The 111,483-nt window shown below is 72.4% G+C and carries 103 protein-coding genes and 5 pseudogenes; 58 read left to right on the top strand and 50 right to left on the bottom strand.

The features are described from left to right. The 3 genes from CG747_RS36690 to CG747_RS36680 form a co-directional block, all read right to left on the bottom strand. Positions 1–438: TIM barrel protein (locus CG747_RS36690; protein ID WP_146022210.1), on the bottom strand; the 438-nt coding region annotated here is incomplete at its 3' end. 130 nt (positions 439–568) lie between these two features. Next, positions 569–2,350, bottom strand: a complete 1,782-nt coding sequence (gene gcl / locus CG747_RS36685; RefSeq protein ID WP_100606231.1) for a glyoxylate carboligase — start codon at positions 2,348–2,350, stop codon at positions 569–571. Between the two features lie 781 nt (positions 2,351–3,131). Next, positions 3,132–3,662, bottom strand: a complete 531-nt coding sequence (locus tag CG747_RS36680; RefSeq protein ID WP_100606230.1) for a CGNR zinc finger domain-containing protein — start codon at positions 3,660–3,662, stop codon at positions 3,132–3,134. Between the two features lie 58 nt (positions 3,663–3,720). On the opposite strand from CG747_RS36680, the gene CG747_RS36675 reads away from it, so the two are divergent. Beyond that, positions 3,721–5,103 carry an MFS transporter gene (locus tag CG747_RS36675; RefSeq protein WP_100606229.1) on the top strand — a complete coding sequence of 461 codons (1,383 nt, stop codon included), beginning with the start codon at positions 3,721–3,723 and terminating at the stop codon, positions 5,101–5,103. Positions 5,104–5,970: 867 nt separating this feature from the next. Here CG747_RS36675 and CG747_RS36670 read toward each other — a convergent pair. The 4 genes from CG747_RS36670 to CG747_RS36655 form a co-directional block, all read right to left on the bottom strand. Further along, on the bottom strand, positions 5,971–6,303 hold the full coding sequence (locus CG747_RS36670) for a hypothetical protein (protein ID WP_100606228.1): 333 nt from the start codon (positions 6,301–6,303) through the stop codon (positions 5,971–5,973). 423 nt (positions 6,304–6,726) lie between these two features. Then, positions 6,727–7,467: a hypothetical protein gene (locus CG747_RS36665; protein ID WP_146022209.1), complete on the bottom strand. Its 741-nt coding sequence runs from the start codon at positions 7,465–7,467 to the stop codon at positions 6,727–6,729. Positions 7,468–7,575: 108 nt separating this feature from the next. After that, the gene (locus CG747_RS36660; protein WP_100606226.1) at positions 7,576–8,154 is read right to left on the bottom strand and encodes a DJ-1/PfpI family protein; all 579 of its coding nucleotides are present in this window, start codon (positions 8,152–8,154) and stop codon (positions 7,576–7,578) included. A gap of 149 nt (positions 8,155–8,303) precedes the next feature. Continuing rightward, a complete protein-coding gene (locus CG747_RS36655; RefSeq protein ID WP_100606225.1) occupies positions 8,304–8,654 on the bottom strand; it encodes a VOC family protein in 351 nt (116 codons plus the stop codon). A gap of 289 nt (positions 8,655–8,943) precedes the next feature. On the opposite strand from CG747_RS36655, the gene CG747_RS36650 reads away from it, so the two are divergent. From CG747_RS36650 to CG747_RS36640, 3 genes are all read left to right on the top strand, one after another. Continuing rightward, positions 8,944–9,534, top strand: a complete 591-nt coding sequence (locus CG747_RS36650; RefSeq protein WP_100606224.1) for a hypothetical protein — start codon at positions 8,944–8,946, stop codon at positions 9,532–9,534. A 133-nt stretch (positions 9,535–9,667) separates the two neighbouring features. Continuing rightward, positions 9,668–10,075 (top strand): YciI family protein, encoded by a 408-nt coding sequence (locus tag CG747_RS36645; RefSeq protein WP_100606223.1) that lies wholly within the window; start codon positions 9,668–9,670, stop codon positions 10,073–10,075. A gap of 17 nt (positions 10,076–10,092) precedes the next feature. Continuing rightward, a complete protein-coding gene (locus tag CG747_RS36640; protein ID WP_100606222.1) occupies positions 10,093–11,238 on the top strand; it encodes an RNA polymerase sigma factor in 1,146 nt (381 codons plus the stop codon). A gap of 42 nt (positions 11,239–11,280) precedes the next feature. On the opposite strand, the gene CG747_RS36635 is transcribed toward CG747_RS36640, so the two are convergent. Together CG747_RS36635 and CG747_RS48390 are read right to left on the bottom strand one after the other, a co-directional pair. Then, the gene (locus CG747_RS36635) at positions 11,281–12,666 is read right to left on the bottom strand and encodes a (2,3-dihydroxybenzoyl)adenylate synthase (RefSeq protein ID WP_257980971.1); all 1,386 of its coding nucleotides are present in this window, start codon (positions 12,664–12,666) and stop codon (positions 11,281–11,283) included. Positions 12,667–13,018: 352 nt separating this feature from the next. After that, the gene (locus tag CG747_RS48390; protein WP_180985848.1) at positions 13,019–13,195 is read right to left on the bottom strand and encodes a hypothetical protein; all 177 of its coding nucleotides are present in this window, start codon (positions 13,193–13,195) and stop codon (positions 13,019–13,021) included. 240 nt (positions 13,196–13,435) lie between these two features. Between CG747_RS48390 and CG747_RS51105 the strand changes: the two genes are divergently transcribed. Then, positions 13,436–13,582 carry a UTRA domain-containing protein gene (locus CG747_RS51105; RefSeq protein WP_100606220.1) on the top strand — a complete coding sequence of 49 codons (147 nt, stop codon included), beginning with the start codon at positions 13,436–13,438 and terminating at the stop codon, positions 13,580–13,582. A 108-nt stretch (positions 13,583–13,690) separates the two neighbouring features. On the opposite strand, the gene CG747_RS36625 is transcribed toward CG747_RS51105, so the two are convergent. Next, on the bottom strand, positions 13,691–14,929 hold the full coding sequence (locus CG747_RS36625; RefSeq protein ID WP_100606219.1) for a PP2C family protein-serine/threonine phosphatase: 1,239 nt from the start codon (positions 14,927–14,929) through the stop codon (positions 13,691–13,693). A 348-nt stretch (positions 14,930–15,277) separates the two neighbouring features. On the opposite strand from CG747_RS36625, the gene CG747_RS36620 reads away from it, so the two are divergent. Together CG747_RS36620 and CG747_RS36615 are read left to right on the top strand one after the other, a co-directional pair. Then, positions 15,278–15,550 (top strand): DUF6233 domain-containing protein, encoded by a 273-nt coding sequence (locus tag CG747_RS36620; protein WP_100606218.1) that lies wholly within the window; start codon positions 15,278–15,280, stop codon positions 15,548–15,550. 480 nt (positions 15,551–16,030) lie between these two features. Then, complete coding sequence (locus CG747_RS36615) at positions 16,031–16,561, top strand: DUF4142 domain-containing protein (RefSeq protein WP_180985846.1); 531 nt, start codon at positions 16,031–16,033, stop codon at positions 16,559–16,561. Positions 16,562–16,670: 109 nt separating this feature from the next. Here the strand turns inward: CG747_RS36615 and CG747_RS36610 are convergent. Continuing rightward, positions 16,671–16,916: pseudogene (locus CG747_RS36610) on the bottom strand (IS5/IS1182 family transposase); the annotation flags it as partial. Positions 16,917–17,264: 348 nt separating this feature from the next. On the opposite strand from CG747_RS36610, the gene CG747_RS36605 reads away from it, so the two are divergent. Then, entirely contained in the window at positions 17,265–18,383 is a 1,119-nt protein-coding gene (locus CG747_RS36605; protein ID WP_100606216.1) for a tyrosine-type recombinase/integrase, read from the top strand. Between the two features lie 93 nt (positions 18,384–18,476). On the opposite strand, the gene CG747_RS36600 is transcribed toward CG747_RS36605, so the two are convergent. Beyond that, entirely contained in the window at positions 18,477–19,700 is a 1,224-nt protein-coding gene (locus CG747_RS36600; protein WP_100606215.1) for an acyl-CoA dehydrogenase family protein, read from the bottom strand. Between the two features lie 179 nt (positions 19,701–19,879). Here CG747_RS36600 and CG747_RS36595 point away from each other — a divergent pair, with 179 nt between their 5' ends. Continuing rightward, a complete protein-coding gene (locus CG747_RS36595) occupies positions 19,880–20,566 on the top strand; it encodes a TetR family transcriptional regulator (protein ID WP_100606214.1) in 687 nt (228 codons plus the stop codon). Between the two features lie 18 nt (positions 20,567–20,584). On the opposite strand, the gene def is transcribed toward CG747_RS36595, so the two are convergent. Continuing rightward, positions 20,585–21,154 carry a peptide deformylase gene (gene def / locus CG747_RS36590; protein ID WP_100606213.1) on the bottom strand — a complete coding sequence of 190 codons (570 nt, stop codon included), beginning with the start codon at positions 21,152–21,154 and terminating at the stop codon, positions 20,585–20,587. A 188-nt stretch (positions 21,155–21,342) separates the two neighbouring features. Between def and CG747_RS36585 the strand changes: the two genes are divergently transcribed. From CG747_RS36585 to CG747_RS48385, 5 genes are all read left to right on the top strand, one after another. Continuing rightward, positions 21,343–22,581, top strand: a complete 1,239-nt coding sequence (locus CG747_RS36585) for a MurT ligase domain-containing protein (protein ID WP_100606212.1) — start codon at positions 21,343–21,345, stop codon at positions 22,579–22,581. A 38-nt stretch (positions 22,582–22,619) separates the two neighbouring features. Next, on the top strand, positions 22,620–23,348 hold the full coding sequence (locus CG747_RS36580; protein ID WP_100606211.1) for a type 1 glutamine amidotransferase: 729 nt from the start codon (positions 22,620–22,622) through the stop codon (positions 23,346–23,348). A gap of 185 nt (positions 23,349–23,533) precedes the next feature. After that, a complete protein-coding gene (locus CG747_RS36575) occupies positions 23,534–24,559 on the top strand; it encodes a 6-phosphofructokinase (protein ID WP_100606210.1) in 1,026 nt (341 codons plus the stop codon). A gap of 118 nt (positions 24,560–24,677) precedes the next feature. Then, a complete protein-coding gene (locus tag CG747_RS36570; protein WP_100606209.1) occupies positions 24,678–25,637 on the top strand; it encodes a cytochrome c oxidase assembly protein in 960 nt (319 codons plus the stop codon). 144 nt (positions 25,638–25,781) lie between these two features. Next, on the top strand, positions 25,782–25,940 hold the full coding sequence (locus CG747_RS48385; RefSeq protein ID WP_180985845.1) for a hypothetical protein: 159 nt from the start codon (positions 25,782–25,784) through the stop codon (positions 25,938–25,940). A 48-nt stretch (positions 25,941–25,988) separates the two neighbouring features. On the opposite strand, the gene CG747_RS36565 is transcribed toward CG747_RS48385, so the two are convergent. After that, positions 25,989–26,402 (bottom strand): SSI family serine proteinase inhibitor, encoded by a 414-nt coding sequence (locus CG747_RS36565; RefSeq protein ID WP_100606208.1) that lies wholly within the window; start codon positions 26,400–26,402, stop codon positions 25,989–25,991. A gap of 272 nt (positions 26,403–26,674) precedes the next feature. On the opposite strand from CG747_RS36565, the gene CG747_RS36560 reads away from it, so the two are divergent. Continuing rightward, a complete protein-coding gene (locus CG747_RS36560; protein WP_257980969.1) occupies positions 26,675–27,502 on the top strand; it encodes a TIGR02452 family protein in 828 nt (275 codons plus the stop codon). Between the two features lie 147 nt (positions 27,503–27,649). Here the strand turns inward: CG747_RS36560 and CG747_RS36555 are convergent, their stop codons facing one another. Further along, the gene (locus CG747_RS36555; RefSeq protein WP_100606207.1) at positions 27,650–29,257 is read right to left on the bottom strand and encodes an alpha/beta hydrolase; all 1,608 of its coding nucleotides are present in this window, start codon (positions 29,255–29,257) and stop codon (positions 27,650–27,652) included. A gap of 184 nt (positions 29,258–29,441) precedes the next feature. Here CG747_RS36555 and CG747_RS36550 point away from each other — a divergent pair, with 184 nt between their 5' ends. The 7 genes from CG747_RS36550 (at position 29,442) to CG747_RS36520 (ending at position 34,640) form a co-directional block, all read left to right on the top strand. Beyond that, the gene (locus CG747_RS36550; protein WP_219621587.1) at positions 29,442–30,224 is read left to right on the top strand and encodes an ABC transporter ATP-binding protein; all 783 of its coding nucleotides are present in this window, start codon (positions 29,442–29,444) and stop codon (positions 30,222–30,224) included. Continuing rightward, positions 30,221–31,060, top strand: a complete 840-nt coding sequence (locus tag CG747_RS36545) for an ABC transporter permease (protein ID WP_100606206.1) — start codon at positions 30,221–30,223, stop codon at positions 31,058–31,060. Before CG747_RS36550 ends, CG747_RS36545 begins: the two co-directional genes overlap by 4 nt. Positions 31,061–31,218: 158 nt before the next feature. Beyond that, a complete protein-coding gene (locus CG747_RS36540; RefSeq protein ID WP_219621584.1) occupies positions 31,219–32,193 on the top strand; it encodes an ABC transporter substrate-binding protein in 975 nt (324 codons plus the stop codon). 224 nt (positions 32,194–32,417) lie between these two features. Further along, on the top strand, positions 32,418–32,801 hold the full coding sequence (locus tag CG747_RS36535) for a hypothetical protein (RefSeq protein WP_100606205.1): 384 nt from the start codon (positions 32,418–32,420) through the stop codon (positions 32,799–32,801). 9 nt (positions 32,802–32,810) lie between these two features. Beyond that, entirely contained in the window at positions 32,811–33,662 is an 852-nt protein-coding gene (locus tag CG747_RS36530; protein WP_100606204.1) for a hypothetical protein, read from the top strand. A gap of 70 nt (positions 33,663–33,732) precedes the next feature. Next, complete coding sequence (locus tag CG747_RS36525) at positions 33,733–34,128, top strand: roadblock/LC7 domain-containing protein (RefSeq protein ID WP_100606203.1); 396 nt, start codon at positions 33,733–33,735, stop codon at positions 34,126–34,128. Between the two features lie 137 nt (positions 34,129–34,265). Beyond that, entirely contained in the window at positions 34,266–34,640 is a 375-nt protein-coding gene (locus tag CG747_RS36520; protein ID WP_100606202.1) for a hypothetical protein, read from the top strand. A 6-nt stretch (positions 34,641–34,646) separates the two neighbouring features. Here CG747_RS36520 and CG747_RS36515 read toward each other — a convergent pair whose 3' ends face one another. The 6 genes from CG747_RS36515 to CG747_RS36490 are packed head-to-tail and all read right to left on the bottom strand — an operon-like array spanning position 34,647 to position 39,272. Beyond that, positions 34,647–35,468, bottom strand: a complete 822-nt coding sequence (locus tag CG747_RS36515) for an urease accessory protein UreD (RefSeq protein WP_100606201.1) — start codon at positions 35,466–35,468, stop codon at positions 34,647–34,649. Beyond that, entirely contained in the window at positions 35,465–36,160 is a 696-nt protein-coding gene (ureG, locus tag CG747_RS36510) for an urease accessory protein UreG (RefSeq protein ID WP_100606200.1), read from the bottom strand. Before ureG ends, CG747_RS36515 begins: the two co-directional genes overlap by 4 nt. Before the next feature lie 58 nt (positions 36,161–36,218). Further along, positions 36,219–36,893, bottom strand: a complete 675-nt coding sequence (locus tag CG747_RS36505) for an urease accessory protein UreF (RefSeq protein ID WP_100606199.1) — start codon at positions 36,891–36,893, stop codon at positions 36,219–36,221. Between the two features lie 33 nt (positions 36,894–36,926). After that, positions 36,927–38,648 (bottom strand): urease subunit alpha, encoded by a 1,722-nt coding sequence (locus tag CG747_RS36500; RefSeq protein WP_100606198.1) that lies wholly within the window; start codon positions 38,646–38,648, stop codon positions 36,927–36,929. After that, entirely contained in the window at positions 38,641–38,952 is a 312-nt protein-coding gene (locus CG747_RS36495; RefSeq protein ID WP_100606197.1) for an urease subunit beta, read from the bottom strand. Before CG747_RS36495 ends, CG747_RS36500 begins: the two co-directional genes overlap by 8 nt. A 17-nt stretch (positions 38,953–38,969) precedes the next feature. Then, the gene (locus CG747_RS36490) at positions 38,970–39,272 is read right to left on the bottom strand and encodes an urease subunit gamma (protein WP_100606196.1); all 303 of its coding nucleotides are present in this window, start codon (positions 39,270–39,272) and stop codon (positions 38,970–38,972) included. A gap of 532 nt (positions 39,273–39,804) precedes the next feature. Between CG747_RS36490 and CG747_RS36485 the strand changes: the two genes are divergently transcribed. Beyond that, complete coding sequence (locus tag CG747_RS36485; RefSeq protein ID WP_100606195.1) at positions 39,805–40,752, top strand: M28 family metallopeptidase; 948 nt, start codon at positions 39,805–39,807, stop codon at positions 40,750–40,752. A gap of 54 nt (positions 40,753–40,806) precedes the next feature. Here the strand turns inward: CG747_RS36485 and CG747_RS36480 are convergent, their stop codons facing one another. The 9 genes from CG747_RS36480 to CG747_RS36435 form a co-directional block, all read right to left on the bottom strand. Further along, positions 40,807–41,121 (bottom strand): type II toxin-antitoxin system Phd/YefM family antitoxin, encoded by a 315-nt coding sequence (locus tag CG747_RS36480; protein WP_100606194.1) that lies wholly within the window; start codon positions 41,119–41,121, stop codon positions 40,807–40,809. Positions 41,122–41,708: 587 nt separating this feature from the next. Further along, positions 41,709–42,809 (bottom strand): methyltransferase, encoded by a 1,101-nt coding sequence (locus tag CG747_RS36470; protein WP_100606193.1) that lies wholly within the window; start codon positions 42,807–42,809, stop codon positions 41,709–41,711. 58 nt (positions 42,810–42,867) lie between these two features. Then, the gene (locus tag CG747_RS36465; protein ID WP_100606192.1) at positions 42,868–44,490 is read right to left on the bottom strand and encodes a serine hydrolase; all 1,623 of its coding nucleotides are present in this window, start codon (positions 44,488–44,490) and stop codon (positions 42,868–42,870) included. Beyond that, positions 44,487–45,347, bottom strand: coding sequence for a class I SAM-dependent methyltransferase (locus tag CG747_RS36460; RefSeq protein WP_100606191.1), 861 nt, complete (start codon positions 45,345–45,347; stop codon positions 44,487–44,489). The genes CG747_RS36465 and CG747_RS36460 overlap by 4 nt, the downstream gene beginning before the upstream one ends. Continuing rightward, complete coding sequence (locus CG747_RS36455; protein WP_100606190.1) at positions 45,344–46,456, bottom strand: Gfo/Idh/MocA family protein; 1,113 nt, start codon at positions 46,454–46,456, stop codon at positions 45,344–45,346. The genes CG747_RS36460 and CG747_RS36455 overlap by 4 nt, the downstream gene beginning before the upstream one ends. Positions 46,457–46,466: 10 nt before the next feature. Continuing rightward, complete coding sequence (locus tag CG747_RS36450; RefSeq protein WP_100606189.1) at positions 46,467–47,774, bottom strand: radical SAM protein; 1,308 nt, start codon at positions 47,772–47,774, stop codon at positions 46,467–46,469. 13 nt (positions 47,775–47,787) lie between these two features. Then, a complete protein-coding gene (locus tag CG747_RS36445; RefSeq protein ID WP_257980968.1) occupies positions 47,788–48,909 on the bottom strand; it encodes an ABC transporter ATP-binding protein in 1,122 nt (373 codons plus the stop codon). Then, the gene (locus tag CG747_RS36440; protein WP_308303830.1) at positions 48,899–50,494 is read right to left on the bottom strand and encodes a hypothetical protein; all 1,596 of its coding nucleotides are present in this window, start codon (positions 50,492–50,494) and stop codon (positions 48,899–48,901) included. The genes CG747_RS36445 and CG747_RS36440 overlap by 11 nt, the downstream gene beginning before the upstream one ends. A gap of 262 nt (positions 50,495–50,756) precedes the next feature. Beyond that, entirely contained in the window at positions 50,757–53,519 is a 2,763-nt protein-coding gene (locus tag CG747_RS36435; RefSeq protein ID WP_180985844.1) for a LuxR C-terminal-related transcriptional regulator, read from the bottom strand. A gap of 885 nt (positions 53,520–54,404) precedes the next feature. Between CG747_RS36435 and CG747_RS36425 the strand changes: the two genes are divergently transcribed. From CG747_RS36425 to CG747_RS36410, 4 genes are all read left to right on the top strand, one after another. Then, on the top strand, positions 54,405–55,040 hold the full coding sequence (locus CG747_RS36425; RefSeq protein WP_100606186.1) for an ATP-dependent Clp protease proteolytic subunit: 636 nt from the start codon (positions 54,405–54,407) through the stop codon (positions 55,038–55,040). Positions 55,041–55,046: 6 nt separating this feature from the next. Continuing rightward, a complete protein-coding gene (locus tag CG747_RS36420) occupies positions 55,047–55,355 on the top strand; it encodes a hypothetical protein (RefSeq protein ID WP_100606185.1) in 309 nt (102 codons plus the stop codon). Positions 55,356–55,771: 416 nt separating this feature from the next. Continuing rightward, positions 55,772–56,245, top strand: coding sequence for a C40 family peptidase (locus CG747_RS36415; protein WP_100606184.1), 474 nt, complete (start codon positions 55,772–55,774; stop codon positions 56,243–56,245). A gap of 55 nt (positions 56,246–56,300) precedes the next feature. Further along, the gene (locus CG747_RS36410) at positions 56,301–56,948 is read left to right on the top strand and encodes a GNAT family N-acetyltransferase (protein WP_100606183.1); all 648 of its coding nucleotides are present in this window, start codon (positions 56,301–56,303) and stop codon (positions 56,946–56,948) included. A gap of 97 nt (positions 56,949–57,045) precedes the next feature. Here the strand turns inward: CG747_RS36410 and CG747_RS36405 are convergent, their stop codons facing one another. Together CG747_RS36405 and CG747_RS36400 are read right to left on the bottom strand one after the other, a co-directional pair. Next, positions 57,046–57,492, bottom strand: coding sequence for an anti-sigma regulatory factor (locus CG747_RS36405; RefSeq protein ID WP_100606182.1), 447 nt, complete (start codon positions 57,490–57,492; stop codon positions 57,046–57,048). Positions 57,493–57,772: 280 nt separating this feature from the next. Next, positions 57,773–58,987, bottom strand: a complete 1,215-nt coding sequence (locus CG747_RS36400) for an 8-amino-7-oxononanoate synthase (RefSeq protein ID WP_257980967.1) — start codon at positions 58,985–58,987, stop codon at positions 57,773–57,775. 216 nt (positions 58,988–59,203) lie between these two features. On the opposite strand from CG747_RS36400, the gene bioB reads away from it, so the two are divergent. The 3 genes from bioB (at position 59,204) to bioD (ending at position 62,491) form a co-directional block, all read left to right on the top strand. Beyond that, positions 59,204–60,364, top strand: coding sequence for a biotin synthase BioB (bioB, locus tag CG747_RS36395; protein WP_100606181.1), 1,161 nt, complete (start codon positions 59,204–59,206; stop codon positions 60,362–60,364). Next, the gene (locus CG747_RS36390; RefSeq protein ID WP_100606180.1) at positions 60,357–61,661 is read left to right on the top strand and encodes an adenosylmethionine--8-amino-7-oxononanoate transaminase; all 1,305 of its coding nucleotides are present in this window, start codon (positions 60,357–60,359) and stop codon (positions 61,659–61,661) included. The genes bioB and CG747_RS36390 overlap by 8 nt, the downstream gene beginning before the upstream one ends. A gap of 98 nt (positions 61,662–61,759) precedes the next feature. Beyond that, positions 61,760–62,491 (top strand): dethiobiotin synthase, encoded by a 732-nt coding sequence (bioD, locus tag CG747_RS36385; protein WP_100606179.1) that lies wholly within the window; start codon positions 61,760–61,762, stop codon positions 62,489–62,491. A gap of 59 nt (positions 62,492–62,550) precedes the next feature. Here bioD and CG747_RS36380 read toward each other — a convergent pair whose 3' ends face one another. The 3 genes from CG747_RS36380 to CG747_RS36370 are packed head-to-tail and all read right to left on the bottom strand — an operon-like array spanning position 62,551 to position 64,195. Then, complete coding sequence (locus CG747_RS36380; RefSeq protein WP_100606178.1) at positions 62,551–62,922, bottom strand: fic family toxin-antitoxin system, toxin component; 372 nt, start codon at positions 62,920–62,922, stop codon at positions 62,551–62,553. Continuing rightward, entirely contained in the window at positions 62,919–63,206 is a 288-nt protein-coding gene (locus tag CG747_RS36375) for a hypothetical protein (RefSeq protein ID WP_100606177.1), read from the bottom strand. Before CG747_RS36375 ends, CG747_RS36380 begins: the two co-directional genes overlap by 4 nt. A gap of 23 nt (positions 63,207–63,229) precedes the next feature. Beyond that, on the bottom strand, positions 63,230–64,195 hold the full coding sequence (locus tag CG747_RS36370; protein WP_100606176.1) for a LysR family transcriptional regulator: 966 nt from the start codon (positions 64,193–64,195) through the stop codon (positions 63,230–63,232). 267 nt (positions 64,196–64,462) lie between these two features. Here CG747_RS36370 and CG747_RS36365 point away from each other — a divergent pair, with 267 nt between their 5' ends. After that, positions 64,463–65,944: an APC family permease gene (locus CG747_RS36365; RefSeq protein WP_100606175.1), complete on the top strand. Its 1,482-nt coding sequence runs from the start codon at positions 64,463–64,465 to the stop codon at positions 65,942–65,944. Here the strand turns inward: CG747_RS36365 and CG747_RS36360 are convergent. Then, positions 65,852–66,799: a multidrug resistance efflux transporter family protein gene (locus CG747_RS36360; RefSeq protein ID WP_219621583.1), complete on the bottom strand. Its 948-nt coding sequence runs from the start codon at positions 66,797–66,799 to the stop codon at positions 65,852–65,854. The two genes, CG747_RS36365 and CG747_RS36360, sit on opposite strands and share 93 nt — an antisense overlap. 180 nt (positions 66,800–66,979) lie before the next feature. Here CG747_RS36360 and CG747_RS36355 point away from each other — a divergent pair, with 180 nt between their 5' ends. From CG747_RS36355 to CG747_RS36340, 4 genes are all read left to right on the top strand, one after another. Then, positions 66,980–67,684: a GntR family transcriptional regulator gene (locus CG747_RS36355; RefSeq protein ID WP_100606173.1), complete on the top strand. Its 705-nt coding sequence runs from the start codon at positions 66,980–66,982 to the stop codon at positions 67,682–67,684. A gap of 139 nt (positions 67,685–67,823) precedes the next feature. After that, positions 67,824–69,089 (top strand): phosphonoacetate hydrolase, encoded by a 1,266-nt coding sequence (phnA, locus tag CG747_RS36350; protein ID WP_100606172.1) that lies wholly within the window; start codon positions 67,824–67,826, stop codon positions 69,087–69,089. A 167-nt stretch (positions 69,090–69,256) separates the two neighbouring features. After that, positions 69,257–70,603: an MFS transporter gene (locus CG747_RS36345; protein WP_100606171.1), complete on the top strand. Its 1,347-nt coding sequence runs from the start codon at positions 69,257–69,259 to the stop codon at positions 70,601–70,603. Between the two features lie 77 nt (positions 70,604–70,680). Then, complete coding sequence (locus tag CG747_RS36340; RefSeq protein WP_257980966.1) at positions 70,681–71,877, top strand: TIGR03364 family FAD-dependent oxidoreductase; 1,197 nt, start codon at positions 70,681–70,683, stop codon at positions 71,875–71,877. On the opposite strand, the pseudogene CG747_RS50035 reads toward CG747_RS36340, so the two are convergent. Next, positions 71,810–73,141 (bottom strand): annotated as a pseudogene (locus CG747_RS50035) (aldehyde dehydrogenase). The gene CG747_RS36340 and the pseudogene CG747_RS50035 sit on opposite strands and share 68 nt — an antisense overlap. Before the next feature lie 258 nt (positions 73,142–73,399). Between CG747_RS50035 and CG747_RS36330 the strand changes: the two are divergent. The 6 genes from CG747_RS36330 (at position 73,400) to CG747_RS36305 (ending at position 79,386) form a co-directional block, all read left to right on the top strand. Then, positions 73,400–73,816: a phage tail protein gene (locus CG747_RS36330; protein WP_100606170.1), complete on the top strand. Its 417-nt coding sequence runs from the start codon at positions 73,400–73,402 to the stop codon at positions 73,814–73,816. Between the two features lie 145 nt (positions 73,817–73,961). Further along, positions 73,962–74,852 (top strand): LLM class F420-dependent oxidoreductase, encoded by an 891-nt coding sequence (locus tag CG747_RS36325; RefSeq protein WP_100606169.1) that lies wholly within the window; start codon positions 73,962–73,964, stop codon positions 74,850–74,852. A gap of 74 nt (positions 74,853–74,926) precedes the next feature. After that, positions 74,927–75,352 carry a GNAT family N-acetyltransferase gene (locus CG747_RS36320; RefSeq protein ID WP_100606168.1) on the top strand — a complete coding sequence of 142 codons (426 nt, stop codon included), beginning with the start codon at positions 74,927–74,929 and terminating at the stop codon, positions 75,350–75,352. A gap of 264 nt (positions 75,353–75,616) precedes the next feature. After that, entirely contained in the window at positions 75,617–76,954 is a 1,338-nt protein-coding gene (locus tag CG747_RS36315; RefSeq protein WP_100606167.1) for a hemolysin family protein, read from the top strand. Next, positions 76,951–77,970 (top strand): hemolysin family protein, encoded by a 1,020-nt coding sequence (locus CG747_RS36310; protein WP_100606166.1) that lies wholly within the window; start codon positions 76,951–76,953, stop codon positions 77,968–77,970. The genes CG747_RS36315 and CG747_RS36310 overlap by 4 nt, the downstream gene beginning before the upstream one ends. Before the next feature lie 174 nt (positions 77,971–78,144). Next, positions 78,145–79,386 carry an FAD-dependent oxidoreductase gene (locus CG747_RS36305; RefSeq protein WP_100606165.1) on the top strand — a complete coding sequence of 414 codons (1,242 nt, stop codon included), beginning with the start codon at positions 78,145–78,147 and terminating at the stop codon, positions 79,384–79,386. Here CG747_RS36305 and CG747_RS36300 read toward each other — a convergent pair. Then, the gene (locus CG747_RS36300) at positions 79,361–79,984 is read right to left on the bottom strand and encodes a TetR/AcrR family transcriptional regulator (RefSeq protein ID WP_100606164.1); all 624 of its coding nucleotides are present in this window, start codon (positions 79,982–79,984) and stop codon (positions 79,361–79,363) included. The genes CG747_RS36305 and CG747_RS36300 overlap by 26 nt on opposite strands. Before the next feature lie 89 nt (positions 79,985–80,073). On the opposite strand from CG747_RS36300, the gene CG747_RS36295 reads away from it, so the two are divergent. From CG747_RS36295 to mug, 4 genes are all read left to right on the top strand, one after another. Further along, on the top strand, positions 80,074–80,949 hold the full coding sequence (locus tag CG747_RS36295; protein ID WP_100606163.1) for an SGNH/GDSL hydrolase family protein: 876 nt from the start codon (positions 80,074–80,076) through the stop codon (positions 80,947–80,949). Positions 80,950–81,208: 259 nt separating this feature from the next. Continuing rightward, on the top strand, positions 81,209–81,364 hold the full coding sequence (locus CG747_RS48380) for a hypothetical protein (protein WP_180985843.1): 156 nt from the start codon (positions 81,209–81,211) through the stop codon (positions 81,362–81,364). Positions 81,365–81,490: 126 nt separating this feature from the next. Further along, positions 81,491–82,924 (top strand): adenylosuccinate lyase, encoded by a 1,434-nt coding sequence (gene purB / locus CG747_RS36290; RefSeq protein WP_100606162.1) that lies wholly within the window; start codon positions 81,491–81,493, stop codon positions 82,922–82,924. Positions 82,925–82,936: 12 nt separating this feature from the next. Continuing rightward, complete coding sequence (gene mug, locus CG747_RS36285) at positions 82,937–83,485, top strand: G/U mismatch-specific DNA glycosylase (RefSeq protein ID WP_100606161.1); 549 nt, start codon at positions 82,937–82,939, stop codon at positions 83,483–83,485. Positions 83,486–83,559: 74 nt separating this feature from the next. Here mug and CG747_RS36280 read toward each other — a convergent pair whose 3' ends face one another. After that, positions 83,560–84,135 carry a hypothetical protein gene (locus CG747_RS36280; protein WP_257980965.1) on the bottom strand — a complete coding sequence of 192 codons (576 nt, stop codon included), beginning with the start codon at positions 84,133–84,135 and terminating at the stop codon, positions 83,560–83,562. 160 nt (positions 84,136–84,295) lie between these two features. Between CG747_RS36280 and CG747_RS36275 the strand changes: the two genes are divergently transcribed. Then, positions 84,296–85,453 carry an ROK family transcriptional regulator gene (locus CG747_RS36275; RefSeq protein ID WP_100606160.1) on the top strand — a complete coding sequence of 386 codons (1,158 nt, stop codon included), beginning with the start codon at positions 84,296–84,298 and terminating at the stop codon, positions 85,451–85,453. 88 nt (positions 85,454–85,541) lie between these two features. Here the strand turns inward: CG747_RS36275 and CG747_RS36270 are convergent, their stop codons facing one another. Further along, the gene (locus CG747_RS36270) at positions 85,542–86,288 is read right to left on the bottom strand and encodes a GntR family transcriptional regulator (RefSeq protein ID WP_100606159.1); all 747 of its coding nucleotides are present in this window, start codon (positions 86,286–86,288) and stop codon (positions 85,542–85,544) included. Between the two features lie 186 nt (positions 86,289–86,474). Between CG747_RS36270 and CG747_RS36265 the strand changes: the two genes are divergently transcribed. Then, complete coding sequence (locus CG747_RS36265; RefSeq protein ID WP_100606158.1) at positions 86,475–87,149, top strand: aspartate/glutamate racemase family protein; 675 nt, start codon at positions 86,475–86,477, stop codon at positions 87,147–87,149. A 15-nt stretch (positions 87,150–87,164) separates the two neighbouring features. On the opposite strand, the gene CG747_RS36260 is transcribed toward CG747_RS36265, so the two are convergent. Both CG747_RS36260 and CG747_RS36255 read right to left on the bottom strand, forming a co-directional pair. Further along, positions 87,165–88,055 (bottom strand): RNA polymerase sigma-70 factor, encoded by an 891-nt coding sequence (locus tag CG747_RS36260; RefSeq protein WP_100606232.1) that lies wholly within the window; start codon positions 88,053–88,055, stop codon positions 87,165–87,167. A gap of 197 nt (positions 88,056–88,252) precedes the next feature. Further along, a complete protein-coding gene (locus tag CG747_RS36255; protein ID WP_100606157.1) occupies positions 88,253–88,675 on the bottom strand; it encodes a VOC family protein in 423 nt (140 codons plus the stop codon). Positions 88,676–88,916: 241 nt separating this feature from the next. On the opposite strand from CG747_RS36255, the gene CG747_RS36250 reads away from it, so the two are divergent. The 6 genes from CG747_RS36250 to CG747_RS36225 all read left to right on the top strand — a co-directional run bounded on the left by CG747_RS36250 (position 88,917) and on the right by CG747_RS36225 (position 97,190). Beyond that, complete coding sequence (locus CG747_RS36250; RefSeq protein WP_100606156.1) at positions 88,917–90,503, top strand: alkaline phosphatase; 1,587 nt, start codon at positions 88,917–88,919, stop codon at positions 90,501–90,503. An 83-nt stretch (positions 90,504–90,586) separates the two neighbouring features. Beyond that, complete coding sequence (locus CG747_RS36245) at positions 90,587–91,978, top strand: GNAT family N-acetyltransferase (protein WP_100606155.1); 1,392 nt, start codon at positions 90,587–90,589, stop codon at positions 91,976–91,978. A gap of 204 nt (positions 91,979–92,182) precedes the next feature. Continuing rightward, positions 92,183–93,031 carry a class I SAM-dependent methyltransferase gene (locus CG747_RS36240; RefSeq protein WP_100606154.1) on the top strand — a complete coding sequence of 283 codons (849 nt, stop codon included), beginning with the start codon at positions 92,183–92,185 and terminating at the stop codon, positions 93,029–93,031. A 246-nt stretch (positions 93,032–93,277) separates the two neighbouring features. Continuing rightward, positions 93,278–94,972: a DUF885 domain-containing protein gene (locus CG747_RS36235; RefSeq protein WP_180985842.1), complete on the top strand. Its 1,695-nt coding sequence runs from the start codon at positions 93,278–93,280 to the stop codon at positions 94,970–94,972. A gap of 154 nt (positions 94,973–95,126) precedes the next feature. Further along, positions 95,127–95,573 carry an Lrp/AsnC family transcriptional regulator gene (locus CG747_RS36230; protein ID WP_100606152.1) on the top strand — a complete coding sequence of 149 codons (447 nt, stop codon included), beginning with the start codon at positions 95,127–95,129 and terminating at the stop codon, positions 95,571–95,573. Between the two features lie 465 nt (positions 95,574–96,038). Then, positions 96,039–97,190 carry an ABC transporter substrate-binding protein gene (locus CG747_RS36225; protein ID WP_100606151.1) on the top strand — a complete coding sequence of 384 codons (1,152 nt, stop codon included), beginning with the start codon at positions 96,039–96,041 and terminating at the stop codon, positions 97,188–97,190. Positions 97,191–97,281: 91 nt separating this feature from the next. Here the strand turns inward: CG747_RS36225 and CG747_RS36220 are convergent, their stop codons facing one another. The 6 genes from CG747_RS36220 to CG747_RS36195 form a co-directional block, all read right to left on the bottom strand. Then, on the bottom strand, positions 97,282–100,416 hold the full coding sequence (locus CG747_RS36220) for an AAA family ATPase (RefSeq protein WP_100606150.1): 3,135 nt from the start codon (positions 100,414–100,416) through the stop codon (positions 97,282–97,284). Continuing rightward, complete coding sequence (locus tag CG747_RS36215; protein WP_100606149.1) at positions 100,413–101,579, bottom strand: exonuclease SbcCD subunit D; 1,167 nt, start codon at positions 101,577–101,579, stop codon at positions 100,413–100,415. Before CG747_RS36215 ends, CG747_RS36220 begins: the two co-directional genes overlap by 4 nt. Before the next feature lie 67 nt (positions 101,580–101,646). Continuing rightward, complete coding sequence (locus CG747_RS36210; RefSeq protein ID WP_100606148.1) at positions 101,647–102,810, bottom strand: site-specific integrase; 1,164 nt, start codon at positions 102,808–102,810, stop codon at positions 101,647–101,649. 45 nt (positions 102,811–102,855) lie between these two features. Next, positions 102,856–103,050: a helix-turn-helix domain-containing protein gene (locus CG747_RS36205; RefSeq protein ID WP_257980964.1), complete on the bottom strand. Its 195-nt coding sequence runs from the start codon at positions 103,048–103,050 to the stop codon at positions 102,856–102,858. A gap of 1,197 nt (positions 103,051–104,247) precedes the next feature. Beyond that, positions 104,248–104,646 (bottom strand): hypothetical protein, encoded by a 399-nt coding sequence (locus tag CG747_RS36200; RefSeq protein WP_100606146.1) that lies wholly within the window; start codon positions 104,644–104,646, stop codon positions 104,248–104,250. Then, entirely contained in the window at positions 104,643–105,488 is an 846-nt protein-coding gene (locus tag CG747_RS36195) for an IS5 family transposase (RefSeq protein WP_100606145.1), read from the bottom strand. The genes CG747_RS36200 and CG747_RS36195 overlap by 4 nt, the downstream gene beginning before the upstream one ends. A 312-nt stretch (positions 105,489–105,800) precedes the next feature. On the opposite strand from CG747_RS36195, the gene CG747_RS36190 reads away from it, so the two are divergent. Further along, a complete protein-coding gene (locus CG747_RS36190) occupies positions 105,801–107,144 on the top strand; it encodes an IS30 family transposase (protein WP_257980973.1) in 1,344 nt (447 codons plus the stop codon). Here CG747_RS36190 and CG747_RS48375 read toward each other — a convergent pair. Beyond that, a complete protein-coding gene (locus tag CG747_RS48375; RefSeq protein ID WP_257980972.1) occupies positions 107,112–107,828 on the bottom strand; it encodes an IS3 family transposase in 717 nt (238 codons plus the stop codon). The genes CG747_RS36190 and CG747_RS48375 overlap by 33 nt on opposite strands. A gap of 309 nt (positions 107,829–108,137) precedes the next feature. On the opposite strand from CG747_RS48375, the gene CG747_RS36180 reads away from it, so the two are divergent. Next, positions 108,138–108,677 (top strand): RICIN domain-containing protein, encoded by a 540-nt coding sequence (locus CG747_RS36180; RefSeq protein WP_146022206.1) that lies wholly within the window; start codon positions 108,138–108,140, stop codon positions 108,675–108,677. A 200-nt stretch (positions 108,678–108,877) separates the two neighbouring features. Further along, a pseudogene (locus CG747_RS36175) lies at positions 108,878–109,087 on the top strand (IS5/IS1182 family transposase); the annotation flags it as partial. On the opposite strand, the pseudogene CG747_RS36170 reads toward CG747_RS36175, so the two are convergent. Continuing rightward, positions 109,068–109,683 (bottom strand): annotated as a pseudogene (locus CG747_RS36170) (transposase); the annotation flags it as partial. The pseudogenes CG747_RS36175 and CG747_RS36170 sit on opposite strands and share 20 nt — an antisense overlap. A gap of 509 nt (positions 109,684–110,192) precedes the next feature. Between CG747_RS36170 and CG747_RS36165 the strand changes: the two are divergent. Next, positions 110,193–110,732 carry an RICIN domain-containing protein gene (locus CG747_RS36165; RefSeq protein WP_180985840.1) on the top strand — a complete coding sequence of 180 codons (540 nt, stop codon included), beginning with the start codon at positions 110,193–110,195 and terminating at the stop codon, positions 110,730–110,732. Positions 110,733–110,959: 227 nt separating this feature from the next. Further along, positions 110,960–111,388 (top strand): annotated as a pseudogene (locus tag CG747_RS36160) (IS5/IS1182 family transposase); the annotation flags it as partial. Between the last annotated feature and the right edge of the window lie 95 nt (positions 111,389–111,483).

The raw sequence follows: 111,483 nt of genomic DNA, 5'->3' as shown, positions 1-111,483 counted from the left end.
ACCGACCGCCCGCGCCGCGAAGACCAGGTTCTCCAACGCCAACGCGTCCTGCTCCGCCGCACCGACACCCTCGACGCGGTTGCCGTACAGGGCGTTGAAGGTGGTGCACCCCAGCGACGTCGCGAACTCGATCGCCACCGGCACATTCGCCCTGAACTTCTCCGACTCCGCCCCCGGAACCGCCAGCGCACCGCGGTCCGGACCCGGCAACTGCCCGGCATAGAAGTTCAGCCCCGTCAGCTGCGTGCCCGCATCCCGCAGGGCATCGCGCAGCGCGTCCAGCTCGGACCGCTCCGGGGTCGGTGCGTCCACCCACGGCCACCACAGCTCCACCGCCGTGAAGCCCGCCGCCCGCGCGGCAGCCGGCCGCTCCAACAACGGAAGCTCGGTGAACAGGATCGACAGATTGACGTTGAAGCGCGTGTCCGTGAAACCCATAGGGCCCGGCGCTCCTTCCGGATAGCGGATTTCTATTTCTGCTTTACGGGATGTTGCGGGGCGCCGGGCGCGACCGTCAAGCCGCGCCCGGCACATCGTCCGGATCGGGTCCGGAAACCGACCTCGCCCGTCAGACCTTGAGCGGCTTGATCGCGGTGGGGGCGTGACCGGGCTCGGTCGCGACCTCTTCCCACTCGTTGACCTTGTCGATCTCCGCGGCGGCCATCGAGATGTTGGTGATCCGCTCCAGGATCGCCTCGACGACGACCGGGACGCGGTGCTCGGCGGCCAGCTTCTTGGCCTCCTCCAGGGCGGCACCCAGCTCGCTGGGGTCGGTGACCCGGATCGCCTTGCAGCCCAGGCCCTCGGCGACCTTGACGTGGTCCACGCCGTAGACGCCCAGCTCCGGCGAGTTGATGTTCTCGAACTCCAGGTTGACCTGGAAGTTGATGTCGAAGTTGCGCTGCGCCTGGCGGATCAGGCCCAGGTATGCGTTGTTCACCAGGACGTGGATGTAGGGGATCTTGTGCTGGGCGCCGACCGCCAGCTCCTCGATCATGAACTGGAAGTCGTAGTCGCCGGACAGCGCGACGACCGGGGTCTCCGGGTCGGCCTTGGCGACACCCAGCGCGGCCGGGATGGTCCAGCCCAGCGGGCCGGCCTGGCCGCAGTTGATCCAGTGGCGCGGCTTGTAGACGTGCAGCATCTGCGCGCCGGCGATCTGGGAGAGGCCGATGGTGGTGACGTACCGGGTCTCCGGGCCGAACGCCTTGTTCATCTCCTCGTAGACGCGCTGCGGCTTCATCGGGATGTTGTCGAAGTGCGTACGGCGCTGGAGCTGAGCCTTGCGCTCCTGGGTGGAGGCGGCCCAGTCGCTGCGGTCGGGCAGCTTGCCGGCGGCCTTGAGCTCCTTGGCCACCTCGACGAACAGCTCCAGGGCGGCCTTGGCGTCGGAGGCGATGCCGTAGTCCGGGGCGAAGATCTTGCCGATCTGGGTCGGCTCGATGTCGACGTGGACGAACTTGCGGCCCTTGGTGTACAGGTCCAGCTTGCCGGTGTGGCGGTTGGCCCAGCGGTTGCCGATGCCGAGGACGAAGTCGGACTCCAGGAAGTTCGCGTTGCCGTAGCGGTGCGAGGTCTGCAGGCCCACCATGCCGGCGTTCAGCTCGTGGTCGTCGGGGACGATGCCCCAGCCCATCAGGGTCGGGATGACCGGGGTGCCGGTCAGCTCGGCGAACTCGACCAGCAGGTCGGCGGCGTCCGCGTTGATGATGCCGCCGCCGGCGACGATCAGCGGGCGCTCGGACTCGTTGAGGAGGGTGATCGCCTTCTCGATCTGGGCGCGGGTCGCGGCCGGCTTGAAGGCGGGCAGCGGCTCGTACGTCTCCGGGTCGAAGTCGATCTCGGTGAGCTGGACGTCGATCGGCAGGTCGATCAGGACCGGGCCGGGACGGCCGGAGCGCATCAGGTGGAACGCCTGCTGGAAGACGCCGGGGACCTGGGCGGCCTCCATGACCGTGGTCGCGGCCTTGGCGACCGGCTTGGCGATCGCGGCGATGTCGACGGCCTGGAAGTCCTCCTTCTGGATCACCGCGACGGGCGCCTGGCCGGTGATGCAGAGGATCGGGATGGAGTCGCCGGTCGCGGAGTAGAGACCGGTGATCATGTCGGTGCCGGCCGGGCCCGAGGTGCCGATGCAGACGCCGATGTTGCCCGGGTTGGTCCGGGTGTAACCCTCGGCCATGTGCGAGGCACCCTCGACGTGGCGGGCCAGCGTGTGGTCGATCCCGCCCGCGGCCTTGAGCGCCGCGTAGAAGGGGTTGATCGCCGCGCCCGGCACTCCGAAGGCGTTGGTCACGCCCTCGCGCTTGAGGATCTCCACCGCAGCGCGGGCGGCTGTCATTCGAGGCATCGAGTACTCCTGCGTCGACCTGTCACGGGCAAGTCCGGCCGAAGAGGCCGGGAGGGTTAATTCCGCATCATGGAATTAATGTTTTGCTTTATGGAAGGAGAACGTAGAGCGAGTCGTGCAAAGCGTCAAGAGGCGTCCTACGGACGGCCCGAACGGAACCCGCCGGTCGGGCCGGAAGAGCACCGCGCGCCGGGTGCACCGCGCCGCCGAGTTCCCGCTCGCCGACGGCCGGATCATCCGGCGCGAGACGGCGCCGCCGTACGACGCGGACGGGCGGCCCTGCGGATCGCTGTGGACGGCGGACGGCGGTCCCCGGGGCCAAGCTCCGCGAGCACGCGCTGCACCGCGACAACGCGGCGCTCGCCGAACTCGCCCGCCGGCGCGACGAGTTCCTCGCCTCCGCCGCGCACAACCTGCGGACCCCGCCGACCTCCGTCCTCAGCTTCTGCGCGCCCTCGCCGACCCGGCCGTCCGCCCTCGACCGGATCGCCGCCACCGGGCGCCGCCCCTGGAAGCGGGGTGCCCTGCTGGGCGACTACGAGCCGGGCCTGCACATGATCCTGGCGGGCTTCCGAGTCATGGTCTCTGCTCGGTTTCCGTGTGGCGATCGGCCTCAACTCGGCTGATGGCCTGGGTGTTCGGGTTCTGCGCTGAGGCGTGTGGTGTCTCTACGGTCGCCACTCATGATCCCGAGCTTCTTCCCGTCCCGGGGCTGGGAGTCCTGGGCCGTCGAGCGTCGGCCGTTGATCCCCGAGGGGATGCCTCCCCCTCGCCGCCGGACTCACGGGTTCTGTGCTGCCTGCCGGGTGCGGAACCGGCGCACGGCGTCGCGGTTCGCGCAGGCGTGGCAGCAGTAGCGCTGTCGGCCGCCCCGTGTGAAGTCGCCGTACGCCCGGCCGCACTCGGCCAGCGCACACCGGCCGAGGCGGTCCATGCCGCGGCTGGTCAGGTGCAGGGCGGTGCCCACACTGACCACTGCCCGCACCACACTCGCCAGGCCCAGGCCATCGTCGCGGTAGTGGATGTGCCAGCCGCCGTCGGCGTGGTCGGTCAGCCGGGGGTGCGCGGACGAGGTCGTCAGCAGCTCGTTGAGCAGCACGGCCCGCCGCTCGGGGGTATCGGCGTCGACCACCGTGAGCCAGCGCGGGATGAACTCCAGGATCTCCGCCAGGTCTTCGTCGCCCACCGGCCGGTCGATCGCCATGCCCGCCGCGACGCAGCGTTCGGCGAACTCCCCGGGTGAGCGCGGCGGTGCGGCCGCGAGGTCCAGGATGAGCCGTACGGGATCTTCCCCGTAAGGGTTCTGCTGCATAAGCCTATTACAGCAGGCTTGTTCCGGAAGGCTCCAGGCCCCGGAAGGAAGCACACCCATGCGCAAATGGCTGCCGTTGGTCGCCACCTGCTTGGGAACGTTCATGCTGCTCGTCTACTCGACGATCGTGACGGTGGCGCTCCCCAGCATGGCCCACGACCTGCACGCGAGCTTCGGCTCCCTGCAGTGGATCGTCGATGTCTACACCCTCGCCCTCGCAGGACTGCTGCTCGGCATGGGATCGCTCGGCGACAACCTGGGGCGCAAACGCCTCTACCTGGCCGGCCTGGGGATCTTCGGCGTCTCCACGCTCGTCTGCGGATCAGCCGGCAATGTCGCCGTACTGATCGCCGCGCGGGCGGTACAGGGCCTGGCCGGTGCCGCGATGTTCTCGACCCTGCTGCCCCTGATCGGACTCACCTACACCGGACGCGACAAGGGCGTGGCCTTCGCGGTCTGGGGCGCGGTCGCCGGCGCCGCCGCCGGTATCGGCAATGTCGCGGGCGGCGTCCTGACACAGTTCCTGTCCTGGCAGTGGATCTTCTTCGGCGGGGTGCCGGTCTGCGTGCTCACGGTGGCGTTGTCCGCCGCGGTGCTGATCGACGACGCCAGTACCCCGACCCGCATCGACTACCCGGGCATCTGCACCTTCACCCTGGCGGCGATCGGCATCACCTTCGGCATCATCCGCGGCGGCGAGCAGGGGTGGGGAGCCACCTCAGCGGTGCTCGGCTTCGTCGTCGGCGCGCTGATGCTCATCGCGTTCGTCCTGGTCGAGCGGGCCGGCAGCAACCCGATGATCTCGCTGTCGCTGTTCCGCAAGCGGGAGTTCAACGGAACGCTGGTCGCGGCGATGGGGTACTACCTCGCCGGATTCGGTGCGCTGCCGGTCATGTCGATCTGGCTGCAGGACAGCGTGGGGCTCACCTCCCTTCCCACGGCCCTGGTCATCACGGTGCAGCCGGTGGCGTTCTTCGCCACCTCCGCCGTGGTCGGCAGCGCACTGCACCGGCTCCCCTCGTACGTGACGCTCGGCGGCGGCACGGTGGCCGTGGGCGTGGGCAACGTCCTCATGCTGACGGTCGACGCCGACTCGTCCTGGGCGGCGCTGGTACCGGGACTGATCATCACCGGTATCGGCGCGGGCATCGTCTCCCCCGTGCTGCCCGCCATCGCCATGTCCGCCGCGCCCGCGTCGCAGAGCGGGGTCGCCTCCGCCGCGGCCAACTGTGCGCGCCAGCTCGGCCTGGCGCTGGGCATCGCCGTGCTCGGCTCCGTATTCCACCAGTTCTCGTCCGGCAAGGACGGCGTCGACCTGCATGCGGCGTACGCGAGCGGACTGTCCGCGGTATTCGGGGTCGCGGCCGTCGTCGGGCTGGGAAGCGGGTTGCTGGCACTCCGGCTGCTCAAGGCCCGGCGCCCCACCGTCCAGCCGGCCTAGGCCGTGTCCGCGAAGTCCCGTCGTTCGTCCGGAGGGCGGGCCGGGCGGTGTCCGGTGCCGGGGCGTGCCGGAGACGCTCTACGTCTTCCGGCAGCCGGTGGCGCACCCGGCTGAGCGAAGACCCGGCGCAACGCGGAACCGGTGACGGAGGGCCCGGTGGCCCGGGAGTCATGACCGCTCCTCAGCCCTCACGTCTCACCATCCGGACGTGTAACGGATCACATAGGCGGCAGGGAGTGCGTTCGGCGTGATTGGGTAGTGGGGCGCCGGCGGCGTGCACCGTGCCCGGCTGCCGCCGTCCGCCCGATCAATTCTCAGGAGTAACCCATGCCCGCCCCCCTGCCAGCCCCCGCGCCCGCCCCGGCGAGCGGTTCACCGATCTACGAGAGCCTCGTGTCGAAACACGGCGATGTGGTCGCCGAGAGCCGCCGCGTCGCGCAGGAGACCCAGCGGGAGGCTGACCGGCTGCTGCACTTCGCCCCGCGCGACGGCCGGGACTGACGCCACACCGGAGGGCGGGACCGGGGCACACCCCCGGCCCGCCCTTCGGCCTGCGCCGGACCAAAACCCCGGTAGCTCAGCGGACTTTCCGCTCTCCTTCGCGGTCGGCCCGTCCCCGCGGCCCTGGTGCCGCCCCGTTCATCCGCCGGTACCGCTCTTCGTCCCTGATGCCGTACCGCGGCCTTTCCACCGGGACACCGCGGAATCCGCCGCCTGCCGCGCTCCCGCACCGGCTCCGATGTGAGAATCCCGAATTGTCCTGCCGGTCCGTCATGTGCGGCGGTATCCGGGCGGAAAAGGACCCGCCCCCGCTTCGGCGCCGACGCTGAAGCAGGGGCAGGGCAGAGCAAGGTGGCGAGGGCCTTACTAGTCCTCGTCCGGAGCAGTCTCCGAGCCGTCCTTCTTGCCTTCTTTACCCTCGTTGCATTCCTTGCCTTCCTTGCCTTCCTTGCCTTCCTTGCCCTTGTTGCCTTCCTTACCTTCCTTGCCCTCCTTGCCCTCCTTGCCCTTGTTGCCGTGCTCCGAGCCGTCGTCGCCGAAGATCCAGGCATGTGAATCGTCGGTGTTCACGTCTTGCATGACCTGGTTGCCGACGCCCATCACGTCTCCCGCGTGCTCGTCGGCGACAGCGGTGCCGACGGACCCGAAGAAGGCGCCCGAAAACAGGATTGCGGCGGTGAGAGCAGTGCGCATGCGCATGGGTGAGCTCCGAAATGTCGTTGAGGTCGCTAGGACGTGGAATCCATGCCACCGTTCTCAGGCCGTCAGTCCACGTTTCACCCGCCCGGAGGTTTGACGCCGCGCCCTTTCGGAGGATTCTCCGCAATCCCCGGAGGCTCCGAAACTTCACGGCGGCGGACGCTTTCACCGCATTACGGCCGCAACAGCGGCGCCGGCGACACCGGAAGTTGCAGGTGGCGGCCCGGCCGCACCTGGTCGGCAGGCGGCACTCCCCACGGAACCCGTTGCTCCCCGCGCCGCGCGACCGGGCCCCTACCTTCCGTTCCGTACTGTCGCGACCCGACGGAAGCAGCCGGTTTGCGCAAGGCGGTCACCCATGCCTACGAGGTGGTCACCGACCCCCGAGCCACCGGAGTTCCCCGCGATATCCACCGGATTGCGCTATCGCAGCAGCACCGCCGCAAGATCCGAGTTCGCGTGGATTCCCACGTCTTTCAGCAGTCTCTCGTCATCGGCCGAACCAAGATTGTTCTTGGCCCACTGGGTGCCGATATCGCGCAGCACATGCCCGCCCTTGCGATCGATCAGCACCCAGTGCGTGCCATAGGTGTACGGCTTGACATGATCCCGGAGCATGGCCCACAGCCTGTCCAGGAAATCAGAAACAGTTGCCCCTTCGAACAGCGGGAATTGCGCCTGGAGGAAGGACTGGTCCACCCCGCTGAGATCGATGGTCAACACGCGGCTCGCAATGCCGTCATGGGCGCTCTCGATGGCTTCGTTCACGAGTTGCATCGCCTCGGCCGGTGTCGCCTTGCTGGACAGGAACGAGGGCAACACCGACTCCAGCGTTTCCCGAACCACCTCTTCGAGCAGTTCGACCTGTCCTCTCGATCCCCGTCGCATACCGTCGACATAGGTCCCGACGGGCACATGCTCGGGGAAGTCGCCGGGCGCGTAGAGCACTTCGGGTTTTCGCCAGAGGACAGTGAAAAACGCCCCGGAAACGAGGAGGGGAAAGACGATCGCGAACAGCGTCAGCGCTCCTTGGACCCAGCCACTCGCCAACGCCGCCACGACACCCGCAGTCGTCTCGGACAACCCGAGAAACAGCGAAATGATCCACAGCGGATTGACCACCCGCGGTAAAGCGCTTGCTCCGGAACCGTCTTCACTCGGCATCGCCCCAGCATGGCAGACCGGCCCCGGCGCACATCGGCCACGAAAGCTCACATCGCAGGACCGTGACAGCCCCGCCCGCCTGGTCGGCGGCAGCCGCCCGCGCGGCCCTCAGCCCTGTGCGGGACTTCCCGCCGGCGCGTGCTCCCGCAGGATCTCCACGAACGCCCGCATCCACTCCGGCTGATCGTTCCAGGCACGGGCCGAGACGACCTTGCCGTCCACCACCGCCGCGCCGTCCACGAAGACCCCGCCGCCCAGTTCCACCTCCGGCGCGCAGGCGGGGTAGGCGGAGGTCCGGCGGCCCTTGAGCACACCGAGCGGGGCCAGCGCGATGGCCGCGTGGCAGATGTGCGCGACCGGCTTGTCCGTGTCGAAGAAGTGCGTGACGACGCGCCGGAAGTCGGCGTCGTGCCGGAGGTATTCGGGCGCCCGGCCGCCGGGGAGGACAAGGGCCGCGTACTCCGCCGGGTCGACCTCGGACAGCGCGAGATCGGCCGGCCAGGAGTGGCCCTGGCGCTCGACGTAGGTGTCGAAGTCGTCGACGAAGTCATGCACGACGAACTGCAGCTTCTTGCGCGACGGGGCGGCGATCCGCAGCTCGTAGCCCTCCTCCAGCAGCCGCTGGTACGGGTAGAAGAACTCCAGGTCCTCGGTGGCGTCGCCGGCGATGAGCAGGATCTTGGGCATGGCGGGACTCCTCGTGATCGCAGCAGTCGGCCCGATCGGGGGCGACCGGGCGTATCGGATCAATCGGTTCCCCACCAGGGGGCCCCGAATGCCTCGTCCGCCGCCGGTTTCCGGTCGCCCACGGCCCGGGAGCGCCGGCGCGCCCTTCCTCACAGGCCGTGGGCGACCGGGTGGAGCGGCTGGTAGAGGGGGAGCTCGGCGCCGCTGGGGAGGCGGACGGCGGTCAGGAGGCCCCAGCGCTGCTCGCTGACCGGGCGGGTGGCCCCGACGCCCTGCGCGCGGAGCCGGTCCAGCTCGGCGTGGAGGTCGTCGCACATCAGGTAGAGCTCGTGCCGTGGTGCGTCGTCGGTGGGGTGGACGGCGACCTCGGCCGGAGGCAGTTTGAAGATCAGCCAGCCTCCGCCCGCGTCGACGCCGGGGAAGCCGAGGACGTCGCGGAGGAAGGCGCGGTCGGCCGGCGCGTCCTGGCTGTGGAGGATGACGTGCGATCCGCTGATCATGCTGGCCCCTCGTTCGTCTCACCCCAGACGCCGCCTGAGGTGCGGGCGGTCTCCGCGGCCGGTTCGACAGGGGCCGCGGCGGTCGGTGCGCGGGCATCCTGCCACGGCCGGGCCCGCCGGCCGGTGAGCGCCACGTCCCGGACGCCCGCGGCCGCGAGCCCGGGAGGGCCGTCGCCGACAACGGCAATGGTGGGCCCGGACGGCGCGGCGTCGTCTAGTCTCCCGAATCCGGTGCCTGCAAGACTCACAAGGGGGAGGTCGGCGCACCACCTGCTCATGCGCCACAGTCATGGACACAGCCACAAAGGCCGCACTCGCCAGCGCACTCCTCACCGCCCTGGTGGCACTCGCCGGGTACTGGGTGAACCAGCACATGAAGCGGCGCGAGACCAAGAGCCAGATGTACGCCCAGGCTCTCCAAGTCATCCACGAATACCAGGAGTTGCCCTATGCGATACGCCATCGGGTCGACGCGACCCCGGCGACCCGATCAGCCCTGGCGGCGCGCGTAAGCAACGTCTTCGGGAGACTGCACCACTACCAGACACTGCTGGCCATGGACTCCCCGGTCGTCAGCGACGCCTACGTCAATCTCTTCTCGCAGACCCGGAAGCAGTGCGGCGAATACCGCAAGCAGGCATGGAATTCCCCGCCCATCGCGACGGACCCGGAAATGCCCGGCTCCACCAGGTTCTATTACGACAACATTGCCGCAATGGACGCGTGCCTCCTCGCCATGCGCAGGGAATTACGGCCATGGGGCTGGATGCAACGGAAGAACACCAGGAAGCGGATGGCCGACCTGGACCGGAGCCGCCCCGATTGGCGCCGCCCCAGGGCCGTGCCGGATGACGACCGGCCACCGGCCGGCGCCGTGTGAGAGGGCAGGCCCCCGTCCGGCCGCCCTGCCGCAAAAAAAAACTTCGGACGGCGATGTCGAGAACCCGTGACCGGCTCCGTCCCCGGGGTGAACGCGACCACAATGGGTCGTACCAGTACCGAGGAGAACCACCATGGCCAAGTACCTGCTGCTCAAGCACTACCGCGGCGCCCCGGCTCCGGCCGACTGCGTGCCCATGGACCAGTGGACGCCGGAGGAGATCTCGGCGCACGTGCAGTTCATGCGGGACTTCGCGGACCGGCTGGAGAAGACCGGCGAGTTCGTCGACGCCCAGGCGCTCGCCCCCGAGGGCACGTGGGTCCGGTACGACGGGGAGGGCCGCCCGCCGGTCACCGACGGCCCGTTCGCCGAGACCAAGGACCTCATCGCCGGGTGGATGGTGATCGACGTCGACAGCCACGAGCGCGCCGTCGAGCTGGCCGGGGAGCTGTCCGCCGCCCCCGGGGCGGGTGGGAAGCCGATCCACGAGTGGCTGGAGCTGCGCCCGTTCCTGTCCGCGCCGCCCACCATCACGGAGTGACCTCCCAGGTGACTCCGATGGACGCGGCCCTGCTCCGGAGCCTCACCCCGAGTGTGCTCGCCGTCCTCGTCCGCCGCGGAGCCGACTTCGCGGCGGCCGAGGACGCCGTGCAGGACGCGCTGGTCGAGGCGGTCCGCGGCTGGCCCGCCGACCCCGTTCGCGACCCGAAGGGCTGGCTGGTCACCGTGGCCTGGCGCAGGTTCCTCGACGCGACCCGGGCGGACACCGCCCGCCGCCGACGTGAGCACCTCGTCGACGAGGAGCCGGCGCCCGGGCCCGCCCCCGCGGTGGACGACACGCTCCAGCTCTACTTCCTGTGCGCCCACCCGTCGCTGACGCCGTCGTCCGCGGTCGCGCTCACGCTGCGCGCCGTCGGCGGACTGACCACCCGCCAGATCGCCCGGGCCTACCTCGTGCCCGAGGCGACCATGGCGCAGCGCATCAGCCGCGCCAAGCGCACCGTCTCCGGTGTGCGGTTCGACCGGCCCGGCGACGTCGCCACCGTGCTCCGCGTCCTCTACCTGGTCTTCAACGAGGGCTACTCCGGCGACGTCGACCTGGCCGCCGAGGCCATCCGGCTCACCCGGCAGCTCGCGGCCTCGATCGACCACCCCGAGGTGGCGGGGCTGCTCGCCCTCATGCTGCTCCACCACGCCCGGCGCGCCGCCCGGACCGCGCCCGACGGCAGCCTGGTGCCGCTCGCCGAGCAGGACCGCGGCCGGTGGGACACCGGGGCGATCGCCGAGGGCGTCGCGATCCTGCAGGCGGCCCTCGCCCGCGACCGGCTGGGCGAGTTCCAGGCACAGGCCGCCATCGCGGCGCTCCACGCCGACGCGCCGACCGCCGAGGAGACCGACTGGGTGCAGATCGTCGAGTGGTACGACGAGCTCGCGGGCCTGACCGACAGCCCGGTGGTCCGGCTCAACCGCGCAGTCGCCGTCGGTGAGGCCGACGGGCCGCGCGCCGGGCTGGCGGCGCTCGCGGCGCTGGACGCCGCGCTGCCCCGGCACACCGCGGTGGCGGCGTACCTCCACGAGCGGGACGGCGACCCGGCGACGGCGGCACGGCTCTACGCCGAGGCGGCCCGGAAGGCACCCGACCTCGCCGAGCGCGACCACCTGATGCGCCAGGCCGCCCGGCTCAACGCCCGCCGGAGTCGCTGACGGGTCGCTCGCGTCCTGTCCCGCGGCACTCGGCGCGGCCCGTCACGGGCCGGCCGGGTCCGCGTCGTCGGCCCGCATGGGGGCGTCCGTGCGGCGGCCGGTCACCACCAGGTTGCCGTCCGGTGTGCGCCGGGCGACGTCGCCGGTGCGGAGGTAGCCGTCGGCGGTGAAGGAGCGGGCGTTGCGGTCGGGTGCCCGGTAGTAGCCGCGCGGGGTGTAGGGACCGCGGGCGAGGAGTTCGCCGGGCTCCCCGTCGGGCACGTCCTTGCCGTCGGCGTCGACGATGCGGATCTCGTCGTCGGGCGAGAGCGGGCGGCCCTGCGTGGTGAGCACGGTCTCGTCCGGATCGTCGGGCCGGGTGAGGGTGAGCGGCCCCTCGGCCGTGGCGCGGACCTGCTGCGGGCGGCAGCCCCATGCGGCGCCCATGCGTTCGGCGGTCGCCCGGGGCAGGGGCGCGCCACCGATCTGCACGAGACGCAGACTGCTCAAGTCGGCCCGGACCGTGGGGAGGGCGTCGAGCCAGAGCCGGGCGACGGCGGGCTCCACCGAGGTGACGGTGACTCCCTCTCGTTCGATGGCCGGAAGGCATACGGCCGGTGCCGGGTCCTCGACCAGGACGACGGTGCCGCCGACGGAGAGGGTCCCGACGATGCCGGGGCAGCCGAAGGCGAGGTTGGACCCGGCGGGCTGCGCGGCGAGGTACACGTCGTCCCCGGTGAGCGACACCAGCTCGGCGGCGGCCCCGGCCTGGTAGGCGTAGTCGTTGTGGGTGCGCGGAACGAGTCCGGGTGCCGCGGTACCGCCGGAGAGCAGGAAGAACGCCACCTGGTCGGCGCTCTGTGCCCGCGCCGGTGTGGGCGGGGCGTCGATGGAGCCCAGCGGGAAGTAGTGGCAACCCGACCGGTCGGTCGACAGGCCGCCGTACGGGGACGCGGCACCGGGCTCCTCATGGGTGAACACCCGCCGCAGGAAGGGCCCTTGGGCCGCGATGTCCGCGGCCATCGCCGTGTGGTCGAAGCCCTGGTACGTCGCGGGACCGACGTAGCCGACGGCCTCGGTGACCTGCACGAGGCGGGACACCTCGGCCGTGCGGTGCGAGACCGGGCAGATCACGGGGAGCGCGCCGGCCCGCATCAGCGCGAACACGGTGAGGACGAACTCGGGGACGTTCGGCAGCTGGACGACGACCCGTTGCCCGGGCCGGAGGCCGCGCAGCCGGAATCCGGCGGCCATGCGGTCCACGCGCCGGTTCAGGTGCGCGTATGTGATGCGGGTGTCGCCGTGCACGAGCGCGGTCCGCGGACCGTGTTCCAGGGCCCAGCCGCGCAGCAGGTTGTCCAGCGTGTTGCCGCGCCAGTGCCCGGCCGCCCAGTAGCGGTCGACGAACTCCTCGGGCCAGGGCGTGCAGCCGTCGAGCATGGATGTCATTGGCTTCCTTCTGTACCGCTCTCCGAGCCGGGAGCCGTGCGGGTCGTGTGGCGCCGTGACGAGGTCCGGGCAGCCGGGCAGCGGTGATTCCGACGACCGCGGGGCCGGGGCCCTCGAACTCGACGATCAAATCCGCCAACCCCCTCCGCACAATGCGCTTTACCCACCACGGACACCGAATTCCCTCAGCAAAAAGTCCAACCGGGCACCGCTGACCAGGAGGAACGGTCGGGACGCAAGCCCACTCGGAATCGCGCCAGGGCGGGATCCACCACAACGCGAAGACCCCGTCCCGGAGAGGGACGGGGCCTTCGGCGCAAGACCGGACCAGCGTGCCTTACTGCACCTATGTCTAACGGATCGGCATTCCCGACAGCGTCCGGGCGATGACCAGTCGCTGGATTTCGCTGGTGCCCTCGAAAATGGTGTAGATCGGCGAGGGCACCAGCGACATCATCCGGCAGCCTGCCAATTCACCTGTCTGACCTGGGCGTTCTCCCGTCATACCGTCGCGTTCAGTCGGGTTCACTGGGGCTTCAGTCGGGTCCGAGGTGCAACCGTGTCTCCCAACTATCTCCCAGGCGACCATCGCGCCAGCGTTGGACGGCCGGGGGAAGATATCAGTGAGCCCCCCTCCATATACGGACGAGCGTCATATACGGGAGGGGGGCTCACCTGTGCCGAGGAACCGAGGGGGCCACCCAATCGATTCACCCGGCACGCTCGGCGGGAGCACGTGAACCACCGGTGCACGGTTGCGGTGCGACCTATGGAACGCATGGAGGCGAACCTGCTCGGGCTGGGCGTCGGCACGCTTGCCCTGATCGTCGAGCGAACCCGCATGGACGCATCCGGGGCAGTTGTCGAGACTGCGGACATGCTGCTGCCCGCGGACCGGTGGAGCGTCAGCCTCTGACCATGCCGACGCCCCGCGCCGGGCGCTGTCCCGGGCGGGGCGGGGTAGCAGCGTCGCCGCAGCCTGGCGGGATTCGCCACCCGTGGCGCTCAGCTGGCGGCGCGCGGGTCATAGGCGGATGACGATCAGGGCGATGTCGTCGCGGGCGCCGCTACTGACGCCGAGGTGCGCGAGCACGGCGTCGGCGAGGCGTTCGGGTTTGTGGCGGGCATGGCGGGCTAGCGCGTCGGTGAGGCGTTGCAGGCTCGCGTCGATGTCCTCGCCGCGGCGTTCGATGAGGCCGTCGGTGTAGAGCACGAAGGTGTCGCCGGGGGTGTAGGGAAGGTCGGCCTGGGGGCGGGGGACGTGTTTGGGGCGGGCCCCCAGCGGGGGGTCGGTGGCCTGGTCGAGAAGGTCGCAGCAGCCGTCTTGGTGGACCAGGACGGGTGGCGGGTGGCCGGCGCTGCTGTACGTGATGCGGCGAGCGGGGTAGTCGATGACGGCTTGGACGACGGTGGTGGCCAGCGCACCCTCCACGTAGCGTGCGTACAGGCCCAGGCAGTCCAGGGCCCGCGCGGGCCCTTCGACGGCCCGGATGGAGGCGGACAGCGCGCTGCGGAGCATGCCCATGACGGCAGCGGCCTCCAGGCCGTGGCCGACGACGTCGCCGACCGCGACGGCGCATCTGTTCTCGGGCAGGTCGACCACGTCGTACCAGTCGCCGCACACGTTCAGTGACCCGGCAGCGGGCAGGTAGCGCACCACGGCGTCCCGGTGCCGGGCCAGGTGGGGCGAGTGGAGCATAGCCTCCTGCAAAGTGAGGGCGACCTGGCGTTCCCGGGCATGGGCTTGGCGCAGTTCCTCGTTCAGTCGCTGGAGCTCGCGCGACCGCGCGTACAGTTCGACCTCCATAGCCTCCACGTCGCTGAGCGCCCCGCCTTCTCGCGGGCGGGGGTGGGAGAGGAGAAACGCGGTCACGTCCTCCCCCCGGTGAATGATCCACGCCACCTCCCCATCCGGCCCGAGCACCGGGGTGTTGATCGCGGACCACCACCGCTCCTCGAACACGCCGGGCTGGCCGACCACGGGAATGGCGTACTTCTGCACCGCCACCGTGTCCGGCTCCTTCGAGCGCAGGACCCGGTGCAGGGAGACATGGAGATTCCGCGCCCCTTCAGCACACGCGTCCGCCGGATCATCAGGGAAGGCGTCGAAGAGGTACCGCCCGAGCAGATCCTCCCTAGTACGGCCGGTCACCCGGCAGGCCGCCTCGTTGACGTCGGCGATCACCAGGTCCGGGCCCAGCACCATATAGGGGCTGGGGGTGACCGCGAACAGCGCCTGGTAGTCGATCTCCGGCCTCGTCACACGGTGCGACCGTGCTTCCTCATCAGGGATGTTCTCGTCCCTCACCCCTACGTTCTACCGTTCGTCGGCGCCGTCGGCACCTGGGGCGCATCACCTGCCCTCGGCGCGTCAGCCTCTGTCACGCGCCCTCATGACGACAGCCTCCAGAAACCGCGAAGGCACTCGCGCATCCGCGCCGAACGGTTGCCCGCCAACTGTGCCGCTCAGTTCACCAACTCAAGCGCTAACTCGCCAACTGAAGCCCAGACCGGCCACTGACAATCCTGGGCACTCCAGGTTCAGAATCGAACACATGAATGACCGCCGCCGGACCTGCCACGCCTCCGCACCCTGGAGACCTGGCTGACCATGACCCTCGACCGGGTCCGGCAGGCCATCGCCATCGCCGAGCAGCGCGAAGCCCAGCAGCAGCGGGCTATCCCTCCCCCACCACCGGACTGGGTCGTGCAGCTCAGCATCGGCGGGGAAGGCCATCCGATCGCGGTGCACGTCGGCGGCTGCCGAACCGCCGGCCGGCGCACCCGCCCCCTCAGCCGCGACCAAGCGATGCGCGCCCTGGCCGAGGGCCTGGAGCCCTGCGCCATCTGCCGGCCGGACACCGAGCTCGGCATCCTCGGCTGACGCGCAGACCTCAGGACGCCGTCGCAGGCTAGAGGAATGCTCGGAGACGCCCCGATCGTCGTGAGCGGCACAGTTGGGGCGCGCAGTAGAAGGCCCCGCCGCGTCGGGGGGGGTGCGCGGCGGGGCCTGGGCTCAGTGTGGCAGGCGGCTCACCTCCGCAGCGCTCGGTCCGGCTGACAGACCGCACACGCGGCTCCTGCGCCCTGACGGGTGCGGACCAGGGGCCTGAAGATGGCTGCGCCCCCCTCTTCACCCGTTCGGGCGCACCTGGTCGTGCGACCGCGCATGGTCACGTTGCTCAGGCCAGGCCCGGATTCCCCGGAGGATGTGGCACTTCCGTCGGGCGGCTCGAAAAGCGAGCGGGTGGCAAAGGCAGTCAGCATGGCCCGGGAGACGGCGGGTCCGGCGCGTCCGCTGCACGGGGCGCCCGGGCCCGTCGGTCGGCTCATCATCCGGTTCCACGGACACGTGGAGGACACCATGCGAATGAACCGCCCGCGCAGCACAGCCGTCGCAACCATGGTGCTCGCCATGGTCGGACTCACCGTTCCGGCCACGGCGGCAGCCCCGGTCGCCGGACCCGACGCCACCTTCCTCAAGATGATCCACCAGGGCAATCTCGCCGAGATCGCCACCGCCAAGGATGCCCAGAAGCACACCACCAGCACCTGTGTGAAACAGGCAGCGGACATGTTCGTGCGCGACCACACCACGTTCGATGCGCAGGTCGTGGCGCTGGCCCGCAGCAAGGGCATCACCCTGCCCTCCACGGCGACAGCCACCCAGCAGAAACAGCTCACCATGCTCAAGTCCCTGCACGGTAAGCCGGACTACAAGCAGGTGTGGCTGCGGGGCCAGGACACGAGCCACCGGCAAGCCCTCGCACTGATCGACAAGGAAGTGTCCTCTGGTAAGGACTCCAAGATCCGCGCGACCGCCCGAGCCGCCCGGCCCACAGTGGCAAAGCACCTCCAGGCGGTCAACGGCGGAACCTGCCACGCCGTCAAGTGACTGACGGACACCCGAGCCTGACCGTCGTCACCGGAGATGGCAGTCAGAGAGCGGCGGCAGCAGCAGCGCATGCCGCCGCTCTGCGGCTAGGGCCTGTGCGGAGTCGTGATCAATTGGAGCGGCGGAGGCCGCGGAGCCAGATGACCGCGCCGCGAAGGTGGAGTGCGGCGAGATAGCTCTCGGGCGCCTTGTCATATCGGGTGGTGACCCCGCGCCACGCCTTCAACTTGTTGATCAGGCGTTCCACCGTGTTGCGATCCCGGTAGAACTCGGCGTCGTGGGACACGGGCCGCCCGCCTCGGTGGCTCTTCTTCTTGCGGTGAGCGGCCTGGTCGATCTTCTCGGGGATGACCGCCAACGGCTCCGCCAACGCCCAGTCGCCATCGCTCAGTTCACGTCTCGCCAGACGAGTTTTCTACCGGCACGCTGATCACGACTCCGTACAAGACCTAGTCGGCGGAGAGTCGGCTGATGCTTCGGTAGCGCATAACGTTCCCTGAAGTGCCTCCTCGCGCCCCTCAACACCCGCACACAGAGGGCATGTTACCCAAGGTAGCCTCGTATAATTTCCCGCAAATGGCGCTACCGCGGCCGGCACAAACTCCCTGACGGCAGTTGGGGCTCGGTCTCCAAAGATGACAACGGGCAACCGTTCTACACCGAACGCTCGGCCCGCGAGTACGCGCACGGCCTGGAAGTCGACGTGCGCCGCAAGTCGTTCATCAATCCGCGCGATGGCCGGGTCGCAGTGGCCGTCTGGGCTTCAGGGTGGATCGAGTCGATCGACGTCAGGCCTCTCAGCGACGTGGAGTACCGGCGCCGGCTCAAGAACCAGATCCTTCCCCAGTGGGGCTCAGTGCCCGTCGGCGACATCTCCCCTACCGCCGTAGCCGCATGGGAGAAGGCGCTACGTGGGCGGATCAGCAAGAACTACGCTGACGGCGTGGTGGGCATCTTCCGCACCATGATGGATGATGCCGTGAGCGAGGGGTTGCGGAGAGACAACCCCGTCGCTGCGCGGAAGTCCGGCCGCCGTGGACGGTTCCAGTCCCAGCGGCCAGAGAAGAAGATCATTGCAACGCCCCCGCAGGCCCTCCTGGTTGCCAGGAATGCCCTGGAGATGCGCGGCCTCAACGAGTACGCCATCGTCCTCACATCCGCCTACACCGGCCTGCGCATCGGCGAGTTGGCGGCCGTGCACCGCGATCAGCTCGCTCTTAAGGACGAGAAGCACGGGCCCCGTATCCACGCCATCCAACAAAGCCAGTATGTCGGAGGGGTGTTCACGGAGATCCAGCCGAAGTACGACTCCGGGCGCGGTTTGATCATCCCTCAGTTTCTGGCTGAGGTGCTTCAAGAGCTGGTGGACTCCCGTCCCTCCGAGTGGGTCTTCACTGCCCCTAAGGGCGGCCGGATGATCCGTGGTGGCGACTGGTACGCCGAGACCTGGCGGCCCATCGTGCACGGCCGGGCGCCGCGGGGAGTCGTGCGAGGAGCCAGGGCGCGTACCGGCATCCGGCCGGTCTTGGGCGTCGAGGGCATGGTGCCGCACGGGCTTCGGCACAGCCACAAGGTCTGGCTGGACGAAGGCGGACATCCCCGCGTCGCCGTCGCGGCTCGCATGGGCCATGTACTACAGGGCGTAGAAGGTGTGTATTCGCATGTGACGCTGCCCATGGAGCTGAGGATCGCCGATCAGTTGCAGGGCCTGTGGGAGGACTCCCTCCGCCCGGTCCTGGACCGTCGCGAATACGGGCCGTTCCCCGAGTTCACGTCTCCCCGCTGCAAGCGATCTCCCAAAAATCTCCCACAAGCCGTTTGAGGCATCCGGATGCCCTGAATGGGCCCCGCTCCTGGCGGAGTGGGGCCCTTCTGCTACGGCACCGATCAATGCGCGTCTTGCAGGAGTTTTGCCCTAACGGATCGGCATTCCCGACAGCGTCCGGGCGATGACCAGTCGCTGGATTTCGCTGGTGCCCTCGAAAATGGTGTAGATAGCGGCGTCGCGGTGCATCCGCTCGACCGGGTATTCGCGGGTGAAGCCGTTGCCGCCGAGGATCTGGATCGCCTGGGCGGTGACCTTCTTGGCCGTCTCGCTGGCGAAGAGCTTCGACATCGAGCCCTCGGCGCTCTCGAACTTCTTGCCCGTGACCGCCATCCAGGAGGCCCGCCAGACCAGGAGGCGGGCGGCGTCGATCTGGGTGCGCATATCGGCCAGCTGGAAGGCCACGCCCTGGTTGTCGATGATCGGGCGGCCGAACTGCTCGCGGGTCCTGGCGTACTCCAGGGCCTCCTCGTACGCCGCACGGGCGGTGCCGACGGCCATCGCGCCGACGGCCGGGCGGGAAGCCTCGAAGGTGGCCATCGCGGCGTTCTTCACGCGCTCGCCGCCCTTGGCGCGCTCGCGGGCGCGGGCCAGTCGCTCGTCGAGCTTGTCCTTGCCGCCGAGCAGGCAGTGACCGGGGACCCGGACGTTCTCCAGCACGACCTCGGCGGTGTGCGAGGCGCGGATGCCGTGCTTCTTGAACTTCTGGCCCTGGGAGAGGCCGGGGGTGTTCGGCGGGACGATGAACGAGGCGTGCCCCTTGGAGCCCAGATCCGGGTCGACGACGGCGACGACGACGTGGACGTTGGCGATGCCGCCGTTGGTGGCCCAGGTCTTGGTGCCGTTGAGCACCCACTCGTCCTTGGCCTCGTCGTAGACGGCCCGGGTGCGCATCGAGGCGACGTCGGAGCCGGCGTCCGGCTCGGAGGAGCAGAAGGCGGCGACCTTGACGTCGTCGGCGTCGCCGTACATCTGCGGGACCCAGGTGCCGATCTGCTCCTCGGTGCCGTTGGCCAGGACGCCGACGGCGGCGAGGCCGGTGCCCACGATGGACAGCGCGATGCCGGCGTCGCCCCAGAACAGCTCCTCCATCGCCATCGGGATGCCGAGGCCGGTGGGGTCGAAGAACTGCTGGGCGTAGAAGTCGAGGGAGTACAGGCCGATCTTGGCGGCCTCCTGGATCACCGGCCAGGGGGTCTCCTCGCGCTCGTCCCACTCGGCGGCGGCGGGGCGCATGACGTCCGCGGCGAAGCCGTGAATCCAGTCACGGACTTCCTTCTGCTCGTCGTTGAGTTCCATGGTGAACTCGGCCATGTCCCCTCCAGTGGTGCGTACAGCCAGCCGTTACTTCTGGTAACCAGAGTGTGTTACCCGTCAGTAATGGATGTCAACTCCTCTCGGGCGCCGATTTGGCCCGCGGAGTTCGAGGGTCGCCGAGCCAGGGTGTTACGTTGCGCGAGCGCCACGGATTCACAAGGGTGGGGAGCACGACCATGGACAGCATCGACAGCACCGGGCAGACCGGTACGGCACAGGCCGGCGCGGAAGGCGGCGACCGGCAACGGACCGCGACCGAGCGCAGGCGGCGGGAACTCCTGGAGGCCGCCGAGCGCATCGTGCTGCGCGACGGCCCGGGCGCGTCGATGAACGCCATCGCCGCCGAGGCCGGGATCACCAAGCCGATCCTCTACCGGCACTTCGGCGACAAGGGCGGCCTCTACCGCGCCCTCGCCGTCCGGCACACCGACGCCCTGCTGGCCAACCTCCGGGCCGCGCTGGACGCCCAGGCCCTGCGCCGGGAGCGGGTCGAGGCCACCCTCGACGCCTACCTGGTCGCCATCGAGACCCGGCCGCAGGTCTACCGCTTCCTGATGCACCCGGCCGACGAGGACAATCCCTCGGAGTCCGGCTTCGACGTGGGCCGGCACTCCGCCCCCCTGCTGCGCCGGCTCGGCGAGGAACTCGCCAAGGTCGTCTCCGAACGGCTCGACCTGGGGCCGGACGGCGAGGAGCGGGCCCGGGTGTGGGGGCACGGCATCGTCGGCATGATGCACGCGGCCGGCGACTGGTGGCTGCGTGAACGCCCCTTCTCCCGGGAGCAGTTGGTGCGCCACCTCGCCGACCTGCTGTGGGGGCAGCTGGCCACCGTGAAGGACCTCGCCGACGGCCCCGGATTCTGAGATTCCGGGCGGCCGGCGTCAGGCCGGTGCCGCCGCCCGGTCCTCCGTCGCCGCCGCCCACGGGGCCCGGGCCGCCGCACGCAGTGCCCGGCGCCGCCGCAGACCGGTGAGCCGGTCGACGTAGAGGCCGCCGCCGAGGTGGTCGCACTCGTGCTGGAGGCAGCGGGCGAAGAATCCGGTGCCGGTCACCGTCACCGGTGCGCCGGTGACGTCGAAGCCGGTCACGACGGCGTGGTCGTGACGCGGGGTGCCGGCCTCGATACCGGGCAGCGACAGACAGCCCTCCGGCCCCCGGATCACCGGCCCGTCCGCTTCGACCAGGCGGGGGTTGACGATGTGCCCCAGGTGCCGGCGGTCCTCGTCGTCGGGGCAGTCGTAGACGAAGACCCGCAGGGGCACGCCGACCTGGTTGGCGGCCAGGCCCACCCCGTTCGCGGCGTACATCGTCGCGTACATGTCCTCGACCAGCGAGGCCAGTTCGCCGTCGAAGGCGGTGACGTCCTCGCAGGGACGGGTGAGGACGGGATCGCCGTAAAGGCGCAGCGGACGGGGGCGGCCGGAACTGCCGGGGATGGTGCGGTGGCGCATGCGCCCAGGGTACGGGCCGGGCATTCCGGAGAACGTCGCGGAGGTGGCGGGGTTCGGGCCCGCCGCCGGATCTCGATAGGCTGATCCCCGACCGACAGCCTCCGGACGGTCGATGGTCGCGGAGGAGGCGCACTCTTCCGGCAGCCTCAGGGCAAGGGGTGCGCCGGATGCAAGGAGGATCTGAGACGATGGCAGGCAACACGGAGCCGCTGTCGCCGCGGGCCAAGCTGGCCGTGACGGCCGGCAAGGCCGCGGCAGCGGTGTCGCGCGCGGCGGGCCGCGGCAGCGGGTCGGTGATCGGCGGCAAGGTGGCGCTCAAGCTCGACCCGGACCTGCTGGCCGCGCTGGCCAGGCACCTGGACGTGGTCCTGGTGTCCGCCACCAACGGCAAGACGACCACCACCCGGCTGATCGCCGAGGCGCTGCGGGCCAGTGGCCCGGTGGTCTCCAACGCGCTGGGCGCCAACATGCCCGCGGGCATCACCTCGGCGCTGGCGGGCGGCTCGGACGCCAAGTACGGCGTCATCGAGGTCGACGAGAAGTACCTGGCCACGGTGGCCCGGGACGTCACTCCGAAGGCCATAGCGCTGCTGAACCTCTCCCGGGACCAGCTCGACCGGGCCGCCGAGACCCGGATGCTGGCCGAGAAGTGGCGCGAGGGCCTGTCGGGCTCCAAGGCGCTGATCATCGCCAACGCCGACGACCCGCTGATCGTCTGGGCGGCCTCGTCGTCGGCGAACGTGGTCTGGGTCGCCGCCGGGCAGGAGTGGAAGGACGACGCCTGGTCGTGCCCCTCGTGCGGCGGCGTCATGCAGCGCCCGGGCGACGACTGGTTCTGCGCCGAGTGCGGCTTCCGCCGTCCGACGCCCAGCTGGGCGCTCTCCGGCGACCACGTCCTCGACCCGCACGGCAGCGCCTGGCCGATCAAGCTCCAGCTGCCGGGCCGCGCCAACAAGGCGAACGCCACCTCCTCCGCCGCCGTCGCGGCCGCCTTCGGCGTGCCCCCGCAGGTCGCCCTGGAGCGGATGTTCGCGGTGCAGGCCGTCGCCGGCCGCTACGACGTGGTCACCTTCGCGGAGCGGGAGCTGCGGCTGCTGCTGGCGAAGAACCCGGCCGGCTGGCTGGAGACCTTCTCGCTGATCGACGGGCCGCCGACGCCCGTGATCATGTCGGTGAACGCCCGCGGGGCGGACGGCACCGACACCTCCTGGCTGTGGGACGTGGACTACACCCGGCTGGCCGGGCACCCGATCTTCGTGCTGGGCGACCGCAAGCTGGACCTGGCGGTGCGCCTGGAGGTCGCCGGGCTCGACTTCGAGGTGTGCGAGACCCTCGACGACGCCGTCCGGATGGCGCCGCCCGGACGGATCGAAGTCATCGCCAACTACACGGCCTTCCAGGACCTGCGCCGGCGAGTGGGGAACTAATGCGATCCCACGGACAACAGCGACAAGGACGAGCGAGCATGAGTGACAACAGCCTGCGCGTGGTGTGGATCTACCCGGACCTGCTCAGCACCTACGGCGACCAGGGCAACGTCCTGGTGGTGGAGCGGCGGGCACGGCAGCGCGGCCTGGACGTCCAGCGCCTCGACGTCCGGTCCGACCAGCAGATCCCCACTTCCGGGGACATCTACCTGATCGGCGGCGGCGAGGACCGGCCGCAGCGGCTGGCGGCCGAGCGGCTGATCCGCGACGGCGGCCTGGACCGCGCGGTCTCCAACGGCGCGATCGTCTTCTCGGTGTGCGCCGGCTACCAGATCCTGGGCCACGAGTTCATCAACGACCTCGGTGAGCGGCAGCAGGGACTGGGGCTGCTGGACGTGGTGAGCACCCGCGGCGAGGGCGAGCGGTGCGTCGGTGACGTACTCGCCGACATCGACCCGCAGCTGGGGCTGCCGCCGCTGACCGGTTTCGAGAACCACCAGGGCGTGACGCACCTGGGGCAGACCGCCCGGCCGTTCGCCACGGTCCGGTTCGGCAACGGCAACGGTGTCGGCGACGGCCACGAGGGCGCGTGGAACGACACCGTCTTCGGGACGTACATGCACGGCCCGGTGATGGCCCGCAACCCGCACATCGCGGACCTGCTGATCAAGCTGGCGCTGGACGTCAACGCGCTGCCGCCGGCCGACGACCGGTGGTACGAGGAGCTGCGCCAGGAGCGGATCACGGCGGCGACGCAGACCGCCTGACGGATACCGGTCCCGCGACGGCCGGATCCGGGTCAGCCGACCCGGATCCGGCCGTTTTCCGTACGCCGGCGTCCGCACTCCGGTCGCCCGTGCCCCGGGGCGCCGCGCGCTTGTAGGCTGAGCGGAATCCAACCGGACGACGGGGTCCGGGCGTCCGGTTGAGTTGCGATGGGTTACTACGAACAATGCGAATTGGTGTCCTCACGTCCGGCGGCGACTGCCCCGGCCTGAACGCCGTCATCCGGTCCGTCGTCCACCGTGCCACCGCCGACCACGGGGATGAGGTGATCGGCTTCAAGGACGGCTGGAAGGGCCTGCTGGAGTGCGATTACCGCAAGCTCGACCTGGACGCCGTCGGCGGCATCCTGGCGCGCGGCGGGACCATCCTCGGCTCGTCGCGGGTGCAGCCCGCCCACCTGCGGGACGGCGTGGAGCGGGCCCGCGGCCACGTCGCGGAGCTGGGGCTGGACGCGATCATCCCGATCGGCGGTGAGGGCACGCTGAAGGCGGCCCGGCTGCTGTCGGACGCCGGGCTGCCGATCGTCGGCGTGCCGAAGACCATCGACAACGACATCGCCGTCACCGACGTCACGTTCGGCTTCGACACCGCGGTGGGCGTGGCGACCGAGGCGCTGGACCGGCTCAAGACCACCGCCGAGTCGCACCAGCGGGTGATGATCGTCGAGGTGATGGGGCGGCACACCGGCTGGATCGCGCTGCACTCGGGGATGGCGGCCGGTGCGCACGCGATCGTGGTGCCGGAGCGGCCGTTCGACATCGAGGAGCTGACCGCCCGGGTCGCGGAGCGGTTCGAGGCCGGCAAGAAGTTCGCGATCGTGGTGGTCGCGGAGGGCGCCAAGCCGCGCGAGGGCACCATGTCGTTCGACGTGGGCGGCACGGACGTGTACGGCCACGAGCGGTTCGCCGGTGTGGCCCGGCAGTTGTCGCTGGAGCTGGAGAGCCGGCTCGGCAAGGAGGCCCGTCCGGTCATCCTCGGCCATGTCCAGCGCGGCGGGACGCCCACCGCGTACGACCGGGTGCTGGCCACCCGCTTCGGCTGGCACGCGGTGGAGGCCGCGCACCGCGGGGAGTTCGGGATGATGACCGCGCTGCGCGGTACGGAGATCACGTTGGTGCCGCTCGCGGAGGCGGTGGCGAGCCTGAAGACGGTGCCCGCCGAGCGCTACGACGAGGCCGAGTGCGTGCTGTGATCCGCCGATAGCCCACCCGCGGGGTTCGGATCCGTTCGGGGCGCCCCCGGCCGCTGCACCGGCCGGGGGCGCCTCTACGCTTGCCTCCGGAGCATTGGTACGAATCAGGAGCGAGCGGATGCATCACAGCGGGCACGGCATGGACGGCATGAACATGGATCTGCCGCCGTTCACGCTGGGGCGGGGCCTGGAGTTCGGAGGTGATCCGTTCTTTCTGGTCGGCTGCCTGCTGGGGCTGGCGCTCTACTGCTGGGCCGTGGTCCGGCTGCGGCGGCGCGGCGACGGGTGGCCGATGGGCCGGGTCGTCGCCTGGGTGCTGGGCGTACTGACGGTGGCGGTGTCGATGTGCACCAAGCTGAACGACTACGGCATGGCGATGTTCAGCGTCCACATGGTCCAGCACATGATCGTCAGCATGCTCTCGCCGATCCTGCTGCTGCTCGGGGCGCCGGTGACGCTGGCGCTGCGCGCCCTGCCGACCGCCGGACGGGGCCGCAAGGGGCCGCGCGAGTTGCTGGTGGCGCTGCTGCACAGCCGGTACATGCGGATCATCACGCACCCGGCGTTCACCATCCCGCTGTTCATCGCGAGCCTCTACGCGCTGTACTTCTCGCCGCTGTTCGACTTCCTGATGCAGTCCCGGGCCGGGCACATCGCGATGATGGTGCACTTCCTGGCGGTGGGTCTGGTCTTCTTCTGGCCGATCATGGGCGTGGACCCGGGCCCGCACCGGCCGGGGTACGTGATGCGGATGCTGGAGCTGTTCGCCGGGATGCCGTTCCACGCGTTCTTCGGGATCGCGCTGATGATGGCGTCCGAGCCGATGGTGGACACCTTCCTGCACCCGCCGGCCTCGCTGGGCATCGACGCGCTGGGCGACCAGCAGGCGGCCGGCGGGATCGCCTGGGCGTTCAGCGAGATCCCCTCGGTGGTGGTGCTGATCGCGCTGGTCTTCCAGTGGTACAAGTCCGAGGAGCGCACCTCGCAGCGCGCCGACCGGGCCGCGGACCGCAACGGGGACAAGGACCTGGCGGACTACAACGCCTATCTGGCGTCGCTCAACGCACGGGGGCGGTAGCGGGCGCCGACGGGGCGCGGCGGGCCGGAGCGGCCGCCGCCGCCCGGTCGGTCATCTGGCGGCACGGGCCGCGGCCGGGGACGATGGTCTCCTGGCCGCGGCCCGCGGCGTTGTGCCCACGGCCGCCGTGAGGAGGTTGCGGGTATGCCCGGATCTGCCAGGACGATGGCCGTGTGCACGGTGTGCGGATTGGTGGCGGCGACCGCCTACACCGTGGCGTTGGGCGGCAACGGCTGGGTCTGGTTCCTGTGGGTGGTGCTGGCGCTGCTCACGGTCGGCGTGCTGACCGCGCGGCGGATCTGAGCCGCGGCGCGGGATGCCGCCGCCCCCGGTCGGCGGCCGGGGCGGGCGTCAGAAGCGGAACAGCGGGCCGGTGGCGGCGTCCATGGTGCAGGCGTTGGGGTACGCCCGGTGCCAGTGGACGGGCGCGCCCCGCCAGCTGCCGGAGGCGGTGACGGTCACCGGGTCGTACTCCCGGGTGCAGACGTGCGGCTCGCCCCGCAGGGCGTCCAGATCGCCGTGGGCCGAGGCCAGCGCGTCGCAGGCGGCGGCGCCGTGCGGATGGGTGCCGCGGGTGTCCGGGCAGCTGAGCCGTACCCCGTGGATCCAGGTGTCGCCGGCGCCGGACACGGTCAGGAAGAGGCCGTCGGCGGCGTCCGGAGCGGCGGCGCGGGCCGACGCCGCGCCGAGTGCGGTGCACAGCGCCACGGTCACGCCCGCCGCCAGGGCGGTACGGGGGATTCGGCGTCGGCGGCTCACGGGCATCAGGGTCTCCTGGAACGCTCGGGGCGGTGGCCCGGTGGGGTCACGCGGTGGGCGGGGGCCGGCGCCCGGCGGGGACTGCGGACGGCGCCCGGCGGCCCCAGGCCATCCCGCCGTGCCCCGGCGCACAAGCGGCCACGCCGTGCGGTCGCCCGGACGGGTCCGCGGATGCGCGGGGCCGGACCGGGCCGGGGCGGGCGGGATAACCGTTCGCGGAGCGCGGCGGCCGCCCCTACGGTGAGCTCCGTGAACGTACGGATACGGGGGCGGCGCCGGTGAGCGCCCGGCTGCGCGGGATGGCGCAGGAGACGGAGCGGATCGTCGCGGCGGGAGGCTACCGCACGCCGGACGGACGGGCGGTGGACCTCGCGGCGGCGGTGGCACGGGCGCGGGCCGGGACCCGGCTGCACGGGCCGGGGCCGGTGGCGGTGGCCGGGGCGGCGCCGGGTCTGCGGACGGTGTTCGAGGTGACGGCGGAGGGCAGTCTGACGGCCGGCGGGCGGCTGGCGGCGGCCGGTGGGTCCGGTCCGGTCGCGGTGCTGAACTTCGCGTCGGCGCGCAACCCCGGTGGCGGGTACCTCAAGGGCGCGCAGGCGCAGGAGGAGGCGCTGTGCCGCGGCTCGGCGCTGTACACCTGTGTCCGCGCGGCGCCGGAGTTCTACGCGGCGCACCGGGCCGACCCGAGTCCGTTCTACAGCGACCGGGTGATCCTCTCCCCCGGTGTGCCGGTGTTCCGCGACGACCGCGGGCGACTGCGCGAGGCGCCCTACGAGGCGGGGTTCCTGACGGCCGCGGCGCCCAACGCGGGGGTGGTCGCCCGGCAGCGGCCGGACGAGGTGGGGCGGTTGCCGGCGGTGCTGGCGGCGCGGGCCGAGCGGGTGCTGGAGGTCGCGGCGGCGGGCGGGTACCGCCAACTGGTGCTCGGGGCCTGGGGGTGCGGGGTGTTCCGCAACGATCCGGCCCAGGTGGCCGGGGCGTTCGCGGGGCTCCTGCTGTCCGGCGGCCGCTTCGCGGGGTGGTTCGCCCGTATCGTCTTCGCGGTGCCGGACCGCCGGGTGGACTCCCTCAACAGGGCGGCGTTCGCGGCGGTGTTCCCGGGCTGACGACGAGGTTCCGCGGGCGGCGCGGCCGGGCCGCCCGCCGGCGGTGGCCGGGGCGCAGGCGGCGATCGGGGTGCGCGCGAGCCGAGCGGGGCGCCGAAGGACCGGGGGCGGTCGGGAGGGCTCCTCCCGACCGCCCCCGGCGGTGGGTCAGCCGGCGGACTTGGCCGTCGGCTTCTCCGGGACGGGCGTGGCGTGCGGGGCGCACGTGACGTCCTTCGGGTCCGTGGTGCCCTTCAGGAAGTACGCGTCGACCCGGTTGTTGATGCACGGGTTGACCAGACCGGTGACGCCGTGCGAACCGGCGTCCCGCTCGGTGATCAGGCGGGAACCCGCGAGCCGCTTGTGCAGCTCGACGGCGCCGCCGTACGGGGTCGCCGCGTCACGGGTGCTCTGCACGATCAGGACCGGCGGCAGGCCCTTGCCGGTCTTGACCTCGACCGGGGTCTGCTGCTTGACCGGCCAGGTGGCGCAGGGCAGGTTCATCCAGGCGTTGGACCAGGTCATGAACGGTGCCTGCTGGTGGATGCGGGTGTTGTCGCGGTCCCACTTGGCCCAGCTGGTGGGCCACTTGGTGTCGGTGCACTCGACGGCGGTGTAGACGGCGTTGCCGTTCTCGGCCTTGATGTTGCCGGCCTTGTCGTCGGGGTGCGGACCGGCGTTGTCGATCAGCGGCTTGGTGTTGCCGGCCAGGTACGCGCTCCAGACGCCGGCGACCTCGGCCCACGAGTCGTCGTAGTACGGCGCGTTCTGGAAGAAGCCGGTGAGCTCGGCGGGGCCGACCACACCGCCGATGGGGTGCTGCTTGGCGGCGGCGCGCAGCTTCTCCCAGGCGGCCTGGACCTTCTCGGGCGTGTCACCGATGTGGTAGGTGGCGTCGTTCTTGGCGACCCACTTCTTCCAGTCGCCCCAGCGGGTCTCGAAGGCGATGTCCTGGTCGAGGTTGGCCTGGTACCAGACCTTCTCGCGGGAGGGGTCGACGACGCTGTCGACGAGCATCCGCCGGACGTGGTCCGGGAAGAGGCTGGCGTAGACGGCGCCGAGGTAGGTGCCGTAGGAGACGCCGAGGTAGTTGAGCTTCTTCTCGCCCAGTGCGGCGCGGACCACGTCCAGGTCGCGGGCCGTGTTCGCGGTGGTCATCTGCGACAGGACCGCACTGCCGGTGCGCGCCAGGCAGCCCTGGGCGTAGTCCTTGGCGAGCTTGCGCTGGGCGCGCTTGTCCGCCGCGCTGTCCGGCACCGGGTCGGCCTTGGGGGCCTTGACGAACTCCTGCGGGTCCTGGCAGGAGATCGGCGCGGAGTGGCCCACGCCCCGGGGGTCGAAGCCCACGAAGTCGTACGCCTGGGCGGTCTTGGCCCACAGCGCGCTCTTGTTGGTGATGCGGGCCGGGAAGCGCATGCCCGAGCCGCCGGGGCCGCCGGGGTTGTAGAGGAGGGCGCCCTGCCGCTGCTCCGGGCCGCCGGTGGCGACGGCGCGGTCGACGGCGATCTTGATGGTCCGGCCGTCCGGCTTGGCGTAGTCGAGCGGGACGGTGACGTAGCCGCACTGGATCGGGGCCTTCAAGCCCCAGTCGGCGGGGCAGTCCTGCCACTTGATGCCCGCCTTGGCGGCCCGGGCGGCGGCGAGCGCGACACCGCGCGCCTCGGTCGTGCCGCCGGGACGCCGCTCGCCGGCGGTGGCCGGTGTGGCTATCGCGCCGGCGAGGAGCGCGCCGGTCACCAAGGTGCCGGCAGCGCCGAGCGCTACTGTTCGATTCACGTGGTTGTTCCCCCAGCGTGGTACGCCGCTTGTGGCGGCGGGGTTCACAGACTTACGGAGGGATCCTGTCGTGTACGGGCCACACTTGAACAGATTTGGCCACAATTTCTTTACCAAGCTGTAGGAATCGCACGGTTGCGTACCGCATGGATCGTGGGGCGCGCCAGCGGGTAATGCTCCGGGCATGACCACGCCGCCCCCCATGGTGTCCGGCCGGGACATCGGCAAGTTCTTCCGGTCCGCCGACGGCCGTGTCGTACAGGCCCTCGACGGGGTCTCGTTGACCGTGCACGAAGGCGAGTTCGTCTGCGTCGTCGGCCCGTCGGGATGCGGGAAGTCCACCCTGCTGCGGATACTCGGCGGACTGATCGAACCGTCGGCGGGCAGCGTGGCCCGGCATCCGGGCCGGCCACCGGTCCCCGCGGCGGCGTTCGTCTTCCAGGACTTCGCCGTACTCCCCTGGCTGACGGTCCGCGCCAACGCCGCCTTCGGCCTGCGGATGGCCGGGGTGCGCCGCCGGGACGCCGAACGGGCCGCGGACGCCTGGCTGCACCGCATGGAACTGGCCGAGTTCGCCGCCGGCTATCCGGAGCAGCTGTCCGGCGGGATGCGCCAACGGCTGGCGCTCGCCCGCGCGTTCACCACCGGCAGTCCGGTGCTGCTGATGGACGAACCACTGGGGTCGCTGGACCCGCAGACCCGCCGGCTGATGCAGGAGCAACTGCTCGCCCTGTGGCAGGAGGAGCGCAAGACCGTGGTGCTGGTGACCCATTCCCTCGACGAGGCGCTGCTGCTGGGCGACCGGGTGCTGGTGATGTCGGCGCGGCCGGGCCGGATCACCGAGGAGCTCACGGTGCCGTTCCCGCGACCCCGCGATCCCGGTATCCAGGACGGCCCGGAGTTCGGCCGGCTGCGCGCCCGGCTCTGGGACCGGCTGCGCGGCGAGTTGTCGGTGGGGGCCCGGTGACCGCCCCGACGCGTCCCGTGGAGACCGCCGCCCCGGACGCCGCGGTGGCGGCCCGTGCAGTCGCCGTACGGGCCCGGCGGACCGCCTGGTGGCACGCGGCGCTGGGGCTCGCGGTGCCCGTGGTGCTGCTGCTGGGCTGGGAGCTGGCGGCGGCGGCCGGGGCGATCGACACCCTGCTCTTCCCGCCGCCGTCCCGGATCGCGGTGCGGTGCGTCGCGCTGGCGGCCTCCGGCGAGTTGGGCGCGGACACCGCGGCCACCCTCGGCCGGCTGCTGCCCGGGTTCGCGCTCGGCGCGGTGGCCGGTGCGCTGGCCGGGTTCGTGATGGGCGTCTCGCGGACCGCCGGGGCCGCCCTGGGCCCGCTGTTCTCCGCGCTGTACTCCGTCCCGAAGATCGCCGTGCTGCCGCTGCTGCTGCTCCTCTTCGGCCTGTCCGAGACCCCGAAGATCCTCTCGGTCGCCATCACGGTCTTCTTCGTCCTCCAGATCAACACCGCCGCGGGGGTCCGCCAGATCGATCCCCGGCTGCTGGAGTCGGCCCGCTCGTACGGCGCGTCCGGACTGCGGCTGCTGCGCTTCGTGCTGCTGCCGGGCGCCCTGCCCGGGGTGCTGACCGGGCTGCGGACGGCGGCGGGGCTGGGCGTGGTGGTCGTGGTGGCGGTGGAGTTCGTGGCGTCCGAGAGCGGTCTGGGCTATCTGATCTGGAATGCCTGGACGCTCTTCCAGCCCGACCGGATGTACGTGGGCCTGGTGGCGGTCGCCGTGCTGGGCGCGCTGTTCTCCGGGCTGGTGTCGCTGCTGGGGCGGTGGGCGACGCCCTGGCAGCGGTCCCGGTAGCCGTGCGCCCCGCGCTCCCGGCGGCGCGGCGCGGCCCGGGGTGCCGCCGCGTCCCGCCCCGCCGCTCCCGGACGCTCCCGTCCGGCTACCTCCGGCCCGCCCGACCCCTCCGACCCCTCCGCCCCCTCCGACCCGTCAACCGGAAGGTCCGCTCCGCGATGCGCCGTCTCCGCCTGCCGCTCCTGATGGTGGCCGTCCTCGGTCTGCTCGTCACCGCCTGCCAGAGCGGTGGGGCCGGTCCGGGCGGGCCCGGCGGGTCCACGGTCCGGGTCGCCCACGTCCCGTCCACGCTCTTCGCCCCGCTCTATCTCGCGGACGCCAAGGGCTACTTCAAGGCGGAGGGGCTCACCGTCACGCTGCAGACGGTGAAGAACGGCCAGGACGCGGTGCCGCTCGCCGCCGCGGGGCAGGTCGAGGCAGTGGTGGCGGGGTTCTCCGCCGGGCTGTTCAACGGCGTGGCCAAGGGCCTGGGGGTGAAGGTCGCCGCGTCCATGGGCGCCGCCACCGGGGCGCGCCCCTCGCCCTCCTCCCTGGAGGTGGCCAGCCGCCTGCTGGACGCCGGGACGGTGCGGACGCCGGCCGATCTGCGCGGCCGGAGGATCGCCGTCTCGGGCGGGCCGGGCGCGGCCGGCGGCTACCAGCTCGCCGCCATACTGCGCGGCTCGGGGGTGACGCTCAAGGACGTCACGGTGGTCAACGTCGCCATCCCCGACATGCGCACCGCGCTGGCCAACGGCGGTGCGGACGCGGCCCTGCCGCCGGCGCCCTTCAGCACGCTCATGGAGCAGGCCGGTACCGCCCGGCCGCTGGCCGTACCTCCGAAGGGCACCGTCGCGACCGGGGTGGTCCTCGGCGCGCGGTTCGCGGGGCAGCCCGCCGCCCGGAAGTTCCTGGCCGCACTGCGCAGGGCCGCCGCCGACCTCCAGGGGGCGGGCCGGACCTCGGACGAGAACGTGGCCATCCTGGCCAAGGCCACCGGGCAACGGCCGAGCGTGCTGCGCGACACCCCGCCGTACCAGTGGGATCCCCGACTCAGGCCGGACGGCGCGCAGTTGATGGCGCAGCAGGCGGCGTACCGGGAGGCGGGGCTGCTCAGCGGCCGGACCCTGACGGCAGAGGACCTGGTGGGGTGAGCACCGGTCCGGGCGGAGGGCCGCGGTCAACAGGGCGCCGACAACGGGCCGCGGAGTGACGAGAACAGGTCAATTGCCAAGCACCTCCCGCATATGCCGGTGCGGGCCGCACCGCCTTCAGTAACCTTCCGTGCAGGCTCTCCCACACACCGCCACGTGGGAGAGCCTCCGCGTTGTGCCCGTGTGCTGCGTCGTGCAGCGCGCTCGCCGGAGGGAGACGTCAAGTGCCCGGTATCGACCAGGTGTTGGCCCGCGCGATGGGGATACCCGGAGTCCTGGGGGCCGGGCTGACCGACTGGACCAGCGGGCTGACGCTGGGGACGGCGGGCCGGGCCCCGCACGGCGACCGCGACGCGGCGGCCGCGGACACCGCCGAGGTGGTGCAGGCGGTGGCCCGGAACGCCACGTTCGACACCGCGAGCGGGGACGGTGAGGCACTGGAGGACCTGATCATCACCACGGGGAACAGCTACCACCTGATCCACCTGGTGCCCACCGCCTTCGACAGCCAGACCTGCCTCCACCTCTGGCTGGACCGGGCACAGGCCAATCTCGCCCTCGCCCGGTTACGGCTGCGCGAACTGGCCGCGGAGCTGGCAGCGGGCTGACGTTCCGTCATGGCGACCACGTCATCCCCCCGTCCGGGCCGCAGCGGCGACGGCCGGCCCGGCCCGCTCGACCGGTACACCGCCGAGCGCGCCACCGGTGCCCTGCGCGGCCCGGACGGCTGCGTCTACCTCCACGAGGGCGCGGTCTACTGCGTCGAGTGCCCGGCGGCGCCCGACGTCGGGGCCCGGCTCGCCACCGCCGGACGGCTGCCCCCGGAGTCCTGGCGGCACGCGGCGGACGCGGCGGGAGCCGACCACCTCGGCGGGCAGTTCCTGCTCCAGCAGGGCTGGTTGACCCGCGGAGAGCTGGAGGTGTGCCAGCTCACCGCGCTGCTCGACGCGGCGTGCTTCGTCCTCCCGCCGGAGCCCGCCGCCACCTCCTTCGCCCCCGGCGACGCGCACTGGCTGGGCGTGGTGCGCCCGGTCGGTACGACCGCCCTGCTGGCCGCGGTGGCCCGTCGGCGGGCGCAGCTCGACCGGCTGGGGGCCTGGGCGGCGGCCGACGGCGCGCCGGTCGTCCCGATCCGGCCGGAACTCCCGGACCGCCCGCCCCTCACCGGCCGGCAGCGGCGGCTGCTCGCGCACGCCGACGGTGTCCGCACCCCCGGCGAACTCGCCCACGCCCTGGGCCAGTCGGCGTTTCTGACCCTGCTGGAGATACGGCGGCTGGCCGCGACCGGGCGGGTGCGGCTGCCGCCGCCCGCGGCGTTGCCGAAGCGGCGCCCCGGAGCCTGCCGGCCCGAGCGGCGCGGGCCGGACGCCCCGGTCTGGCACCTGCCGGACCCGGGCGTGCTGGAGACCGCCGACCCGGACGTCGCCCTCCTCGTCCGCCTGCGCACCGCACTGGAGGAGAACCTGTGAACCCCTGTGAACCCCGGCCATGAGGCACGTATTCGGAAAGCGTGTCAGGAGAAGGAGCGTCAGAAGACCGATGACGAGCGACACCGAGGCGATCGCATCCGGGATCCGGGAAGAACTGCGCGCACTGCGCGCGCACATCCGGCATCTGCACGGCGGCATGGTGGCGAGTGCGGACGGCATGGTGATCGCCCATGACCTGCCGGACATCGAACCCGACGGCCTGGCCGCGCTGACGGCCGCCGCCATCGGCGTCGCCACCCGGCTGACCGACGCCACGGGGCAGGGCGGGTTCGAGGAGTCCCTGACGCGCGGCAGCCGCGGCTACGTCGCGGCGTACGCGGCGGGGAACCGCGCCGTGCTCACCGCCGTGGCGGGCCCGGACACGAACGTGGGCCGGCTGCACCTCCAGGCCCGGCGCACCGCCGCGCGCATCGCGACCCTGCTCGACGCGCCGCCGGGCCGCTGACCGGGCCCGCCGACAGCGCCCGGCTGCTCCCCTCACCGGTCGACAGTCACCTACCGACGGCCGTCGGCCACCAGCAAGCAGTCCCACCTCCCGTACGACGGAAATCCAGCGAACACCATGGAAAGGCACGACCCCTGATGACACAGATGGAAACCGCTCTCGGCGAAGCGATGTCGACGATCGAGGGCGCGATAGGTGTCGCCCTGGTCGATTACACCAGCGGAATGGCGCTGGCCACTCTGGGCGATCCGCAGACGTTCGACCTCAACGTGGCGGCGGCCGGGAACACCGACGTGGTGCGCGCCAAACTGCGCACGATGGAGATGCTGGAACTCCAGGGCTCCATCGAGGACATGCTGATCACCCTGACCTCGCAGTACCACATCATCCGGCCGGTGACGGGCAAGAACGGCAGCGGTCTCTTCCTCTATCTGGTGTTGGACCGCAAGCGCGCCAATCTCGCGCTGGCGCGCCACCGCCTTGCCCGTCTGGAGGCCGAACTGGAGGTGTGAGCCTCCTCAGCCGGCCGCGGCCTCGTCCAGCAGCCGCCGCAGCGACAGTCCGTCCGGGGCGACCGCGGTGGCCAGCACGGCGGGGCCGGCGAGCGGCGCCAGGACGGCCTGGCCCCGGGCCGGGCCGTCGCCGTTCGCGCCCCCGAGCAGCCGGACCTCGGCCGGTTCGTCGGCGAACTCCGGCCCGGCAAGCAGGAGTTGGCCCACGGCTCGATGGCCGCCGAGGACCGCGGAGGTGTCCCAGCCGGGGGCGCCGGGCCCGTACGCGGTCTCCTGGTCGAGCACCGTGCGGCCACCCTGACGGATCGTCAGACGGCTGCGCAGCGCGCCCGTGTGCTCGCCGCTGCGGCCCAGCACCTGTTCCTCGCGGAACACGAGCCGGGCGGTGGGGGCGAGGTCCACGGTCGTGGTCATCCGCAGATCGCTGCCCGCGGCGGAGATCAGCGGTTCCGGCAGCCATTCGAGCCGGGCGCCGTCGCCGACCGTCAGGTGCACGTCGTAGGTGGCGAGGTCACCGGTCCGGCCGGGCAGGGCGACGGTCGCCGCGGCCGCGGTGATCCGCAGCGACGTGCCTGCCTCGGCGGTGGCCTCGATGCGCAGCCGGTCGCCGCCGAGCGGGGCGCTCATGGCCCCGATCAGGCAGACGCGGGCCTGGTCGGCGTGCGACTGGATGCGGCGGATCGCGAACGGGCCGCCGCCGTCCAGGACCGGCAGCCGACTGACCCCGTGCGCGTCGGCCCGAGCGACGATGCGGGCGGTGGCCCGCAGACCGCCCGCCGGGAGGGCGGTGGTCTGCGGAGCCGCGGGGTGGGTAAGGGCGCGGGTCATGCCTGGGCCGCGGTCCAGTCCGCCAGCTGCGCCCGGACCCATTCGGCGACCGGCTTGACGCCGTCGGGCTGCTTGAGGGCGGTGAAGGCGACCGGGAGTGCGCCACGCTGGGCCTTGGCGTCGCGGGCCATGCCGTCGAGGTCGACACCGACGTAGGGCGCGAGGTCGGTCTTGTTGATCACCAGCAGATCGGCGGTGGTGACGCCGGGGCCGCCCTTGCGGGGGATGTCGTCGCCGCCGGCCACGTCGATGACGAAGATCTGGCCGTCGACCAGGCCCTTGGAGAACGTCGCGGTGAGGTTGTCGCCGCCGGACTCGACCAGGATCAGGTCGAGCGGGCCGACGGTCTCCTCCAGGTCCTCGACGGCTTCGAGGTTGGCGGAGATGTCGTCGCGGATGGCGGTGTGCGGGCAGGCGCCGGTCTCCACGGCCGCGATCCGCTCGGTGGGCAGCACCGCCTCGCGCCGCAGGAACTCCGCGTCCTCGCGGGTGTAGATGTCGTTGGTGACGACCGCAATGGAGAGCTCGTCGCGCAGCGCGCGGCACAGGGCCGCGACGGTGGCGGTCTTGCCGGTGCCGACCGGGCCGCCCAGGCCGATCCGCAGGGCGCGCCGGCTGCCGTCGTGGCGTACCGGATCGGCGGCGCTGTAGGTGTGGCGCTCGGGGAAGCCGTCCTGGTGGTCGAGGTGCATGGTGACTCCAGTGGTTCGTACGGCCGCGGGGTACGCGGCACGGTGGGTGGACGGAAGGTCAGGACGCGAAGAGCCGGACCGGCCAGGCGGCGTGTGCTTCGGCGGCGATGTCGAGCAGCGGCGCGGAGGCGGCGGGCAGGGCGTCGGGACCTTCGGTGACGGCGCGGTGCGCGGCGGCCGCGCCCGCTTCCGCGACCTGTTCGAGGTCGGCGGTGAGGCGGGCGAGGACGGCGGTGGCGTCGAACGGGTCCAGGCTGAGCAGGCGGACCACGGCGGTGGCCGGGCCGCTGATGTTCTCGTAGGCGATCGCATGGGCGGCGTCCAGCGGTGTCAGACCGGCGGACCGGGCGGCCAGGCCCAGGACGACGGGCTGGTGGGCGCCGCGCGGGCGGGCCGCGGCGAGCGCGTCGAGTTCGGGGCTCGGCCAGGTGGCGCGGGCGGCCCGCATCATCTGCCGGCCGAGTCGGCGGGCGACCTGGCGCAGCGCCGGGACCGGCGTGCGGGCGTCCGCGGCGTCGTCCAGGACGAGCGGGTCCAGGCCGGCCGCGGCCGCGGCGGCGAGGCCCGCGGCGACCAGGCCCGCGGTGTGCAGCCGGCCCCGGCAGAAGCTCTCCAGGGTGGCGGCGTCCTTGATGTGCCCCGCGGTGACGGCCGGTTCGGCGCCGCCCGAGTGGGCGTGCCCTCCGGCGGGGAACCGGCCGTCGGCGAGGACGAGCAGCGCAGCGCGGCTCATCGATGGTGCTCCGGATCTTTCATCGACGGTACGTCAGAAGAGGAAGTACCGCTGGGCCATGGGGAGTTCGGTGGCGGGGTCGGGTTCGACCGCCTCGCCGTCGATGGTCACCGTGAAGGTGTCGGGGTCGACATGGACGCGCGGCAGGGCGTCGTTGTTGCGCATGTCGGCCTTCTTGACGCCGCGGGTGGACCGGATGGCCTCGAAGGACTTGTCCAGCGGGAGGCGCTCGGAGAGGTTGTCCTCGATGGCCTGCTGCGAGACGAAGTTGAGCGAGTTGCTGCCCGGGGCCTTGCCCATGGCGCCGAACATCGGGCGCGGCAGGATCGGCTGCGGAGTGGGGATGGACGCGTTGGCGTCACCCATCTGCGCGTAGGCGATCTGGCCGCCCTTGATGACCAGCTGCGGCTTGACGCCGAAGAACGCCGGGTCCCACAGGACGAGGTCGGCGAGCTTGCCGCCCTCGACCGAGCCGACCACGTGGTCGATGCCCTGGGCGAGCGCAGGGTTGATCGTGTACTTCGCCACGTAGCGCTGGGCGCGGAGGTTGTCCGCGGTGCCGTCGCCGGGCAGGGCGCCCCGGCGGCGCTTCATGACGTGCGCGGTCTGCCAGGTCCGCATCACGACCTCGCCGATCCGGCCCATGGCCTGGGCGTCGGACGACATCATCGAGATGGCGCCGAGGTCGTGCAGGATGTCCTCGGCCGCGATGGTGGAGGGCCGGATCCGGGACTCGGCGAAGGCCAGGTCCTCCGGGACCGCGGGGTTGAGGTGGTGGCAGACCATCAGCATGTCGAGGTGCTCCTCGACGGTGTTGACGGTGTGCGGCCGCGTGGGGTTGGTGGACGCGGGGAGCACGTTGGGCTCGGAGACCATCGCGATCATGTCGGGGGCGTGCCCCCCGCCGGCGCCCTCGACATGGAACGCGTGGATGGAGCGGCCCGCGATGGCGGCGATGGTGTCGCTGAGGAAGCCGGCCTCGTTGAGGGTGTCGGTGTGGATCGCGAGCTGGGCGCCGCTCTCCTCGCAGACTCGCAGACAGGCGTCGAGGACGGCGGGGGTGGCGCCCCAGTCCTCGTGGATCTTGAAGCCGAGGATGCCGGCGCGCAGCTGGTCGCGCATCGACGGCAGGGACATGGTGTTGCCCTTGCCGAGGAGACCGACGTTGACCGGCAGGTTGTCCATCGCCTCGAAGAGCCGGGCGACGTGCCAGGATCCGGGGGTGATGGTGGTGGCCTTGCTGCCCTCGGCGGGGCCGGTGCCACCGCCGATCATGGTGGTGATGCCCGCGGCCAGCGCCTCGTCCGCCTGCTGGGGGCAGATGAAGTGGACGTGGGTGTCGATGCCGCCGGCGGTGAGGATCTTGCCGTTGCCGGCGATGATCTCGGTCTCCGGGCCGATCACCAGGTCGGGGTGGACGCCGTCCATGGTGTCGGGGTTGCCGGCCTTGCCCAGGGCGGTGATCCTGCCGTCGCGGATGCCGACGTCGGTCTTGACGATGCCCCAGTGGTCGAGCACCACGGCACCGGTGATCACGGTGTCGGGGGCGCCCTCGGCGCGGGTGACACGGGACTGGCCCATCGACTCGCGGATCACCTTGCCGCCGCCGAAGACCGCCTCGTCGCCGGCGCGGCCGGGGCCGCCGGAGCGGTCCTCGGTGATCTCGATGACCAGGTCGGTGTCGGCGAGCCGGATCCGGTCGCCGGCCGTCGGGCCGAACAGGTCGGCGTACTCCTGGCGGGTCAGTTCAGCCATCGAGGGGACCTCCGGTCTCACCGCGCAGGCCCACGACGATCCGCTTGCCCCCGATGGGGACCAGCTCGACCTCGGTGGGGATGCCGGGCTCGAAGCGCACGGCGGAGCCGGCCGCGACGTTCAGCCGCTTGCCGTGCGCGGCCGCGCGGTCGAAGTCGAGACCGGGATTGGCCTCGGCGAAGTGGTAGTGGGAGCCGACCTGGACGGGGCGGTCGGCGGAGTTGAGGACTGTCATGCGCGTGAGGGGGAGGCCTTCGTTGAGGCGCACCGGCTCGTCGGCGTAGAGGATCTGTCCCGGGATCATTGTCTGCTCTCCCGTGGTCAGTTGATGGGTTCGTGAACGGTGACGAGCTTCGTGCCGTCGGGGAAGGTGGCCTCGACCTGAACGTCGTGGATCATCTCCGGGACGCCTTCCATGACGTCGTCGCGCGTGAGCACCTTGCGCCCGGAGGACATGAGCTCGGCGACGGTACGGCCGTCCCGCGCCCCTTCAAGGATGTGCACCGTCAGCAAGGCGATGGATTCGGGGTGGTTGAGCTTCAACCCCCGTGCCCGCCGCTTTTCAGCCACGTCTGCCGCCACATGAATCAACAACCGTTCCTGCTCATGCGGGGTCAGTTGCATACGTTCCACCTCACAGGTTTTCGCCCGGGCGCATTTACCCAGGTCACAGGCATGGACACACCTGTGTCGATAGATGTACCACACAGTGTTTAAAGGCGAAGCAAACCGACTTCCAGTAATTGACCATCAACTTCCCCATCGCGGAAGGCTAGTTCGGCGAGATTTCGACGCCGTTACGACGGGCGGCGCATTTGGCGACCCTTGCCGCGCCTGCCGTAACACCGCGGAAATCACCACCGGTTACAGGTCGGCAACCGGATTCGACGACGGAGTCCGCTGCTCCACGCCCAGAAGGTTGTACGGAATCGTGGTGGCGAATTCCACACCCCAACCCCCTTCCGGAATGCGGAAAAAAGAGAGGGCGTCAGGTAATCAATCGGCATCATCTCCGCAAAACAGGCATCCATTCCGATGCCCGAGCACGGGTGTCCGGTATCCACTCTTGACGGATTTCAAACAGGCTCGTAATGCTCATGCACGCGTCAAGAATTCCGCTGCACTTCAACCCCCCACAACAGCATCGGAGCCCTCCGTGACTCGTTCGACCCGTATCCGCCGCGCGGCGCTCGCCGCCGGCGCCTGCACCGCCGTCGCCGCCCTGCTGGGCACCGCGGCGGCCGCCCAGGCCACCTCCCCCAGGACGCAGGCCGCACCCGACATCCCGGTCGCCGCCGTCAAGGCGCACCTGGACAAGCTCCAGTCCATAGCCGACGCCAACGGCGGCAACCGCGCCCACGGACAGGCCGGTTACCAGGCATCGGTCGACTACATCAAGGGCAAGCTGGACGCGGCAGGCTTCACCACCACCCTCCAGGAGTTCACCAGCGGCGGCGCGAAGGGCTACAACCTGATCGCCGACTGGCCCGGCGGCGCCGAGGACTCCACGGTGATGGCCGGCTCGCACCTGGACTCGGTCGACGCGGGACCGGGCATCAACGACAACGGCTCCGGTTCGGCCGGCATCCTGGAGGTCGCACTGGCCGTCTCCCGGGAGCACCTCAAGCCCGCCAAGCACCTGCGGTTCGCCTGGTGGGGCGACGAGGAGGACGGCATGGTCGGCTCCCGGCACTACATCGACGCCCTCGGCGCCGACCGGTCGAAGATCTCCGCGTACCTCAACTTCGACATGATCGGCTCGCCGAACCCCGGCTACTTCGTCTACGACGACGACGCCAAGCTGGAGAAGGTCTTCAAGGACTGGTTCGCCGCGAAGAACATCGCCACCGAGCCGGAGACCGAGGGCGACGGCCGCTCCGACCACGCCCCCTTCAAGGACGCCGGCATCCCGGTCGGCGGACTCTTCTCCGGCGCCGACTACATCAAGACCGACGCCCAGGCGAAGGCGTGGGGCGGCACCGCGGGCAAGGCGTTCGACGCCTGCTACCACCGCTCCTGCGACACGTCCAAGAACATCGACGACACCGCACTGCACAACCACACCGACGCCATCGCCAACGCCGTGTGGCAGCTCAGCTCCTGACGGCGCGGGAGCGCTGACGGCCGCCGCACCGCGCGGCCGTCGGCCTCCTCGCGGTCACCCCTCCCGGCCCGGTCGCCGATCCCCGGCGGCCGGGTCGCGGTGTTCCGCGGCGATTCCGAAGCGCTGCCGTTCGCCCGGAGCGGACTGCAGATCCCGCACGGAGGAGACCGTACGCATCACCTGCTCCTGCTCGGCGGCCGCCTCCTGCCGCCCCAGTTCTTCGAGTCGCTCCAGGTCGGCGGCGGACACCAGCGCCACGAGGGGCTTCCCATGGCGGGTCACGACCACCCTCTCGCCGCCGTAGACGACGCGGTTGATCAGATCCGCGAGCTCGGCCCGGGCTTGCGTCACCGGAATTTCATAAGCCATGCTCCTAGCCTATGTAATGTCCACCAGGTCCACCGTGGTCCGTGGCGACAGCGAACGTCCAGGTCAGAGGCTCTCGCGTGCTCCCGTGCGCTCTCGTTTGTGAGCGATGTGTGAGACGAGGTGAGCAGGGTCGTCGCGGTCGGCCGGGTCGGGCCGGCAGCGGTAGCGGACGGGCCTCTGTGCGGCGGCAGCGACGATGTCGTACTCCCCAAACAGGGCGCGACGCGACGACCAGGTCGTGGGGCACGCTCGCGCTGAAGCCGGCGCACCACAGGTACGGAGCCCCTGGGACGGGTTCCGCCCACGCCTGCCACCAGAGAAGGACGTCGCGCAGGACCGCATCGTGGATGAGTGGCGGCCCTGCGCGACCATGGCTCGACGGCTGAGGTGCTGGCGGTTGTCGAGGAACTGCTGAAGGACGAGACCGAGTCCGAGTTCGTCGTCACCGTCCTGGAGAACCTTCAGAATCTCCTGTCCCGCGGCCTCGGCACGTATTGGTCCGCCGACGAGGTACGCCTGCTGCTCGGGCCCCGACGGTCACCCGGCTGCTGCACGCCGCGGGGGCGTGACGGGAGGCGTACGCGGTGCTACTTGACGCCGACGACGAGGTACTCCGGGCCGTCCAGGTGGCTCACGGCGATGTCCCGGAAGCCCGCCGCGCGCATCCAGTCGCCGCACTCGGCACCGGTGTAGCCCAGTCCGCCGGCCGAGACCGTGGAGACGTTGAGGCTGATCAGCAGGCCCGTGGTGCGTTCGCGGCGGTCGTCGTCGATCAGCGACTCGTAGATCAGCAGCCGGCCGTCCTCCGGCAGCGCCTGGTACGCCTTGCCGATGAGGGTCTTCTTGGTGTCCAGGTCCCAGTCGTGCAGGACGTGTCCCATCACGATCGCGTCGGCGGTCGGCAGCGGGTCGGTGAAGAAGTCGCCGCCGGCGAAGCGCGCCCGGTCGGTGAGGCCGACCCGTTCGAGGTGGGCGTCGAAGCCGGGGCCGACCACGGGCAGGTCGAAGCCGATGCCCTGGAGGTGTGGGTTCCGGGACAGCACCTGGGCCAGCAGCGAGCCCTCGGCGCAGCCCACATCGGCGACCGTCCGCGACCGCGACCAGTCGTACCGCTCCGCGATGGCCTGGTTGGCGCCCATGCTGTAGCCGGTCATCGCCCGCAGGAATCCGGTCACCTGGTCGGGGGCGGCGTACGCCTCTCCGAAGGTGTCGTCCGTGGCGTCGGCGCCCACCAGCTTCGGGCCGCCGGGCCCGCCCTGGTCCGCGGACTGCGAGGCGGCCAGCGCCGCGGAGAAGTCCAGTCGGCCGCCGCTGCGCAGCGCGTCGGTCAGCCCCGCCCAGCAGCCGAAGCCCGCGTTGAGGAAGGAGAGGTAGCCGGAGATGTCGGTGGCGGGCTTGCGAGGGTCCAGATAGCGGTCGGCGACCGGGGAGTTGCGGTAGACGCCGCCGTCGCGCTCCAGCAGTCCCAGGGACACCAGGGCGTCGAGGAAGTCGGCGGCGCCGCGGCCGGCGATCCCCAGCCTCCCGGTGAGTTCGGCGCGGGTGGCGGGACGTACGGCAAGCTCCTCGAACACGCCCAGTTCGACCGCGCTCAGCAGTGCCTTGGACTTCCAGAAGGCGACCGCGACGTCGATGATGGCATGCGGTGAGTCGGCCGGGAAGGCGTCCTCGGGTTGCGGGGTGGTCATGCTCGGTTCTCCGTTCCTGCGGTGCGGGTGTGTGCGGGCGCTTCAAGGGGCCCGGGCATCAGGTCAGCCGGAGGTCCTGGTAAACGGCGTCACCGATGGTGATCATTCGTTCCTGGTGCTCTTCCTGCCAGGTCTTGCCGTTGAGGTGCAGCGCGACCACCAGGCCGGCGTCCGGGTCGGCGAAGGCCGCCGAGGTCCACAGCCCGTAGTGGCCGAAGGTGCGCGGCGAGGCGTGGCGGCTGAAGGCCGTGCACTCGTCGCCGAGGTGGCGGGACTCGACGCGGAAGCCCAGCCCCCAGTCGGCGTTGCCGAACGGGTCCACCAGGCCGACCCGGTGGTGCGCGGTGAGCGCCATGACGGTCTGCGGCAGCAGGATGCGCCCGTGGCGCCCCCGGCCGCCGTCCGCCAGCGCGGCGAAGAACAGCGCCAGGTCGGACATCGGCCCGCGGATGTTCAAGCCGGGGATGGGCCGGGTGCAGGAGTGCTCGGTGGCGTACCAGTGGGTGGGCTGGGCCGGGAGGCCGCCGCCGGTGATGTGGATGAGCGGCAACCGGTCCGCCTCGGCGCGGTACTCCTGCGGGGTGAGCACCACGCGGGTGTCGGTCATCCCGCAGGGCGCCAGGATCTCCTCGGCGAGATAGCGCTCGTAGTCGCGTCCGTCCACGGCGCGGACGACCTCGGCGATCAGGAACCACGCCCACCACGGCCCGTAGTTGATCCGCGCGCCGGGGGGCGTCCCCGCCGGAACCGTCATGTTCCGCAGCTGCTCACGGCGGAGCGCGACCGGGGCGGCCATGGCCCCGTGCAGCGGGTCCAGGCCCATGGGGACGGCCGAGGTGTGGGTGAGCAGCTGGTAGAGGGTGACCCGTTCGCGGCCGTCTCCGTCGTACCAGGGGAGGTAGCGTGCGACCGGCGCCGCCGGGTCCAGCAGGCCCCGCTCCCACAACTGGCCGATCGCCACCGCGCCCAGCGTCTTGGAGCAGCAGTACCAGATGGGCAGGGAGGCCCGGGTGAAGGGCACTCCGGGGCGGCAGCTGCCCAGGGCGGCGGAGACGGTGGTGCCGCTCGGAGCGTGGCTGACGTGGAGCTGGGCGCCGGGGGTGGTTCGGCCGAGTTCGGCGCGCAGGGCGGCCATCGTACGGGGCAGCGCCTCGGTGGCAGCGCGGACCGCGTCGGCCTCGGCGTCCGGCGCGGTGACTGCCGCGGCGGCGCCCGGCCACGGGCCCGCCGCCTGCGGCGCGTCGGCGGTGAACCCCCGCAGCCGGGCCAGCGCCCCGGACGGGTCCTGCTGCAGCAGCCGGTCCAGGAAGAAGATGAAGAGGAACACCCCTTCCAGGACCAGCCGTCCGTGCTCGAAGAGCCGCACCCGCCGCTCGGCGTCCCCGAACAGCAGGACGGCGGCCTCCTCGTGTCGGAGTGTCAGGACGAGGGTGGGCCGTTCGTCCCACTCGCCGGCGCGGAACCACAGGGCGCCGGTGACCAGATCCGTCAGGACGAGGATCTGCCCGGCCACCCCGACAGGCGGATCGGTCAGGCGCAGGCCGAGCCGGAGGGCCTCGCCTTCCTCGGGCCGCTGCCCAGCCGTGGCTTCGGCGTGCCGCAGCCACTCCCGGGAGAACAGCGGGTGGGCGGCGGGTGCCGCCGTACGGGACCCGTGCGGCGCTGTGCAGGCGGCGCTCACCGAGCGACCTCGGCGACGGTGAAGCGGACGATGTTCCGACTGGTCAGGCTCCCGTCGGGGGCGCGCAGTTCGGCCAGCTCGGCCTCGACCGCCTTGACCGCGTCGGCCATCGCGTCCTCGGGCACGCTCTCCCAGAACTGCCGGCCCGCGGTGGACCACACCCACTGCCACCACTGGTGGGGGCCGCGGAAGCGGGTGACACAGGTCCGCTCCACGGTGTCGACGGAGCTGAAGCCCTCCTCGGACAGCATGGCGTGCAGGTCCTCGACGGAGCGGAACGGGCTGTCCGGCGGGAGCCGGTGGGAGGAGGCGCCGCCGTAGGGGGCACTGGCGGCGAAGACCGGGTTCCAGCGCTCGTCCTGGCGGCCCCACCAGGAGATGGCGAACCGGCCACCGTCGGCGAGGAGTCGGCGGTAGCGGGCGGCCGCGGCCCTGGGGTGGGGGAAGAAGAACATCGAGATCCCGGCGAGTACCGCGTCGAAGGTGCCGTCGACGGGCGGTCCGGGCTGCCAGTGGGCGGTCTCGGCGTCGGCGACGAGGGCGCGGGCGTTGCCCAGCCCTTCCTCCGCGATGGCCGCGCGGGACCGCTCCACCATGCCCGCGGACAGGTCGATTCCGGTCACCGAGCCGCTCGGCCCGACGGCCCGCGCCGCGGGAACGAGCACGGCGCCGGTGCCGCACCCCACGTCCAGGACCCGCTCGCCCTCCCGGACGCGGGCCGCCTCCACCAACTGGCGGCCGAGGGCGTCGAAGTGCGAGACACCGACCTTTTCGTACGTCGGGGCGCTGCGGTCGAAGAGCCGGGCCAGGGCCTCCTTGTGCTCGTCCGGCGCCGGGTGCCGAAGGGTCCCGCTCATGGGGTCCTCCCCTTTTCCTGTGTGAGGTTGCCGCTCTCGTCGAGCCGTACGGTGCGCCCGGTGCGGGCGGAGGTGTACACGGCGTGCACCACCGCCACCGCCCGCCGTCCCGCGGCGCCGTCGACCAGGGGTGGTCGGCCGGTGCGGACCGCGTCGCAGAAGTCGGCGAGCTGGTCGCGGTGGGGCTGGTGGAGCAGGCCGATGCGGTCGCGCGGCGGGGGCTTCCGCGGCGGCGGGCACCGGTCGGCGGCCTGGTTGCCGTCGCCGTACGCGCCGTAGGCGGTGGGCCGCTCGCCCTCGCGGGCGGTGTGGAAGTAGGCCAGCTCGTCGTTGTCGATGACGACCGATCCGCGCTCGCCGTTGACCGCGACCCGGGTGGTACGCCCTGGATAGGCGGCGGTGGTGGCCAGCAGCGCGCCGAGCGCGCCGTCGGCGAACTTCAGGCTGGCGGTGGCCACGTCCTCGACCTCGATGCCGTCGTGGGCGAGCAGGCCGGTGTGGGCGGCGGCCTCCACCACGGGGCCGGCCAGCCACTGGGCGAGGTCGACGGCGTGCACGGCCTGGTTCATCAGGGCGCCGCCGCCGTCCAGGGCGCGGGTGCCGCGCCACTGCCCCGACGCGTAGTAGGACCGCGCCCGCCACAGGGGGACCTCGATGAGGACCGAGGTGACCCGGCCCAGGGTGCCGTCCTCGATGGCAGCCCTGGCCACTTCGGCGGCGGGGTCGAAGCGGTGCTGGGAGATGACGCCGAGGGTGCGGCCGGTGTGCCGGGCGGCGGCGATCAGCCGGTCGGCGGCCTCCGGGGTGACGTCGACGGGCTTTTCGACCAGGACGTGCTTGCCCGCGCGCAGGGCTGCGGTGCCCAGTTCGGCGTGGGTGCCGGAGGGAGTGCACACGGCGACGGCGTCGATGTCCGTGCGGGCCAGCAGCTCGGGGACGGCGAGTGCCTCGCAGCCCAGTTCGGCGGCGAGCCGGTGTGCCCGTACCGGGTCCCGTCCGGCGACCGCCACCAGACGGGCCCGCTCACGCAGCGGGCCGTCGGGCCGGGCCAGCAAGCGGCCGAGGAAGCCACCGATCGAGCCGCAGCCGAGGATGCCGAAGCGCAGCACGGCCGCCTCCTCAGCCCGCCACCGGGGCAATGGCGTTGCCCAGGTAGTTGGGGAGTTCGGTGAGCCGCTGCTGCTGGTGGTCCAGGTCGGTGGGGTAGGCGGCGCGGTAGCGGCGGGTGACCTCCTGGACCTCGCGCCAGGTGGCGGGCAGCACCCCGCCGTTGTACTGGGGGGCGAGCTGGTCGTAGAGGGTGGTGCCGGGCCGCAGGTAGAGCTGGTTGATGCCGAACCAGGCGGGCAGCTTCGCGGCCCAGTCGACCAGGCGACCGGAGATGCACGCCTGGTCCTGCGGCAGCCCCAGCAGGACGAAGGCGAAGGGGGTGATGCCGGCGTCCCGCAGCTTGAGGACGGCCTCCTCGATCTGCGCCTCGCTGACCCGCTTGTGGACGCCGGTGTCGGCGATGGCGGGCGATTCGGCGCCCAGCCACATGCCCTGGCAGCCGGCCCGCGCCCAGGCGGTGACGTCGTTCTTCAGGACGACCTCGGCGCGGGTCTGGCCGACCCAGCCCACCCCGCGGCCCTCCAGCCGGGCGCACAGCTCGCTGTAGAAGGCGCGGTTGATGCCGAAGACGTAGTCGAGGAAGAACACGAACTCCAGGCCCGCGGCCTGCTGGGCCTCGATCTCGCGCACCACCCGGTCCAGCGGCTGGTTGCGCATCTTGGTGCCGAACGGCAGGTGGCAGAAGGTGCAGCCGTAGGTGCAGCCGCGGGCGGCGAGCACCATGCCGCAGGGGCCGGGCAGCGGCAGCCCACCGGAGATGACCTCGGCCGTGTAGTCGGCGGTGGGCACCAGGTCGTAGGCGGGGAAGGCGAGTTCCTCCAGGGGGAGGTTGGGGAAGGGACGGGGGCGGGGCTCGGGTGAGTCCAGCAGGTTGTGCGGGGTGGCGGCGCCCGGGAGCACGGGTGCGTCGGCGCCGGCCAGCAGGGCGCGGACCGCGCCGACGGTGGCCGAATCGGTCTCGCCGCAGGCGATGTGGTCCACGCCCAGCTCGGCGCGGGTGGAAGCGGGCAGGTGGGTGCCGTGCGGGCCGACCGCGACGGTGCGGGCCGTGGGGTAGCGGGACGCGGCGCGCTCGATGGCGGCCCGTACGGAGTCCAGCTCCAGCGGGTAGCACTGGGCGCGGTCGGCGATCGCGGAGAAGACGACCAGCAGGTCGAACTTCTCGCCGTCGGGCGCCTCCTGGAGCCGCTGGTCCCACACGGTGACGGTGTGGCCCTCCGCCCTCAGTTGGCCGGCGGCGGTGACGGCGTCCAGGGGGAGCTGGATGAAGTACTGGTCGAACTTGTTGCTGGGGATGACGAGGCAGATCCGGCTCATGGGCGTTTCACTCTCACAGTCGGGTCGGCAGGGGGGCGGGGGTCGGGGGGCCGGAGGGCGCGGGGCGTTCGGCACGGGCCAGTTCGGCCAGCCGGCCGATGCGGTCGAGGGGCCGCAGGTCCAGCGCGGGGCCTGGGCCGGGGCCGAGCAGGGCCGCGACGCCGTGCCGCAGCGCGTTGTCCATCGGGGAGTCGGGGATCAGCCACTCGCGGTGGCCGTGCGGCCCGTCCATGGTCAGCCGGTGGGTGTTGCGGGGCAGCCGGGTGCCGTTGGGCAGGAAGACCGGGTCGAGTTCCAGGGTGAGGAGGACCGGGCCGGCCTCGATCCGGGCCAGCCGCAGCCGGCTGTCGGCGGCGGGTGTGGTGCGCCGGGCCCAGGAGGGCGCGGGGGCCGCGTGCGGGGCGTCGTGGCCGACGATGGTGGAGTACAGCTCGACCTCGACCTCGCCCGCGGGGCCGACACCCGCGCTCAGCGTCGTGGTGTCGTGGGCCGCGGTGCTGACCAGGTGGGGGTCACGGGCGATCCGTACGGCCTGTGGCTCGGGCCCGGCCAGCAGATAGTGGTGGAAGGCCCGGGCGGGCAGGAAGCCGCCGAGGACGGCGAGCATGTGCAGCCACTCGTAGCCGAAGACGCCGTAGTCGAGGTCGACGAAGCGGCCGGCCGCGATGTCCTCGCGGCGGTCCTTGCAGAAGGCGACGCGGATGGCCGTCACCGGGTGCCGGCGGGCGAACTCGGCGCGTACGGCCTCGAGTATGGCGGGAGCCTTGGCGTGCGCGTACTGGTTCATCACCACCAGCCGGGCCCGGTCGTACGTGCCGAGCAGCGCGGTGAGTTCGGGGCCCTCCCAGGACCGGCAGGCCGGCTTCTCCAGCAGGATGCGGGCCTCGGGGTCGCGGGCGAGGACGGCGGCCACGGCCTGTAGGTGGCCGGCGGTCGGGGTGCAGACCGACCAGACGTCCACCGGCCTGTCCGTGGACAGTTCCCCCACGGTGGCGGCAGTGGGGAAGGGGGTGCCGCAGCCGGGGGCGGTGGGGTCGACGACGGACACGGACATGCCCATGCCGTCGAACAGTTGGTGGTGCAGCCGGCCGGCCACGCCGTGGCCGACGACGCACACATGCGGCCTACCGGGCATGGGCGTCCTCACCGGCGGTCTCAGCGGTGCCGGAAAACGCTCCGGTGCCCAGCGGGGCGGACCGCGCGCACAGGTACTGGGTGTAGTACGCGTCGAACAGCCCGGCGTCGTCGATGATCCGGTCCACCGGCTCCAGGTGGAGGCCGGGCGGGTACCGCTCCGGATCGCGGCAGAGGGCGAGCGCGGCGAGCAGGGTGCCGGCGCGGTAGGCGTCGTAGCCGCGGTTGGCGATGCCCTCGTACTCGAAGAGGTTCAGCGAGCGGCCGTCGCCCAGCACGGTGGCGGTGGTGGCGTGCGGCAGGTCGTAGCGCACGCCGACGTGCGGGATGCGCTGCGCGGTGGCACCGGGGTAGCCGTCGGTCAGCACGCTGAAGTCCTTGGTGGCGAAGCCGGCCAGCAGCACGCCGTCGGGCAGCAGCGGCACGTCCTCGGCGGTGACGGCGGTGCCGCCGCTGCTGCCGAGGATGAGGAACGGCCGCTGCCGGTCGAGGGCCTCGGCGATGCTGCGGTGGGTCTCGAAGCCGTCCTCGGCGGCGGTGATCAGCGCCAGGATGTCGGTGTCCACCACGGCGACCCGGCAGCCCAGCGCACGCAGCGAGCGGGCCGCCCGTGCGCCCAGGGTGCCGTAGCCCAGCAGCAGGACGTGCCGGCCGATGAATTTCTGGCCGGGCACGATCGCCCGCAGCCGGCGCACGCAGGAGTCGGCTATCTCGTTGTAGCCCAGCCGTGACTTCAGCTGGGAGCGGGCCATGTTCAGCACGGGGACGGCCAGTTCGCCGGGGGCGGCCGTGATGCGCTTGAGCCCGCTGACGGTCAGCTCGATGGCGGCGTCCACCCGCGGTCCCGGCCCGTCGGCGCCGTAGCCCTGGGCGAGCAGGCCGCCGTCGTCGATGACCAGGACCTTGCGGCCGGCGGCGTGCGCCCGGCGGATGAAGTCGGCCACCTGGGCGTCCACCGCCCGTGCGCGGGCCGCTTCCGCCGCTCCGGCCGTGCCGTTGATGACGGAGTTGTCCAGGGTGTCGCTGGCGTAGCCGCGGCGCAGGAACCAGGAGTGCACCCGCTCGCGGTGCTGCGTCCGGTCGCCCTTGGACAGCGCGAAGATCCACTCGGGGTCGAGTCCGGCGCGCTCCATGGCCAGCAGGAAGCCGACGCTGTTCTCCACATAGTGGTCCCGGAAGATCAACGCCCATCCGGCGAGCGCCGGTTCGGGCTGGGCATAGCGGTCCGTCAGCGGCATGCCGGCCGCGATGGCGGCGGCCTCGGCCTCGGTGTAGCACCGGGCCCGCCGGCCGATCGCCTCGGTCAGCGCCGTGAACAGGTCACGGGCTCGCTCCGAGGGGGCGCCGGAGGCGGTGAGCACGATCCGGCGGGCCCCCGGCCCGTCGAGGACGGGGTCCAGGGTGCCGGGCGGCTGGTCGGACAGCGGCCGGCTGCGGATGTCCAGCCGGTCGCCGCCCACCCGCACCGTGTACTGGCCGGGCCCGTGCACGGTCAGCTCCGGTCGCGCCGGCGCCCCGTCGTGGCCGTCGAGGACCGCGCGCACGGCCGCCAGCAGGTCGCCGACGCCGAGCGGCCCCTCCAGCACTTCGCACGGGCCCGGCGGATGAGGATCCCCCACTCCCCCGCCGGGGACGGTGCGACGCGAAGTAACATCAGATACCGACATATATCCACCCACGCCAGGCGTGCATTCCTCGTGAGAACGGACTTGTTACGGCCGGGCCGGAATCAGGAGGTGCTCCTGGTCCGGCTGGTGTTCTCAGGTCAGCCTGCCGTGCGGGGGATCTTGACGGCCATCGTGGAGATCCACGATCCCGGTGGTCGCCCGGCGTGGGCGACGGCCCTGGTCAGCCGGATGTGGTGAGGCTCCGCGCGCTGGAGGAGGCCGCCGTGCCCGTCCCGGTCAGCCGGGAGGCGAGCTGGGTGCGGCGGGTCACGCCAAGTTTGCGGTAGGCGTGGGTGAGGTGGGTCTCCACGGTGCGGCGGGCCAGGTGGAGCACCTCGCCGATCTGGGCGTTCGTCTGACCCTGGGCCGCCAGCTCGACGATGCGCCGCTCTGCCCGGGTGAGTGCGGCGCTGCCCGTCGTGTCCCGGCGGGTCCCGCGGGCGCCGCTGGCCCGCAGGGCGTTACCGGTGGCGCGGAGCAGGCGTCCGGTGGCGGGCGCGTCCGGGGCGTCCGGGTGTCCGGTGGGGTCGGGGGCCAGCAGGCGCAGTGCCAGGGCGTGGGCCTCGTGCAGGTCCTCGCGGCCCTTGCGGCTGTTCCCGGCGTCGATCCGCGCGTGGCCCAGGTCGAGGAGGGTCTCGACGAGTTCGACGGGGGCCGGTGCGGTCCTCAGCACGGCCGCGGCCTCGCTCAGCGACTCTAGCCCCCGGCGGCCGCCCACGACCGCGGCGTGGGCCCGCAGGGCCCGGCTCACCGTGCGGGGTGTCCCCCAGGTCCGCGAGTAGCTCAGTTCCTCCTCGGCGAGCTCCAGGGCTCTCGCCGGCTGTCCGAGTCCGACCAGGGCAAGGGCGGCGCCGGAGCGCCAGGGGGTGGCCACCGGGCTGACGAAGTCGCGGGCGCTCTGACCGCGGCCGCAGGACAGGTAGTCGTCGAGGGCGGCCTGCCAGTTGCCCTCGGCCATGTGCAGAAAGGCTCTGGCGTAGTGCAGTTCGTTCCATTCCCAGGAGCTGTCGGCACTCTCCTCGTCGAGGCCGGCCAGCAACCGCCGGGCGTGGGCACGGTGGCCGAGTTCGCAGTGGGCGAGTGCCACCATGGACGCCAGGTGGGGCATGCGGATCCCCTGCCCGGCGCACGCGTCGAGGAGCGGGGCGTTCTCGGCGATCACGCGCCGGAAGTCACCGGCCCACAGGGCCGCTTCGGCCCGCACGCTGATCAGGCACTGTCGGCCGATGTCCGTCAGATCCGGGAGCGCGGGCGGGGCGGGGAGGGCCTCTTCGGCGAGGGCGCGTGCCTCGTCCAGCCGGTCGGCCCACTGCAATAAGGTGGCCGCGGTTCCCAGCCAGCCGTCGCGGAGCCGGGGGTCCACCGGTGCGGCCAGCCGCGGCAGCACACGGCCGAGGGCCTCGGCCGCCGACAGCCGGCCGGTCCCGACCTCGTACTCGGTGACCAGGCCGCAGGCGAGCGGCTCGACGGCGGCGGGGGCCGTCGCCGTCAGTTCCCGCATGCGGGCGACGGCGTTGCGCCACGCGACCGCGTCGTGGGAGGCCATGACGGCGGCGGTGGTCTGCAGCACACGGACGAGCTCGCCGTCGTCCACGGCGCTGCCCACCTGGCTCATGACGCGCATGGCGGTGTCCGTGCGACCCCGGGCGACGAGCGCCGCGCCGAGGGCGGGTGCGACAGCGGCGCGTTCATGACGGTCGGCGTGCAGCTCCAGCGCCGCGCGCAGCCTGCGGATGCCGGCATCCGCGCTGTGGGGCAGCTCCAGGGCGCCGAGGCGCAGGGTGAGCCCGGCGCGACGGCCGGGGGCGAGCGGAGCGGTGAGGGCGTGGCGGAGGAAAGCGGTGGCCTCGTCGACCCGGCCGCCGCGTACGGCGTCCTCGGCCGCGTCCTCCAGGGACTGCGTCATCCACTCCTCGCCGGGCCGGTCGAGGTGGAGCAGCTGGGCGGCGACGTCCGCCGTGGGCGCGCCGCGCTCGTCGAGCAGGCGGGCGATACGGCCGCGCAGCGCGCCCAGTTCGGCCGGATCGACCGCCGCGAGGGCGGCCTCGCGTGCCAGCGGGTGGGAGAAGAGGCGGCGGAGGGCGGACGCGCCCGCGGACGCGGCGCGGTGGTCCGGGCAGAGGCCGGCGGCCTCGTGGAGCAGGGCCCCGCCGAGCAGCGCGGCGCCGCCCCCGGCCACGGCGACCGCCAGGGAGAGGCCGCGCGACCATGGGGTCGCCCGGGCCCGTATCCAATGGACGATCGCGTCACGGTAGCGGCTTCCGCCCAGCTCGGACAGGCTGCGGGGCAGCGGCCCCTCACGGAGGTCGGCGAGGAGCGCGTGCACCAGCACCGGATTGCCGGCGCACGCCCGGATACACAACTCGGCCCGGTCGGCGCCGTGTCCGCGGGCGAACACCAGACGGGCCACGGCCTCCGGGCCCAGCGGGCGGAGCACCACGGACGTGCCCGTCGCACTGGGCAGCACGGCGGTGCCCTTCTCCCGGCACTCGGTCAGGACCAGCAGCACGGGCAGGTCCGCCAGCCGACGGGCCAGGTAGCCGAGCCAACGGCGTGACGCCATGTCGGCATCGTGCAGGTCGTCGACGGCCAGAAGTACGGGCCGACGTTCGGCGGTCCGCGCCAAGCGGGTCACGAGGCGGTGGAAGACCATCTGCTCCTCGGCCGCCCGCAGGTCCGCGAAGGGCACCTCCCCGCCCTCGGGAAAGAGCTGGCGCACGAGAGCGAAGGGGAACCCCGACTCCTCCGGCGAACAGCCCGCGCGCAGCACACGCATCGCCCCGCCCGCCGCCTCCCGCCCCGCCACCTCCCGCAACAGGGCGGTGCGGCCCATCCCCGCCGCCGCACCGAACACCAGCCAACGGCCCGCACCGGACCGCGCGGACTCTCCGGCCCTCGCCGCGGCCGCCAGCGCTTCCTCGCGTTCGAGAAGCACACTGCCCATACCCACACTCCTCCACCTCGGTGCAAACGGCGCCCCCTCGGTGCAGGACGCCCGAGCTGAATGCTGCATGCCGAAAGTCGCGAAATCCCCTATTCCGGGCCAGCGTTCTCTCCGGACGATATCCCGTATGACCTGGCCAGACACGTAATGATCTTGCTGTGGGTGGCATGGCGTCGGGGCCGGGCCGGGTGGTACCTCGCGTCGACCGCACGGTGCCTTCTGAGGCGGTTGACACCGCACTCGACGGAGTGTCCCTGCCTGTAGACCGTCTTGCCGCAGGCCGGCGGGCGGCCACCGGCGGAGCCGCGGTTGAGGAAATCCCGGACCAAGCCGCCGCGTTGACGACCGGTGGTGGGGCCGGGGACGGCTCCGAGCCCGATGCGTCCACGACCGTGCTGTCCGACGCGGACACCGCCGCGCCCGCGCCGGCCGCCACCGCACTCGCCGGTACCAGCAAGGCCGTTCAGGCCGACGGGCTGCTGCTACGCACGGTGGAGCGGCAGCCGCCGGGGCCCGGGGAGCTGGCCGGTCCGGGGCCGGCCACGCTGACGCCGCTCGGCCTCTTCGCCGCCGACGACTCCGCGATCGGGGCGTCGACCGGCGGCAGATTCCGGGGCGATCCCGATCCTCGCCGCCCCGCAGGCCGACCTGCGACATCAGCTTCGCCGCGGTGTAGTTCCGGGCGTCGGGGCGAACTTGCGGCAGGTCGCCTGTTCACCGCCCAGCCGGTGAACAGGATCCCGCAGAAACAGACTGCGAGATATCCGCTTCCAGCGAGAAACAAAACCAGCTTCTGGCCTGGGACTTGTAAATGATCACTAGAATCTGCTCCCATTCTAACGACCTGTACGTCCTGTACATTTTTTACAGAGGAAGGGAGCAGCCATGCCGCAGCCGACGGCGCGCCATGTCCTGCCGGAGTTCACCGAGCGCACCAGCTACGGGACCCGGACGACCGACCCGTACTCCAAGCTGCTCGACGAGCGGATCGTCTTCCTGGGGACGGCCATCGACGACGCCTCGGCCAACGACGTGATGGCGCAGCTCGTCCACCTCGAACACGCCGCCCCGGACCAGGACATCTCGCTCTACATCAACTCGCCCGGCGGCTCGTTCACCGCGATGTGCGCGATCTACGACACGATGCGCTACGTCTCGTGCGACGTGGAGACCGTCTGCCTGGGCCAGGCGGCCTCGGCGGCCGCCGTCCTGCTGGCCGCCGGGGCACCGGGGAAGCGGCTGGCGCTCCCGCACGCCCGGGTGATGGTCCATCAGCCGTCGCTCGGCGAACCGGTCCAGGGCCAGGCCGACGACCTGCGGATCCGGGCGGAGGAACTGCTGCGCACCCGCGACAGACTGGAGGAGATGCTGACCGAGCACACCGGGCAGCCGCGGGCGCGGATCGCCGCGGACATCGAGCGGGACACCTTCTTCGACGCGCCCGCCGCCCAGGAGTACGGCCTGATCGACGGGCTCACCCGCGGCCGCAAGCGGGCCTCCGCGCAGCCCCTCGGGCGGTGAGGCGCGGTGCTGCCGCCCGAACTGCCGCCGCTGCCCGCCCTGACCCGGGCCGAGGGGCAGCTGATCGACAGCTATCTGGAGGTCCTGGACCTGCTGGGCCGGATCAATCCGGCCCGCGCCACCGGGACGTACGGCGGACTGCGCGCGGCCCAGGCCCTGGTCCGCAAGTCCACCGAGCTGCGGGACGCGCTGGCCTTGATGCACGACCGCGGTGAGAGCGAGCTGCACGCCGGGACCCTGGGGCGGGCGCTGCGGGTCCTGGACGGGGAGCGCCGGGCGCGGCGGGTGACCGTACCGCCGCAGGAGGGCGCCTGACCCGACTCCCGCGAGGGGCCCACGGAGCCGTACGGCCCCCGGCTCGGGACGTGTTCCGGGGGTGGGCGGCGCGCACCGCCGGGACACGTACGACTCCGGAGTGCACATACGGCGTAATGTGTGCGGCTGCGGTAAGGGGGCGAGGAATTGCGCGGGTCGGCGAAGATTCCCGCCCCCCTTGGGTTTCGGTGCTGGTCCCGGCCCCGCCGACACGGCCGATACCGCCACGTACGGGACAAAAGAACCTATTCAGCCCAAAAGTGACCAATGTCACACACTGCAATTTCAGCTCGGAAATCGGGTGGGCGGTGCGTGACGATCCCTTCGACGACAAGCCCCCGCCACAGCGACGGGGCGGTCCGGACGGGCAGCTGCTCCCGCCGTTGTCCGGATCACCGGCTGACGAAGGGTTGCGCATGACCATGCGCATGCAGATGCCGCACCTCCTGGTGCGCGCCGGCACCGTCTCCGCCCTCACCCTGGTCGCGCTGGGCGGGCCCACACCCGCCCCGGGCGCGGCCGCGGAGGCCGAATTAGCGTCCATCCCCGTCAAGGCCCTGCGGATCGCCGCCTCCAAGCAGGGCTCCCCGTACAAGTGGGGGGCGCAGGGACCGGACAGCTTCGACTGCTCGGGACTGACGCTCTACTCGTACCGCCGCGCCGGCCGGGCCCTGCCACGCACCGCGGCACAGCAGTACCGCCGCACCCAGCATGTCGCGCGCTCCTCCCGGAGGAGCGGCGATCTGGTCTTCTTCCACTCCGGCAGCGGGATCTACCACGTCGGCATCTACGCGGGCGGCGACCGGATCTGGCACGCGCCCAAGGCCGGCGCCGTGGTGCGGCTGGAGCGGATCTGGAGCCGTGCCGTCTGGTACGGACGGGTGCGCTGACCGGCGACGCCGAGCCGCCCGGCCAACTGTCGGTGGCCTTGGGTAACTTGGCGGCGTGACCTCGGGACTGAGCAAGCTGCTGACGGCCGCGGCACGCGGGAGCTTTCCGCCCGCCGACGGCTCGGTGACGGTGCTGCCCGCGCCGTCCCCGCGCGATGCCGGGGTGGTGTCCTTCACCGCCCATGCCGTGGTGTTCGCCGACGTGCCGGCGGCGTGGGTGCACGAGCGGATACCGCCCGGCGACCTCGCGGCGCCGCTCAACCCGCCGTTCCTGAGCGCGCTGGGCGCCCGGCTCGGCCGCGAGGTGAACAACATCGACCTGCTCACGGTCGCCGAGGCGCTCCCCGGGCCGCCGCCCCTGGCGCTGACCCGCTCCACGGACCGCGACCACCCCCGCACCGCGCGGGCCCTGCGCCACCGCGACGCGGTGCGGGCCTGGACGACCGCCGACGGCGGGACCGTCGTGCTCGGCCGCGGGGTGGCCGGCCGTCGGGAGCTCGCCGTGGAGGTCGACGACGCCGCCCAGGGGCGCGGTCTGGGGCGGGAGCTGGCGCGGTCCGCACGGCATCTGGTCCCGGCGGGCGAGCTGCTGTGGGCCCAGGTCGCGCCGGGCAACGCGCGCAGCGTACGGGCCCTGCTGGCGGCCGGGTTCCGGCCGGTCGGGGCGGAGGCACTGCTGGTGCCGCCCGGGGAGCGCGGCTAGGTCGTGACCGCGGAGTCCCGCCTGCCGTTCGGGCGAACGACGGGACGTTGCGGACACGGCCCAGGGGCTGCCCGTCCCCGCGATCGCCGGACAGGCGCTACGGGCCGTCCGCCCGACACGGGGCGGACGGGGGCCACGGCACCGTGACCCAGACCGTCTTGCCGCCGGCCGCGACGGGCTCGACCCAGAGGCGGCCGCCGCGTTCGGCGGCGAGGCAGCGGATGATGACCAGCCCCCGGCCGTTGTCCTGCTGCACCGCGGCGGGCAGCCGGCGCGGCGGGCGCGGATGCCCGTCGGTGATGCCCAGGCACAGCTGTTCCTCGCACTCCAGGCGGAGCTCGACGGTGAAGGCCGGGGAGCGGCCGCGGGTGTGCTGGACGGCGTTGGTGGCGAGTTCGGAGACGATCAGCAGGAGGTCGTCGGCGGCGGCCGACCCGGGCGGCAGGCCCCATCGGGCGAGGACGTCCCGGACGTGTCCGCGGGCCGCGGCGACCGAGTCGGGGAGGCTCGGCAGAGTGCGGGTGGATTCCTGGTGGTCTGCCATGACGACGCCGTCCCTTTCCCGCCGAGGCGCGGCTCCGGCCCGCCGGACAGCCGGGATGCCGGCCGGGGTGCCGGCGGCCTCGGTTGTGTACCGTGCGCCAGACTGCCACCCATGCTGCCGGTGCGGTGAGCGATCGCCCAACACATACGGAGTTCTGTCGCGATTCTCTCGCTCGATGCGGTGAACAGTGCTGCGGCAGACGGCGTTTGGGGTGTATGGGGCGCCCGTTGCGGCGCCGCGGCTCTGGTGCCCGCGACGCCGCCGGTGCCGAATGGCGACTTCAGGCCACCGGGGCGGTCGCCACGATGATGTCGGCCGCGGTGCTGATCTGAGCGTCCGTCAGGTCCGCTCGGGCGGTGAGCCGCAGCCGGGAGATCCCGTCGGGCACGGACGGCGGACGGAAGCAGCCGACCGCGAGCCCGGCCGCCCGGCAGTCCGCGGCCCAGCGGACCGCCGCCTCCGGCGAGGGCGCGCGCACGGAGACCACGGCGGCGTCCGGGCGGACCGCCGTCAGGCCCGCCGCGGTCAGTCGGGCGTGCAGTTCCCGCGCCACCTGCCGGACCCGTTCGGAACGGTGCGGCTCCCGGCGCAGCAGCCGCAGGGCGGCGAGCGCGCCGCCGGTCGCCGCCGGGGCCAGCCCGGTGTCGAAGATGAACGAGCGGGCGGTGTTGACCAGGTGCTCGACGACCCGGGCCGGGCCGAGCACCGCGCCGCCCTGCGCGCCGAGGGACTTGGAGAGCGTCACGGTCGCCACCACGTCGGGGTCCCCGGCCAGCCCGGCGGCCCGCAGCGCACCGCGGCCGCCGTCGCCCAGCACGCCCAGCCCGTGCGCGTCGTCGACCAGCAGTGCGGCGTCCCGGGTCCGGCAGGCGTCGGCGAGCGCGGGCAGCGGCGCGGCGTCACCGTCGACCGAGAAGACCGAGTCGGTGACCGCCAGCGCCCGGCCGTGGTGCCCGGCCAGCGCGGCGCGGACGGCCGCCGGATCGGCGTGCGGGACCACCTCGGTGCGGGCCCGGGAGAGCCGGCAGCCGTCGATGAGGGAGGCGTGGTTGCCGGCGTCGGAGACGACCAGGGTGCCGGGGGCGGTGAGCGCGGTGACCGCGGCGAGGTTGGCGGTGTACCCGGAGGACAGCACCAGGGCCGCCTCGAAACCGCAGAACTCGGCGAGCTCGTGCTCCAGTTGGGCGTGGAGTTCGGTGCTGCCGGTGACCAGTCGCGAGCCGGTCGCACCGGCGCCCCAGCGGTCGGCGGCCTCGGCCGCGCCCCGCGTCACCTCGGGGTGCCGGGCCAGTCCGAGATAGTCGTTGCCGGCCAGGTCGAGCAGCGGGGAGTCGGCGGGCCGGGGCCGCAGGGTGCGGACCAGTCCCGCGCGGTGGCGTTCGGCGCGGGCGGCGTCGATCCAGTCGAACGCGGCGCCGGACGCCGGCCGGGGGCCCGCGGCGGGCGGCACGGCCGGGGCGTCGCACAGCAGCGGTGGGGCGTGGTCCGGCGGCATCGGCGTCCTTCGTCCGGGGGCTTCGGGAACGAGCCCGGCCGCGGGCCCGGCGCGCGGGTCCCGGCAACGGGGCTGCGGGGCCTCGATTGTGGGCTGTCGATAGACGTTAGCGGTCGTTCCGCACGGAGACGGTGTGGTGATGCACACACCCCGATCGCCGGGCATTGTGGGAATCCTCCTTGGCCGGGGGCCGGGCCGTACGTCAGGATCATCGCCATGGACCTGCTGAACACACTGGTGGACAAGGGACTGCGGCGCGAGGTGCCGACCCGTGACGAGGCGCTCGCCGTACTGGCGACGTCCGACGACGAACTGCTCGATGTGGTGGCCGCGGCGGGGAAGGTGCGCCGCACGTGGTTCGGGCGGCGGGTCAAGCTCAACTACCTCGTCAACCTCAAGTCGGGCCTGTGCCCGGAGGACTGCTCGTACTGCTCCCAGCGGCTGGGCTCGAAGGCGGAGATCCTCAAGTACACCTGGATCAAGCCCGACGACGCCTCCAAGGCGGCCGCGGCCGGGGTGGCCGGCGGCGCCAAGCGGGTCTGCCTGGTCGCCAGCGGCCGGGGCCCCACCGACAAGGACGTGGACCGGGTCTCGGAGACCATCGCCACCATCAAGGAGCAGAACGAGGGCATCGAGGTCTGCGCCTGCCTGGGGCTGCTGAACGACGGCCAGGCGGAGCGCCTGCGCGCGGCGGGCGCCGACGCCTACAACCACAACCTCAACACCTCGGAAGCCACCTACGGCGGCATCTGCACCACGCACGACTTCTCCGACCGGGTGGACACCGTCCAGCAGGCCCAGGCGGCGGGGATGTCCGCCTGCTCCGGGCTGATCGCCGGTATGGGCGAGACCGACGCCGACCTGGTGGACGTGGTCTTCGCGCTGCGCGAGCTGGACCCGGACTCGGTGCCGGTCAACTTCCTGATCCCGTTCGAGGGCACTCCGCTGGCCAAGGAGTGGAACCTCACCCCGCAGCGCTGCCTGCGCATCCTGGCGATGGTCCGGTTCGTCTGCCCGGACGTGGAGGTCCGGCTGGCCGGCGGCCGCGAGGTGCACCTGCGCAGCCTGCAGCCGCTCGCCCTGCACCTGGTCAACTCCATCTTCCTGGGCGACTACCTGACCAGCGAGGGCCAGGCCGGCAAGGACGACCTGGCGATGATCGCGGACGCCGGGTTCGAGGTGGAGGGCACCGACACCACCACGCTGCCGGCGCACCGCCGGGACGCGGCGGACACCACGGACACCACGGACACCGCGGACGCCGAGCCCGGGACCGCCGCGGAGGCCGTCGTTCCGGCCCCCTCCGAGGACGCCCGGCGCGATCTGGTCGCGGTGCGCCGCCGCGGCGCCGGCACCGACCTGCCGCCCAATGCCTGAGCCGCTCACCCCCGGTGAGCTGCTGGCCCTCGACCGGCAGCACGTCTGGCACCCGTACGGGCCGATGCCCGGCCGGAGCGAGCCGCTGCTGGTCGAGTCGGCCGGCGGCGTCCGGCTGCGGCTGGGCCGCCCGGCCGAGGGGCGCTCCGAGCTGGTGGACGGGATGTCGTCCTGGTGGTCGGCGGTGCACGGCTACAACCACCCGGTGCTCAACGACGCGGCCCGCGGCCAGTTGGAGCGGATGAGCCATGTGATGTTCGGCGGGCTCACCCACGAGCCCGCCGTGCGGCTCGCCAAGCGGCTGGTGGACATCACCCCCGAGCCGCTCCAGCACGTCTTCCTCGCCGACTCCGGTTCGGTGTCGGTCGAGGTGGCGGTCAAGATGTGCCTCCAGTACTGGCGTTCGCGAGGCAAGCCCGGCAAACAGCGCCTGCTGACCTGGCGCGGCGGCTACCACGGCGACACCTGGCAGCCCATGTCGGTCTGCGATCCGGACGGCGGGATGCACGACCTGTGGCAGGGCGTGCTGCCCCGGCAGATCTTCGCCGACGCGCCGCCGGCCGGCTTCGACGCCCCGCCGGACGCCGCCTACGCGGCGCACCTGCGGGAGCTGATCGCCCGGCACGCCGACGAGTTGGCGGCGGTGATCGTGGAGCCGGTGGTGCAGGGCGCGGGCGGGATGTCCTTCCACTCCCCCGCTTACCTGCGGGTGCTGCGGGAAGCCTGCGACGCGCACGGCGTGCTGCTGGTCTTCGACGAGATCGCCACCGGCTTCGGCCGCACCGGCAGCCTGTTCGCGGCCGGGCACGCCGGTGTCGCACCGGACGTGATGTGCGTGGGCAAGGCCCTGACCGGCGGATACCTCACCCTCGCGGCGACACTGTGCACCACGGAGGTGGCCGAGGGGATCTCCCGCGGCGAGCTGCCGGTGCTGGCGCACGGGCCCACCTTCATGGGCAACCCGCTGGCCACCGCCGTCGCCGAGGCGTCCATCGAGCTGCTGCTGTCCCAGGACTGGGCGCGGGAGGTCAAACGGATCGAGGCCGGTCTCCGGGCGGGGTTGGCGCCCGCCGCGGAGCTCCCCGGGGTGCGCGAGGTGCGTGTCCTGGGCGCGATCGGCGTGGTCCAGCTCGACCATCCGGTGGACATGGCGGCCGCGACCCGGGCCGCCGTCCGGGAGGGCGTCTGGCTGCGTCCGTTCCGGGACCTGATCTACACCATGCCGCCGTACATCACCGGCGACGAGGACGTGGCGCGGATCTGCGCCGCGGTGCGCGCGGCCGCCCGCGAGGGCTGAACGCCCCCCGCCTCGGGCGGGGGCGGTCGGCCGGTGATCCGGTCCGCCCCCGCCCCGCATCATCACCACCACCAGCGAAGAGTTCGGAGGCACACCACATGTCGGTGCTGTTCGTGACCGGTACGGGTACCGAGATCGGCAAGACCGTGACCACGGCCGCGATCGCCGCGGCGTCGCTCCGCCAGGGCCGTACGGTGGCGGTCCTCAAGGCCGCCCAGACCGGCCTCACCGCGGACGCGCCGGGCGACGCGGCGGAGGTCGGGCGGCTGGCCGGTGCGGTCACCGTCTCCGAACTCGCCCGGTTCCCCGAGCCGTTGGCGCCCGACACGGCGGCCCGGCGGGCCGGTCTGCCGCCGGTGCGTCCGCAGGAGATCGCCGAGGCCGCGGCGCAGCTGGCCGCCTCGCACGACCTGGTGCTGGTCGAGGGCGCCGGCGGGCTGCTGGTCCGCTTCGACGACGACGGGAACACCCTCGCCGACGCCGCGCGGATGGCCGGCGCCCCGGTCCTGGTCGTCGTCCAGGCCGGCCTCGGCACCCTCAACACCACGGCACTGACCGCGCTGGCGCTGCGCTCGCACGGCCTCGCCTGCCCCGGCGTCGTGATCGGCAGCTGGCCGGCCGAACCCGACCTCGCGGCCCGCTGCAACCTCGACGACCTGCCGGAGGCCGCGGGCGCCCCGCTCCTCGGCATGGTCCCGGAGGGCTCCGGCGCCCTGCCGCCGTCCGCCTTCCGCGCCGCCGCCTCCGGCTGGCTGGCACCGGCACTGGGCGGCTCGGGCACCTTCGCCCCCCGCGACGCCGTCCGCGAACCGGCCACCGCCGCCTCGTAGTCCCCTCGCCGAAGGCCACCGCCGCGGCGCGGCGCGTGGCCGCGGGAGGGGCGGCCGGGTCAGACCGTCCAGGTACGGAGTTCGTCGGCGATGGCGCGGACGTCGGTGGTGCCGTCCTTGACCAGGCGGGCCAGATCGCGGACCTGCTCGGGTGAGGTGGCGACCTTCAGGCCGCTGGCGACGAGGAAGCCGTAGGCGACGGCGGTCGCGAACATGGCGTTCGAGCGCTCCAGCGCCGGGACGTGGAGCAGCAGTTGGAGCAGGGCGGCGGCGCGGTCCTGGGGCTCGGGGTAGACGGGGACGCCGAATATCTCCGCTTCGTGGCGGCCGACCGCGGCCATCAGGGCGCCCCAGTCGGTGACCTGCGGGTCTCCGGGTGTGTGCTGTTCGGCGATCAGGAGGAGCCAGGCGAGATCGATGCGCAGTGTCACGTTGTGCCCGGCTGCCCTTCCCGGTGGTGGGCGCTCCCCTGGTCGGGGGCGGGGCGGAGGCGGTCCGGGCCCGGGTCGAGGCCGAACTCGTCGGCGAAGACCCGCTCGTACTGCTTCATGAAGTCCGCGGCGGCCTCGACGAAGGTCTGGCCGACTTCGCCGGCGTCCTTGAGGACGAGTTCCTCGATATAGCGGTTCACGCTGACTCCCCGCTGGAGGGCGCGCTCCCGCGCCGCTTCGGCGGTGGCTTCGTCCACCCGGACGTTCAACTGGGTTTTCGCCACCCCTCCAAGCTAGCGCGGATCCGCTAGCACCGGCAAGGGCCGTCGCCGGTGTGCCGGGCGGTTCCGTCCGGGGCTTCGCCGGGCGTACCCGGCCAGTGCCGCACCCCGCGCAGCACCTCCAGGAACGCCCGTTCCGCCGGGGACAGCAGCCGGTCCCGGCGGCGCACGAGGCTGATCGGGCGGGGCTGCGGGGCCGGGGTGACGGGCAGCGCGGCGAGCGTGCCGGCGCGCAGTTCGTCGACGACGGCGTGTTCGGAGATCAGGGCCAGGCCCATGCCGGCCGCGACGCACTGTTTGACCGCCTCGGGTCCCCAGATGTCGGCGCGCGAAGCACCGCCCAACCCCCAGTCGCCAAGCACGCGTTCCTGGAGCGCGCGGGTCTGCGAGCCCGGTTCGCGGAGCAGGAAGCGGGTGCCGTCGGCGGCCAGGTCGTCCGGGGTGACGGTGGCGCGGTCGGCCAGCGGGTGGCCGGGGGCGGCGATCAGGACCAGGTGCTCGTCGAGGACGGACTCCACGACCAGCCGGTCGCCGAGCGGGGTGCCGGCCACCACGGCGATGCCGATGGCGCCGCCGAGCAGCCGCTCCTGGACGGCCTCGTAGTTGCCGACGAAGACGTCGCAGTCGATGGCGGGGTGGCGCCGCTGGTAGCGGGCGAGGAGGGCGGGCAGCAGGTAGGTGCCCACGGTCGCCGAGCCGCCGACCAGGAGGCGCCCGGTGACCAGCCCGCTGACCTGCTGGACGGCGGCCACCGCCTCCTCGGCGAGCAGGAAGACCCGCTTGCCGTACGCGGCGAGCACCTCGCCCTCGGCGGTGGGGCGGGCGCGGGTGCCGGAGCGGTCGATGAGGGTGACCCGGAGGGACTGTTCGAGCCGCCGCACCTGGTTGGAGACCGAGGGCTGGCTCATGTAGAGCTTCTGGGCCGCGGCGGAGAAGCCCTGGTGCTCGACCACCTGCATGAAGATCCACAGTCGGTGGAGGTTGAGTTCCACGGCCCTCCCTCGGTCCTGGCGCACGGCGCGCCGGGCGCCGTGGGGAAGCGCCATGATCGACTACGCAGTCGACCCTAGCGGGGGAAGCCCGCCGTGGACAGGGGCGCCGGGCACCCACCGGGCCCGGGGCCCTGGGCCCGAGCCATCGGGGCGACCGGCGCGGTCCGCCCGCCGCGCCACCGCCGGGCCGCCGGGGCGCGTACCGCACGATGAGTTCCTCCGGACCGGCCGGACCGGCCGGCCGCCCCGCCCCGGAGGAGCGCCGCCGTGTCCGTCCCCGCCCCCGTCCCGCATCTGCGGCGCAGTCTGCGCCGCTTCGACATCATGGCGATGGGCGTCGCCGCGGTGGTCTCGTTCGACGTGATCGGGCAGATCGCGGCGGGCGGCGGGCAGGCGGTCGTCTGGATCACGGTGCTCGCGGTGGTGTTCCTGCTGCCGTACGCCCTGCTGTTCGCCGAGACGGGCGCCGCCTTCCCGCAGGAGGGCGGCCCGTACGTGTGGGTGGAGGTGGCGTTCGGGCGGCTGCCGGCCGTGCTGACGACGATGTTCTACTGGGTCACCAATCCGGTGTGGCTCGGCGGTTCACTGGTGTTCCTGGCGGCCCAGGCGTGGAACGGTTTCGTCTTCCCGCTCGGTTCCGGGACCGTTGCCGACTACGCCTTCAAGCTGGTCTTCATCTGGGCCGCCATCCTCACCGCGGTGGTCTCGCTGCGCCGCGGCAAGTGGATCACCACGGCGGGTGCCGCGGTGAAGGTCCTGGCGCTGGCGTTCTTCACGGTCACGGCGGTGGCCTACGGGGTCCAGCACGGCTTCCGCGGGCTGGCGGAGGCGCACTTCACGCCCACCACCGCCGGGTTCCTGGCGTTGGTGCCGGTGCTGCTCTTCGCCTACGTCGGCTTCGAGGCGCCCAACGCGGCGGGCGACGAGATGCTCGATCCGCAGCACGACGTGCCGGTGGCGATCGGGGTGTCCGGTGCCATCGCCGCCGGCTGCTACCTGCTGCCGGTGGCGGCGATCCTGTCTGCCGCGCCGCCGGGCCGGGTCACCGGGATCGGCGGCTTCATGGACGCCGCGGAACTGGTCTTCGGGGTCTACGGGAGCTGGCGCGGGCCGCTGCTGACCTGCGCGGCGGTGCTGTTCGCGGTGGCGCTGCTGACCCAGGGCAGCGCCTGGATGATCGTCGCCGACCGGATGCAGGCGATGGCGGCGGCCGACGGCGGTTTCTTCACCCGGGCGCTGGGGGCCTTCCATCCGCGGCTGGGCACCCCGGTCCGGATGAACCTGCTCTCCGGTGTGACCGCCACCGCCTTCATGGTCGCCGCCATGCACCTGGCGCACGGTGACGCCGCGGCCGCCTTCGGCGCGGTGCTGTCGGTGGCGATCACCACCCTGCTGCTGTCGTACCTGGCGGTGATCCCCGCACTGCTGGTGCTCCGGCTGCGGCACCGCGAGGTGCCTCGGCCCTACGAGGTCCCGTTCGGCACCCGGGGCTTCACGGTGGCGGCGCTGCTGGTCTACGCCTGGATCCTGCTCGGCTCGTGGGTGGCGCTGTTCCCCGGCACGCTGGAGGCGGCGGTCGGGATCCCGTACCGCTTCCGGGCGGAGTGGGGCGTCTCCCGGCTCACCTTCGAGACGTTCACGCTGGGCACCGTCGGGCTACTGCTGGCGGTCTCCGTCGCGGGGTACGTGACCCAGCGCATGCGCGCACAGCCCGGCGACGATCAGCGCCAGGCCGGTCCACCCGGATAGCGCGGGCGCCGCGACGCCGGTCAGCAGCGCCTCGCCGAGCAGGGTGAACGGCACCTCGGCGGCCTGGGTCGCCTCGACCGCGCCGAGTGCGGCGGGGTGGTGCCGCACCCGGTCGGTGGCGCGGAAGAAGAGGGTGGTGGCCACCACGCCGGAGAGCAGCGCGACGATCAGCGACTGCGTCAACTGGCCGCCGGACGGCGGACCCTGGGTGGCCGCGGCGGTGCCGGCCAGTACCAGCCAGAGCGGCAGCGAGCCCAGCGTCATGGCGAGCGTCCGCTGCACCCCGTCCAGGCCGTCGAGGCCGAGCAGCCGGCGGTTGCCGAGGGGGTAGGCGACGGCGGCGACGAGGACCGGCAGCACCACCCGCAGGGTGTCCGCGGCCGTGATGCCGCCGGCCTGCCCGAACTGGGTGAGGACGACCCCGACCACGATCAGCACCGAGACGCCGAGGGTGCGCAGCGGGACCCGGCCGCCGCCGCAGGCGCCCAGGGCGATGCCGGCGACGATCACCAGTTGCCAGGTGGCGGCCACCAGCCAACCGGCGCCGTGCTCCCCGGCCCAGGTCAGCGGCGCGTAGAAGAGCCCGAAGCCGATCGTCGACCAGAGCAGCCAGACGCCCGGCCGGGCCCGCAGGCTGCGCAGCACGGCGGGGAGCCCGCCGCGCACCGCGACCAGGGCGAGCAGCGGGACGGTCATGAGCAGGTAGCGCAGGCTCGCGCTCCACATCCAGGAGCCGCCGGCCGTGCTCATCATGCGGTTGAGCACGAAGGTGGTGGCGAAGCAGGCGGCGGCGAGGACGCCGAGGCCCATGGGGAGGACGACGCCGCTCCGTGCGCCGCGGGTGGATATCGGCACGGTTCTCCCTTTCATAACACCGTTACAGGCCACTCGGCGACACCGGTGCAGGCCCCCGCTCGACCGAGCTGACCTGCGGTTTCCCGAGCCGAGGGGATCAGATCGGGGAATTGACATCTGAAATGTTAGTGGCCGGGAGTCCGGTGCCGGCGGGCGGGTCCGGCCGCTTAGGATCGGGGCGTGACCGCTCTGGAACCGGTGCCGAGAAGGCTGCTGCGCGACAAGGCGTACGACGCGTTGCTGGAGGCGATCGTCTCCGGCGAGCTGCCGCCCGGACAGCGGCTCCACGACGGCGACCTCGCCGAACGGCTGGGCCTGTCCCGCGCCCCCGTACGGCAGGCGCTGGCCCGCCTCACCGCCGAACGGCTGGTGGTGTCCAAACCGCAGAGCTACACCCGGGTCGCCCCGGTCGTGGCCGAGGAGATCCGGGACGCGCTCGCCGTCGTGCAGGCGATGCACGCCCTCGCGGTCCGCACCGCGGTCCCCCGCCTGACCGGGGAGGACCTAGCGCGGATGCGGGCGGCCAACGCCGCGTTCGTCCGGGCCCTGGACGCCGAGGATCCCGCCGCCGCGGTCGCCGCCGACGACGCCCTGCACGCCGTACCGATCGAGAGGTGCGGCAACGAGGCGCTGGCCGAGACGGTGCGCCGGTACACCCCGCTGCTGCGGCGGCTGGAGCGCCGCCGCTTCTCCAGTACCGCGGCGCGCGCCTCCGCCGCCCGCCACGACGCACTGATCGCCGCCTGCGCGGCCGGCGACACCGAGACCGCGGTGTCGCTGTCCGGCGCGATCTGGGGCGGTCTCGACGCGGAGGCCGCCGCCGAGGAGGCGGCGGGCGCGGGCGCCGCGCGGGACGGGGCGCCGGCCCGGACCGCCCGGCGGTGACCGGCGGCGCGGTGCGCGGGGCTATGGCGCGCATAGCGTTTTCGGTGGTTCTGCGGCACTGAACGGCGGTGCTACCCATGAGGGGTGGGGCGGCACCGACCGCCGTCCCGGTCGACCGACCTCAGGGGTGGATCCGCAGATGAAGGAAGCCGCTGCCCAGCAGCTGACGGTGAACGGCCGCGACTACGCCTGGCCGGCCCGGCCGGTCGTGGTGGTGTGCATCGACGGCAGCGAGGACGCCTACCACGAACGGGCCGTCGCCGACGGCCGGATGCCGTTCCTTGCGGGGATGCTGCGGCGCGGCAGCGATCTGCGCGCCGACTGCACGATGCCGTCCTTCACCAATCCCAACAACCTCTCGATCGCCACCGGCGCACCGCCCTCGGTGCACGGGATCTGCGGCAACTACTTCTACGACCCGGCCTCGGACAGCGAGGTCATGATGAACGACCCGGCGCTGCTGCGCGCCCCGACGCTGTTCGCCGCCTTCTCGGCGCGCGGCGCGCGGGTCGCGGTGATCACCGCCAAGGACAAGCTGCGCCGGCTGCTCGGCCACGGCCTGGTCGACGGCATCTGCTTCTCCGCCGAACAGGCCGACCGGGCCACCGTGGCGGAGCACGGCATAGACAAGGTGCTGGAGCGCACCGGGATGGCCCTGCCGCCGGTCTACAGCGCCGAGCTGAGCGAACTGGTGCTGGCCGCGGGCGTGGACGTGCTGGAACGGGAGCGCCCGGAGCTGATGTACCTGTCGCTGACCGACTACATCCAGCACAAGCACACCCCCGGTTCGCCGGCGGCCAACGGCTTCTACGCCATGCTCGACGGCTACTTCGCGCGGCTGGACGCGCTCGGCGCGGTGCTGGTGGTCACCGCCGACCACGGGATGAACGCCAAGAGCGACGGCGCGGGCCGGGCTCAGGTGGTCTTCCTCCAGGACGAGTTGGACCGGGAGCTGGGCGCCGGTCGGGCCCGGGTGGTGCTGCCGATCACCGATCCGTACACGGTTCACCACGGCGCACTGGGCTCGTACGCCACGGTGCACCTGCCGCCGGGGGCCGGTCCGGCGGAAACCACCGCGCTGGCCGCCGGGCTGACCGCGCTGGACGGGGTGGACGCGGTGCTGACCCGGGCCGCGGCGTGCCAGCGGTTCGAGTTGCCGGGCGACCGGATCGGTGAGCTGGTCGTACTCGCCGAACGCAACACGGCGCTGGGCACCACCCCGGCCCGGCACGACCTGAGCGGCTTCACCGAACCGCTGCGCTCGCACGGCGGGCTGACCGAGCAGCGGGTCCCGTTCCTGGTCAACACGCCCGTCGGAGCGCTGCCGGACGGGCACCGGCTGCGGAACTTCGACAGCTACTGGATCGGCACCGCCCTCGCCGCCGGACGGCCGCTGACCGGCTGACCGCCCCGTCCCCTCCCCCTCTTCCTCCCCGCTCTTCCCCTCCCCCGGCCCCGGCGCGCCGCCGAGGCACGCGCCGGGGCCCTGCCGCGCTCACCCCCACCTCCCCTCCCCGCGGCCCCGACTCCCGCTCCCCACCTCCCCGTTCACGTCGAGGACAGGACACCGCCATGGCCGACCTCGCACCGCAGTCCGTTCCGTCCGAGCCGCCGGTCCCCCCGGTGACCACCCGCGCCGCACTCCGCACCGCGGTCCGCTGGCGACGGCAGATCTTCGCCGTCACCTGGCTCGCGTACGCGGGCTTCTACTTCGTCCGCCAGGCCTTCGCGGTCGCCAAACTGGGGATCCTGGACGACCCGGCGGTGCACGGCGTACTCACCGAGCAGGCGCTCGGGGTGATCGACGCGGTCTACCTCGCGGCGTACGCCGTCGGCCAGTTCCTGTGGGGGATGTGGGCCGACCGGTTCGGTCCACGGGTGGTGGTGACCGTGGGCATGCTCGGCGCCGTCGCCGCGTCCTGCACGATGGGGATGAGCAGCGCCCTGCTGGTCTTCGGTGGGGCGATGGCCGTCCAGGGGCTCGCGCAGTCGGCCGGCTGGGCGCCGCTCTGCAAGAACATGGGGAACTTCTTCCCGGTGCGCACCCGCGGGCGGGTGCTCGGCCTGTGGAGCACGAACTACGCCTTCGGGAGCCTGGCCGCCCCGCCCTTCCTGGGCTGGTGGGCGTACCAGGTCTTCGACGACTGGCACGCCGCCTTCGTGGCCGGGGCGGCCACGCTGGCGGTGGTGCTGGTGGTGTTCCTGGTCTTCCAGCGCGACACCCCGCCGGACGGTGCCGGGCCGGACGCCCCCGAACCCGCCCCCGGGCCCATGGCGCAGGCAGCGGCCCCGCCGGTCGCCGCCCCGCGCCGGGCGCCGTTCGCGCTCTACCGCGCCGCGCTCAAGGACCGGATGGTGCTCACCCTCGGCGCCGCCTACTTCCTCCTCAAACCGGCCCGGTACGCGATCCTGCTGTGGGGCCCGGTGCTCGTCAGCCAGCGGCTGCCGGCGGTCGGCAAGGTCGGCGCCACCGTCATCCCGGTCTCCTTCGGGGCGGCCGGGGTGCTGGCGCCGATGCTGATCGGCTGGCTGTCCGACACCGTCTTCCGGTCCCGCCGGGTGCCGCCCTGCGTGCTGGCGCCGGCCGTGCTGACCGGGGCGCTGGCGCTGTTCGTTCCGTTGACCGCGACCGGCAGCGCGGCCGTGATGATCGCCGTGCTGGCGGTGATCGGGCTGGCCGTCTACGCCGCGGACGCGATGATCTCGTGCGTCGCCGCGGTCGACTTCGGCAGCACCGGCGGCGCCGGCACCGCGGCCGGCGTGGTCAACGGCTGCGGCTCGATCGGCGCGGTGCTCGGCGGACTGCTGCCCGGCTTCCTCTCCGGCAGCACCCTCTTCCACGGCTTCGCCGCCGCCGCGCTGCTGGCCGGTCTGCTCCTGCTCCCCCACTGGAACCGCCGCCCGGCCACGGCGTCCTGACGGCTCCTCGGCGATGCCGCGCCGGCATCCGCATGGCACCTCCTCGTGACCCACCCCGTCCCCAGAGAGGCACTCCCATGACGCACCCCACGCTCCGCACGCCCGACCCCACCACCGGCCCGGCCACCGGCCGCGCCACCGGCCCGGTCCGCTCCGTCGACACCGCGGTCGTCGGCGGCGGGATCGTCGGCCTGGCGCACGCGCTGGCCGCCGCCCGGCGCGGCGACCGGGTCGTCCTCTTCGAACGGGACGGCTACGCGGTCGGCGCCTCGATCCGCAACTTCGGGATGATCTGGGCGATCGGCCAGCAGCGCGGCGCGGTCAACCAACGGGCGCTGCGCAGCCGGGAGATCTGGCTGGAGCTCGGCGCAAAGACCGGGATGTGGGCGGAGCCGACCGGTTCGCTGCACCTGGCGCGCCGGCCCGACGAACTCGCCGTCCTGGAGGAGTTCGTGGCCACCACCCCGGCCGCCCGGGAGCACGGCACGACGATGATCACCGCGGCGGAGGCGGCGCGGCGCGGACCCGCGGTGCGCGCCGAGGGTCTGCTCGGCGCGATGTGGAGCCCCACCGAGGTCAATGTCGATCCCCGGCGGGCGGTACCGGCGGTCGCGGCCCACCTGGCCGAGGAGTACGGCGTGGACGTCCGCTTCGGTACGGCGGTGCGCGGCATCGCGGCGCCGCGGCTGTCGACCACCGACGGCGAGTGGCGGGCCGACCGGATCGTGGTGTGCAGCGGCAACGACTTCGCCACCCTCTATCCGGAGGTGTTCCGGGCGAGCGGGCTGGTGCGCTGCAAGCTCCAGATGCTGCGGACGGGGGCGCAGCCGGACGGCTGGCAGCTCGGGCCGATGCTGTGCGGCGGGCTGCCCCTGCTGCACTACGCGGCGTTCGAGGACTGCACGGCCCGCGCGGCGCTGGACGCCCGGATGCGCGCGGAGCTGCCGTTCCACCGGGAGCACGGCATCCATGTGCTGCTGTCCCAGACCGCGGACGGCCGGCTGACGATCGGCGACAGCCATGCGTACGCGGCCACCCACGACCCGTTCGCCAGCGAGGAGATCGACCAGGCGATCCTCGGCTCGCTGCGGGAGTTCGCCCGGATCCCGGACCCGCGGATCACCGAGCGCTGGACCGGCTGCTACCCGTCGCTGCGGGACGGCCGCACCGAGCTGGTGGCCGATCCGGAGCCCGGGGTGACGGTGGTCAACGGCGTGGGGGGCGCCGGGATGACGCTGTCGTTCGGGCTGGCGGAAGAGGTGCTGGGCCGGTAGGGCCCCGTTCACGGCAGTTGGCGATCCGCATCGCGTCGTCGAAGCCGTCCGCGTCCACCACCGCGAGGACCGGGCCGAAGACCTCCTCCTGGGCCAGTTCGCTGTCCCAGGGCACGTCGCGGATGACCGTCGGCTGGACGTAGCAGCCCTCCGGCAGGCCGGGCCGGGCGGCCGGGCCGCCGCCGCACAGGACCGTGCCGCCGTCCCGCCGGGCGCCCGCGACTGTGTCCAGCGCGGCCCGCATCCGGACCGGGTCGACGACCGGGCAGACCTCGGAGTCCGGGTCGTCACCGGGGCCGACCCGCAGCGCCGCGACGCGTTTCACCAGCCGCGCAAGGAACGCGTCCCGGACCCGGCGGTCGACCACCGCGCGGCTGGTGGCGCTGCACCGCTGCCCGGCCTGCCCGAAGGCGCCGTGCAGCACCGCGTCCACGGCCCGGTCCAGATCGGCGTCGGCCAGCACGATCACCGCGTTCTAGCCGCCGAGTTCGAGCTGGGTGCGCAGCAGGCGGGGCGCGCCGGCGGTGTGGATGGCGGTGCCGACGGCGAGCGAGCCGGTGAAGCTGATGCCGGCGACCTGGGGGTGCGCGACCAGGGCCGCACCGGCTGCCGCGTCCCCCTGGACGAGGTTGAGCACGCCGTCGGGGACCCCGGCCCGCTGTGCCGCGTCGGTCAGCAGCGCGGCGGTCAGCGGGGTCAGCGGGGAGGGTTTGAGGACGGCGGTGCAGCCGGAGAGCAGGGCCGGGGCGACCTTCCAGACCGGGATGGCGAGCGGGAAGTTCCAGGGCGAGACGAGTCCGACGACGCCCAGGGGACGGCGGAAGGTGTAGGCGAAGGTGCGGTCCTCCTCGGCGGGCGCGGTGACCCCGCCGAGGAGCCGGGCCTGACCGGCGGTGAACTCCAGCACCGCGCGGGCGCGCGCCACCTCGGCCCGCGCCTCGGCCCGCAGCTTGCCCTGTTCGCGGGTGATGGCGGCGGCGAACTCCTCCTCCCGATCTGCGAGTTGGCGGCCGAGGGCGGTGAGGTGGGCGGCCCGCCGGATCGGGCCCAGCGCCCGCCAGCCGGGCAGTGCGGTCGCCGCCGCGGCCACCGCCCGCTCCGCGTCCGCGCCGTCGGACTCGGTGAACTCCCCGATGCGGTCGCGGAGATCGGCGGGGTTGCGGTTGGTCCGCGTGCGCCCCGATGCGGCGGGGGCCCACCGGCCGTCGATGAAGTTCAGCAGATGGTGCGCCGCCACGGGTTGCCGCTGCGGAACGTCGGTCATGTCCTGCCCCTTCGTCGCACGTCTGGTTGCCGCCAGGCTGGCCCAGGGGGCGGCCGGGCACCATCCACGGCTTGCGAATGCGGCCGATAGCCGGTTCCTATCGGGGCGCCGGCGGGGCACAGCGCCGTTCGAGCGAGCCGAATCGTTCTTCCTGCCGCCGTTCGAGCGAGCCCCGGAGTGCGCCCGGACCGGATCGGGCAGCGGTCGGGCTACCGGTGCGGGGCCGGCCGGCCCCGCCCTTGTGCACGGAGGAGGCCCATGCCCATCGAAGAGACTCCCGACGCCCGGCACCCGGCGGCCGTCACGGTCGAGCTCGGTGCGTTCCAGGTGGAGACGGTCCGCTCGGTGTCCGGCCCGGCGTTCGACCCCGCGCCGCCCGGCGGGGACCCGCTCCCCGAAGGGGTGGGGCGGCCCGGCGAGATCACCATCGTGCGCGGCCCGGACCAGAGCGCCGCCTTCACCGACTGGCTCACCAGATGCCTGGTCGAGCGGGGTGCCGCCGACCGGCACCGGCAGGCGGTGACGGTGGTCCACTACGCCGTCGACCGCACCCCGCTGCGCCGCTACCACCTCGTGGGTGCCCTCCCGATCGCGTGGGAGACCCCGGCGGACGGGACCGGCGCCGCCGCGGAATCGGTGACCCTGGCGTACGAGGAGCTGACCGTCTCGGACTGACCGGGCCGACGGCTCCCGGCCAGGGAGTCCCGGTGCCGCCCGCCGCGGACCGGGGCTCCCTCGCGTACGGCGTCGAACGGATCGTGGTTCCATACCCGTTGCCGGTCATCCGAGCCAACGGCGACTGTAGCCACAGGGGGTCTCCATGCCACGTCCGTTCCGCTTCGGCATCACCATGCTCACCCTCGACACCGGTACGGCCTGGCGCGAGAAGTGCCGCCGCGCCGAGGAGTCGGGCTTCGACGTCATCCTCGTCCCGGACCACCTGGGGTGGCCGTCGCCGTTCCCCACGCTGGTGGCCGCGGCGGAGGCGACCGAGCGACCGCGGCTGGGCACCTTCGTCCTGAACGCCGGCTTCTGGAACCCCGCCCTGCTGGCCCGCGAGGTGGCCACCACCGACGCGCTCACCGGCGGACGGCTGGAGCTGGGCCTGGGCACCGGGTACGTCAAGGCCGAACACGACGCCGCCGGGCTGCCCTTCGGGACGCCCGGCCGGCGGGTGGACCTCCTGGAGCACACGCTCACCGAGCTGGACCGGCTGCTCGGCGACCCCGAGCACCTGCCGAAGGCCGTGCAGCGGCCCCGCCCGCCGCTGCTGATCGGCGGCAACGGCCCGCGGATGCTGCGGCTGGCGGCGCGGCACGCGGACATCATGGCGTTCACCGGCGCGCGACAGGCACCGGGCAAGCCGGAGGGCACGCTGGAGCTGCTGCCGGCCGGGAAGGTGGCCGCGTCGGTGGCCGCGTACCGGGAGTACGCCGCGGACCGCGCGGAGCCGGCCGAGCTGAACATCCTCGTCCAGCGGGTGCTGGTGGCGAACGACCGGCGGGCCGCGGCCCGGGAGTTCGCCGCACTCGGCGTCGGGGTGGACGAGGACCAGGCGCTGGAGGCGCCGACGCTGCTGATCGGAACGCCGGCGCAGATGGCCGACCAGCTGCGGGAACGCCGGGAGCGGTACGGCTTCTCGTACGTCAGCGTCCTGGACACGTACCTGGAGGCGTTCGCGCCGGTGATCGAGGAGCTCAAGGGCAGCTGACCGGGCGGCCGGGGACCGGTCCGCGGCAGGGAAAGGGATCGACAGGGCGCCGGGCCCGGTGATGGGATCCGATCATGACTGATCTCCATATCCGGGCCGGGGGTCCGGCCGATCTCGACGCCGTCCTGGACTTCTGGAAGGCGGCCGCGGAGGGCACCAGCATCAGCGACGACACCGAAGGCGTGGCGCGCCTGGTGTCCCGCGACCCGGAGGCGCTGCTGCTGGCCGAGCGCGACGGGGAACTGGTGGGCACGGTGATCGCCGGGTTCGACGGGTGGCGGTGCCATCTGTACCGACTGGCGGTCCACCCCGACCACCGCCGGCGCGGGATCGGCGGTGCGCTGCTGGCGGCGGCCGAGGAGCGGTTCTCCGCGCTCGGCGGGCGGCGGGGCGACGCGATGGTGCTGGACCGCAACGCGTCGGCGCACCACGCGTGGCGGGCGGCCGGGTACGCGCCGGAGCCGCAGTGGAGCCGCTGGGTCAAGCCGCTGGACGCCTAGGTTCGGTCCGACCACGAGGAGCCCGTCCCCGCATCAGGGGGCGGGCTCCTCGGCTTCCCCTCCCCCGCCACTCCACGCCCAGCCCAAGGACTTTGCCGACCCTTTACCATGGAGTGCCGGGTGACGGACCCCGGAACCCCTTCCCCTACGAAAGGTGTGTGAGCGTCCGGCCATGGCCGAGCCTCCCAGTTGCCGTTGTCGTGCGCCCCGTCGACGGGGCGCGAACCTCCCGAACGTGTCCGACCATGGGACGGAGGTGAACCGATGACCGACCTGCTCCTGCTGGCCGTGGCACTCCTGCTGACCCTGGCCTGCGGCATCTTCGTCGCGGCCGAGTTCTCGCTGACGACGGTCGAGCGCGGCGACCTGGAGCGCGCCGCCGCCCGCGGCGAGCGCGGCGCGGACAGCGCCCTCAAGGCGGTCCGCGGCCTGACCTTCCAGCTGTCCGGCGCCCAACTCGGCATCACCGTGACGGGCCTGATCATCGGCATGCTCTCGAAGCCGGCCATCGCGACCCTGCTGGACGGTCCGCTGGCCGCGATCGGACTGCCGCGGTCCGCCGCGGACTCGGTGGCGCTGGTCCTGGGGACCGCGCTCTCCACCGTCGTCCTGATGGTCATCGGCGAGCTGGTCCCCAAGAACTGGGCGATCTCCAGCCCGCTGGCCGTCGCCAAACGGGTCGCCACCGCCCAGCGCGGCTTCAGCGCCGCCTTCAAACCGCTGATCACCCATCTGAACAACACCGCCAACCGGACCGTGCGCCGGTTGGGCCTGGAGCCGGCCGAGGAGCTGGCGTCGGCCCGCGGCCCGCAGGAGCTGGTGGCGCTGGCCCGGCACTCCGCCAAGGAGGGCGCCCTGGAGGCCGACACCGCCGAGCTGTTCGTCCGGACGCTCAACCTCGCCGATCTGACCGCGGAGAACGTGATGACCCCGCGGGTGCAGGTGATGGCCCTGGAGGTGCAGTCCACCGCCGAGGACGTCGCCAACGCGACCCGGGCCACCGGACTGTCCCGGTTCCCGGTCTACCGCGGCAACCTCGACAGCGTCGTGGGTGTGGTGCACATCAAGGACGTGCTGGCCGTACCGGCCCATCTGCGGCCCCGCCGCCCGGTCTCCGAGCTGCTGCGCGAACCGCTGCTGGTCCCCGAGACGCTGACCGTGGACCGGCTGCTGGACCGGCTGTCCGGCCGGCGGACGATGGCCGTGGTCATCGACGAGTACGGCGGCACGGCCGGGGTCGCCACGCTGGAGGACATCGTCGAGGAGGTGGTCGGCGAGGTCCGCGACGAACACGACCCGCTGGAGATCCCGGACCTGGCCCCGGCCGGCACCGACGCGGACGGCCGGGCCGTCTACCAGGCCGACGGCGCGGCCCGCGCCGACCAGCTGGCGCGGATCGGGCTGCGGCTGCCGGACGGCCCGTACGAGACCCTGGCCGGGGTGATCGCCACCGAACTGGGCCGGATCCCCGAGGGCGGCGACAGCGTGGAGGTGGCGGGCTGGGCGATGGACGTGCTCGACGCCTCCGGCCACCGTGCGGCCCGGGTGCTGCTGCACGCCCCGCCGGCCGGCACCCCGGACGCCCCGGAGGTCGGCCGATGACCGCGCTCCAGTTGTTCGTGGGCCTGCTGACCCTGGTCGTCAACGCCTTCTTCGTGGGCGCCGAGTTCGCGCTGATCTCGGTGCGCCGCAGCCAGATCGAGCCGTACGCGGAGGCCGGGAACCGCCGGGCGGGCAGCGTGCTGTGGGGTCTGCAGCACGTCTCGGCGCTGCTGGCCGCGGCGCAGCTGGGCATCACGCTGTGCACGCTGGTGCTGGGCGCGGTCGCCGAACCGGCCATCGCACACCTGCTTGAGCCGGTGTTCGACGCGGTGTCGATCCCGCACGCGCTGATCCACCCGATCTCGTTCGTGATCGCGCTGGCCGTGGCGACCTATCTGCACATGCTCTTCGGCGAGATGGTCCCGAAGAACGTGGCGCTGGCCGAACCGGTGCGCACCGCGCTCGCGCTGGGCCCGCCGCTGGTGGCGCTGACCCGGGCCCTGCGCCCGGTGATCTTCGCCATCAACGCGCTGGCCAACGGCCTGCTCAAGCTGCTGCGGGTGGAGACCAGGGACGAGGTCGCGGCCGCCTTCTCGGACGACCAGCTGGCCCAGCTGGTCGAGGACTCGCGGGCCGCCGGACTGCTCGACGAGCGGGCCCAGGAGCGGCTCCGGGACGCCCTGGAGCTGGGCCGCCGCCCGGTGCGGGACGTGGTGCTCCCGGTGGGCGAGGTGGTCTCGGCACGGATGGGGATCACCCCGGAGGAGCTGGAGCACCTGGCCGCCGAGTCCGGGTTCTCGCGGTTCCCGGTCGTCGACGACACCCGGCGCATCCTCGGCTACCTGCACGTCAAGGACGCGTTGGACGCCGCCCCGCGCACCGCGCCGTTCCCGGTGTCGGCGCTGCGCCCGATCGCCCGGGTCCGGGCGGCGACCCCGCTGGACGACGTGCTGACCGCGATGCGCGGCTCGCGTACGCACCTGGCCGCGGTGATCGGCGACGACGGCCGGCTGGCCGGACTGGTGACCATGGAGGACGTCCTGCGGGAGCTGGTGCTGCAACAGCCCGCGAGCTGATCGTCGCGCCCGCCGGGGCCGGTGGCGCCCTCGCGTCGCCTCTGGTGGGCACCCCGCGAAAACCCTTCACTGACCGATCGGTTAGATTGCTAACCGATCGGTCAGTCGCGTGTGCGCGGCACCGCGGCGACCCGGTCACGCATCCGTACGCGCACGCGACGAGGGGGCAACACCATGGACCGCACGACATGCTGCGTGGTGGGCGGCGGCCCGGCCGGCATGATGCTCGGGCTCCTGCTGGCCAGGGCCGGCATCGAGGTGACCGTCCTGGAGAAGCACGGGGACTTCCTGCGCGACTTCCGCGGCGACACCGTCCACCCGTCCACCCTGAACCTGCTGGACGACCTCGGCCTCGGCGAGGAGTTCGCCCGGCTGCCGTTCCCGAAACTGGAGGAGATGCGCGTCCAGATCGGCGGCACCACCGTGGTGATGGCCGACATGCGGCGCATCCCCGGCCGGCACAAGTACTTCGCCATGGTCCCGCAGTGGGACTTCCTCGACCTGATCGCCCGCGCGGCCGCCGAGGAGCCCTCGTTCACCCTGCGCATGCGCACCCGAGCCACCGGGCTGCGCACCGAGGGCGGCCGGGTGACCGGGGTGCACTACGTCGACGAGCACGGCGAGCCCGGGGAACTGGCCGCGGACCTGACCGTCGCCTGCGACGGCCGGGACTCCGCGATCCGCGCGGCGGCCGGGATGCGGCAGCGGTACTTCGACGTGCCGATGGACGTCTGGCAGATCCGGGTGGACGCACCGTCCGACGCCGTCAAGGGCGGCCGGGTCTTCGGCCGGTTCGGCGGCGGCCAGGCCGCGGTCACCATGGACCGCGGCACGTACTTCCAGACCTCCTACCTGATCGGCAAGGGCCAGGACGCCGCCATGCGCCGCCACGACATCCAGTGGCTGCGGGACCGGCTGGGTGCACTGTTCGGCTGGGACGACGAGGTCACCGGCACCATCGGCTCCTGGGACGAGGTCAAGCTGCTGGAGGTCACGTTCGGGCGGCTGCGGCGCTGGCACCGGCCCGGACTGCTGTGCCTCGGCGACGCCGCGCACACCATGTCGCCGGTCGGCGGGGTCGGCGTCAACCTCGCCCTCCAGGACGCGGTGGCCGCCGCCCGGCTCCTGGCCGGCCCGCTGCGCCGCGGCACGGTCGGCAGCGACGAGCTGGCCCGGGTGCAGCGGCGGCGGGAGTGGCCGATGGCGCTGGTCCAGAAGTCGCAGGAGGGCGAGCACGCCATGATCCGCTCCGCGCTCGACGGCACGCTGCACGGGGACCGGCTGCCGGTGCCGATGCGGCTGCTGCGGCGGGTGCCGGCGCTGCGGACCGTCACCGGCTACCTCGGCGGCATCGGCATCCGGCCCGAGCCGACCCCGGAGTTCGCCAAGGTCAGTCCCGGCGCGCCACGGCGTTGAGGGTGAAGGTCTCCAGCTCGGCGGCGGCGGCGTCCAGATCGAGGTCCGGGTGGGCCAGCCAGTGCCCGATCACCCCGTCGATCGCGCCGCCGATCGCCAGCGCCACCGTGCACGGGTCGAACTCCCGCAGCACACCGGATTGCTGACCCTCCGTCAGGAGGGCGGCGAGGGCCTGCCAGCGGTCGTAGGTGTCGTGCGACCCGGGCGTCTTCAGGCGGGTGCCGCCGTCGTCGTCGAGCAGCATCTCGGTGATCACCCGGACCTGGCGGCGGTTTTCCCCCTGGTAGCGGATCATCGCGTGCACGTAGGCGACGACCGCGGCCAGCGGGTCCGGGGCCCGCTCCACCCGCTCCCGGACATAGGTGCCGAACTGGTCCATCACCTGGGCCAGCGCGGCGCGGGTGAGGTTGTCCTTCGAGGAGAAGTGGTAGAGCACCGCGGCCTTGGAGACCCCGGCCCGCTCGGCGATCGCGGACAGCGAGGTGGCGGGGTAACCGCGGGTGGAGATCAGGTCGATGGTGCAGTCGATCAGCTGCTGCCGACGGGCCCGTTCGGTGAACGTCGCCGCCTCGGGATCCGTGCTCCGCCGAGGACTCATCCCACGCCCACCTCTGTCTTTCCGTACCTCTCCACGGCCCGCACTCCGGCCGCTGTCGACCGTACACCGCGGGATAGGATCACGGCGCCATGGAGACCAATGTGCGATACAACAGTTTCGTCGCGGTCGGCGACAGCTTCACCGAAGGCATGTCGGACGGCCTCCCGGACGGCTCCTACCGGGGCTGGGCGGACCTGCTCGCGGCCCGGCTCGCGACCCTCGCGCCGCAGCCGGCCGGGGAGCCCGCCACCGCGGCGGGCCCGCCCGGCTTCCGCTACGCCAACCTCGCCGTGCGCGGCAAGCTCATCGACCAGATCGCCGACGAGCAGTGCGGCCCGGCCGCCTCGATGGGCGCCGACCTGGTGACGCTGGTCGGCGGGCTCAACGACGTACTGCGCCCCAAGTGCGACGTGACGCGGGTGTGCGCACGCCTCACGGACTGCGCGGAACTGCTGGCGCGCGGCGGCGGACAGCTGGTGCTGATGCGCAGCCCGGGCCGCCGCGGGCCGGTGCTGGAGCGGTTCCGGGCGCGGATGGAACAGCTCTTCGCGCACATCGACGAACTGGCCGCCCGGCACGGCGCGTTGGTCGTGGACCTCTACGCCTCCGAGGCGCTGGCCGATCCGCGGATGTGGGCCGAGGACCGGCTGCACCTGAACGCCGAGGGGCACCGCCGGGTCGCCGAGGCGGTCTGGCAGACCCTGGGACTGCCCGCCGCCGCGGACTGGGACGCACCGCTGCCGCCCGCGGTCCCGCCCCGCTGGGCCGACCGGCGCACCGCCGACCTGCGGTTCGCCCGCGAACACCTGGTGCCGTGGATCGGCCGCCGGCTCACCGGACGCTCCACGGGGGACGGCCGGACGGGCGCGCAGTTCAGCGCCGACCTGGGCAAGGGCTTCTGGATAAGCCCCGTGGACCACGCCGACCCCGGTCCGGTGACCGACTGGCGGGCGGTGGGGGCCTGATCCTCGCCCCGACCCGGCCGCGCCCCCCGCGCCGGGCGGCTCGGGCCGTCGGGCGTCCTACCCGAAGAGCCTGCGCACCTTCTTGATGCCGAGGTGGCCGAGGTAACCGAAGAAGCCGGCGAAGACGATGAGCACGAGGATCACCTCCCACGGCTTCATCCGGTGATGGGAGCCGCCGTTCGTGCCGCTGGTGTGACGGTGCCAGCCCCGGCGTTACGCTCGATTTGTCGACATACGTTCCGATCGTGCGGAGGCGGCCATGAGCCAGTACGACGAGTACACGACTCCGTCGCAGGCCGAGGGCGAGCGGCTGGAAGAGGACATGGACCCGGCCGAGCCGCGGCACCCCCAGACGATGCGCACCCAGCCGTCCCAGGCGGAGGGCGAGCGCCGGGCGGAGGACGACGAGGACTGACGGCGCGGGCCGGAGCGCGCCCGGCGGCACGCCCCCGCACCGGCCGCGGCGACTGTAGGAAAGCACAGCCGGGACCGAGGCGCTGGCCTGCGCAAACCGCCAGTAGACTCTGGCCACGTGACTGCTGTGTCTGCGAAGCCTCGCATCCCCAATGTCCTGGCCGGCCGCTACGCCTCCGCGGAGCTGGCCGTGCTGTGGTCCCCCGAGTACAAGGTCAAGCTGGAGCGGAAGCTGTGGCTGGCCGTGCTGCGCGCCCAGAAGGACCTGGGCGTGGCCGTCCCCGAGCAGGCACTGGCCGACTACGAGCGAGTGCTGGACACCGTCGACCTGGCCTCGATCGCCGAGCGGGAGAAGGTCACCCGGCACGACGTCAAGGCCCGGATCGAGGAGTTCAACGCCCTCGCCGGGCACGAGCAGATCCACAAGGGCATGACCTCCCGCGATCTGACCGAGAACGTCGAGCAGCTGCAGGTGCGCCTGTCGCTGGAACTGGTGCGGGACCGCGCGGTCGCCGTACTGGCCCGCCTGGGCTCGCTGGCCGCCCAGCACTCCGAGCTGGTCATGGCCGGCCGCTCGCACAACGTCGCCGCGCAGGCCACCACCCTCGGCAAGCGCTTCGCGACCGCCGCCGACGAACTGCTCGTCGCCCACGCACGGGCCGAGGAACTGCTCGCCCGCTACCCGCTGCGCGGCATCAAGGGCCCGGTCGGCACCGCGCAGGACATGCTCGACCTGCTCGGCGGGGACGCCGGGAAGCTCGCCGAGCTGGAGCAGCGGATCGCCGCCCACCTCGGCTTCGGCCAGGCGTTCACCTCCGTCGGCCAGGTCTACCCGCGGTCGCTGGACTACGAGGTCGTGACCGCGCTGGTGCAGCTGGCCGCCGCGCCCTCGTCGCTGGCCAAGACGATCCGGCTGATGGCCGGGCACGAGCTGGTCACCGAGGGCTTCAAGCCCGGCCAGGTCGGCTCGTCGGCGATGCCGCACAAGATGAACACCCGCTCCTGCGAGCGCGTCAACGGCCTGATGGTGATCCTGCGCGGCTACGCCTCGATGACCGGCGAGCTGGCCGGCGACCAGTGGAACGAGGGCGACGTCTCGTGCTCGGTGGTCCGCCGGGTCGCGCTGCCGGACGCGTTCTTCGCGCTGGACGGCCTGCTGGAGACCTTCCTGACGGTGCTCGACGAGTTCGGCGCCTTCCCCGCCGTGGTCGCCCGCGAGCTCGACCGCTACCTGCCCTTCCTCGCCACCACCAAGGTGCTGATGGGCGCGGTGCGGGCCGGGGTGGGCCGCGAGGAGGCGCACGAGGCGATCAAGGAGAACGCGGTCGCCTCGGCACTGGCCATGCGCGAGCAGGGCGCGGAGCGCAACGAGCTGCTGGACAAGCTGGCCGCCGACCACCGCATCCCGCTGGACAAGGCCCAGCTGGAGGCCCTGATGGCGGACAAGCTGTCCTTCACCGGCGCGGCCGGCGACCAGGTGGCGGCGGTGGTCGCCCGGATCGAGGAGATCGCGAAGCAGCACCCCGAGGCCGCCGCCTACACCCCCGGCGCGATCCTCTGACCCGGGGCTGACGTGCGCCTCACACCTGAGGAACTGGAGGCCGCCCGTGACCGCGTCGTCCCGGACGTGGTCGCGGGCGGGCTGCGGGTGCTGTTCTGCGGCATCAACCCCGGACTGATGACGGCGGCCACCGGGCACCACTTCGCCCGGCCCGGCAACCGCTTCTGGCCCGTCCTGCACGCCGCCGGCTTCACCCCCCGGCAGTTCCGCCCCGCCGAGCAGAGCGCACTGCTCGACCACGGGCTGGGCATCACCAACGTCGTGGCCCGACCGACCGCCCGGGCCGACGAGCTCACCGCACAGGAGTACCGCGAGGGCGGCCGGCTGCTGGCCGAGAAGGTGGCCCGGCTGCGGCCCCACTGGCTGGCCGTCGCGGGCGTCACCGCGTACCGCGTCGCCTTCGACGACAAGCACGCCGTGATCGGCCCGCAGGAACGCACCCTGGGCACCACCCGCATCTGGGCGCTGCCCAACCCCAGTGGCCTGAACGCCCATTGGACGCTTGCGACCATGGCGGAGGAGTACGGGCGGCTGCGCACCGCGGCGTTCGCCGAGTCCTGACGGACGGCGGACGGAACGGCCCGGCGGACGGCGACGCGCCCGAGCCCAAAGGCGGCCCGTCGGCGACGGCACGGCTATCCGGCCCCCGGCGGCGGGCCCTGCGCTATGGCCGCCAGCACCTGGCACGGCTGCCCGGGGTCCAGCGGCCCGGCGCCGACCGCGATCCAACGGCCGCCGGCCGACCAGGCGTACACCCGCGGCACCAGCCCGCAGAGCAGGTCCAGCGGCGGTGCGACCGGCAGCCCCCGTGCACTCCGGTCCAGCGCGTCCGCCAGGTCGTGGACGACGGGCTCGCCCCACCGTAAGGACGCCACCGCGACCAGCGCGGCGAGTTCGTCCACGCACTGTTCGCGGGCCGCCGCGGCGTCCGCCGGATCCGCGTCCCAGAGCGGGCCGCCCGCCCACAGCGGCGCCACGTGGAAGCCCGGCCCGCTGGTGCCCGCCGCGGTCTGCTCGCTCCGCTCCGGGAAGGGGCGGGCGCGTAAGGCGTCGAGCACGGCGAGCGCGGCGGGCGGTCCGCCGGGCGGCGCGGGCCCCTGCGGCGCGGGCGGCGCGGGCGTGGCCGGAGGCGTCCGGATCGTCCAGGGCGTCAGGGGTGTCGGGGGCGTCGGCGGGGTCCGCGGGCTGCGGTGGCTCGGTTCGGGCGTCATACCGTCAGTAAACCGCCGGGGTCTGACAATTGGCCGTCCGCGCGGTCCGCAGCACCGCCGCGAGGCCGCCCGGGGCCACCGTCCACAGGGTCCTCGGGACTCGCCGCACACCCGCTGACCGGCTACGATCCGCCAGACAGGCGAGGCGAGGAGACGGACGTTGGGTCGGCTCACCGGCGGGGACCCCTCCCTGCTGCGACGGATCAACTCCACGGTGGTGCTGCACGCGCTGCGCGCCGCGGACTCCCCCACGCTCACCGATCTCGTCCAGGTGACCGGCCTGTCCCGGCCGACCGTCGAGGGCGTGATCGAGGGGCTCGTCGAGACCGGGCTGGTGGCCGAGGCTCCCGCCGAGGAGGGCGAGACCCGGCGCCAGGGGCGGCCCGCCCGCCGCTTCCGCTTCCGTACCGAGGCCGGGCACCTGCTGGGCATCGAGATCGGGCCGCACCGGGTCGCGGCACTGCTGTCCGACCTCAGCGGGCGGGTGCTGGACTCGGCGCAGCGCGCCGTGGCGGAGACCGCGCCGGCCGACGAACGACTGGAGCGGGTCCGGGCCCTGGTCGCCGACCTGTTGCGCCGGGCGGGCGTGGCTCGCAGTTCGCTGCGCGCGGTCGGGGCGGCCGGTCCCGGCATCATGGAGGCGGACGGCACCGTACGGCTGAGCACCGCACTGCCCGGCTGGACCGGACTGCCGCTCGAAAAGCGGCTGCGACGGTCGTTCCGCTGCCCGGTGCTGGTGGAGAACGACGCCAACGCGGCGGCGGTGGCCGAGCACTGGCAGGGCGCGGCGACCGGCACCGACGATGTGGTGTTCGTGCTGGCGGGGCTGAGCCCGGGGGCCGGATCGCTGATCGGCGGGCGGCTGCACCGCGGATTCGGGGGCGCGGCCGGGGAGATCGGCGCCCTGCACCTGCTGGGCCGGGAGGCGACGCCGGAGACGCTCCTGTCGACGACCGGGGAGCCGCTGCACCCACTGGACGAGGCGCAGGTGGCGGCGGTGTTCGCGGCGGCCCGGGGCGGGGACGCGCAGGCGCGGGAGGCGATGGACCGCTTCATCCGGCGGCTGGTGCACGACGTGGCCGCGCTGGTGCTGGCCCTCGATCCGGAGCTGGTGGTGGTCGGCGGCTGGGCGTCGGGCCTGGCGGGGGTTCTCCCGCCGCTGCGCCGGGAGCTGGCGCGGTACTGCCTGCGGCCGCCGGAGGTCGTGCTGTCGCAGCTGGGCCCGGCCGCGATCACCACCGGCGCGCTGCGGCTGGCCCTGGACCACGTGGAGGGCGAACTCTTCGCGGTGGAGGGGACGGTGACGGGGCGGCGGTGAACCGCACGCCCCGCGCCGGGTGTCCCGACGGCGAACGGGCCCGCACCGGGAGCGCCCCGGTGCGGGCCCGTTCGCGATGGCCCGTCCGTCAGCCGGCGAGCACGGGCTCCGCCGGCTGCTCCCCGAAGGTGAGCCGGCAGGTGTCGGCGCGGTAGGTGGAGACCGCGACGGCCGCGGCCCGGCCCTGGGAGACGTAGCGGGTGGTGACGACGAGCACGGGCGAGCCGGGCAGCCGGTCCAGTTGCCGGGCGTCCTCGGCGCGGGCCGAACCCAACTCGACGGTGCGGTCCTGGCCGTCCAGGTCGAGCGCCTGGAGGGCGCGGAGCACCGCCCGGGCGCGGACGGCCGGGTCGGCGGTGTCCTCGTCGACGTCGTCGGGGACCGTGCCGGCCCGGACGTAGAGGAGTTCGGCGGCGACCGGCTGGCCCGCCGAGACCCGGCTGCGGCGCACGATGTGGACCGTCTCGTCGGGGGCGGACTCCAGCAGGCGGGCCACCGCGACGGGGACCGTGTCGGTCCGGTTGGCGGCGACCGGCTGCCAGTCGTCGCCGGCGGCGCCGGGCCAGGTGTGGCACGTGGGGTCGACGGCGACGCCGACCCGCGGCGGGGCGACGGTGGTGCCGACACCGCGGCGGCGCTGGAGCCTGCCCTCCAGTTCGAGCTGTTCGAGCGCCTGCCGGAGCGTGGCCCGGGCGACGCCGAACCGCGCCGCCAGATCCCGCTCGTTGGGCAGGATCTCGCCGACCGCGAACTCGGTGTCCAGCGCGTCACTGAGCACGGTCCTGAGATGCCAGTACTTGGGCTCCGGAGCCGTTTCGAGCTGCGTGGTCCCCACCCCCCAAAGCCGCGGGCCCCGGGCGGGCCCTCGTAATGAGCGCTTCTTTATTAAAGGTTGTTGCAGTATCCCGACGATATGACCACCCCCACCCTTGGTCAAGACCAATCCCGCACCCGTTTCGCCCGCCGCCCGCGGCGTCACCCGGCCACCGCCGTCCGTGGGGCGACCGTTAGCCTCCCGGTCATGCTTGCTCTGTTGCACACTTCGCCGGTCCACGTCCCCGTCTTCGACGCGCTCCGCGACGCCGAGGCCCCCGGACTGCCGCTGCGGCATCTGGTACGGCCGGAACTCCTGGCCGCGGCGCGGGAGGCCGGGCCCGACGGGATCGCGGAGGAGGTCGCCGGGGCGCTCGGCGAGCTGGTGCGCGCCGGGGCGCGGGCGGTGCTGTGCACCTGCTCGACGCTGGGCACGGTGGCCGAGGCGGCCGGGCCGGCGCTGGGCGTGCCGGTGCTGCGGGTGGACCGGCCGATGGCCGCGGAGGCTGTCGCCGCCGGTCCCCGGATCACGGTCCTCGCCACGGTGGAGAGCACCCTGGCGCCCACCACGGAGCTGATCGCCGAAGAGGCCCGCCGGGCCGGGCGTACCGCTCGGGTGCGCACCGTGCTCGTTCCGGACGCCTGGGAGCGGTTCGCGGCCGGTGACCAGGAGGGCAGTCTGGCGGCGGTCACCGACGCGGTGCGGCGGGAGCGGGACGCCGGCGGGGCCGACGCCCTGGTTCTGGCGCAGGCGTCGATGGCGCCCGCCGCGGAACGGTTCCCGGACGGCGGGCTGTCCGGCACCGGCTCGGCGGTGCCGGTGCTGGCGAGCCCGCGGAGCGGCCTGCGGGCCGCGGTCCGGCTCGGGCCGGTCCGCGGCTGACCCGACGGGCAGGCCCTACGGGACCAGGGACACCAGCTTGTCGGGGTTGCGGACGATGTAGACCGTCTGGATCCGGCCCTCCCGGATACCGAGTTGGAAGACCGAGTCCGGGGTGCCGCCCGTGACGACCAGCAGCCCGATACCGCCGTTGAGTTCGGTGAAGCGGAGCTCCGTGTCGGCCGGGACGGTCCGGACGACGCCGATGAGGAACCGGGCGACCTTGTCGGCGGACTCGATGATCCGCAGCGGGGCCTTGGCCTTGCCGCCGCTGTCCCCGACCAGCCGGGCGTCCGCCGCGAGGAGGTTCAGCAGCCCGTCCAGGTCGCCCCCGGCGGCGGCCGACAGGAAGCGCTCGGTCAACTCGCGCTGCCGCTCCGGGTCGACGTCGAACCGGGGTCGGCGCTCCTCCACGTGGCGCCGGGCCCGGCCCGCCAGTTGGCGCACCGCGGCCTCGCTGCGCTCCAGCCCGGCGGCGATCTCCGCGTACGGGTAGCCGAACGCCTCGCGCAGCACGAACACCGCGCGCTCCAACGGGGACAGCGCCTCCATGACGACGAGGACGGCGAGGGTGACGGTCTCCGCGAACACCGTCCGCTCGGCGGTGTCCGGGGCCGGCCCACCGGGTGCCAGGACGTCGGTGGCGAGCGGTTCCGGCAGCCAGGGCCCGACGTAGGACTCGCGGCGCGACTGGACCTGCCGGAGCCGGTCGATGGCCAGCCGGGTGGTGATCCGGACGAGGTAGGCGCGCGGTTCGCGGACCTCCGCCAGGTCGGCGGCCGACCAGCGCAGCCAGGCGTCCTGGACCACGTCCTCGGCGTCGGCCGCCCGGCCCAGCATGCGGTAGGCGACGCCGTGGAGCAGCGGACGGTGGGCCTCGAAGACCTCGGTGGCGGGATCGGTCAGCACCGCCCCATCCCAGCGGGCGCGTACCGCGTTGTCCAGCGGAAACGGCACCGGTGGGGCGTTCCGGAGGTGTTGCCTTCGTCTCGTCCGGTGGGACGGGCCGTGGCCCTGGGGGGGGCGGCCGGCCGGAGGTGTTCCCCGGCTGCGGCGCGTTCGGCTCCGGCCCCGATCCCGCCAACACAGCTACCGGACGCGGGAGTTCAGGAACTCCCCAGGGCCCGCGCGTTGTTCCAGTCGCGGGTGCAGAGGACCAGTCGGTAGCCGTCGGGGTCCTCGATGGTGACGCCCCACTCGTCCCAGTAGGGGTTGTGGGCCGGGACGCGGGAGCCGCCGCAGCGCTCCAGCCCGGCGACGAGGTCGGCGGGGACCGGTTCGCCCAGATAGACGACGAGGAGGTCGTCCGGTGTGGGGGTCGGGCGGAGCGCGCCCGACGGGTCGTGGGTCAGTTCCAGGTGCCAGGTGGCGTCCGGCCACCCCAGCATCAGGAGGGAGTGCTCGCCCGCCTCCGAGGTGTGGCGGTGGAGTTCGCGCAGGCCCAGCCCGTCCCGCCAGAAACGGCCGGCGGCGGCCAGGTCGCGGGACGGGCGGGCGAGGCGGAGCGGCGCGGAGCCGAGGGCAGGCATGGGTGTCGCCTTCCGTGGGGGCCGCCGGGCGGCGGCGCGTTACGGGACCGTAGACGTCCGGGCCGGTTCCTGGCGATCGGTCCTTGGTCCTGCGACCCTGGTCCCGGTCCCGGTCCCGGTCCTGGTCCTGGTCCTGGTCCACGAGCCATCCGGAGGGTGTTCACCGGGAGTTCGCCCGCCCGGCATCGGGCGGCGATACGAACGGGGTGTGACGAGATCGGACGCATCACGGAGGTGCGAGATGGCGCAGGGTTCCGGCGGCGGCGTCGGACGGCGGGCGCTCCTTCAGGGCGTGGCGGCGGGCTCCGCCGCGTTGGCGCTGCCCGCGGCGGTCGGGGCCGCGCCGGCGGCCGCCGCACCGGCCCTGGTGCGCGGCGGACGGCCGCGCGCCGGCTGGGGAGTGCAGGCCGGTGACGTGACCGCGTCGTCCGGCCTGGTGTGGACGCGGTCCGACCGGCCGGCCCGGATGGTGGTGCAGACCGCCGCCACCGAGTCGTTCCGCAACGCCCGGACCTGGCACGGGCCGCTGCTGGGGCCCGGTACGGACTTCACCGGGGTGACCGCGCTGCACGGACTGCCGGCCGGGGAGCAGGTCCACTACCGGGTGCTGCTGGCCGACCCCGACCACCCGGAGCGCACCGGCGAGCCGGTGACCGGCACGTTCCGCACGGCACCCGACCGGCGCAGGGACATCCGCTTCCTGTGGTCGGGGGATCTGGCCGGGCAGGGCTGGGGCATCAACCCCGAGCACGGCGGCTACCGGGTCTTCGAGGACATGCGGCGCCGGAACCCGGACTTCTTCGTGTGCAGCGGCGACAACATCTACGCCGACAACCCGATCCCGGAGCGGGTGACCCTGCCGGACGGCCGGATCTGGCGGAACGTGACGACGGAGGAGAAGTCCAAGGTCGCCGAGACGCTGGCGGAGTTCCGGGGCGCGTTCCGCTACAACCTCCTGGACGAGAACCTGCGCCGGTTCAACGCCCAGGTGCCGACCATCACCCAGTGGGACGACCACGAGGTGCACAACAACTGGTATCCGGGCCAGCTGCTGGACGACGACCGGTACCGCGTCAAGGACGTCGACGTGCTCGCCGCGCGGGCACTGCGCGCGTTCGGCGAGTACTTCCCGATCCGCACGCTCCGCCCGGACGCCGGAGGCCGGGTGTACCGCGTCCTGCGGCACGGCCCGCTGCTGGACGTCTTCGTGCTGGACATGCGCCGCTACCGCGACGCCAACTCCCCCGACCGGCAGACCGACGACCCGCAGGGGATCCTGGGCGCCGAGCAGCTGCGCTGGCTCAAGCGGGAGCTGTCCCGCTCGCGGGCGGTGTGGAAGGTGATCGCCTCGGACATGCCGCTGGGGCTGGTGGTCACGGACGGGCCGGCGAACTTCGAGGCCGTGGCCCAGGGCGATCCGGGCGCGCCGCTGGGACGGGAGTTGCAGATCGCCGAGCTGCTGCGGCACATCAAGCACCGGCGGATCACCGGCACCCTCTGGCTGACCGCGGACGTCCACTACACCTCGGCGCAGCACTACGCGCCCGAGCGGGCGGCGTTCAAGGACTTCGAGCCGTTCTGGGAGTTCGTGTCCGGGCCGCTGGGCGCGGGCGGTTTCCCGGCGGTGAAACTGGACGGAACCTTCGGGCCCGAGCAGCCGTTCATCAAGGCGCCGGACCGCGCGAACGTCTCCCCGGCGGAGAGTCCGCAGTACTTCGGCGAGGTCGAGATCGACGGGGGAAGCGGGGAGCTCACGGTGCGGCTGCGCCAGGAGGGCGGAGAGGTCTTGTTCGTGAAAACGCTGCAACCGGGACGGGTAGGGCAGTAGAGGCCAATGCGTCGATTGCGCCTTTTACCCGTCCGACACAAGGTGTTGGCGACCAGGCAACACCCGTCGGCAAGGCTGTCTGCATGACTGACGCCACGTCCGCCCGTTCCGCCCGGCGCCACCACTGGCGCCGGGACGTCGTCGAGCTCGCCGCCCTGTTCACCGCCGTGGCGGTGGCCGACGCCGTCGCCAACACGATCGCCCATGGCCCGTCCGGGCCGGTGCTGCTGTGCGCCGGCGCGGTCGCCCTGCTCGCCACGGCGGGCTTCCACGTCTGGTGGGCACGCCGCCATGAACACGCCCCGCCACCGACGGACACCGCGGCAGCCGGCGCCGCACCACCGGCCCCCGCGGCCGGCGCCCGGGAGACGGTGCTGTGGCGGATGCGGACCACCGTCCAGGACGAGCCGGGCAGCCTCGCCGCCCTGTGCACGGCACTGGCCGCCCTGGGCGTGGACATCCTCAGCCTCCAGACCCACCCGCTGTCCAAGGGGACGGTCGACGAGTTCCTGCTGCGGGCGCCGGCCGGACTGGGCCCCGCGGAGCTCACCCGGACGGTCGCCGGTGCGGGCGGCACGCACAGCTGGCTGGAGCGGGCCGACGCGCACGACCTGGTCGACGCGCCGACCCGGATGCTCGGCCTGGCCACCCGCACCGCTCTGGACTCCGCAGAACTCCCCCTGGCACTCCGGCAGTTGCTGGGGCGCTGCACCATCCACTCGGTGCCCGCACGGTCACTGACCGGCCAGCCGCTGGCCGAAGAGGTGCCCGCCGAGGGCGTGTTGGAGGAGCACACCATGAAGTTCCGCGACCCTTCCGGGGGCTCGCTCACCATCGAAAGGCCACAGGTGCCGTTCACCCCCACCGAGTTCGCCCGGGTACGCGCACTGGTCGAGCTGGACACCCGGCTCGGCCAGCGCGTACCACCGCGCCGTGACGTGCTCACGCTGCCCGAGGGCAACGAGATCACGGTCCGCCGCGCCGGCACCGGCGATCTGGCCGCCGCCCGCGCGATGCACGAGCGGTGCTCGGACCGGACGTTGGCGCAGCGCTACCACGGCCCGGTCGGGGACGCCGACCGCTACCTCGGGCACCTGCTCAGCCCGCGGTTCGGCCGCACGTTGGCCGTGGAGACCGCCTCCGGGCGGCTGGTGGCCCTGGGCCACCTGCTGTGGGACGGCGACGAGACCGAAGTGGCACTGCTGGTCGAGGACGCCTGGCAGCAGCGCGGCATCGGCGCGGAGCTGCTGCGGCGACTGGTCGCGATGGCCGCCGAGACCGGCTGCGAGAGCGTCTACGCCATCACCCAGGCGTCCAACACCGGCATGGTGGCGGCGATGCGCGGCCTGGAGCTGCCGCTCGACTACCAGATCGAGGAGGGCACGCTGGTGATCACAGCGCGCCCGGCGGGCCCCCCGCCCCACCGGGAGGACCGGACGGCGCTCCGCCTGCGGGACGGCTCCCGGCACGGCTGAGCACCTGTCTCCGATCCGGGACCGGTGACGAGCCGGTGAACCGCTGGTTGAGCCGACGTCATCGATGGTGCGGCGGATCCAGATGATCGGTTCCAAGGGGTTCAGTGGTCGTAGGCGGTCGGTGCGCGCATGACCGGCTGGCCGCGCATGAGCCGGGCTCCACTCGCCGGGCCCCCCTTGGAATCGATCATCTAGGCTGGCGCGGTGACTGATGAGCAGGAGCGGGTGCGGCCGTCGGGAGTATGGGCCACGGCGGTGGGGGTGGCCCGGGTGCGGGCGCTGGAGACCGAGCGGGAGAACGCGCTGTTCCGCGACCCGCTGGCACGGGCCTTCGCCACCGCCGGCGGCCTGTGGCCCTCCTCGCCGCCGCCCGATGACGAGGCCGCGCGACGCCGCCGGCTGGCCGTGTCGTTCTCCATCGTCATCAGGACGAAGTTCCTCGACGACCTGTTGCGGCAGGCCGCCGCGGCCGGGGTCCGGCAGGTCGTGCTGCTCGGCGCCGGCATGGACAGCCGGGCCTTCCGGATGGTCTGGCCCGAGGGCACCCGGCTGTTCGAGGTCGACACCGCCGCGCCGCTGGACTTCAAGGCATCGGTGCTGCGCCAGGAGCGGGCCGTCGCACGCTGCGAGCGGATCACCGTCGCGGAGGATCTGCGTGCGGACTGGCCGGGCGCGCTGGCCGCCGCGGGGCACGACCCGGCGGCGCCGACCGTGTGGATCGCCGAAGGACTGCTGATCTATCTGCCCGAGGACGCGGTGGAGCTGCTGCTGGCCCGGATCAGCGCACAGTCGGCGGCAGGCAGTCGGATGGGGCTGACGTTGGGCTCGCGCGGCGTGATCGAGCGCTTCGGCGCGGACGCCGTGCCGGGATCGGCGGCGTCCATGTGGGTCTCGGAGATGCCCGACGACCCGGTGGGCTGGCTGGCCGGGCACGGCTGGGAGGCCGACAGCCACACCCTGCGCGAGCGCGCTGCCGCCTACGGCCGCCCGATCGGCACCCCGCCGCAGCGCGAGGAGCGGCCCGGCGGACTGATCTCGGCGGTCCGCCGGTAGCGCGTCTCCCGGTGGTCACCACGAACGACCACAATGGGCCGGGCTACGACCGAAGTTGGGATACGGGTGCGTTCGGCGAACGGTCACTGTGACCATTCGCCGAACCGGACGCTTCCTTCCGGGCCCTCCAGGCCCTCGTCGCTGAGGCCCCGTCGCCGGCAGCGGAGCGCCCGGGCACCGGACGCGACAGGATCGTTCGCCGGAATGATGGTGACGCGGCGGCCCATCCGTACGAGGATGGCCCGTATGTCCAACACCACTACTCCCGCGGGCGGTCCGCTGCCCCGCCAGGTCGCCGACGCCTACGTCGACGCCCTCGTCGAACTGGACCCGATCATCGGCACCTTCCTCGGCGTCGCCGAGAGTTCCGGCAAGCTCCCCGACCTCTCCCCCACAGGCCAGGAAGCGGTGGCACAGCTCGCCCGCACCACCCTGGACAAGCTCGCCGAGGCCGAGGCCCGACCGGGCGCGGACAGCACCGCCGAGCAGGTCTGCGCACGGCTGCTGCGCGAACGGCTCACCGCGGAGCTCGCGGTGCACGACGCCGGCGAGGGGCTGCGCGCGGTCAGCAACCTCGGTTCGCCGCTGCACGCGGTACGGGAAGCCTTCACCCTCACCCCGGCGGACACCGAGGACGACTGGGCGGCGATCGCGCAGCGCCTGCGCGCGGTCCCGGCCACGCTGGCGGGGTACCGTGCCGCCCTCCAGGCCGGTCTGGACAAGCAGTTGCCGGGCGGGCCGCTCCAGGTCACCACCGTCATCGGCCAGCTGGGCGAGTGGATCGGCACCGACCGCAGCTGGTTCGCCGAGTTCACCGCCCCCGGCCCGGAGGCGCTGCGCACCGAGCTGGACGAGGCCGCCGCGGCCGCCACCGGCGCCCTGGTGGAGCTGCGCGACTGGTTCCGGGACGTCTACGCGCCGGCGGTCGAAGGCGCGTCGGACGTGGTGGGCCGCGAGCGGTACGCCCGGTTCATCCGCTACTACAACGGCTCCGACCTCGACCCCGAAGAGGCGTACGCCTACGGCTGGTCCGAGTTCCACCGTCTGCTGGCTGAGATGGAGGCCGAGGCCGAGAAGGTGCTGCCCGGCGCCAAGACGCCCTGGGAGGCGCTGGCCTGGTGCGACGAGCACGGTGAGGCGATCGAGGGCGTCGAGGAGACCCGGGAGTGGCTCCAGTCGCTGATGGACGAGGCCATCGACACGCTGGACGGCACCCACTTCGACCTCGCCGAGCGGGTCCGCCGCGTGGAGTCCAAGATCGCCCCGCCGGGCAGCGCCGCGGCGCCGTACTACACCCAGCCGTCGCTGGACTTCTCCCGGCCCGGCCGCACCTGGCTGCCGACCATGGGCCAGACCCGCTTCCCGGCGTACGACCTGGTCTCCACCTGGTACCACGAGGGGGTGCCCGGTCACCACCTCCAGCTGGCGCAGTGGGTGCACGTCGCCGACCGGCTCTCGCGCTACCAGACGACCGTCGGCATGGTCAGCGCCAATGCCGAGGGCTGGGCGCTGTACGCCGAGCGCCTGATGGACGAGCTGGGCTTCCTGTCCAACGCGGAACGGCGGCTGGGCTACCTCGACGCGCAGATGATGCGCGCGGTCCGCGTGATCATCGACATCGGCATGCACCTGGAGCTGGAGATCCCGGCCGACTCCCCGTTCCACCCGGGCGAGCGCTGGACGCCGCAGCTGGCGCACGCGTTCTTCGCGCAGCACAGCAGCCGCCCGGCCGACTTCGTCGAGAGCGAGATCATCCGCTACCAGGGCATCCCCGGCCAGGCGATCGGCTACAAGCTCGGCGAGCGCGTCTGGCTGCAGGGCCGGGAGGCCGCCCAAGCCCGGCACGGCGCGGACTTCGACCTGAAGGCGTGGCACATGGCGGCGCTGTCCCAGGGCTCGCTGGGCCTGGACGATCTGCTGACCGAGCTCTCGGCGCTCTGACCGGGTTGTCCGGGACCCGCCGCCGGCCCGTTCCGGCGGCGGGTCCCGGACGGGCCGGGCACCGGCGATCGCCTGGCGGCCGGCCGCGGCGGTCCTCACAACCGGTCCCCCCGGGCCCTTGCTCTGCCGGTGATTCCCCTGCTAGACAGCGGGGATGACCGGATACACCCCTGATGACGCCGACCGGCGCATCCTCGACGTCCTCCAGCACGACGGGCGCGCGGGCCACGCCGAGCTGGCGCGGTCGGTGAACATGTCGCCGAGCACGGTCGCCGCGCGGGTGCGGCGCCTGGAGGAGTCCGGGGTGATCTCCGGGTACGCGGCGGTGATCGATCCGGAGCGGGTCGGGCTGCCGGTGCTGGCGTTCGTCCGGCTGCGGCAGCCCGGGGCGACCGGCCAGCCGTTCCGGGACCTGCTGGCGGCGACGCCGGAGATCTTGGAGGCCCACCACGTCACGGGCGAGAACTCGCTGTTCCTCAAGGTCGCCGCGCGGTCGATGAAGCACTTGGAAGAGGTGTCGGGCCGGATCGGCGCCCTCGGCGAGGTGACCACGAGCGTGGTGTACTCCTCCCCGCTCCCCCGCCGCCCGGTCAGTACCTGACCCCGCCCGGCGGTCCGGCGACCGGGAGCGGCCCCCGGTCCGGACGGCTCCGGCCTGCCGCCCGACGAACGCCACCCTCGCGTCGTAGGCCCGTCGGCCGGCCGCTTTCACACGGCGCCGGTCCTGCCTGAGGCTGCCCTTCACGCCCTGCACCCGAGTCCCGGCGATGGCTTCCTGGCCGATGGGAAGCCCTGCCCGCACCGCTCCGCGATGCTTCCCACGCACGCGTCGTTGTGCACGAAGTGAGCCCGGACGCGTGCCGTGATGACTACTGTGAGCTGCGATAGCGAGGGAAACAGAGTCGTCTGTTTCCCCAATTTTTACCTGACGGACAGCATAGTTGGGCCTACTAAGGCGCCGGCCTGTCCCGCTACGACGTCGGACAGGAGCTCACCCCCCACGCGCTTGACCTGTGTGGCCCCACAGGAAACCCCTCAGCACTCTGTGCGTATCCCTGGAGAAACAGTGACCGTCCCCCTTCCGAGAACCGCCGTCCTCACCGGCGTCCTCACCACCGCCGCCGCACTCGCCCTCAGCGGCTGCGGCGCGGCCTCCGACACGTCGGACGCCGGCGGAAAGAGCGCGGCCGCCGCAACCACGGCCGACGCCTTCGGCGGCATCGACGCCCTGGCCAAGGAGGCGAAGAAGGAGGGCACGCTGAACGCGTTCGCGCTGCCCCGCGACTGGGCCAACTACGGCGCCCTGATCGACGGCTTCGAGAAGAAGTACGGCGTCAAGGTCGCGGTCGAGGACCCGAGCGGCACCAGCCAGGACGAGATCAGCGCGGTCACCTCGCGCAAGGGCGAGGACAACGCGCCCGACGTCCTCGACCTCGGCAGCTCCTTCGCCCAGAGCGCCGCCCAGCAGGGGCTGCTCGCGCCGTACATGGCCGCCGGTTTCAACGACATCCCCGATGACCAGAAGGACTCGATCGGCCGTTGGTCGAACGACTACGGCGGCTACATCTCCTTCGGCTGCGACACCAAGCGTGTGCAGACCTGCCCGACCAGTTTCAAGGATCTGCTCAAACCGCAGTACAAGGGGCAGATAGCGCTCAACGGCAATCCGGGCAAATCAGGTTCGGCCTTCGGTGCCGTGTACGCGGCCGCCCTCGCCGACGGCGGCTCCTTCGACGACATCCAGCCCGGCATCGACTTCTTCGCCAAGCTGAAGAAGAACGGCAACTACACGCCCGTACAGTCCACCCCGGACACCATCAAGAAGGGCCGGACGCCGATCAGCATCGACTGGGACTACCTCAACGCCGGGTACACCGACGAGCTCAAGTCCAAGGGCGTCGACTGGACGGTCACGGTCCCCTCGGACGGGCAGTTCTCCCAGTACTACTCGCAGGCCGTCAACAAGACCGCGCCGCACCCCGCGGCCGCACGCCTGTGGCAGGAGTACCTCTACAGCGCCGAGGGCCAGAACCTCAGGCTCAAGGGATACGCCCGCCCGGCCCTGATGACCGCCATGAACAAGGCCGGCACGCTCGACGCGGCCGCGGCGGCGAAGCTGCCGAAGGTCACCGGCACGCCGAAGTTCCCGACCGAGTCCCAGCAGAGCAGCGCCAAGTTCGTCATCTCGCAGAGCTGGGACGCGGCCGTCTCCGGCTGACCGCGACGCACACCGGGGCCGACGTGCTGCCCGCCGCCTCCGCTCGGCGGCGGGCAGCACCCGGTCGTCACCCGAGCTGCCCGACGCCCGGTCAGGGACCGGCCGGGCCCCGGTGCCGCACGCTGGACCCGGCGCGGTCCTTGACGACCTCCAGTTGGGCGGGGATGCGGGTCCTGAGGTCGGCGACGTGGCTGACGAGGCCGACGCTGCGGTCGCGTTCGCGCAGGCCGTCGAGGACGTCGAGGACCTCGTCGAGGGTCTGCTCGTCGAGGCTGCCGAAGCCCTCGTCGATGAAGAGGGTGTCCAGCCGGGTGCCGCCCGCCTCGTCCGTGACGACGTCGGCGAGGCCGAGGGCCAGGGCGAGCGAGGCGAAGAAGGTCTCGCCGCCGGAGAGGCTGGCGGTGTCCCGTTCCTGGCCCGTCCAGGCGTCGATGACGTGCAGGCCGAGGCCGGAGCGGCGGGCGCCGCCGGCCCGTTCGTCGGAGTGGACCAGGGTGTAGCGGCCGGCGGACATCCGGTGCAGGCGGGCGCTGGCGGCGGCCGCGACCTGTTCGAGGCGGGCGGCCAGGACGTAGGACTCCAGCCGCATCCGGCGCTCGTTCTCGGCGGAGGTGCCGGCGGTGAGCGTGGCGAGGCGGGCGATCCGGTCGTACGCGGCGCGCAGCGGGGCCAGTTCGCGGGCGTCGGTGGCGGCGTCGGCGGAGAGGCGGTCGAGGGCGGCGCAGCGCTCCCGGGCGGCGGCCAGCGTCGCGGTGGCGGTGCGCAGCCGGGTGGCGGCGGCCTGGTGGGCGGTGCGGGCGGCGTCCGGGTCGGCGGCGGGCAGGGCCGCGGCGGCGCGGAGTTCGGGCCGGTCCAGTTCGGCGGCGACGGCGGCGGCCTCGGCCTGCCAGTCGTCCTGGCGCTGCTGGAGGGCCTGCCGTTCGGTGTCCGGGAGCAGGGCTTCGGCGGCGTCCTGGGGGGTGGCGAAGCCCGCGCGGTAGGCGGCGTCGGAGAGCCGGGCGTCGGCCTCCTTGAGGCGTTCGGCGCAGGCCGCGGCGGTGCGGGACGCCTCGGCCGCGGCGGCGAGCAAGGTCGCCTGCCGGTCCAGCCGGGCCGCCCGGTCGGCGACGCTGGCGCAGTCGGCGCGGGCCTCGGCCAGTTCGGCGTCGAGTGCGGCCCGTTCGCGGTCCAGGGCCTCGCGGTGCGAGGTGCGGGCGGCGGCCCGGCGCTCGGCCTGCTGCTGATCGTCGCGCCGGCGCTCGTACTCCCGCTCGGCGCGGGCCAGTGTCTCGCGGGCGGCGTGCAACCGGGCCCCGGCGGTGTGGGCGCGGGCCGCCTCCTGCGTCAACCGCTCGACGTGCTCGGCGAGTTCGGCGGTGGGGGTGTCGCCGGCCGCGGCGGTGGCGGCGGCCAGCGCCTCCTTGACTGCCTGGCGGCGGTCCTCGGTGTGCCGGCGGGCGTCCTCGGCGCCGCGGTGGTCGGCCTCCGCAGCCTCCTCGGCGGCCCGGTCTACGTGGCCGGCGCCGGGCCGTGCCGGGTCCGGGTGGCGGGTGGAACCGCAGACCGCGCACGCCTGACCCCCCGTCAGGTTGGCGGCGAGTTCCGCGGCGATGCCGCGCAGCCGCCGGTCCTTGAGGTCCAGCCAGTGCTCGCGGGCGGTCGCCGCGCGCTCCCGGGCGGCCAGCACCTGCCGTTCGGCTTCGGCGAGTTCGCCGGTGCGGCGGTCGCGGTGGCGGGCCGCGGCGAGTCGTTCGGCGGCCGGTTCGCGCTGTGCGGCGAGGTGTTCGGCGCGCTGGGCGGCTTCCTGGGCCTCGTCGATGCGGCGCTGGTGGGCGCGGCGGGCGGTGTCCCAGTCGGCCAGCCACTCGGCGGCGTCCAGCAGCGTCTGTTCGTCGGCGCGGGCCTCGCGGTCGAGGCCGGCGCGTTCCCGGGCGAGGTCGGCGGCCCGCCGTTCGGCCCGCCGGGCCGCCGCGAGGGAGCCGAGCGTGGCCCGCAACTCCCGCTCCTCGGCGGCCAGTTGGTCTCCGGAGGCGTCCGCGAGGGCGGGCGGCAGCGGGGCGCGGTGGCGCCGTTCGGCGTCCTGGGCGGCGGTCAGTTCGTGCCAGGCGGCGTCCTGGAGGGCGAGCGCGGGGGCCACCTCGGCGGCGGTCCCGGCCCGGGCCAGCCGGGCCCGGATCCGGTCGCGTTCGTCGGCGGCGGTGGCGAGCCGGTCGGCGCGGTGCCGGGCGTCGGCGTGGCGGCGCTGGAGCCGGTCCCGCTCGCGGGCCTCCTCCAGCCGCCCGGCCGCCGTGTGCTCGGCCGCCTCGGCGGCGGCGACCGCGGTCCGGGCGTTGTCCAGGCGTTCGCGGGCGCCGACCCGGGCGACGGCGGCCCGGGTCAGCACCGCGTCCGCGAAACCGGGCTCGCCGGGGGCGGTGCCGGTGTCCTCGTCGGCGGTGCGGGCCGGTGCGGCGCCCCGGGCGGTCCGGCCGCCGCGTCCGGCGGGCCCGGCCTGGGCGGGCACGGCGGCCCGGGCGGCCGGCGCCGGGACGGCGGGGTCGGCCAGGTCCGGGGTGTCGCCGGCGGCCTGCGCGATCCGGTGGGCCAGGGCGAGGAGGCGCTCGTCACCGGCCGCGACCCGGTCGGCGGCGGTCTTGCGGCGGGCGGTGAGCTGATCCTCCAGCGCGGCGAACCGCCGGGTGTCGAAGAGCCGGCCGAGCAGCCGGGCCCGGGCCTCCGCGTCGGCCCGCAGGAAGCGTGCGAAGTCGCCCTGGGGCAACAGCACCACCTGGCAGAACTGCTCCTTGCTCATTCCGAGCAGCTGCCCGATCTCCTCGCCGATCTCCTGGTGGGAGCGGCTGAGCGCGCGCCACTCGCCGGCGGCCGGCGCGCCGTCCGGGGCGGGGGCGAACTCCCGCAGCCGGCTCTGCGCCTTCTCCTTCGTCGTCCCGGTGCCGCGCTTCTTGGGGCGGGGCTGCTCGGGCAGCCGGGTGATCTCCAACCGGCGTCCGGCGACGGTGAGTTCGAGGACGACCTCGGTGGGGAGGGACGGGTCCGCCAGGTCGCTGCGGAGCGCCTGGCCGCTCTGCCGCGCCCCGGGCACCGACCCGTAGAGCGCGAAGCAGACCGCGTCCAGGACCGAGGTCTTGCCGGCCCCGGTCGGGCCGTGCAGCAGGAACAGGCCGTCCCGCGTCAGCCGGTCGAAGTCGACGGTGTGGCCGGCGGCGAACGGGCCGAACGCGGTCAGGGTCAGCCGGTGCAGCCTCATCGCGCCACCTCCGCCACCGCGTCGGCGGTCCGTACCTCGTCCAGGGCCGACCGGAGTTCGGCCCGCTCGCCGTCGTCGGCGCCGCGGCCGGCGCGGACGTGGGCGACGAAGTCCTCGGCGATCTCCTGGTCGCTGCGGCCGCGCAGCCGCTGCGCGTACGAGGCCGAGGGCCGGGCCGGGGCCTCGTCGGGGTCGAAGGCCAGGCTGAGGGTGTGCGGGAAGCGCTTGGCGAGCCGGGCCATCGGCTCGGCCGGGCGGGAGCTGTCGGTGAGGGTGGCCTCGACCCAGGAGTCCTCGTGCCGGGCCAGCTCGGGGTCGTCCAGCAGCCGCTCCAGCGGGCCCCGGATGCGGGCCAGCGGGCGGGGCACCGGGCAGTCCACCCGCTCGGCCCGCACGGCGCCGTCCGCGTCGAGGTCGATCAGCCAGGACGACTTGCGGTGGGCGGCCTCGGAGAAGGAGTAGGCGAGCGGCGAGCCGGAGTAGCGGACCCGTTCGGTGAGGGTCTGGCAGCCGTGCAGGTGGCCGAGGGCCGCGTAGTCGACGCCGTCGAAGACCGCGGCGGGCACGGACGCGACGCCGCCGACGGTGATGTCCCGTTCGCTGTCGCTGGCGGTGCCGCCGGTGACGAAGGCGTGTGCCAGTACCACCGAGCGGGTGCCGGCGGGCCGGGTGGCGAGGTCGGCGCGGACCTGGTCCATGGCCGCGCCGAGCACCGCGGCGTGGTCGGCGCGCGGGGCGCCGAGGGTGTCGCGGACCATGGCCGGTTCGAGGTACGGCAGGCCGTAGCAGGCGACCGGGCCGTGCGCGTCGGCCAGGAGGACCGGGGTGCCGCAGTCGGCCGGGTCGGTGTGCAGGTGGATGCCGGCCTGCCGCATCAGTCCGGAGCCGACCCCGAGGCGGCGGGCGGAGTCGTGGTTCCCGGAGATCATGACGGTGGGCACGTCCAGCGCGGCCAGCCGGTGCAGCGCGTCGTCGAAGAGCTCGACGGCGGCCAGCGGGGGCACCGCCCGGTCGTAGACGTCGCCGGCGACCAGCACCGCCTCGACGTCCCGGGTGCGGACCGTCTCGACGAGGTGGTCGAGGAACGCGCGCTGGGCGGAGAGCAGGTTCACCCGGTGGAAGGACCGGCCCAGGTGCCAGTCGGAGGTGTGCAGAAGTCTCAAGACACCGCTCCGACCTGCATGTTCTCCCTCTCCACGGGCTTCGAGTCAGCACCGAGTCAGCACGAGTCTACGAGTCATCACGGCTCACGTTGGTCGTGGCAAGCACCCCGTCCATCACGGACCTCATTCTCGCACCCGCGTCCGGAGTCAAGTGACCGTAGATATCAGCCGTGATCTGAATCGTGGCGTGCCCCAGCCAGCGAGAGACCTCAAGCAATGACAGCCCCCCGGCGATGGCGCTGCTGGCAAAGAAGTGTCGCAGTGTATGCGCTGTCCATGACTCGCCTGCGAATCCCGCCTTGATAACTGCGCTTCTGAACTCAGTCCGGTAATTTGAATCCAGAACATGGCCGCCGTGATGAGCGTGGAGAATATAGCCATCCGCGCCCACACCGTGGTTGCGCAGGTGATGCCGCAGAGCATGCTCCACGAGTGAAGGAACCGGAACGTCTCGCCACTCACCTTCCTCCCGGGCCTTGAGGGGAGAGAGTTCCGCTTTCCACACTCCATCACGCTTCACTCGCACGAACTGACGCCGTAGCCGCATCGCGCCTTCCACTATGTCCGTGTCGCGCAGAGCCAGCACTTCACCGATCCGCAGACCGCAACCCGCCATGAGCCACACAGAGACAGCCAAATCCCCCCTCATAGCACTGGCTATCGCGCCCACCGCCTCACCGCCAGGAAGCGACTTATCGTCCACCCGCTTCGTCTTCAATCTGGGCAGGGAAGCCAGCGCAACTGGCGACTCAGAAATACGCTTCTCCGCTACCGCTGACCTGAAGAGCGAACGCAATGGCACCATGTTCGACTGATATACCGTGCGGCGCGATAGACCAGCTTCACACATACCTTGGCACATTTTTTCGATGTCTGACGACATGACATTACACAACATCTTCGAACCCAATCTAGGGATCAAGTGATTCTCGAAGAAGTTCTTATAGTTCTTGCGCGTTGTCTCTTTTATCGAGCGCCGCGACAGCCACTCGCGAGCGTAATCTCTCACCAAGATCTTGCCCGCACTGGGGTCCAGATACTTGCCTTCCCTCTTATCGTTTTCTGCTTTGATTCCATAGTCTTGCGCCTCCCTCTTCGTGGGAAAATTCTTCTCGCGCTGACTTCCGGATCTTCCGCCCGGCTCGCGGTAGCGGACAGTCCAGGAATGGCCGCACCTCGACCGCCTGCAAGGGTCACCCTTCGCCTTGCATTTTTGAAAAATGGTTGCCATCACACTCCTTGTAGCTTCACTGGTTGGGGCATGCTCGAGTAGCAGTTACCCGTAATTCTTTTCGAGGTAGGCAGCGATGTCGCGCTCACGGAATCGCAGGAGGCGGCCGACCTTCTGCGCCTTGATCCCCCATGCCCGGTACTTGTTCTTGACTGTGATCTCGCTGACCTTCAGCCAGGCCGCTACCTCTTCCGGCGTGAGCAGCCGGTTGCTCCCCCCGGCGGTCAACGCGCCACCCACCTGTTCACCACGGTCGAATCAATCATCGGAGATGAATTCTTCTCCACACAGGCGACTACAAGTCGAATACCGGCTTTAGCTCCACGCACGTGCACCCACTTCAGATTGCAGAACACTCCCCCTCCTGGAGCTCTCCCGACAAATTCCCAAAAGGCGATTTCTGAGCAAAAGAGGGCAGGGGGTATTGCAGATCGAAACATGAATCGTGGTTCCTCGTGTAGAAGCGCATGGGGCGACATAGCGGAATCGGCAACGCCGGCTTCTCCGCTAACTCTGCGGGGCATCGCTGTCTTCCAGCGAACAGGCGCTACAGACTTCATGCAAGCAGCCGACGAGAGCCGCTCATACCTCCCTCTGTTTTTGCGGCACGGTCAACTGCATTCGCCGCGGCTCCACCGCCAAGCACAGCCGTGTGCGAACACCATCAATCCTCTGCACGATCCCCGGTTTCGGTAACCGGGGATCGTCTGCTACGTATCGCGCTGCACCGCGAGTGCGGGACTTTCATTGCTCGATCCACCGCCGGCCAGGAAGCCAGTCGGTAGGACCTGAGCACAGGGGGCGCACCGTCAGTGACGAGTACCAGCGGCCCGCCGTCGGTAGGGCGGTCGAGGTTCCGGGGCAACGACGCGCTCGGAGACGCCAACGACTCGGGCAACGCGGCGAGTCGCGGCTCCCGGATGCGCCGCGATGTGCGCGAGGACTTCGCGGTCACTGCGGTAGCCATGTAGCAGCAGATCCTCACAGAGCAGCCCGGCCGCGCAGACACAGAGACACGGCGCCGTAGACAGAGCGCCATAGTCCTCCGCCTCCTGCGACGTCCACGCGTTCAGGACGCCAAGCGCCAAAAAGACTGGGGCAGTGAAGCGGGGGGATCGGATAGCGGGGTTCGACAGGTGGACCTCCTTGGGGCCGAGGGCTCGACCGCGAGACCGAGTAGGGCGGGGTGCGGACTGTCGTGGGGCCGGATGGTGCGCCGTACACCACAGGAGTCTGTATCCCGTGCTGACCTGGTGTTTTCCGGGGTGTTGTACGTTGACATGGTCCCGAAGGAGGTTCCAGTCCTTGGGGCCTCATTCGCGTCTGCCGTGGGCGAATGTCCGCTGTCATCCAATCGAGGTGTTTAAGTGGGCGGTTCGCGAGTTGATGTCCGTTTCGGAGTGAGGCTTGGGGCAGGGGTGCTGGCTGTGGTGCCGGCTACTGCTGCCGGGCAAAGCAGCCGGTGTCGGCTTCGGTGAGGATGCCGAGTTTGACCAGGCGCTTCAGCTTGGCCCGGGTGCCTTCGATGTTGTTCGGCAGCAGTTCGTGGCCGAGGGCCTGGCAGACGTCCTTGGCGCGGAGGGGGCCGGTCGACTCGTTGAAGGCGGCGAGGATGCGCGGGTAGTCCGGGTGCTCGGGCAGCTCGGGTGGGGATGCGGGGAGCCGGTCGGCGAGGCCGGTGACGGTCCTGCGGGTGATCGCGAGGTGCTCGAGGTGTGTCTCGGCCTCCTGCAGTCGGGTCTGCAGGTCGTCGATCTGCGCGCGAAGGTCGTCGGCCAGGGCCTGGGCGGCGTCCTTCTGGAGGTCCAGTGCGTCCAGGAGGGGACGGATGTTCATGCGCGCACCGCCACTTCGCGCCAGGTGGGAGTGTTCGTGCCGGCGAGGCGGCGGATCATGACATGGGACATCGCCCAGTAGACGCGGGAGGCGGACGAGGCGGTGCGGTGCTCGTAGTCACGGACCAGGCGCCGGTGCAGTATCAGGATCCCGTAGGTCTGCTCGACCCTCCACCGCTTCGGCTGCGGCAGGAACCCCCGGTGAGCGGGGTCGCGTTCGACGATCTCGACGTCGATGCCCAGGCCGGTGCCGTGTTCGACGACCTGGTTCTTGAAGCCCTGGTCGACCAGGGCTTTGCGGACGGTGCCGCCAGTCTGCTCGGCGACCTGGTCCAGCAGGACCATGCCCGCGGTGTTGTCGTGCGTGTTCGCGGCGAGGACGATGACTGCGATGACCAGGCCGAGGACGTCCACGGCCAGGCCGCGCTTGCGGCCCGGCACCCGCTTGGCCGGATCGTAGCCGGTCGTGGCGGCGGGGACCCCGACGGCCGCGTGGACGCTCTGGGTGTCCAGCACCACCAGGGTCGGGTCCTCTAATCGGCGGGAGCGTTCACGGACCTGGCAGCGCAGGAGTTCATGGATGACCTGGTCGGTTCCGTCGTCCCGCCAGGCGGCGAAGTAGTAGTACGTCGCGCTTTTCTGCGGCAGGTCGTGCGGGAGGTAGGCCCATTGGCAGCCGGTCCGCCCCTGGTAGAGGATCGCGTTCACGATCTCCCGCATGTCGTAGGCGCCCTGATGGCCGCTGACCGAGCGGTGCCGGTCCTTCCACGCGGTGATCACCGGCTCGATCAACGACCACTGCTCGTCCGATAAGTCGCTGGGATACAGCTTGCGTTCACTCACCCCGCCAACCCCAGCAGACCCCGCACCGCGAACCCGCGGATTTCGCCCCCACCCCACACCATCAGGCGACCACAGAATGACTCAAAGGCTCACGAACCGCCCACTNCAGTGATCCAGGTGGCGATCTTGATGCGGGCCTCAGCACGGGTGCGGAACCGCTGCCGGTGGACGTACTCGACCTTGAGCGTCGAGTTGGTCGCCTCCGCGACCGCGTTGTCCAGGGCGGACGAGTCGTAGCAACATGCCTGATCAGAGGGGTGTGTTGTGGGACGACCAGCGAGTTGGATGACGGAGTTGACGGGACGGTCGCCGATGAAGTCGCCGGGGCGGCCCTCGACCCGGCGGGAGATCGAGCGGCTGTTCTGGGGTGAGATCGCCAAGGGGCTGACCAGTGAGGACGCGGCGGTCACTGTTGGAGCGGCCCCCGCGGTGGGAACCCGGTGGTTCCGGCATGCTGGCGGGATGCCGCAGATCAGCCTGACTGTCTCGGGCCGCTACCTCTCGTTCGCCGAGCGGGAGGAGATCGCTCTGCTCCGCGTACAGGGTGCCGGAGTGCGGGAGATCGCCAGGCGGCTGGACCGGTCACCGTCGACCATCTCGCGGGAACTGCGCCGCAACGCAGCTACCCGCGGCGGCAAGCTCGAGTACCGGGCCTCGGTCGCGCAGTGGAAGGCCGACCTGGTGGCACAGCGACCGAAGGAAGCGAAACTGGTTGTGAACCACCGGCTGCGGGAGTACGTCCAGGACCGTTTGCTGGGCGTGATCCGCGCTCCGGACGGCACGGTGCTTACCGGGCCGCAGGTTCCCGAGTGGAAGGGGCGCAACAAGCCGCATCGCAATGATCGCCGGTGGGCGAACGGGTGGAGCCCGGAACAGATCTCGGCCCGACTGAAGATCGACTTTCCCGAGGACAAGTCCATGCGTATCAGCCACGAGGCGATCTACCAGGCCCTCTACGTCGAGAGCCGCGGCGCTCTCAAGCGTGAGCTCGTGGCCTGCCTGCGCACGGGGCGCGCCCTGCGTGTTCCGCGCGCACGGGCCCGCAAGAAGCCGGGCGGTCACGTCACCCCGGAGGTGATGATCAGCCAGCGACCCGTCGAAGCCGCCGACCGCGCTGTTCCCGGTCACCGGGAAGGGGACTTGATCATCGGGCTGAACCGGTCGGCGATCGGCACGCTCGTCGAACGCGCGACCCGCTACACGATGTTGGTCCACCTGCCACGGGCCGAGGGCTACGGCACGATCCCACGCACGAAGAACGGGCCCGCGCTGGCCGGCTACGGTGCCGTTGCCATGAAGGACGCCCTGGCCACCACCATGGCCACCCTGCCCGGGCAACTCCGCCGATCCCTCACCTGGGACCGCGGGAAGGAGCTCTCCGCTCACGCCCAACTCACGGTCGAAACCGGACTACCGGTCTACTTCGCTGACCCGCACTCTCCCTGGCAGCGCGCCACGAACGAAAACACCAACGGACTGCTGCGCCAGTACTTCCCCAAGGGCACCGACCCGTCCCGATGGAACACCGACGAGCTAACAGCCATCGCCACCGTCCTCAACTCCCGCCCACGCAAGACCCTCGACTGGAAGACACCCGCCGAAGCCCTCGACGATCATCTACGATCAGCGCAAGCCGGTGTTGCGACGATCAGTTGAATCCGCCCTCACTGCCGCGGTCCGAGTGAAACACCACGTCAGCGACGGTGCCGCCGCGGGTTGTGGCAGCCATCCGCAGCGCGGCGACCACGAGTTCGGTGTCAGGTGAGCGTCCATTGCATAGCCGAGGAGTCTCCGGGAGTGCAGGTCGATGACGGTGGCGAGGTAGAGCTTGCCCTCGCCAGTGTCGATCTCGGTCATGTCGCCGCACCAGCGGACGTCTGGAACCTGGGCGGTGAAGTCACGCTGGACCAGATCCGGGGCGACAGGGCGTTTGCCCTGCCGGGTCAGCGACCTGCGGCGTCGCTTGACGCGACCGGCCAGACCGAGCTCGGCCATCAGCTTCGCGATCGTGTTCTTCGACACCCGCCACCCACGTTCGCGCAGTTCGGCGTGGACGCGCGGGGATCCGTAGGTGCCACCGGAGCGATCGAAGACCTCACGCACGGCTGCCACGAGCTCGGCCCGGCGCTCATCACGCGCAGTGGGCGGACGACGGAGCCACTTATACAACCAGGACTGCGAGACCTCAAGGGCCCGGCAGGAAACGGCGTGCGGCACCTGGTGGCTGGTCCTCTGGTCGGCGATGAAGTCCGCAACTGCGGATGCTCTCCGAACCGCCCACCGGCCACTGACACGGACTCTGCGCCGCCACTGACATAATCCTGCGCATCCCGCTGACATCAACCCTGCGCCCGACAACTGGGGGCCCAAGGTCGTACTCCGACAGCAGGCCAGGGTGGAGGTCCCGGGCACTCCCGCACGCCATCGCCATCGCCGGTGAGACAGGGATCCTCGTGCGGGCATGACAGGCGCACGACGGCGGGCGGAAGGGCTCTGACGCTTCTTGCGGTGCTTCCTGCGCCCCCGACACGGGTGGTTTGGCTCATCTCCTCAGCGTTGCCCGTCCGATAACCAGAACGGCTCGGCTCCAGGTCCGGCGCCAGCTGTCAGCGCGGGAGATGTCCCGCCGTGAACGAGGGAGGGAACCAAGTGATCGGCAAGGTGAGTAAGGTTCCATGGCGGTCGGTGGTCACGGCAGCCGCGACGGCGGCAGTCTTGTCCCCCCTGATGGGGGTTCCGCAGGCCGCCGCAGCATCCGGGGCTTCCACCTCACAAGAGGAGCCTCTGCGGATCGTGACCTTCGTGGACAAGTGCCTGACGGTCCGGAATGAGAGGAGCGCGAACGGCGCTCCGATCGAACAGTACACGTGCGCGGGCCTCAACGAGCAGAGGTTCACCTTCGTCCAGGTCAGTGAAGGGCGGTACGAGATCAAAACGTTCGCGAACAGGTGCCTGACGGTCTGGAATGAGAGCATCGCGAACAGCGCTCTGATCGTACAGGACCCATGCGAGGGCCTCGCCGCACAGAAGTTCCGCATCCTCTGGCTCGGGGACGGGCGGGTCGAGATCCACACGTTTGCGGACAAGTGCTTCACCGTCCGGGCGGGGGGCACCGCCAATGGCACTCTGATCGACCAGTACTCGTGCGTGAACGCCATCCAACAGAAGTTCCGCATCCAGGCGCTCTGAGCACCCGTTCCTACGTGTCAGCTGCGTCGGGCGGTTGAAACAGTCCAAGGTCGCCGCGGCGGCGTAGGACGGGTGCAGGTGCGGAGGGGCCGCGCTGTGTCTGGCGATGCTGTTGGCCAATTAGGCCCCTCGCGTGACGTCGGTGCCCATGACCCGGTTGTGGTCGTGGGCACCGACGTTTTCGTATGGGTGGGGTGTCGATGTCGATGCAGCCGAAGGGTCCGGGGGAGATTCCGGCGGGGACGGCGCGGGTGGCTCGGGCGGCGATCCCGAAGGGGAGCCTGGCGATCCGGATGCGGGACGAGCTGGGACCGCTGTTCCGTGACGAGGACTTCGTGGACCTATTCGCTGCGCCGGGCCGGCCGGCCTGGTCTCCCGCCGGGCTGGCGCTGGTGTCGGCGGCTGTGTTCGAGCCCGCGTTCCCTGGTCTGAGCAGGGCCGCCACCGGCTCCCCGGTGCCGCCCGGTCCGTGGTCGACGAACCCCATCAACGGATGGTGGCCGTAGGTTCGCTTCCAGGTCGCAGCGGCGTCCTCCTTGTCCGAGTGCGCGATCACCAGCACCCCGTCGATGTCCACGATCACCTGGCCTTCGGCGGCCGGACTGCTTGCCCTGGCCAACTCCCAGACCCGCTGACGCACTTCGGAACGTGCGCCCCGGATCGCCGCAAGAGCCTTCGGGCCGGACGCGGCGAGCACGTCGACCAGGCGGGAGACGGTCGGATCGGAAGCCACCGGACCGAACACAGCCGACTCGGCCCGCAGCATGCCGACGTCGGCCAGACAGTCACCGCCGAGCGCGACGGCCAGAGCCACATCCAGCAGGATCTTGCCCGGATCGTGCACAGCCCGCGGCTTGCGCCACGGAGTGAGTGCCGCCGATATCGCCCGGTCAAGGCCAACCTTGCGGACCGTCTCCATTAGCAGGACCGAGCCGGCCTGCGAGACCACCTGACGGCCGTCTCCCCGGACACGGACACGCGGGTACGACGCGATAGGCTCTCCCACCTGGAGAGTGCTCTTCCCCTCCCACCCAACAGGACCCTCAGCAAGTCCTATCGTTGCAGGTCAAGGGCACCTTCCGTGTTTCTGATCAGCCTATGGACAGGCCACCTCGTAAAAGCGCGAGGCTAAAGCGACCACCCCACCTGTCACCGGCTACGGGCTCGATTCCGTCGTCGGGAGTCGGAGCGGGCATCAGTCGTCGTTCGTTCACTTCAGTGCAACGGCTTGCTGCCAGGTGTCAATCATCTCCTCAAAATACCTTGCCCACCTCGGCAAGATAAGCCTTCGCCATCGCCGGTGAGACAGGGATCCTCGTGCGGGCATGACAGGCGCACGACGGCGGGCGGAAGGGCTCTGACGCTTCTTGCGGTGCTTCCTGCGCCCCCGACACGGGTGGTTTGGCTCATCTCCTCAGCGTTGCCCGTCCGATGACCAGAACGGCTCGGCCGTCCAGGTCCGGCGCCAGCTGTCAGCGCGGGAGATGTCCCGCCGTGAACGAGGGAGGGAACCAAGTGATCGGCAAGGTGAGTAAGGTTCCATGGCGGTTCGTGGTCACGGCAGCCGCAACTGTGGCAGTCCTGTGCCCCCTGATGGGGGTTCCGCAGGCCGCCGCAGCATCCGGGGCTTCCATCTCACAAGTGGAGAGTTACCGGATCTTGACCTTCGCGGACAAGTGCCTGACGGTCCATAATAATAGCGCCACGGACAGTACCCCGATCGTCCAGTTCACGTGCGAGGGCCTCTTCTCGCAGAGGTTCACCTTCGTCCCGGTCGGTGACGGGCGGTTCGAGATCAGAACGTTCGCGAACAAGTGCCTGACGGTCCGGGAGGAGAGCACCTCGGACAGCGCTCGGATCGACCAATTCCGGTGCGTGGACCTCTTCTCACAGAAGTTCCGCATCCTCCCGCTCGGGGACGGGCGGGTCGAGATCCACACGTTTGTGGACAAGTGCTTCACCGTCCGGGGGGAGAGCACCGCGGAAAGCGTTCGGATCGACCAGTTCCGGTGCGTGGACCTCTTCTCACAGAAGTTCCGCCTCCAGCGGCTCTGAGCACCCGTTCCTACGTGACAGCTGCGTCGGGCGGTTGAAACAGTCCAAGGTCGCCGCGGCGGCGTAGGGCGGGTGCAGGTGCGGAGGGGCCGCGCTGTGTCTGCTGACGCTGTTGGCTAATTCGGCCCCTCGCGTGACGTCGGTGCCCATGACCCGGTTGTGGTCGTGGGGACCGACGTTTTCGTATGGGTGGGGTGTCGATGTCGATGCAGCCGAAGGGTCCGGGGGAGATTCCGGCGGGGACGGCGCGGGTGGCGCTGAACACGCTCGCCCAGGCCGCTCCCGACTGGCTGACGCAGGTGGCGGAGCCGGACTGGTTTCGGCACTACGCCACTCGGGCCGAGGACTCCAGGTTTCCCAAAGCCCGTGCGAACCGGGACGAGACGGGAGCACGGATCGGCCGGGACGGCATGGGCCTGCTGAAGGCGGTCCGCGCCGCCGCCGCCCCGGCGGGTCTGCACGCGCTGGAGGAAGTGGAGCTCCTGCGCCGGGTGTGGGGCCAGCACTTCCACCTGGTGGACGGCGAGGTGACGCGCCGGGACCCAAAAGACCGGCCGCCGGGCGCGATGCGCCTGGCCACCCCCTATGACCCCGACGCCCGTGTCGGGGTCAAACGCGACACCAAGTGGGACGGATGCAAAGTCCACCTCACCGAGACCTAATCTGTTGTTAGCGACGTTCCGTAGGGGCAGCGGCTTCTCGGGGCGTTCGAGCACCGGACCGTGACGTCTAAGTGGGCGGTTCGCGAGTT

The sequence above is a fragment of the Streptomyces sp. CB02959 genome (assembly GCF_002803155.1).
Lineage (GTDB): Bacteria > Actinomycetota > Actinomycetes > Streptomycetales > Streptomycetaceae > Streptomyces.
The sequence above is the reverse complement of the archived record's forward strand: the minus strand, read 5'-3'. Positions and strand labels throughout refer to the sequence as shown.

What these genes read in the sequence shown, in the direction of transcription:
- ureG (WP_100606200.1), bottom strand. Translation starts at nt 36,160, where the DNA reads ATGCACCTCGACCACCAGGACGGCTTCCCCGAGCGCCACACCTACAGC.
- phnA (WP_100606172.1), top strand. Translation starts at nt 67,824, where the DNA reads ATGAAGGAAGCCGCTGCCCAGCAGCTGACGGTGAACGGCCGCGACTAC.
- CG747_RS36575 (WP_100606210.1), top strand. Translation starts at nt 23,534, where the DNA reads ATGCGAATTGGTGTCCTCACGTCCGGCGGCGACTGCCCCGGCCTGAAC.
- bioD (WP_100606179.1), top strand. Translation starts at nt 61,760, where the DNA reads ATGTCGGTGCTGTTCGTGACCGGTACGGGTACCGAGATCGGCAAGACC.
- CG747_RS36660 (WP_100606226.1), bottom strand. Translation starts at nt 8,154, where the DNA reads ATGCCCAAGATCCTGCTCATCGCCGGCGACGCCACCGAGGACCTGGAG.
- CG747_RS36415 (WP_100606184.1), top strand. Translation starts at nt 55,772, where the DNA reads ATGACCATGCGCATGCAGATGCCGCACCTCCTGGTGCGCGCCGGCACC.
- CG747_RS36665 (WP_146022209.1), bottom strand. Translation starts at nt 7,467, where the DNA reads ATGCCGAGTGAAGACGGTTCCGGAGCAAGCGCTTTACCGCGGGTGGTC.
- CG747_RS36235 (WP_180985842.1), top strand. Translation starts at nt 93,278, where the DNA reads ATGTCCAACACCACTACTCCCGCGGGCGGTCCGCTGCCCCGCCAGGTC.
- CG747_RS36515 (WP_100606201.1), bottom strand. Translation starts at nt 35,468, where the DNA reads ATGACCCGCGCCCTTACCCACCCCGCGGCTCCGCAGACCACCGCCCTC.
- CG747_RS36200 (WP_100606146.1), bottom strand. Translation starts at nt 104,646, where the DNA reads ATGAACATCCGTCCCCTCCTGGACGCACTGGACCTCCAGAAGGACGCC.
- CG747_RS51105 (WP_100606220.1), top strand. Translation starts at nt 13,436, where the DNA reads ATGGAACGCATGGAGGCGAACCTGCTCGGGCTGGGCGTCGGCACGCTT.
- CG747_RS36405 (WP_100606182.1), bottom strand. Translation starts at nt 57,492, where the DNA reads ATGGCAGACCACCAGGAATCCACCCGCACTCTGCCGAGCCTCCCCGAC.
- CG747_RS36655 (WP_100606225.1), bottom strand. Translation starts at nt 8,654, where the DNA reads ATGATCAGCGGATCGCACGTCATCCTCCACAGCCAGGACGCGCCGGCC.
- CG747_RS36565 (WP_100606208.1), bottom strand. Translation starts at nt 26,402, where the DNA reads ATGCCCGTGAGCCGCCGACGCCGAATCCCCCGTACCGCCCTGGCGGCG.
- CG747_RS36435 (WP_180985844.1), bottom strand. Translation starts at nt 53,519, where the DNA reads ATGGGCAGTGTGCTTCTCGAACGCGAGGAAGCGCTGGCGGCCGCGGCG.
- CG747_RS36530 (WP_100606204.1), top strand. Translation starts at nt 32,811, where the DNA reads ATGGCGACCACGTCATCCCCCCGTCCGGGCCGCAGCGGCGACGGCCGG.
- CG747_RS36445 (WP_257980968.1), bottom strand. Translation starts at nt 48,909, where the DNA reads ATGCCCGGTAGGCCGCATGTGTGCGTCGTCGGCCACGGCGTGGCCGGC.
- gcl (WP_100606231.1), bottom strand. Translation starts at nt 2,350, where the DNA reads ATGCCTCGAATGACAGCCGCCCGCGCTGCGGTGGAGATCCTCAAGCGC.
- CG747_RS36620 (WP_100606218.1), top strand. Translation starts at nt 15,278, where the DNA reads ATGACCCTCGACCGGGTCCGGCAGGCCATCGCCATCGCCGAGCAGCGC.
- CG747_RS36245 (WP_100606155.1), top strand. Translation starts at nt 90,587, where the DNA reads ATGACTGACGCCACGTCCGCCCGTTCCGCCCGGCGCCACCACTGGCGC.
- CG747_RS36635 (WP_257980971.1), bottom strand. Translation starts at nt 12,666, where the DNA reads ATGACATCCATGCTCGACGGCTGCACGCCCTGGCCCGAGGAGTTCGTC.
- CG747_RS36330 (WP_100606170.1), top strand. Translation starts at nt 73,400, where the DNA reads ATGCCCATCGAAGAGACTCCCGACGCCCGGCACCCGGCGGCCGTCACG.
- CG747_RS36680 (WP_100606230.1), bottom strand. Translation starts at nt 3,662, where the DNA reads ATGCAGCAGAACCCTTACGGGGAAGATCCCGTACGGCTCATCCTGGAC.
- bioB (WP_100606181.1), top strand. Translation starts at nt 59,204, where the DNA reads ATGGACCTGCTGAACACACTGGTGGACAAGGGACTGCGGCGCGAGGTG.
- CG747_RS36570 (WP_100606209.1), top strand. Translation starts at nt 24,678, where the DNA reads ATGCATCACAGCGGGCACGGCATGGACGGCATGAACATGGATCTGCCG.
- CG747_RS36615 (WP_180985846.1), top strand. Translation starts at nt 16,031, where the DNA reads ATGCGAATGAACCGCCCGCGCAGCACAGCCGTCGCAACCATGGTGCTC.
- CG747_RS36595 (WP_100606214.1), top strand. Translation starts at nt 19,880, where the DNA reads ATGGACAGCATCGACAGCACCGGGCAGACCGGTACGGCACAGGCCGGC.
- CG747_RS36480 (WP_100606194.1), bottom strand. Translation starts at nt 41,121, where the DNA reads ATGGCTTATGAAATTCCGGTGACGCAAGCCCGGGCCGAGCTCGCGGAT.
- CG747_RS36450 (WP_100606189.1), bottom strand. Translation starts at nt 47,774, where the DNA reads ATGAGCCGGATCTGCCTCGTCATCCCCAGCAACAAGTTCGACCAGTAC.
- CG747_RS36650 (WP_100606224.1), top strand. Translation starts at nt 8,944, where the DNA reads ATGGACACAGCCACAAAGGCCGCACTCGCCAGCGCACTCCTCACCGCC.
- CG747_RS36490 (WP_100606196.1), bottom strand. Translation starts at nt 39,272, where the DNA reads ATGCAACTGACCCCGCATGAGCAGGAACGGTTGTTGATTCATGTGGCG.
- CG747_RS36230 (WP_100606152.1), top strand. Translation starts at nt 95,127, where the DNA reads ATGACCGGATACACCCCTGATGACGCCGACCGGCGCATCCTCGACGTC.
- CG747_RS36265 (WP_100606158.1), top strand. Translation starts at nt 86,475, where the DNA reads ATGCTTGCTCTGTTGCACACTTCGCCGGTCCACGTCCCCGTCTTCGAC.
- CG747_RS36525 (WP_100606203.1), top strand. Translation starts at nt 33,733, where the DNA reads ATGACGAGCGACACCGAGGCGATCGCATCCGGGATCCGGGAAGAACTG.
- CG747_RS48385 (WP_180985845.1), top strand. Translation starts at nt 25,782, where the DNA reads ATGCCCGGATCTGCCAGGACGATGGCCGTGTGCACGGTGTGCGGATTG.
- CG747_RS36210 (WP_100606148.1), bottom strand. Translation starts at nt 102,810, where the DNA reads ATGGCAACCATTTTTCAAAAATGCAAGGCGAAGGGTGACCCTTGCAGG.
- CG747_RS36585 (WP_100606212.1), top strand. Translation starts at nt 21,343, where the DNA reads ATGGCAGGCAACACGGAGCCGCTGTCGCCGCGGGCCAAGCTGGCCGTG.
- CG747_RS36495 (WP_100606197.1), bottom strand. Translation starts at nt 38,952, where the DNA reads ATGATCCCGGGACAGATCCTCTACGCCGACGAGCCGGTGCGCCTCAAC.
- CG747_RS36345 (WP_100606171.1), top strand. Translation starts at nt 69,257, where the DNA reads ATGGCCGACCTCGCACCGCAGTCCGTTCCGTCCGAGCCGCCGGTCCCC.
- CG747_RS36315 (WP_100606167.1), top strand. Translation starts at nt 75,617, where the DNA reads ATGACCGACCTGCTCCTGCTGGCCGTGGCACTCCTGCTGACCCTGGCC.
- CG747_RS36255 (WP_100606157.1), bottom strand. Translation starts at nt 88,675, where the DNA reads ATGCCTGCCCTCGGCTCCGCGCCGCTCCGCCTCGCCCGCCCGTCCCGC.
- CG747_RS36520 (WP_100606202.1), top strand. Translation starts at nt 34,266, where the DNA reads ATGACACAGATGGAAACCGCTCTCGGCGAAGCGATGTCGACGATCGAG.
- CG747_RS36580 (WP_100606211.1), top strand. Translation starts at nt 22,620, where the DNA reads ATGAGTGACAACAGCCTGCGCGTGGTGTGGATCTACCCGGACCTGCTC.
- CG747_RS36425 (WP_100606186.1), top strand. Translation starts at nt 54,405, where the DNA reads ATGCCGCAGCCGACGGCGCGCCATGTCCTGCCGGAGTTCACCGAGCGC.
- CG747_RS48380 (WP_180985843.1), top strand. Translation starts at nt 81,209, where the DNA reads ATGAGCCAGTACGACGAGTACACGACTCCGTCGCAGGCCGAGGGCGAG.
- CG747_RS36675 (WP_100606229.1), top strand. Translation starts at nt 3,721, where the DNA reads ATGCGCAAATGGCTGCCGTTGGTCGCCACCTGCTTGGGAACGTTCATG.
- CG747_RS36310 (WP_100606166.1), top strand. Translation starts at nt 76,951, where the DNA reads ATGACCGCGCTCCAGTTGTTCGTGGGCCTGCTGACCCTGGTCGTCAAC.
- CG747_RS36300 (WP_100606164.1), bottom strand. Translation starts at nt 79,984, where the DNA reads ATGAGTCCTCGGCGGAGCACGGATCCCGAGGCGGCGACGTTCACCGAA.
- CG747_RS36640 (WP_100606222.1), top strand. Translation starts at nt 10,093, where the DNA reads ATGGACGCGGCCCTGCTCCGGAGCCTCACCCCGAGTGTGCTCGCCGTC.
- CG747_RS36460 (WP_100606191.1), bottom strand. Translation starts at nt 45,347, where the DNA reads ATGAGCGGGACCCTTCGGCACCCGGCGCCGGACGAGCACAAGGAGGCC.
- CG747_RS36250 (WP_100606156.1), top strand. Translation starts at nt 88,917, where the DNA reads ATGGCGCAGGGTTCCGGCGGCGGCGTCGGACGGCGGGCGCTCCTTCAG.
- CG747_RS36190 (WP_257980973.1), top strand. Translation starts at nt 105,801, where the DNA reads ATGAAGTCGCCGGGGCGGCCCTCGACCCGGCGGGAGATCGAGCGGCTG.
- CG747_RS36550 (WP_219621587.1), top strand. Translation starts at nt 29,442, where the DNA reads ATGACCACGCCGCCCCCCATGGTGTCCGGCCGGGACATCGGCAAGTTC.
- CG747_RS36670 (WP_100606228.1), bottom strand. Translation starts at nt 6,303, where the DNA reads ATGCGCATGCGCACTGCTCTCACCGCCGCAATCCTGTTTTCGGGCGCC.
- CG747_RS36320 (WP_100606168.1), top strand. Translation starts at nt 74,927, where the DNA reads ATGACTGATCTCCATATCCGGGCCGGGGGTCCGGCCGATCTCGACGCC.
- CG747_RS36470 (WP_100606193.1), bottom strand. Translation starts at nt 42,809, where the DNA reads ATGACCACCCCGCAACCCGAGGACGCCTTCCCGGCCGACTCACCGCAT.
- CG747_RS36505 (WP_100606199.1), bottom strand. Translation starts at nt 36,893, where the DNA reads ATGAGCCGCGCTGCGCTGCTCGTCCTCGCCGACGGCCGGTTCCCCGCC.
- CG747_RS36280 (WP_257980965.1), bottom strand. Translation starts at nt 84,135, where the DNA reads ATGACGCCCGAACCGAGCCACCGCAGCCCGCGGACCCCGCCGACGCCC.
- CG747_RS36390 (WP_100606180.1), top strand. Translation starts at nt 60,357, where the DNA reads ATGCCTGAGCCGCTCACCCCCGGTGAGCTGCTGGCCCTCGACCGGCAG.
- CG747_RS36325 (WP_100606169.1), top strand. Translation starts at nt 73,962, where the DNA reads ATGCCACGTCCGTTCCGCTTCGGCATCACCATGCTCACCCTCGACACC.
- CG747_RS36400 (WP_257980967.1), bottom strand. Translation starts at nt 58,987, where the DNA reads ATGCCGCCGGACCACGCCCCACCGCTGCTGTGCGACGCCCCGGCCGTG.
- CG747_RS36645 (WP_100606223.1), top strand. Translation starts at nt 9,668, where the DNA reads ATGGCCAAGTACCTGCTGCTCAAGCACTACCGCGGCGCCCCGGCTCCG.
- CG747_RS36500 (WP_100606198.1), bottom strand. Translation starts at nt 38,648, where the DNA reads ATGGCTGAACTGACCCGCCAGGAGTACGCCGACCTGTTCGGCCCGACG.
- CG747_RS36295 (WP_100606163.1), top strand. Translation starts at nt 80,074, where the DNA reads ATGGAGACCAATGTGCGATACAACAGTTTCGTCGCGGTCGGCGACAGC.
- CG747_RS36540 (WP_219621584.1), top strand. Translation starts at nt 31,219, where the DNA reads ATGCGCCGTCTCCGCCTGCCGCTCCTGATGGTGGCCGTCCTCGGTCTG.
- CG747_RS48375 (WP_257980972.1), bottom strand. Translation starts at nt 107,828, where the DNA reads ATGTCAGCGGGATGCGCAGGATTATGTCAGTGGCGGCGCAGAGTCCGT.
- CG747_RS36220 (WP_100606150.1), bottom strand. Translation starts at nt 100,416, where the DNA reads ATGAGGCTGCACCGGCTGACCCTGACCGCGTTCGGCCCGTTCGCCGCC.
- CG747_RS36340 (WP_257980966.1), top strand. Translation starts at nt 70,681, where the DNA reads ATGACGCACCCCACGCTCCGCACGCCCGACCCCACCACCGGCCCGGCC.
- CG747_RS36600 (WP_100606215.1), bottom strand. Translation starts at nt 19,700, where the DNA reads ATGGCCGAGTTCACCATGGAACTCAACGACGAGCAGAAGGAAGTCCGT.
- def (WP_100606213.1), bottom strand. Translation starts at nt 21,154, where the DNA reads ATGCGCCACCGCACCATCCCCGGCAGTTCCGGCCGCCCCCGTCCGCTG.
- CG747_RS36305 (WP_100606165.1), top strand. Translation starts at nt 78,145, where the DNA reads ATGGACCGCACGACATGCTGCGTGGTGGGCGGCGGCCCGGCCGGCATG.